The sequence below is a fragment of the Acidobacteriota bacterium genome (genome assembly GCA_016195325.1).
Lineage (GTDB): Bacteria > Acidobacteriota > Polarisedimenticolia > JACPZX01 > JACPZX01 > JACPZX01.
In genome coordinates this window covers 1-109,230 of the sequence record JACPZX010000028.1, presented here as the reverse complement: position 1 = coordinate 109,230, position 109,230 = coordinate 1, and the positions used below count along the sequence as shown (strand labels likewise).

The following is a 109,230-nucleotide window of genomic DNA, read 5'->3' as shown; positions in this document are numbered from 1 at the left end:
GCTGGACTTCGACGCCGTGATCGCGCTGGCCGTCGCGGTCGCCGTCGGCTGGGCCGCGGCGCGACTGGCGCGCGTGGCGCAGGTGGCGCCGGCGCTCGCGCGGCTGGCGTGGGTCTCGACGGCCGCCGTCGTCTCGATCGCGCTCGCCGTCTCCCTCGGGAGCGCGATCGCGGAACGCCCGTCGCCGGCCCGCACCGGCGGCGCCGCTTCGTCTCCCAACGTGGTCCTCGTCGTCGCCGACTCCCTCCGCGCCGACTACGTGGGCGCCTACGGCGCGTCGCGCGCGCTCACCCCCCGGATCGACGCCCTCGCGGCCCGAGGGGCCCGCTTCGAGATCGCCTACGCCGCCGCGTCCAACACGCCTCAGGCGCTCGCGGCGCTTCTCACGGGGCGCTCCCCCCGGGGGGCCGCCGCGTCCGGCGCCTCGCTGGCGTCGGCTTTCGCCGCCGCCGGCTACGCGACGCACGCCGTCACCGCGGACGCCTCGCTCGAGGGCTCGGGAGATCTCGCCCGCGGGTTCTCGACCTTCACGAGCGACCTCGCTCCGTCGCGCCTCGCGCGTCACGCCGGATCCCGTCTGGCCGCCACGCTCGCATCGTTTGGACTGTGGTCCCCCCCCGCGGGGTCTCCCCAGGCCGGCCTGGTGGTGGACGAGGCCCTCGCGTGCGCGGACTCCTCGGGCCCGCCTTTCTTCCTCTTCCTGCACCTGATGGACGCGCACGACCCGTACACGCCGTCGAAGGAATCCGCGAGCGCGCAGGGAGCGGGGGAGCCTTTCGCGCCGATGGGCGCGGGAGAGCTTTCCGAGATGATGGCGGGGCGCCGCCGGGCGGAGCCGCAGGATCTCGAGAGGCTCCGAAGACTCTATGCCGGGGCGGTCTCGTCGATCGACGCGGAGGTCGGTCGCCTGCTCCGCGGCCTCGAGTCGCGCGGCCTCTCCGATCGGACGATCGTCGCCTTCACGTCGGACCACGGGGAGGAGTTCATCGAGCACGGCGGGCTCGGCCACGACGACACGCTCTACGAGGAGCTGGTGAGGGTCCCGCTGGTGATCGCGGGGCCGGGCGTGGCGGCGGGGCTCGTCGTGAAGGAGCCCGTTCGCGCGATCGACGTCGCCCCGACGCTGGCCGAGGCGGTCGGGGCGCCCGCGATTGCGGCGGCCGACGGCGCGTCGGCCTGGGGAGCGCTCGCGCGCGGCGAGCCCCTCACGGAACGTAAAATCTTTCTCGAGATGACGTACGTGGGCGCGCGCCATCCCTTCCATCTCCTCCGCTCCTGCCGCTTCGGAGATCAGAAGGTCATCGGGAGCACCTTCCACGTCGACGGCGCCGGTCCGTGGCGATGGGAGCTCTACGATCTCGCCGCCGATCCTCTCGAGAAGCACGACCTGGCCCCCTCGCGCCCGGGTGACCTTGCGGCGCTCAGGACGAAGCTCGATTCATGGGTGCGAAGATGACCCCCGGCCGCCGCCTCGCGATCGCCGGCGCCGTCACCCTCGCGCTCTACGCCCTGTACTTCTACGTGCCGTTGTCGGTCGGCCACACCGCGCCGATCTTCGGCCTGCGCCCTCTCGGCGACTGGTCGATCGGGTCGGCGGCGGGGGTCGCGGCCTTCCTCGCGGCAATCTGGATCTCGCTCTTCGCCGCGTACGCCGCCGCCTACCGCGCCGTGCGCGCCCTCCTTCGCGGAGAGGATGCCGCCCGGCGAGCCGTCTATCTCGTCGCCGCCGCGGTGACGGTCCTCCTCGTCTTCCTCCCGTCGCTCCTCTCGAAGGACGTCTTCGACTACATCGTCCAGGGACGCCTTCTCGCAGTCCAGCGGGTGAACCCCTTCACCATTCCGGCGGACAGGTTCCCCGAAGACGAGTTCGTCCGGGCGATGGGGTGGCCGCAGTTCACGACGCTGTACGGGCCGGGGTGGGTGAGCACGGCCGGGATCCTCGCGTTCGTCTCACCCGCGTCGCTCGCCGGGTCGGTCGTCGTGTACAAGGTCCTCTTCCTGCTGGCCCATCTCCTCAACGGCGCGCTGGTGGGGGCAATCCGGCGCGGATGGGGACGGCGCGCGCTCGAGGGGGAAATCCTCTACCTGTGGAACCCGCTGATCCTCGCGCAGGTGGCGGGGGACGCGCACAACGACGTCTTCCTCATGATGTGGGTGCTCCTCGGCCTCTTCTTCTGGCAGCGCGCCACGGCGCTCGGCGCCGCGTTCGAGCGGGTCATCGGCGTCGTCTGCCTGAGCGTCTCGGTGCTCATCAAGTACGTGACCGCCCCGTTCCTCCTCCTGGCGCTCGCGCAGACACTCATGGCGCGCCGCGACCGTAAGGGGCTCGGCGCCGCCGCCGGCCTCGCCCTCGTGGCGGCCGCGGTCGTCGCCCTCGGTTTTCTCCCTTACGTGCGCGGGATGGATCCCCTCGCCGTCCTGCGCCCGTACCAGATGGGCCACTACCAGGGCGGAATCCTGATGGTCCTCGGCATGGCGGCGAGCCGCGCCTTCCCGTCGGGAAGCGCGGAGCTCTCAGAGATGGCGTCGCGCCTCCTCGGCCTCGTCTCCCTCGCCCTGACCGCGCTCCTCGCCCTCTGGTCCGCCCGGCTGGCGTTGCGCGCGCGCCGGGACGAGGACGTGGCGCGCTCGGGGCTGATGATCCTGATGCCCTACCTTCTCGTCGTCACAGCGCTCCTTCGCGTCTCGTACGGCGTCTGGATCGTGGCCGTCGCGGCCCTCCTCGCGGCAGGGGCGCTGAGGCGCGCGGCGCTGTTGCTGTCGGCGTCGCTCGGCGCGCTCGAGGTCTACTGGGTCTACGCGATCCGCATGACGGGGACGGTGCCGTCGCTCCACCGCGAGCAGGCGGTGGCGACGCTGGTTGCCGTGGGAATTCCCATCTCATATCTTCTCGCCGTCCGGCTTTCGGCGCGCGCGAGAGAGGTCCGCGCGGGCGCGACCCGCCGGGGGAGGCCGCGACCGGATGAGAGCGACTGAAGAGGCGCCGAGCGCGGCGGTGCGGAAGGACGAGGCCCTTCCGCGCGCGGTCTCCATCGTCATGCCCGCCTACAACGAGGAGGCGGGGATCGGTAAGGTCCTGGACTCCCTCAAGCAGGCGCTCGGCGGCGGCGCGTGGGCCTTCGAGATCATCGTCGTGGACGACGGCTCGTCGGACCGCACCGGGGAGATCGCCCGCGGCCACGGGGTCACCGTCGTCACCCACGCGGCGAACCGGGGGTACGGCGCCTCCCTCAAGAGCGGGATCCGCGCGGCCGCGTCCCCCTTCATCCTGATCATTGACGCCGACGGGACGTACCCGAGCGACGCGATCCACCGCCTGCTGGAGCTCGCCCCCGGCCACGACATGGTCGTCGGCGCGCGCACCGGGAAGAGCGTGCACATCCCCCTTGTGAGGCGCCCCGCGAAGTGGTTCCTGCGGCGGCTCGCGTCGTACCTCTCGAGCACGGAGATCCCCGATCTGAACTCGGGGCTGAGGATCTTCCGGCGCGATCGCTCGCTGCGCTTCTTCCCGATCCTTCCGGCCGGATTCTCCTTCACGACGACGATCACGCTGGCGCTCCTGTGCAACGACTTCCGCGTCGCCTTCGTCCCCATCGACTACTCGAAGCGGCACGGCCGGTCGAAGATCCGCCCCATCCGCGACACGCTGAACTTCCTCGTGCTGATCCTGCGCGCGATCCTCTACTTCAACCCTCTCCGCATCTTCATCCCGGCCTGTCTCCCGATCCTCGCCGCCTTCGCCGTGAGCGCGGGGTGGGACGTCTTCGTGCGCGAGGACCTGACGGAGAAGACGCTGATCCTCCTCTTCGCCGGCCTCCAGATCCTGGCGATCGGCGTGCTGGCCGACATGATCAGCAAGGGGCTCCGGGGGCCGGACCCCTCCGCGTGACGCCGGCCAGGCATATCCCGACAACGGGGACGCCCCGGACGGCCCGCCGGTCGGCGGCCGGCGGGAATTCCCCCATTTGCTTGAAATGGCGTCACATGGCCGTATACTTGCCCCTCTGAAATGGCCCCCCCACAGGAGAATCGTGATTTGAAGGTGTCCGCCTCGCTGGAGGAGATTCAAAGCAGCGTCATCGGCTTCCTGAAGTCGCCCGCCATCACCAACGGGGACGGCTGCATCTACTCGTGGGTGAATCCCGATCATCCCGGGTTCGTCTACCCGGAGTCGATGGGGCTGTACCTCCGCCTCATGTCCTACCTGGCCAGCGAGCGGCAGGACGAGGCGCTCGCGGAGCGCGCGCACTCCATCGCGGCGAGCCTGCAGCGCCTGACCCCCCCTCTCGGAGGGGTCGGGATGGACGGGAAGCTGTACCTGTTCGACACCTGCATGGCGGTCGCCGGGCTGTCGGCGTACCGCAGGCTCCTCCACGGCCGCATCGACCACGGCGTCCTCGCCCGGATGGCGCATTTCGTCAAGGACTCGACGATGCGGCGCACGACGCTCGTCAACGACGACGGCACCGCCGCCACGATGCCGCACCACTGGTCGACGATCTACGGCACCCACCAGCTCAAGACGATGATCGCGCTCGACTGCCTCGGCGAGGATCTCGCCGACGATTCCTTCCGCGACCTCGCCCGCGGCGTCATGGAGGAGCTCGCCCCCGCCTGCTTCAAGCAGGGCGCGTTCCGGATCGGACCGACGGACACCGTCGTCTACACGCACGCGCACTGCTACTCGCTCGAGGGGCTGCTGTACATGCGCGCGCGCGGCTACGCCGACACGACGGCGTATCTCAAGGCGGGCGCCGATCGCCTGAAGGCGTGGCAGAACGAGGACGGGAGCGTCTACAACTGGTACGAGGACCCTTCGCGAAACCGCGTGAAGGTCGGGGACGCGAGCGCGCAGGCCGTTCGCATCTGGCTCGCGGTCGACCCTGTGGCGTACCGCTCCTCGATCGATCGCGGCCTCGCGTTTCTCTCGAGCCTGAGGTCCCCCGAAGGGGGGCTGGTCTACTGCGCCGGCAGCCGTGACGTGAACTCCGTCACCTCCATCTTCGCGACGCAGGCGATGGAGTGGGCGCTCCGGGGCGCGCGCCCCGAGTGGCTCGTCTGATCCCATCCACCCTGCCGTAAGGAGAAGCCCCCGAGATGAGAGTCTGCGCCATCATCGCCGCCTACAACGAAGGCCCGAACATCGCCGCCGTCATCGCCGGAGTGAAGGCCGTGCTGAAGCCCGGCGACGAGGTCCTCGTCGTCGACGACGGCTCGGTCGACGACACCTCCGAGGCGGCCCGCGGCGCCGGAGCGCGCGTCGTGCGCCAGGAGCCGAACCAGGGGAAGGGGAAGGCGATCCAGCGCGGCCTGAAGGAGGCGACGGGAGACGTCGTCCTCTTCATCGACGGGGACGGCCAGGACTACCCTTCGGAGATCCCGCTCCTCCTCGCCGAGCTGGACAGGGGGGCCGACTTCGTCAACGGCTCGAAGTTCATCGGGACGATGAAGGAAGGGGCCATCAGCACGCCGAACTACTTCGGCAACAAGTTCATGAGCGGGCTCATCAACATCCTCTTCGGCGTGCACATCACCGACTCGCAGGCGGGGTACCGCGCCATCCGCCTCGACAAGGTGCGCGCCATCCCGCTCACCGCGAAGGAGTACGAGATCGAGACCGAGATGCTCATCAAGTCGATCAAGCGCGGGCTGAAGATCGTCGAGGTCCCGGTCACGCGCGATCGCCGCGCGGCGGGGCGCACGAACTTCAAGAGAATCCGGAACGGCCTCATCATCCTGGGCACGATTCTCAAGCTCCGGTTCACGGCGGCCTGAGGCCGCCGCGTGCGAGGGCGGCGTCTCGGCCGTTGGGCCCTTCGGTGGATCGGGCCGGCGCTCTTCCTCGCCTTCTGGTACGTGAGCGATCACGCGCAGATCCGCGGGCTCCTCGGGCGCGCGCGGTGGCTCCCGCTCGTCGGCAGCGCCGCGATCAACCTGGCCCTCCTGGTCATCAAGGCATGGAGATGGCGTGAGATCATGAAGCTTCAGGCGATCGACTACGGGTTTGCGCCGTCCGTGCGCGCGTACACCATCGCCTCGGCCATCGCGTCGTGGACCCCGGGGAGGCTCGGCGATTTCACGAAGGCCTTCTCCGTCAGCCGCGAGAAGGGGATCTCGTTCGGCCGCGCCGCCTCGTCGGTGATCGCCGATCGCCTCCTCGACGCCTTCGCCCTCACCCTCGTCGCCGCGGCCGGCGCGGGATTCCTCCTCGGCCCCGTCGGCGGCACGGTGACCTGGTGCCTCGTCGCCCTCGCCGGCGTCATCGCGTGGACGCTGTACCGGTGGACGAGCCAGGCCGGTCCCGAGAAGGCCAGCGCTGCCTTCGGCAGGGTGGGCCTCGCGCGCGCCGGGCGCGAGCTCGGCGACGCGATCGCGGGCCTCGAGCAGATGGCGACCCCCTCCGGGCGGCGGCCGGCTCTCGTCGCCCTCGTCTCCACGCTCGCCTCGACGCTTCTCACGTTTCTCCAGGGATACCTCGTCGCCGTCAGCCTCGGCGTGCCGGTCGCCTTCCTGCGGCTCGCGGCCGGGCTCGCGGGGGCGAGCATCGCGGCGCTCCTCCCGCTGACAATCTCGGGCATCGGCATCCGCGAGGCGACGCTGGCCTTCTATCTGGGCCCGGGCGGCATCTCGCTTCCCCAGGTCGTCAGCTTCTCGGTCGCATTCCTCCTCGTCGTGAGCGGCAGCGCCGCGCTCTACGGCGCCCTCGCGTACATGTTCTGGCGCGCCCCGGTGATCCCGCACGGCGCGCACCCCACCGCCCCGCCGCCCGCCCCGGTGACGGGAGAAGGAGCGCCCCGTGGCTGAGCGGCGTCCGGCGCAGGATCTGACGGGCCCGATCCGCGCGATGGCCGTGATCCCGACGTACAACGAGTCGGAGAACATCCAGTCGATCGTGAAGGCGGTGCGCTCCCTCCCGTACGACATCGAGGTGTGCATCGTCGACGACGGCAGCCCCGACGGCACCGGGGAGATCGCCGACGACATGTCGAAGGCCGACCCCGGCGTCCACGTGCTGCACCGGAGCGGGAAGCTGGGCTTAGGCACCGCGTACGTCGCCGGCTTCAAGTACGCCCTCAGCCAGCAGGTCGACGTCATCATCGAGATGGACGCCGACTTCTCGCACGACCCGAACTCCCTCCCCGACTTCCTCAACAAGATCCGCGAGGCCGATCTCGTGATCGGGAGCCGCTACCGAAACGGCGTCCGCGTCATCAACTGGTCCTTCAAGCGCCTCCTGCTGTCGAAGATGGCGACCATCTACGTGAACATGATCACGGGGATCCCGGGCTCGGTCATCAGCGACGCGACCGCCGGCTTCAAGTGCTACCGGCGGACCGTCCTCGAGGCGATCGACCTCGACCGGATCCACTCGAACGGCTACGCCTTCCAGATCGAGATGAAGTACCGCGCCTACCGCAAGGGGTTCCGCCTCGCGGAGGTCCCCATCACCTTCAACGATCGCCACGTCGGCCAGTCGAAGATGAACAACGCGATCATCTTCGAGGCGCTCTGGATCGTCTGGCGCCTCCGCCTGGGGATTTGACGAGAGGTTCCGCCGTGCGCAGCGCCCAGGACGTCCTCGGGGAAGACCGGCTCCTCTGGGAGTTCTGGCTGCATCACGGCTACGAGGCCGAGGGGCTTCGCGCCCGGCTCCGCGAGCTCCCCCCGGACGCCAACGGCGACTACCTCGCCGCGAACTCCCTCTACGGCTGCTTCGAGGAAGGTCTCCTCGATCTCCTCTCGACGGAGTCGGCCGGCTCGCTTCTTCCCGCTGCCCGCCGCGTCGCGGAGGGCCCCGCCCCGAGGGTGACGCTCGACGACCCGGAGGGGAAGCTCCTCGCCCTCGTGTCGCTGCGCCCGGAGCGGGGCCGCGCGATCGCCGAGGCGGCCTCGCGCGTGAGATCCTGGCCCGCCTTCCATCGCGCCGTCGGCCGCGCGAACCTCGTGACCGCGGCCGCTCCCGCGCTCGCGCTCGGGGGGGACGCCGTCGACGCCGGGACGCGCGAGGCGCTCACCCGCGCGGCGGCCGGCATCCGCGCGCGCAACGAGCGCCTCCTCGATCTCCTCTCCCGCCTCCTCGACGCCTTCGCGGCGGCCGGCCTCACGCCGATCCTGTTGAAGGAGACGGCGCTCCAGCAGCTCGCCTTCACCGGGCCAGGGGACCGGATGATCGGCGACCTCGACATCCTCTTCGCGGACTCGGAGGTCGACGCCGCGGATCGGATCCTCGAGTCGATGGGGTACGCGTCGTTCGAGGGGATCTGGTCGCGCGCCTGGTACCGGGAGCACCACCACCATCTCGCCCCCCGCGTCAGCGCCGCCGAAGCGGTGAAGATCGAGCCGCACACCGGCATCTGGATCCCGTCGGGCTCGTGCGCGCCGATCCTCCCGGAGATGATCGCGGCGAGCCGCCCTCACCCCCGGCTTCGCGCGCGGCGCCCCGCGCCGGCGCACATCCTCTTCCACCTTCTCATCGACATCCACGGGAACGTCTCGATCGGTAAGATGTACCAGGTCGCCGACGTCGCGGCCCTCCTGCGCGTCGAGGGTCGCGAGATCGATCCTTCCGTGCTCACCGACCTCGCGCAGCGCACCGGGGCGACGGCGTTTCTCGAGGACTCGCTCTTCGTCCTCGCGCGCGCCTACGGCGAGGCTTTCATCGCCGGGTCGTGTCCGGGGCTCGAACGGCTGATCCCCCGCCGGCGCCCCACGCTGGAGCATGCGGGGCTCCGCCGTCTCGCGCTCATGAACCTCTGCGGCTTCGAGCCGTCGGCGAGCCCGCTGTCGATCGCGGGGATTCGGCTGCTGCACAAGACGCTCTTGCGTCCCGGCGGGCGAAGCGGGCGGGTCGCCTTCCTTCTCCGGGCGCTGTCGGGCGGGGAAGGGGAGTCCGAGGGGATGGGGGACATCGCGCGGAGGAGCCGGAACTCGCGGGCCGGTCAGCTCGCCCGGGCCGCGACCTTCCCGTTCCGCGCGGCGTACCGCGCCGTGCGGGGTTGGCGCCGCTCCTGAATCCCGTTGTGGTTGTCCATCCCGGATGGTCGTATGCTCCCGTCGCATGCAACGTCCTGGCGATGAGGAGGTCTCTCCATGAGACGAGCAGCTGTAGTCCTCGCGTGCGGCATGTCCTTTTCTCTCGCGGCGGCGGCGCCGCAGGCGTCGATCAAGGTGAAGGAAGCGGGCTTCGGCGTCACGCAGTTCAACCAGTGTGGCTACGACGGCCCCCAGACGGGGCCGCAGTCCCTGCGACCGCCGCGCGCCACCATCAACGACATCCAGTGCTCGCCCGGGGGAGCCTGGGGGGACTACGTCTACGTCGCGGTCAGGACCGTGAACAAGGACTTCGACACGATTGGCGGCGTCGAGCGGGTGACGTTCACCGGTACGTCGAGCATCGCCCCGCCGGGGCTCATCTCGAACTACTTCGCCACGAACGTCTCGTTCACCCCCGGCGGCTGGCGCGGCGGCGATCTGATCGACGTGACGATGAAGGGAGATCCGAGTTCGACAGGAGGGGACAGCGTCGTCCAGCAGTTCGATGTCACGTGGGCCAGCCAGGGCGTTCGCGGTTTCAGATTCGGCACTGATGCTGCGTCGGCGGTGGATCCCACGGGTGGCTTCGGGTCCGACCTCTTCTTCGAGGCATCGGATGGCTACGACGGCAGCGTTTCGACCTTCATCCCTGGCGGCATTTACCGCATCGATTCGGCGGGCGCGGAGTCACTGTTCGGACCGCCTCGATTCGACGAGATGCGCTTCGGTCGCGGGGGGGCCTGGGGGTCGGACCTCTACGTCGACGGCGAGATTTTCGCCCCGAACGGGACTTCAACTTCCCTCGGAACCGTGTTCCGGGAGTTCGACTGGGCCGACGGGCTCGGCTTCGGCGGCGACATGTTCGCCCACGTGGCGGGGCAGGACCCGGGGACCGTCTACCGGATCACGCCGAGCGGGACCGCGACGGTCTTCGCGACGGGGGCTCCGGGGCAGATCGCGGGGTGCAATGGCTCGCTGTGGATCGGGAACCAGGGCGGCTGCTTCGTGGTGACGAAGAAGGGCCACTGACTTCTTCTTGACCCCGGCGGGGCGCGGTGACATGATCCGCGCCTCTCCGGGCTCGGCTGTTCGTCGGCGCGAGCCTCAGCGGGTGGGCGGCTAGCTCAGATGGGAGAGCGCCGCGTTCGCAACGCGGAGGCCGAGGGTTCGAATCCCTTGCCGTCCACCAAGAGTTTCCCCGGGGTGAGATGATGGCTGAATTGGATTCCGAGCGGGGCGTTTACCTCCAGAACCTGGAAGACTGGCGCCGAACACACCTCGGCGAGTTCGTCCTCATCAAGGGAAGCGATGTCGTGGGTTTCTTCAGCAGTTTGGAGGAAGCGTTCGATCGCGGAACGTTTCTCCACGGGCTCGAGCCGTTCTTCATTCAGAGAATCGCGCCGCAAGAGACCGTCAACGTCTCGTTCCACGGCGCTCGCGTGCTCTCCGCGTAGTTGGTGCGCTCCGACAAATCCCGGCGCGACCTGGAAGCGCTGGACAAGTTGAAACGACGCGCACAGGCTGAAAATCCGCGAGTCGAGTTCGACGTCACTCCCCAGGGACTGCTGCAACCGGGCCCGGTCATTCTCGCGCACGTCGGCGTGACTGCCGCCCACGAGAAAGCCTTACTGGCTGCGAGTCTGCCGGTTCCTCCACGCGTGCCGTGTCGCTTCCTGATTGATACCGGAGCGGACGGTTGCATGATCAAGCACGAGATCGCGGAGCGGGCCGGGCTCAAGCTGATCAACTCCGGTGTCCCCATGCACGGAGTCGGCGTGGACACGACGGGCCGGGTCTACATCGGCCGCATCGTCTTCGTGATTCAATCTGAGAGGCTCTCGGGCGTGGAGCATGAAATCGCGGCGAACACGGAAATCACCAGTGGCAGTCTCATGGACTCGAAAGTCATCGACGGTTTGCTCGGCCGAAACATGCTGGCGAGCACGGAACTGATCTACAACGGCGTCACGGGCAAGGTGAGCTTGAAGTTCACCAGGTAGGGTGAATGGGAGGGAATGTGGTTTTTCGGCACGGAGGATCTCAATGTGAAGCCCACAGTCATTCTTGAACCCAGCGATGAAGGCGGATTCACCGTGTTCGTGCCAGCGCTGCCAGGATGCATCAGCGAAGGTGATACCCGCGAGGAGGCGCTCGAGAACATCCAGGAAGCGATCCGACTCTACGTCGAGCCCGTCGACGACGAGATCGAGGCCCTGAGCAACTCTGAGGTCATCGAAATCACCGTGTAACCAAGACGCAGAGGGCTCGTCGCGAGGAGGAGGGTGGTGACGGCGAGGCGTCGCATCGGCGGGGCCCTTTCGTGCGATGGGTCGATGAGGACAGCCCCGCAGGGTAACACCGGCGAGGCTCCCGCGAGGCGACCGGCGAGCGACGTCCCGCCGGGAATCGACTAGAATCCGCCCCGCCATGCACTCGACGCGCGCCAAGATCGCCTGGACGACCGTCGTCCTCGCCCTCCTCGACGTCGCCCGCATGCCGATCGAGACGATCCCGAGCGTCGGCCCCCTCGCGTATCTCGCCACCGAAGCCCTGAAGTCCCTCGCCCTGTACGGCCTCACCCTCGCCGCGCTCCACCTCATCGGAAGAAGCTGGCCCGAGCTCTGGGGAACCCTGGTCCTCGCGGCCATCGGCATCGCCTTCGTGAAGCGAGCCACAGGCATCGCCCCCTGGATCCTCGATGCCGAGATCGTCGCCATCCTCGCCGTCCTCGGAGGCTGGGCGCTGACGAAGCCGATCGCAAGGCCGATCGCGATCGCCGTCCTGGTCGTCGCCATCATCCTCTGCGTCCCCGTCGTCCGGGCCGCGACGACGCTGGCCGAGCCCCTCGACGCCACCCGGACACCCGGCGCCCCCGACGTCGTCCTGATCGTCGTCGACTCGCTGAGAGAGGACGCGAGGATTCCGAGCCTCGACGCCCTCGGCGCCATCGGTGTCCGCTTCACGGCCGCCACGAGCGCCTCCCCGAGCAGCGCGCCGTCCACCGCGTCGATTCTCACGAGCCGCCTCCCCGGAGACCACGGGGTCATCGGCGCGTCCGACGTCCTGCGGGAGGGAGTGACGACGCTGGCCGAGGCGTTCCGCGCGAGGGGCTACGCGACGCGCGCGGTCGTCCGCGGCCCCGTCATCTCCAGGTCCCAGCGCCTCGACCGGGGGTTCGAGACGTGGACGGAGGAACCCGAGCCGAAGATCGAAGCCCGAGCGAGCCGCCCGAGCTTCACGTACCTCGCCCTCGGCGATCTCGACCAGTCGTTCCCCCGCGGCATGCTCGAGGGGATCCTGAGAGGCGAGATCACGCTGACTCCCGAGCGCCTCACGACCGCGAGGGCCCGCTACGCCGAGAATGCCGCCCACGCCGACCGCGAGATCGGCCGCCTCGTCGAGGAGCTGGGAGCGAGGATCGCGGGAGGTGAGCTCCTCTTCGCCGTCACCTCCACCCACGGCGAGGAGTTCATGGAGCACGGATCCCTCGGCCACGGCCAGACCCTCTACCACGAGCTGATCGACGTGCCGCTCGTGATCGCGGGCAAGGGGATCGTCCCCGGCTCGGTGATCGCGGATCCCGTCTCGCTCCTCGACGTCGCCCCGACTCTCCTCGATCTCGCGACGCACTCGAAGGAGGAGTCCTTCCGCGGCCGGAGCCTCGCGGCGTGGCTCACCGACCCGCGGGCGTCCCACGGGGTGATGACCGTCGAATCCGAGGTGGATGCCCCGCCGGGGCCGCGAGCCTCGAGACGTGGCTCGAGGAGCGCGTGAGGCTGAGGCCTCCCGGGTCGATCGCCCCGGACGCGACGGACGCGCGGCACGCGAAGCTTCTGAAGTCCCTCGGGTACGTCGAATGAGGCGCGCCTGGCTCGCGCTGCCGGCCGGAGTCCTTTCGGGGCTCATCCTCGCGATGTGGAACGTCGTTCACGTCGCGCTCGCCGCGCGGCTTTACCGCCATGACATCAGCCGGACCGCCGAGCTCTTCGGCCTCGCGCTGCTGTTCTACATCCCCGCCGCGATCGCGCTCGTCTCCGGCGCGGGGATCGCGCGGCGGTTCGCCATGAAGCGCTCGAACGCGGAGTCGGACCTCGCGTTCCACGCCGGTGCGGCCGTCACCGTCACCGCGTTCCTCTTCGCGCTCGGCGTCATTGCCCTACGGGATCCGCTCGCGGCTGGAGCGCCGGGGAGCCCTGCGCCGGATCTCCTCCTCGCGGCCCTGATGGCGATCGCCGCGGGGCTCGGGGCCTCCCGCCTCGATCCGGCACGGATCCCCGGCGCCGCCGTGGGCCTCCTCGCGGGGACCCCCGCGGCGCTCATCACGTGGGAGATCAGCCGGGACAGCCTCAGCGGTGCGGTCGGCGCGATCGTCGCCGTCGCTCTCGCGGTCCTCGCCGGGGGCTCGACCGCCGCAGCGGCCGTATGGATCGGGAAGGGGGCCATCGCGTGGGCGCGCCGTCGCGCCGTCGCCCTCGCGCTCGCGGCGGGCGCCGGTGCGCTTGGCGCCCTCGCGATGTGGACCGTTCACGAGGCCACCGCCGCGCCGACCGCCACGGGCCCCAACGTCCTCCTGATCGTCGCCGACACGCTGCGGGCCGATCACGTCGGCTGCTACGGCGCCCGCACGGCGAAGACGCCGAACATCGATGGGCTCGCCGCGAGAGGGGCGCGCGTCGATCCCTTCTACGCGGCGTCCGCCTGGACGGCGCCGGCCACGGCGTCGCTCCTCACGGGGCTCTACCCGAGCGGCCACGGCCTCCTCACGTACCGCGATCAGATCGGCGAGCGGGTCGAGAGCGTGGCGTCGCTCTTCGAGAGCGCCGGGTACGCGACGGCCGGGTTCAGCGCCAACCCGATCCTCTCGGCGCGCTACGGGTTCGGAGCCGGCTTCGAGACGTGGGACGAGGACTTGGAGCCGGACCCTCTCGCGCGGCACCGGCCGTCGCCTCTCTACGCGACGCTCGACCTCCTCGGGATGTACAGGGCGGCCGATCGCTTCCCGACGGCTGCGGCGGTCGTGACGCGGGCGCTCGCGTGGCTCGACGAGCGCCGGCAGGCCCCCTTCTTCCTCTACCTCCACCTCATGGACGCGCACGACCCGTACATCCCCCCCGCCTCGTTCGTCCCCGAGCTCCCCGGGGCGGCCGGGTCGACGCTCGAGATGCGGATCGGGACGCTCCCGGCGATCATGGACGGGAAGAGGCGGATCTCGGCGGCGGACTTCGAGAGGATGCAGGCTCTCTACGCGGGGGCGGCGGGGTACGTCGACGCCCAGGCGGGGAGGCTCTTCGACGAGATGACGAAGCGTGGGCTCCTCGAGAGGACTCTCGTCGTCTTCACCGCCGATCACGGGGAGGAGTTCCTCGACCACGGCGACCTCGAGCACACGCGATCGCTCTTCGAGGAGATCACGCGCATCCCGCTCGTCGTGGCGGGGCCCGGGGTGGCCGCGGGAAGCCTCCTCGCGGGGCCGATCCGGCAGGTGGACGTGGCGCCGACCCTGGCCGAGGCGGCCGGGCTCATGTTCGCGGGGAGGACGGACGGCGTGTCGATCTGGAGCGCGCTCCGGGGGAATCCGATCGGGGCGGCGCGCGACGCCTTCATGGAGCTCTCGTACCCCGGGTACCGGAGCCCGTGGCACACGCAGGTGGCGCTGAGGCGGGGAGGGCTGAAGCTGGTGGCGTCGAGCTTCAACCCGGGGCGCGAGGGGCCGTGGACCTTCTCGCTCTTCGACCTCGCGGCCGATCCGCATGAGCGGCTCGACTCGAGCCGCCGCCACGAGGCGGAGACCGCCGCGATGCGCGAGGCCCTCGAGGCGTGGAGCCGCAGGCCGACCCCGTTTCACGGCCGAGGCGGCGCGTACGACGACGAGACGGAGCGGAGGCTCCGCGCCCTCGGCTACATCGACTGATCGGAAGGCCCGAGGGTCAGTCGAGCTTCAGCGTGTAGTGCTCGTGGTAGGTGAAGTGCGCCTGGACCACCCGGCGCTCGGCCGGGTTGTCGCCGAAGCGCGCCTCGATCTCCCCCGACCCGGGGCTGACCGTGAGGTCCTTCGACGTCCCCCCCGCGACGAAGATCGCCGTGCCGTCCCACAGCCTCACGAGGGCGATCGACTTCGATTTGTTCGAGACGGTGAGGAAGGGGAGGAAGTTGGTCGGGTCGTCGACGCGCTGCACCGCCTCGAGGGGGGCGGGCAAGGTGACGGGCTTCGCCTTCTTCCTGTGCTTCGGGGGAGGCGGCGGGACGGGGGTGGAGAGGGCGCCGTACGGCCCGTCCTTCCGGTAGACGAACTCCTCGGCGCGAACGCGGGAGTTCGAGTCGAGGCTGAAGGCGACGAGGCTGACGGTTCCGTCGTCGCCGTCGCGGCGGACGACGGCCTTGCCGGTCGCGGCGAGCTTCGCCGCGAGCTTCGCGTTGTCCGTCGTCGGGACACCGTAGAACCTCGCGATCGGCGCGAGCTCGTCGCGGGTCGGCGGGGTCCAGCTCTCGCGCGCGAAGATCTCCGCCTCGCCGGGCGCAACCGCGGTCTCCCCTTCGGCAGGGGGAGGCGCCGCGGCCAGGGTGTCGGGGGAGGAGGTCGGCAGGAACGTCGCCGTCAGCGTCCTCGACTCGCCGGCTGCCTTCTTCACGACGTAGACCTTGAGCGCTCGCCGGATCCTGCCGTCGCGGATCGAGAGGATGAGGTAGCGGTTCCCGTCCCAGAGGTAGGGGGGGAGGCCGTCGAACTCGTCGCCGAGGATCGCGCTCTGCTGGTCCTGGGAGATGCGCGATATCGAGAGGGGGCCCGAGAGGCTCTTCGGCGCGCAGCAGGCGGCGGCGTCGTAGGAGATGTCTCCGGAGGCGATGAGGGTGCGGGTGGCGCCGTCGCCGTCGAGGACCGTGCGCATCGCCGGGAGAATCCCGTTCTCGAAGGCGTCGATTCTTTTCTCGACGATCAGGAACCAGGCGCCGGGGGCGAGGGAGATCTGCGCAGGGGCGCGCCCCGCGCTCTTCGACTGGGCCAGGAGATCGACGAGGCGCGTCGACGCGGGGGCGATGGAGAGGCGCGAGTCCGCGGGATCCGAGAGAACGGAGAGGTACGTGTCGATCGACTCGGGGGGCTCGGCGGCGGCCTCCTCTTCCTCTTCGGGGAGGATCTGGTCGAGGGTCGGGGCCGATGCGTCGGGGGTCGCCTCCGGCGTCTCCCCGGGCTCTTCCGCCTCAGGGGCTTCATCGCCGCCCAGAGCCTCGTCGAGCGTCGGGGCGGTTTCGCCCCCGGCGGCCGGCGCGGCGGCCGCCTTGGCCTCGAGAACCTCGTCGAGGGTCGGCTCGGGGGCCGACGCGGCGGGGGGCGGGGTCACAGCGGCGGCAGGTGCGGCCGCGGCGATCTCGGCCAGTGCGCCCTTCCGCGGCCCCTCGCCGGCGATCGCGACGAGGAGCGTTGCGCTGATCCCTTCGTTCTCGAGCGCGATCGCCTCGTGGAGCGAGAGCGAGCCCTTCGAGCCCTGCGAGGCGATGGCGTCGAGGACCTCGGGCTCGGGCGTCCCCGCGTGGAGCATCTTGAGTATCTGACGCCGCGAGAGATCCCCCGGCCCGGCCGCCGTCGCCGGCGCCACCATCGGGAATTTCGCGAGAAGCGCGTCGATCCTCGCGGCGTTCTCCCCCGACGCGGAGGCGATGACCTCCGAGGGGAGGCCCGCCCGGCGGAGAGTGAGGGCGCCGGCGAGGCTGAGGCTCAGGTGGGCCCCCGAGCCTTCGATCCACGCGACGATGTCGGCCGCCGGCTTGCCGGCGCGGTGCGCCTCGAGGATCGAGTCGACGGTCGGCGCCGCGCTCTCGTCCGGGGCGGGCGCCGCCTGCTCCGCGGGATCGCCCGCGCTCTTCGGAGGGGGCTCGAACTGACGGGCCGAGAGGCTCGAGAAGGGGACGGCCAGGAGGAGCGCGATCACCGCGATCAGGGGGAGGGGCCGATGCGTCAAAATCGTGTCACCTCGGCGATGAGAGGAGCGGCTCGACCGAGCCGCCAACGGGCGAAGTATATGGGAGGGGGTTCCGGGCGGCAACCGCGCGGACGAATTGACACGGATTTACCGGCGCCCGTATCATCCTCGACGGGGGGTACGAATCATTCGGCGCGCAGTGTTCCGCGCGGCGCTCGCCGCCGTGTCGATGGTGTCCCTTCTCACCCTGGCGCCGCTCGCCGTGTCCTCCCAGCCCCCCGTCCGGCCGGAACCCGTCCGCTTCACCGAGATCCAGGCGACGGCAGGGCTCGCCTTCACCCACCGCAACGGCGCCGCCTGGAAGAAGTACATGGTCGAGACGATGGGCTCCGGGGGGGGCGTCCTCGACTACGACGGCGACGGGCGCGACGACGTCTTCCTGATTCAGGGGGGAGCGCCCGCGGGCGCGCCCTTCGCGGCCGGCCGGGGCAACGCCCTCTTCCACAACGAGGGATCGGGGCGCTTCCGCGACGTGACGCGCGAGGCGGGGATCGCGGGGCGGAGCTACGGAATGGGCTTCTGCGCCGGCGACGTCGACAACGACGGGGACCCGGACGTCTACGTGACGGAGTTCGGGAGAAACCTCTTCCTCCGGAACAACGGCGACGGGACCTTCACCGACGCGACCGACGCCGCGGGGGTGGGGGACTCGCGGTGGGGGAGCAGTTGCGCCTTCGCCGACGTGGACGGCGACGGCGCGCTCGACCTGTACGCCGGCAACTACCTCGACTACACGATCGCGAAGGACAAGCCGTGCGGCAATGCCGCAACCGGCGGGCTCTCGTACTGCCACCCCGACGTGTACGACGGCGCGAGCGGCGTCTTCTACCACAACAACATGGACGGGACCTTCACCGACGCGACCCGCGCGGCCGGCCTCGAGCACCCCGAGGGGAAGAACCTCGGTGTCGTCTTCACGGACTTCGACGGCGACGGCGACCAGGATCTCTACGTCGCGAACGACTCCGTCGCGAACTTCCTCTTCGTGAACGACGGCAAGGGGCGCTTCACCGAGAACGGGCTCTTCTCCGGCACGGCGTACAACGAGAGCGGCAGGACCCAGGCGGGGATGGGGGTCGACACCGGGGACGTGGACGGCGACGGGCTGACCGACCTCTTCGTGACGAACCTCGACATGGAGACGAACACCCTCTTCCACAACCGCGGCGACGGGACCTTCATCGACGAGACCTTCCGGGCGGGGCTCGGCCAGCCGAGCCTCCTGTTCGTCGGGTTCGGGACGACGTTCTTCGACTTCGACAACGACGGCGACCTCGATCTCTTCGTCGCGAACGGGCACATCCTCGACGACGCGCAGACCTACAACGAGTCGGTCACGTACCGCGAGCGCAGCCACCTCTACGTCAACGAAGGGAGGGGGACTTTCACCGAGGAGGGTCCGCGCCACGGCCCCTTCTTCTCCCATGAGGGGGTGGCGCGTGGGGCGGCGACCTTCGACGCGGACGGCGACGGCGATCTCGATCTCCTCGTGACCTACAACAACGAGGCGGCGAAGCTCCTCCGGAACGAAGGGGCGGGCGGGGGGCACTGGCTCGAGGTGAAGCTCGCCGGCCGCGCCTCGAACCGCGACGGGATCGGCGCGCGGGTCGAGGTGATCTCGGGGGGACGGAAGCAATTCCGTGAGATCCGCGCCGGATCGTCGTATCTTTCGCAGTCGAGTCTGACGGCGCACTTCGGCCTGGGGGAGGGGGCGCGCGTGGACACGCTGAGCATCCGCTGGCCCTCGGGGGGCCGGCAGTCCTTCAGCGCTGTGGCGGCTGACCGGGAGATCCTCGTCGACGAAGCGTCGGGGATCGTCCCGCCGTGAGCGCCCCTCTCCGCCGCGGCGTCCGCGCGCTCCTGGTGGGCGCCGCGCTCGCTCTCGCGACGGGGGCGCCCGCAGGGACGGCGAAGGATCCCGAAGCCCTCTTCGCCCGGGGGATGGAGCTGTACCGCGGCGGCGATTTCAACGGGGCGGCCGCCCTCTTCGTGGAGGCGGCGAGCCTGCGGAGCGATTTCGTCGAGGCGCGCTACTACGCGGGCGAGAGCCTGCTGAAGGGGTTCCCCACCGACCTCCCCGGGGCGGAGGCGCAGTTTCTCGAGACGATTCGCCTCAAGCCCGGGGACCTCGACGGGATGCTCTCTCTCGCGCAGACCTACTTCGAGTGGGGGAGGTACGAGAAGGCGGGGGAGACCCTCTCGCGCGTCCTGGCCCTGAGCCCCGACCACCGCGGCGCCCTCTACTACTCCGGCGTCATCGCCGCCCGCCGGGGGGAGGACGAGAAGGCGATCTCCTTCCTCCGCGCGGCCCTCAAGACCGACCCCTCCCACGTCCCATCGCGGATCGAGCTGGGGCTCGCGCTGAGCCACATCTCACGCGACGACGAGGCGCTCGCCGCGTTCCAGGAGGCTCTCAAGGCGGAGCCTGCGAACGAGCGCGCCCTCTTCGGCGCCGGCAACTCCCTCACACGGCTCGGGAGGATCGACGAGGCGAGGGAGACGCTCCTCCGCTTCCGCGCGGTGCAGTCGGCGAACGAGAGGGCCGAGATGAAGGAGACGCGGATTCAGCTCTGGCTCCTCCAGACGCGCAAGGCGTACGCCGCGGGGAGCCTCGACGAGGCGCGGGGGGCCGTCTCGCGCCTCCTCGAGGAGTTCCCGGACGAGCCGCGCGGGCTCGCCAGCCTCGGATGGCTGCAGGAGAAGGCCGGGGAGTCCGCCGGAGCCATCGCGACGTACGAGAAGGTGCTGAAGCTCCAGCCGTCGAACCTCACGGCGAACTACCAGCTCATCGGGCTGTACCTCAAGTCGGGGCGGAAGGATCTCGCCGAGGAGCGGAAGGCCCGCTACGACGAGCTGATGCGGAAGAGCGCCTCCCCGAGGTTCTGAATCGCCCGCGGGCCTCTAGATATCCAGCACCACGTTCGAGCGCGGCACCCCCACGCACGTGAGAATCCAGCCCCCCTTCTTCTCGTCGGGGGACAGGCCGCTGTCGTCCTCCATCTCGACCTTCCCCGACCTGCACTGCACCTTGCACGTCCCGCACGATCCGGCGCGGCAGGCGTAGTCGATCTCGATCCCGTTCGCCTCCGCCAGATCGAGGATCGGCGACTGGCCGTCGGTGGTGACGCTCTTTTTCGAGGTCGAGAAGGAGACTTCGAAGCCGGCCGCGGCCGCGGGGGCGGCCGGCCTGGCGGCGGGGACGGCGGGCGCGCCGGGGGCGGCCGCGGCGGCGGGGGCCGCCTGCGCGAGGGCGGCGCGAACCACCGCCGGTGAGATCTTTCCCGACGGGAGCTTCGCCGGAACGTCGCGCGGCTTGACCTCGCTTCCGGCCGCCACGCGCCCCGCCGAAGCTCTCGGTGTGGAGGTTCGCGAGGGGGAAGTTCAACGCCCTCAGGATCTCCTTCACCGCCACCATGAACGGCTCGGGGCCGCACATGAAGATGTGGCGCTCGTGGAGATCCGGGCACACCATCTCGAACATCTTCTCCGAGCAGCGCCCCGTGATCCCGACCCACGCCTCGGTCCCGGAGCCCATCGCGGTGCTCGTGACCATGACCTGCAGCCCGCTGTGGCGGGCCGACATCAGCTCCAGCTCCTTGCGGAAGATGATGTCGCGGGGGCTCTTCGCCGAGACGAAGAAGCGCACGTCCACGTCGGCCGTGGTGTCCACGATCCACCGGCACATCGACATCACCGGGGTGATGCCGCTCCCGCCGCCGATGAGGAGGATCTTGCGGGCCGGGTACTCGAAGCAGGTGAACTTTCCGGAAGGGCCTCGGACCTTGATGAGATCGCCGAGCTTCACGTTGTCGGCGAGCCAGTTGGAGACGAGCCCGCCGGGGACGCGCTTGACGGTGATCTCGAGGGTGTGCGGGCGCGAGGGGGCCGACGACAGGCTGTACGAGCGGAGCACCTTCTTCCCGTCGATCTCGAGGTGGAGCGTGACGAACTGTCCGGGCTTGTAGGAGAAGAGGATCGGCTCCCGACCCACGAGGCGGAAGGTCTTGACGTCGTCCGTCTCGTCGACGATGTCGGCCACCCTGAGCATCGTCTCGCCCGTCGACCAGACGGGGATCGACTTCTTCGCCATCCCCTCGATGAGGTGCTCGAGGAGGATGGACGGCGGCGGGGGGGCGTCGGCGGCGGCCTCCGCCTCCGGGGAGGGGAGGGCCATGGTGGACTCGAGGCGGCCGGCATCGAGGCGGAATTTCAGCTCGAAGGGCCCCACCTGCCCCACGTCCCCCTCGGCGATCTTCGCGGGGACCCCGGGCTCGAGCTTGCGGCCGTTGAGGAAGGTGCCGTTGGAGCTTCCGGTGTCGCGGAGGAAGAACTCCTTCCCTTCCCCGGTGACCTCGGCGTGCGTGCGCGAGAGGAGGGGGTCCTCGAGCTGGACCTTCATCCTGGGGTGGCGTCCGATCCCCACGTGAGGCTCGAGGGTCACCTCCATCACCACCTTGTCGTCCTTCAGGACGGTCATCGTCGCCATGACGTGCCCTCGGCTTACGTGTGCGAAAAAGTGAGTTTGTAGATGACGGCGCCGAAGCGGACGATGTCCCCTTCCTTCAGCTCGCGCCACTTGATCTTCTCGTCGTTGACGAACGTCCCGTTGGCGCTTCCCTCGTCGGTGAGGAGGACGACGTACTCGTCGACACGGAACGTCGCGTGGAGGCGCGAGATCCTGTGGTCGTCGATGACGATGTCGCGATCCGGGGTGCGTCCCACCGTGCTCTCGCCGTGCTTGAGCTCGATCGCAGGGCGCCCCCCCAGGAGCGGATCCAGGAGGGCCCGTCTCGGCGCCGCCGGGGCGGGCCTGGGGGCGGGCGGCGCGTGGACCCCGGAGTCGCGCAGCGCCTCGATGGCGACCGTCGGCGCGATCGGCTCGGCGCCCGGCGCGGGAGGCGGTGGAGGCGCCGGCTTCGCCGCGGGCGGAGCCGGAGGTGTCGCGGGTGGAGGAGGCGGCACCACGGGCTTGGGCCCGATCATGGTCATGGGGAGATCGGGCTCGTCGATTCCCGGGGGCTTCTTTCCGATGATCGTCATCGGGAGATCGGGCGCGTCGGCCGGCGGCTTCCCCCGGATCGCGTCGAGCGCTCCCTTCGGCAGGGGGCCGAGGCGCGTCTTTGGTAGCTCCGGGGCCGGCGGCTTCCCCCGGATCGCGTCGAGCGCTCCCTTCGGCAGGGGGCCGAGGCGCGTCTTTGGTAGCTCCGGGGCCGGCGGCTTCCCCTGGATCGCGTCGAGCGCTCCCTTCGGCAGGGGGCCGAGGCGCGTCTTTGGCAGCTCCGGCTCCGCGGGCAGCTGCGGCTCCGCGGGCAATTCCGGCGCCGCGGGACGCTCCGGCGCCGCGGGCGCGGCCACGGCCCGAGCGGTCGCCGGCGGCGGCGCGGGGAGGCTCGCTCCGCCCACTCTCTCGATCCGGACGGTGAAGCGGTGCACGCCGGCGAAGGCGAGGACGTCACCGTCCGCGAGGGGGGAGCTCGACACCTTGCGTCCGTTGACGAAGGTGCCGTTGGCGCTGCCGAGGTCGGTCACCCTCGCCGCGTCGGCCCCGACCTCGATCTGAGCGTGCTTCTTCGAGACGGCGGACTGATCGATGACGATCTCCGCGGGCGCGACGCGGCCGACGATCGTGACGGGCCCGGCGAGGGGCACCGGCTCTCCCCCTTTCTCGGGGACGAGGGTGACGGAGATGATGGCCCGGCCGGCCGCGGCGGCGGCCGCATGAGTCTCACGGATCACGAAGATGAAATCGGTCAGCTTGCCGAAGGTGATGACGTCGAGGTGGGCGAGCGGCTCGCGCCGGATCTCCATCGAGTTCACGAAGGTGCCGTTCGTCGACTTGAGGTCCTCGATGAAGTAGCGCCCGTCCTCGTAGACGAGCCGCGCGTGCTCGCGCGAGAGCTCCTCCGTCGGGATGGCGATGTCGGCCCCCGCGCCGCGCCCGATGCGCATCGTTCCCGCCCGGAGCGTGAAGGTCATGCCGCGGCACGGGCCGGTCTTGCTGATGAGCTGCGCGGTCATGACGGCCCCGTCCCGGCGGGCGCGCGCTCGGCCGACGCCTCCTGGGGCGCCGGATGATAACGGTGGCAGGTCTGGCACCCGTCCGGCGCGCCGCGCCAGTTGTGACAGCTCGCGCACTTCGCGACGCCGTCCAGGGCGAGGTCCGCCGCCACCTCGCTCGTGGCCACCTTCGCGTGGCACTCGAGGCAGGCCACCGTCTGAAGGTGCGGCTTGTGCGTGAAGGCCGCCGCGGGGAGGACGCTCCGCGCCACCGCCGTCCGCGAGATGGCATGGGCCGCCTCGACGTGACACTTCGTGCATGGCTTGAGCAGCTTGTCGATCGCCTTCCCGGCCTCCTCCGGATCGATCGCGCCGGCCGGGGCCGGGGCGGGATGGCTCGAGAGCGCCTCGAGGGCGCGGATCTCGTTCTCGATCTGCGCGCGCCGCGCGTCGAGATCGCCGCCGTCGCCCCCCGCGGCCGGATGCTCCGCGAGGGCCTGGAGCCGGCTGACCTCGAGGTTCGCGTCCGCAAGCGCGCGGGCCTTCGGCGTCCGCTCGCTCCTCAGGGATGCGGCCCCCGGGGCGCCGCCACCCGGCGCCGGCGAGGCGCCGAGGCCGGACCGGAGCGCTTCCACCTCGCCCGAGGGGAGGCCGGCCCGCGACAGCTCGTCGAGAGACGACGCGGCGCCGGCGCGCCGGCGCGCGAGGGCGTCGTCGCTCCAGGCGCGGCCGCCGCCCGGGCTCTCGGCGCCGATCCGGCGGCGCTTCGATGTCAGCCGATCGGCTTCGTCCCGGGCCCACGTTTCGCTCCGGCCGGCGAGGAGGGCGATCGCGGCGTCGATCTCGGCGAGCGAGGCGCCGATGTCCGAGCCCGCCCCGGCGGCGCCCGCGCGGAGCGTCGAGACGGATCCGGCGGGGACGCCGCGCGCCGCGAGATCGTCGAGGCGGCGGCCGATCTCCGCCTGGCGCGCGGCGACACCCGCCGCGCTCCATCCGGCGCCGTCCTGCTCGGTCCGATCGCTCACGCGCGATCGCTTCACGCGGAGCCTCTCCGCCTCCTCGCGCGCCCACCCCTCCGGGCGTCCCGACAGGAGCGTGATCGCGGCGTCGATCTCGGCGAGCGACGCGCGGATCTGGTCCCCCGACGGCGCGTGGGGCGCCGCCGGCGTCGTGTCGGGAGCGGCTCCGGCGAGCTTCGCGTCGAGATCGGCGATCTCCGCCGCGAGGGCGCGGGACCTCGCCGAGGCGTCGGCGAGCCGCTGCTTCAGCGCGCCGGGATCGGCCGCGGGCTTCGCCTCGTCGCGGCGGCGCGCGACATCCGCCAGCTCGCCGCGGAGGGCGTCGAGCTTCGCGGCCGTCTCCCCCTGGGGCGAGGCCGCGGGCGCCGCGCCGCCGAGCATTCCGGCGAGACGGGTGACGTTGTAGAGAATCCACGCGTCGCGGTGCTTCAGGGTCTTCTTCACCGGCCGGCCGCGGACCTCCTCGAAATCGTCCCGGTAGTCACGCGCCCACGCCGCGCCCGGATCCGACGCCGCGATCGCGTCGACCGTCACGACCATCTCGGGGGGGAGCGGGTCGGTGCGGCCGATGGTGTTCCCCTTCTCGGCGTAGTGGCACGAGGCGCAGTCGCGATCGAACGAGATGGCCGTGAATCCCGCGCGCCCGGGGTTGGCCCTGTGGCACGCCTCGCAGGCCTGCGGCGCCTGCTGTCCCTTCTTCGCCAGCTCCTCGAGGTGGCGCTTGTGGTTGAACTGGATGCCCGGGGCATCGGGGCGCTTCAGCCTCAGGATGCCGAACTCGGGGTGCCCCGAGCCGAGCGACCGGAACCCGTGGCAGCGCCGGCAGTCGGAGGTCGAGACCGCTGCGATCTTCGTCTCACGACCCTGGTGCTCGGTGTGGCACTCGATGCACCGGGGAGGCGAGGCCGGGTGCTTCGCCCCGGTGGTGCCGCGGTCGGCGTCCTGGATCTGCTCCGCGTGCGCGCGGTTGGCGAAGCGGCTCACCGCCGCGCGCGGCTCGTGGCAGCCGACGCATTTCGCGTCGGTCGGGGCGGAGAAGGGATCGTGGCATCGCGCGCAGTCCTGGACCGTGGCCGCGTGGCCCGGCGGAAGGAGGTGGTTCCTCGAGAGAGAGCCGGGGGAGACGAGAAGGCTCTTCGACGTCAGCGCGTCGCCCGCGACGGCGAGGGCGACCAGCCCCACCCCGATCCAGCACGCGAGGAATCGCCCCCGGCGCTTCGAGGGAGAGATGTAGCTCTTGCTCTGGTGGGGCGTGCCGAAGGTCGGTTTCCTCGCCATGGCTCAGTAATAGATCCACGCGCCGACGTGCGCGAGGACGAGGGCCAGGAGGAGGGCGGAGGCGGGGACGTGGAGGTAGAGCCAGATGCGGAGAATGCGCTGGAGGCTGAGCTGCGCGTCGAGGTTGTTCTTCTCGAGCAGGATCTGCCGGAGATCGGTGAGCTTCTCTTTTTCCGGGGCCGGCAGCCGCGCCGCGACGTGCGTGAAGACGATCATCTGGCCGATGCGCCCCCCCGTCGCGTCGAAGAGGAATCCGAAGCCCGGCTGGGGGCGGGCGAGGGACGGCGCCAGCTCGGACCGGTGGAAGTCCACGAGCGTCTGCGATCCCCCCTTGACGATCTCCTCGGCCTCGGCGCGCAGTCGATCGACCAGCTCCGGAATCCGCTCGTAGATCGCCTCGACCTGGAGGCCGCGGGCCAGCGCGTGAGGGATCCACTTCTGGAGCCACGTGCCGGCGAGCCCGCTCAGGGAGACGAAGATCATGAGCGTGAAGAGGAGCCACGTCTGCAGCCCCGAGGGGAGGGAGAATCCCGTGTGCATGAAGAAGAAGAGCAGGCACAGCGTCCCCCCGTACATGTGGAACTGGAGCCAGTGCTTCGTCGCCCCGAGCGGGCGCTCCTTGAAGCGCTTCCTCGCGCTGAGCGCCATGCACGCGACGAGCAGGGCCGCCGACACGACGCCGAAGGCGAGCCCGGCGCCCCGGGAGGGGGTGAGGCGGCCGGACCACCCGGCGAGGAGCCAGGTGAGGACGGTCGCGCCCGCCGCGCCGAGAAAGGCGAGGAACCACCGGCGCGATTTCGGCCGGTTCCAGTGGCTGTGGTGGACTCGGACGCGCGGGAGGCTTCCCGTGGCGCTCACGATTCGATCTGCCCCATGATCGTGTCGAGGTCCTTGAACGAGATGCGCATCGCGGATCCGTTCGGGCAGTTGTAGACGCACGCGGGCCGGCCGTCGTGCGCCTCGCAGAGATCGCACTTCGTCGAGATGTTGACGAGCTTCCCCTCCTTCGTCTCGGGGACCGGGATGATGTTCCCCCAGGGGCAGCGGTTCGCACAGTTCCCGCAGCCGATGCAGGCGTCGGAGATCGCCACCTGGAGCCCCGCGCCGACGCGGGTGATGGCTCCCGTGGGGCAGCCGATCATGCAGACCGGGTCGGTGCAGTGGTAGCACGCGGTCGGGATGAGGAAGTTCTGGTACTTGGTCCCCTCGCGGATGAAGCGCGGCGTCCCCTCGTGGGTGGACTGGCACCCCCTCACGCAGTCGTCGCACCGCGTGCAGGTGTCGAGGTCGATGAGGAGGATGCTGTTCCCGTGGATGAGCCCCTCGTCGAGGGCCATCTGGAGGAAGGCCGACGCCCCGGGGGTGCGCGCCACGCGCCCGCGATCCTTGAGCCGTGAGACCGTCACCTCCCAGACCTCGCGCTCGATGGCGGGATGGTCCTTCATCATCCGCTGGAAGTCCTCGCGCGACACCTTCACGATGTCGGCGTGGTCGTACGCGGTGAGGGAGAACATCCACGGCTCGTCGAAGAGGAGCGCGATCTCCCCGCAGTACTCCCCCTTCGCGACGTACGAGATCGTGAGGTCGACCTCGCCGACCCTCTGCGACACCTTCACGAAGCCGCTCCGGACGAGGAAGAAGGCGTCGGCGGGATCTCCCTGCCGGACGATCGACTCGCCGGGCTCGAACGAGAGGAGCTGCACCCGCTGCGTCAGCTCCTTGATGAACGTCGCGTCGCAGTCCGCGAAGAGGCGGACGTTCATGAGGTGGTTCGAGAGGGAGCGCTGGCGGTAGCGCTGATCCACGAACTCCTTGAACTCGGGCGACTTCTTCTGGATCATCCGCAGCGCCTGCACGCGGATCTGGAGGATCACGCAGTCGGTGTGCGCGACGACGTTGGCGCTCTGCGGGTAGCGCGAGAGGGCGGAGATCTCGCCGAAGATCTCCCCCTTCGCGAGGAGGATCCGGTCCGTGCCCACGATGTCCGCGGGGAGCGTCGTGAGGATCACCGTGTCGCCGCGGATGGGCCTCCCCGGCATCTGGCCGGCGCCGGGGGAGACCTTGCGCTCGTCGAGGATCGACTCGGCGCGCTCCGCGACCGGCGACCCCTTCCGTCGCGTCGGCCGGGTGGGGATCTCCAGCGTCGGCCGGCGCTTCATCGACTGGGGGAGGACGACCTCGACCGTCCCGTCGACGATGTAATACGCCGAGTCGCCGTACTCCCCCTCGCGCAGGATCAGGTCGCCCTTCTCGACCTTCATGAGGAGGGTGTGGGGCTGGATGCGCTTCAGGAGCGCGGCGTCGTAGCCGCGGAGGACGGGGTAGGTGCCGAGCTCCTCGAGGGACGGGGGCGGGACCTCCTCGTAGACGCCGAGCGCCTTGCTGAACTTCTGCATCGCGGCCCTACTTTCCCGGCGGCGCGAGGAGTTTTCGCTGGAGAGCCAGGACGCGCCGCTGGAGATCGATCAGCCGCGCCTCCGCGCTCGCCGCCGTCGCGGACGCGGGCTCCGGAGGCCCGGGGTCGACGCGGGCCCCCCCCGACTCGGCGATCAGCTTGTTGAGCACCAGGATGAGCCGCGCCTGGAGGGATGCGACCGAGTCGAGCGCGGTCATGTCGGCCGTCCAGACGTCGTCCGGGGGAAGGGAGACGGAGGCGGCCGCGGCCGGAGAGGTCGCCTGCTTCGGCTCGGAGGGAGCCGGCTCCGCCGGCCTGCTCTCCGGAGGCTTCGCGGCGCCGCCCGCGGGGGCTGCGGGGAGGGGAACCGGGGCCGCGGCGGCCGGCTGCGGCGTGGCGGAATGCGGGGCCGACGTCGTGGCCGGGGCGCTCTTCGACGGGGCGGCCGCCGGGGGCGGGGGCGCCGGCGACGCGGCGGCGGGCATGGCCTGGGCCACGACGATCCCGCCGCGGTCCGCGACCGCGGCGGCCCACGCCGTCTTCATCTGATCCGGCGTCGCCGATTCCTGCCAGTGCTGGACCTTCTTGCTCCCCTCGACGATGTCGAAGGCCGAGCCGTTCGGATGCCCCGCGGACAGGATCCTCTTGTCGGTGACCACGTGACAGCCCGCGCAGTTCTTCGCGCGCACGGCGAGATCCTTCGTGCGGAGCATGCCGAGCGAGATCGCCTGCTCGTACGAGCCCTTCTTCTGGTGCGGCTTGAGGAACTCCGACGCCCCGCCATGGCAGCTCTCGCACGACACGCCGAAGTCGGGGGATCCGTCGACGACGGTGGCGTGGCAGCCGGTGCAGAACTCGCTGTAGGGATCCTTGATGTTGAGCTTGCCGAGGAACTCCTTCGCCTTCTTCCCCTCGAAGACGTCGAGGCTGCGCCAGTGGGGGTGCTTCTGGAGCGCGGCTGCCTGGGCCTGGTGGTCGTGGCACTGCAGGCAGTCGTTGGGCCCGACGATCTTGCCGGCGGGCGCGGGGGAGACGGCGAACAGGAGCAGGGCGATGAGCGCGGCGGCGCCGCGGGCCGTTCTCATGGCGCGTTGTCGTCCACCTTGAGGAGCTGGCCGTTGGAGAAGAGGATCGAGTCCATCTCGTGCCGGTTGAAGGGGCGCGAGCCCAGCCTGTTGCCGACCGCGATCTGGTTGCCGCTCTCGTCCACGCTCCGATCGCGGGGCTGCCCCTCCGAGACGGCGACGACGGTGCCGCGCGTCGGCAGCGTCGCGATCAGCGCCGGCGTCGGGACGGGGGAGAACCCGAGGTGTCCCGGGGTGTCGGGGGGCTCGATGAGCCGGACCACGCGGAGCCCGTTCTTCCCGTCGCCGACGTAGGCGAACGTCGAGGCGTACGTGGAGCCGACCGTGACGGCGGTCGCGTCGTCCATCACCCCCGACGCGTCGAAGAAGGTCGGCGGTCCGGGTTTCTCGGGGTTCTCGACGTCCACGAGCGCGATCCCCTGCGCCCCCGCGGCGATGATCGCCCACGTCCTGAAGATCACGATGCCTCGCGCGTCCTTCACGGGGATGAACCCCTCCGGGACGAGCTGCGGCTCGATGGGGTTCGTGATGTCGTAGACCTTCACGCCGCTCGCCTCGAGGACGAAGAGGTAGCGGAACTGGATGGCGATCGCCTTCGCCGAATGGAGGTGCGCGGGCCGCGAGCTCCAGGCGATCTTCGGCTTGAGGGGATCGCTGAGATCGACGGCATGGAGCCCCGTCTTCGCCGAGACGACGTAGGCGATGTTCCCCGCGGTCTTCACCATCATCGCCCCGTCGAGCTTCCGACCCGGGTTGAAGGTCACGGCGCGGCGGACGTAGTTGTTGGCCGGATCGCCGTCGGTGAAGGTGTTGACGTCGGCGAGGATGAGCCCCTCGGTGGCGTCGGTGACCAGGGCGTAGCGGAAGAGAGGGTGGGGTCGCTGCTCCTGGTTCGCGGGAGCGGACTTCCGGTCGAGGTTCATCGGCAGGACCGACGGGAGGTGCACCCACGTCGCGTTCTCGGTCTTGAGGGTCGTGTCCTGGCCGAGGCGCGAGTTCGGGTTCAGCACGATGCGCTGCGCGACGCTCTTGTTGTCGATCGCGGCGATGTCGTAGATCCTCAGGCCGTCCTTCCCCTCGGCGGAGTACAGGTACTCGCCCCGCGCCTGGACGCTCCTCACGCGCGGCGCGTGATGGGCGTACGACGTGTCGAGGCGGCGCCCGTTCGCCACGAACTCACGGAAGGAGTCCGGGTTCAGGACGGAGTCGTAGTGGCTGCCGATGACCGGCTGCGGCTCGTCGCCGTGGGCGACGCGCACGCCCCGCACTCCCTTGCCGTTCTCCGCGATGAAGGCGTAGTCGCCGATGAAGGCGGCGCCGTTCGAGCCGATGCCCAGGAGCGTCGAGATGACGGCGTTGTTGTCGTTCGCCGCCGACAGGTGGCAGTCGGTGCAGCGCTTCGTCTCCTTGAGCCTCACGGTGTGCGGCGGGTTGGGGGTAACGCCGTACCCGGAGAAGCCCGGGGTCGAGACGGTGGGCTGCTGGTGGATGAACGTGTTCCGGTTCCGGTCCTTCGCCGAGACGACGACGGCCGACGCCGAGCGCATCGGCGTGATCTTGTTCCCCTTGTCGGTGGTCCCGACGCCGAGCAGGAACGAGTCGTACTTGATCCCCTGCTGGTTGTACGGGGCGTAGGCGCGGGAGTCCTTGTTGGTGTAGTGGTTCTCCGCCGTCCTCACGTTCGTCTCGATCGGGAGATGGCAGCCGTAGCAGTTGGTGTTCCACGCGGAGTGGCAGGCGAAGCACTCGAGCTTGCCGGGATCGTGCGCCAGCTTCGTGTCGGCCGCGATCTCCTTCCCCCACGCGCCGCCGACCTGCATCGTCTTCGCGCGCGCCGACTTCGGGTTGTACGAGGGGCTCGAGGGATCGACCGAGTCGGCGATCTGCGGGACCTCCCACTTCACGTCCTTCGACATCCGCGAGTTCTGGTAGACCTTGCCGCCGCGGACCTGGAACTGCGGCTTGCCGAAGGGGGTGCGCGCGTTCCTGAGGTCATTGCCTCCGGGCGGGCCCGACGTGATCAGCGTGGCGCGCTCGCGCACGGTGCCGTGGCAGTCCTCGCACTTGATCTCGATGGCGTCGGTCATCTGCGCGTAGATGTTGCCGTCGCCGTGCATGTCCTGGTGCGTGTGGCAGTCGATGCACTGCATCCCCTTCTCGAGGTGGATGTCCTTCAGGTGCACCGCCCTCTGCCACTTCTGCGGATCCTCGTCGGGGATCACGGCCCCCGAGCCGTCGAGGAGGAGGCCGCGCCGGTTCCTGAGGTAGACGTTCTGGTAGGTCCACGAGTGGCCGTGCTGATCCTGGAACTGGGTCTGCTTGAACTCGCCGTTGTGCGACGCGAGCGACGCCTGCTCGGGCTGGTAGAGGTATCCGCCGGCCTTCATGACCGGCTCCGCGTCCGTCTCCCGATCCCACCAGATCATCCCCTGGTAGTTGCCGAGCGCGCCGTTCCCCTGGTGATGGTGGCAGGTGAGGCACTGCGACGACGGGATGCTGCTCGTGAGCCTGTGCACGATGGGATGGCCGGGCTCGTTCTTCGGGATGCTCTTGTCGGCCGTGAACGAGAGGCCGGAGTGGCCGTACTTCGCGATGTCGCCGGAGTTGACCGGGTCGGCGTCGTTCGCGTAGACGACGTGGCAGGCGGTGCAGCCGCTCTGGCGGAAATCGCCGCCGATCTGGTTGCCGCCGAGGAGCCAGAGAGTCGGATCGTTGAGCCGGGTCTTGAGCACGTTCAGGAAGACGGCCGCGATGTGCCCGTCGGTTCCCGGGCCGCGATCGCCGGCGGCGTTGTTGCCGCGCTCGAACGGGCGGAAGGGATCGCGCACCTTCGTGACGAAGAACTCCGGGTGGGGGAGGAGCATCTTCAGGGCGCCGCGCGCGAGCATCGCGGGCGTGGGGGGAGGGTCGGCGACGACCTTCGCCGGGCTCCCGTCCATCGTGAAGGTCTCGCCGTAGATCGGGATCTTCGAGTCGATCGAGCCGTTGTTGTAGAAGACGGCGTTGTGCGGCATCGTGTTGTTCGCCATCGCCGACTTCCGGACGTGGTTCACCTCGGTCGCGTGGCACTTCGCCTGCCCGCACGTCAGGTCCGCGATCCTGAGATCTCCCGGGTTCATGAAGCGCACGAACTCGGGAGGGAGCTGGTTGATGGTGGCCCAGGAGAACTGCGGGTTCGCGGAGGTCGTGAAGGGGCCAGGGGAGTCCGCGGTGACGTGGGCCTTGAGCTTCTCCTTCGCCGAGCCGTCCCCGCCGTGGCAGCCGACGCAGGTGATCTCGACCTTGTCGTGCATCGGCTCGATGCCGGCGTGGCAGGTGAGACATCCGTCCGACGGAGGGCCGAAGGCGGCGTCACCGCTGCCCGCCTCGGGCTCGGCGGCCGGAATCGGGGCGACGGCGGCGAGCGCGAGCGCCGCGGCCACTCCCGTCAGAAGAATCGCCCCGCGAAGCAGCGCCGTCGTGGCTCTCATCAGTAGACCGCCAGAATGTTGAGGAAGATCGCGGTGGCCGAATCGTTCCCCACCAGCTTCTTGAGGCCGTCGCCGGGCGTGAGGCGCGTGCCGCCCCCCTCCACGACGAAGTTCTCGTTGAGGATCGGGCGCCAGCGCAGCGCCAGCACCCCCTCGAGCCCGACGCTCTTCGGGATGTTCGCCGTGCCGCTCGCCAGCTCGAGGCTCGAGGTGTCGACGAAGGAGATGTGGTTGACGTTCACCGCCGCGGTCAGCTTCGGCGTGAGGACGAAGTCGGCGCCGACGTTGGCCAGGACGATGCCGGGGTTCACGAAGTTGGATCGCGTCGAATCGCGGAACGAAGGGATCGCCGAGTTCACGTTCACGAGGCGACGGCCGGCGGCGCCGATCGGCTGGCCGACGAAGAACGAAGCCGGTCCGCCGAAGAGGTTGACCGAATCGGAGATCGAGTCGAACCCCGTCGCCCGCGAGTCGTTCGGGTCGTGGTCTCCGGACGTGTAGAGCCCGCCGAAGCGCCACTGGACGAAATCGCTCGGGTAGCGCACGTCGAGGAAACCCAGGTACGCGCGGACGTCCTGGCTGCGCCCCGCGAGGGAGTTCAGGTCGTCCGTTCCGAACGCGAAGTACGCGGCGGGCTGGACGATGAACCGCCCGAGGTGCCCGTTGAAGGCCACCCCCGCGTACTGGACGTTGAGATCGGCCCGGCTCGTGTCGTGGTTCGCGTGCCACGAGAACTCCGCGTTCCATCCCGGGACGAGGTCGTCCCTCTGCACCGTCACCGCGCCCACGGACTGTTGCGTGCCCAGGAGATCGGCGTTGAAGCTGACGAGGTTGCTCTTCGGGTCCTTCGGCAGCGTCCGGATGAAGGCGACGCTGTAGCGCCAGAGGTTCTTTCGGAGCTCGCCGAAGAGGCGCCCCTCGTCGACGGTGTCGTTGAGGATGAGACCGTTGAAGTCCGACCGGAACGGGCGGACGCCGGCCTCGAAGAACGAGAGGTTGAAGTTCCCGCCGATCTGGAAGGCCTTCACGTCGAGCACCGCCTCCTGGAGCGCGCCGCTCTGGACGGACTGCACGGCGCTTCCCGGCGGATCGACGAGCTGGAAGTTGCCGAGGAGGCGGAACTTGATCGGGGAGGGTTGGAACGTGTCCTCGTCCTTCTTGATCTCGAAGCCCGCCACCAGGTTCTGCTTCTCGGTGTCGTCGAACTTCCCGGCCGTTCCGAGAGGATGGACCTCCTTCGCGTTGGAGTTGAAGCGGGCGAAGATCTCGAGGAAGCCGCTCTTCCCGAAGACGGGGAGGTCGGCCTTCAGGGGATTCTGCTGGTACGGGTTCCATCGCGACGTGCGCGGGTCGGGGTTGCCGAACTGGTCGTACGTCGCGAAGCGATCGACGTCGCCCGAGATCTCCGCGTGGGAGAGGGCCGGCGCCGGTGGGGGGGGCTGTGCCGGCTCGGGGGAGTTGGCATCCGCCGCGGCATCCGCCGCCGCGTCGGCCGCCCGGAGGCAGGGGACGAAGGCAGGCAGCCATGCGATGGCGGCCGCGAGCAGGCTCCGTGAAATCCGGCGTCGAACGGTCAGCGGCATCATGGGAGACTCTCCGACATTTCGCGCGGAGCGGAGGCGCGCACTATATGAAAGGACTCGCGCCGGTGTCAATCGCGCGGCGCGCACTATACTGCGGTTCGGGATGATCAAACAGATCTTCGTGTACGGAACCCTGATGATCGACGGCCTCCACGCCGATCTCCTGCCGCGGCGGAGGGACGTCAAGCCCCTCGGCCCCGCGCGCTGCCGCGGACAACTCTACGACCTCGGGGAGTTCCCGGCGCTTTTCCTCGAGGGGCGCACGTGGGTGGCCGGTGAGCTCTATCGCTGCGACGCGATCGACGACATCTTCGCGACGCTCGATCCCCTCGAGAGGGAGTCCGGCCTCGAGCGGGCGCTCCTCGAGATAAGGTGGCGCCTCGGCGAGACGCAGGCGTGGGGGTACGTGGCCCGCATCCTTCCCGCCGGCGCCGCGCTCATCCCCTCGGGCTCCTACAAGGCCCGCCTGCGCGAGATCCGGGACGCGGAGGGGCCGGGTTGACGTCGGGTGGGGGGCTCGCGCGGGGGCTTCCCTCGCGCGCCATCGCCGCGGCCTCAACTTTCGGCGCGCTCGGCGCCGCGACGAACTGGGCGGTGGCGTTCGGCGACGAGCCGTACGCGCGCGCCTACCTCGTCGTCCTCGCCGGAGCGGGGGCGGCCGCCGGCGCCGCGATCGGCCTCTTCGCGGTCGCGCTCCTGAAGGTCGGCGCGGGGCGTTCCTCCGCCGTGCGCCGGGGGCTCTCGGCCCTCGAGGAGGCGGGATCGTTCCGGCGGGCCGTCCGGTGGATCTGGGTCGCACTGGTCGGGATGGGACTCGCCGCGCTCGCGGCCTACCTCGGATCGGCGCCGAGGTTCGCGCCGCTCCTGTCGAGCCAGCCCCGCCACAGGGCCGCCGGAAGCGCCGGGCCACCGAACGTCATCCTCGTCAGCTTCGACACCGCGCGCCCCGATCGTCTCGGCGCGTACGGCGCCTCGCCGACACCGTCACCGGGGTTCGACGCCCTCGCGGCCGAAGGGACGCTCTTCACGCGGTGCATCGCGTCGTCGTCGTGGACGATCCCCTCCACCGCCTCGATCTTCACGAGCCGCGCCCCCTCGCACATCGGCGGCCACCTGGTCTTCCAGAGCCAGGGGGGAGACGTCTCGCTCCCCGGGGAGGTCGTCGCGCTGCCGGAGATCTTCCACGGGGCGGGATACCGGACCGCCGGGTTCATCGGCGGGCACCCGCTCTCGGCCGCTTTCGGATTCGATCAGGGATTCGACGACTTCAACGACGGCATGGCCCCGTCGCTCTCCGTCCGGTGGGAGCGCATTTTCTTCGCGCGCTCCCTCGCCCGCGTCGCGCCGGGGCTGCCGCGGAGGCTCCTCCGCTTTCTCGACGGACCCCTGATCGCGGCGAGCAACTATCTCCACGCGGAGCGGCACGTCCCGCTCACGCGGCTTCAGGAGGAGATGGCCGGGGGGGAGAGGCGCTTCGCCAACCGCGCGGACGAGGTGAACCAGAAGGTCTTCGCGTGGCTCGATCGCCGGCCGCCCAGCCCCTTCTTCCTCTTCGTTCACTACTTCGACCCGCACGACCCGTACGATCCTCCCGAAGGGTTCACGCGGCCCGGGGGCGATCCGCGCCTCGGGTACATCATCGCGAACGGCCTCGCCGCCCGCGTCCTGAACGGGCGCGGCCCGCTCACCGCCGCGGAGCGGACGGCGCTTCTCGCCGACTACGACGGCGAGGTCGCCTTCATGGACCGGCAGCTCGGAGTGCTCATGGATCGGCTCCGCGACGAGGGGGCCCTCGACGACGCGATCGTGGCGGTCGTCAGCGACCACGGGGAGTCGTTCGGCGAGCACGGCCTGGTCTTCCACGGGCACTATCTCTACGACGATCTCACCCGCATCGTCCTTCTCGTCCGCGGGCGCGGCGTGCCGCGCGGCGCGTCGCTGCCGGACGCCGTCGCCGGAGCCGACGTCGCGCCGACGCTTCTGGATCTCGCGGGGCTCGCCTCCCCCCCCTCCTTCGAGGGGCGGTCGCTCGTGCCGCTCCTGCGCGGAACGCCTCTTCCCCCGCGCCCTATCGTCTCGGAGATCTTCAGCCGCATCCGCTCGTGGAAGGAGTGGGACGTCTTCCACCAGACGCTCTTCTCGGTCGAGCTCGGCGGCCTCAAGCTCATCCGGAGCGGGAGCGGGCGGACCGAGCTGTACGATCTCGGCGCCGACCCCGGGGAGCTGCGCGATCTCTCCCCCGCGCGCCCCGGCGACGTCGCGCGTCTGCGCGGGATCCTGGCGGACTACATCGCGAAGGCGGCGCCGCCTCCCGCGGACACGGATCCTCGGGTGACGGACGATGCGGTCGAGGGGCTGAAGGGGCTCGGCTACATCCGCAACTAATCTTCGAGGACGCCGTCCGGATCGGAGTTGGCGATCACGGTGTTGTAATAGGGCAGAAGCTTCTCGCGATAGATCGCGTCGAGCTTGTCGAGGAGCTTCACCGGATCGCCGTCGAAGACGACCGTCGCCCCGGTGCTCTTGTTGATGAACGAGATGATCAGCTCGAGCTTGTCGGCGATGCCGCCCGTGCCGAGGAGGACGCCGATCACCTTCGCCTCGTCGTAGGCGATGGCGAACTCGCCGAGCGTTCCGGACCGTCCGCCCGCGAAGACCACGAGGTCGCACGTCCGGATGTTCTCGATCTCGCGTCCCATCAGCCCCGAGCCGGTGTAGACGATGGCGTCGTAGCCGGCGCAGGGGGAGCGGTACTTCATCAGGTGTTCCGCGAAGTTGAGGGCCGGGGAGATGCCGATCGTGATCCCCCCTTCCGCCTTCGCCCCTTTGATCGCCTCATGGGGGAGCCCCGGGCAGGCGCCCGTGACGAGGACGTGGCCGCGGCGGGCCACCTCCTGCCCGAGCCGGAAGGCCTTCTCCATGATCTCCTTGCCGAGATGGCCCCCGGCGGAGCCCATCACACCGACGGAGATCTTGTGCTTCCATCGGGTGGGGACCGGCGGGCGCGATGTTGGAGAAGCGCCCCCCTGGGGCCGCACGCTCCTCTGGCGGCCGCTCGGGGATTTTCCGGATGAGCTCATCGATCGTCGCGCCCTTCGGTGTCGGCCGCTCGGCGGTCGCCGGTCGGGGGCGCGAACGCTACCACAGGAATTTCATCTAGTCGATCTCGATGAGAGGATCGTGCCGGCGCGGGGCCATTCGCTCCTCGAGCCGCCCCCTCCGCGTTCGCGCGCCCCCTTTTCCGGGAGGACGGCCCCTCGGGCGAAGGGGCGCGGGGGGCTCGCCGAGGGTCGAGAGAAAGCGGTGGATGAGAGCCCTTCGACCGGCCGCGTCGTCCGGGCGCTCGGGGGCTTCGTGCATGAGGACGTGGAGCCGCATCAGGGGATCCGCGAAGACGTAGCGGCGCCCGTCGCGCCTCACGAGATCGATCTCGACGAGCCACCGCAGGCAATCGAGGGTCGAGCCCACCGAGCGCCTCAACCGCGCGGCGATGCCCGTGAGGTCGAGCCCTTCCTCCCGGGCGACGAGGTTGAGGATCGCGCGGCTCGCGGCGTAGCCGCGGGTCCGCTCGAGGAGAAGGTGGTAGTCGAACCTGAGCTCCTGGAAGAGTCGCCCCCGATCGGGGCCGAGCTCGGCGTGAAGGGACTCCTCGACCGAGAGGCCGGTGCGGAGCCGATCGATCAGGATCTCGACGGCGCGGAGCCGTCCGTCCGTGAGCTTCCGAATTTCCGCCGCGACGGCGGTGGTGCATGAGGCGGCCGACTCGATCTCGGCGGCGCTCACGGATGGCGCGGCGATCAACCTGAGTTCACTCCCCAGCATCCTCTCGAGCGCCTCGAGGATCGGCCGAGGCCGCCCCGACGGCGACACCTCGGCGAGGAGGCGCACCGACGGCTCGGCCGCCAGCAGGCGCGGGATCAGCTCCGCCGCCTCCTCGAGGCCGGGGAAGTGCACCAGGCGCCCGATCTCGTCGAGGCCGGTCGTCGCGAGGAGGATTGGTCTTCCGAGATCGGCGGAGAGCGCCGGGGCGAGCTCGAGCGCCAGGCCGACGGTGCGCGGGCCGTCGCCGCGCCGCTTCGCGAGCTCGGCGGCGAGCGCGGCGGCGACAGACGAGCCTCTCCGCATTTCGGGCAGTCGCGCGGCCGCCGCCGCAGCCCGGAAGCGGGTGGCGGGTGAGGGGCGACCCGCCGCTCCGGGAAGGGCCGAAAGGGACGACTCGCCGCAGGCGGCCTCGACGAGCGCCGCCGCGATCGACGTCGCCAGCTCGTCGGGGTTCGTGGCGGAGGCGGCGAGATCGAGCGTGGCGACGATCATCCCGCCGGATGCGAGCGAGGCGGCGGCCGCGCCGACGATCGCGCGCTTGCCGGTGCCCCTCGGCCCCGTGATGACGACGGCGCGGGACGATCCCTCGCGGAGCCCGGCGGCGATTTCCGCGACCAGGGCGTCGCGATCGCTCCGAGATCTGGCTTCGGCCGGGCGGGGATCTTCCATCACACCTCGGGACCGAGCATGGGGATCTTCAGCCCGTGACGCCGCGCCGCGGCGATCGCCTCGCCGTAGCCCGCGTCGGCGTGGCGCACGACCCCCATGCCGGGGTCCGTGGTGAGCACGCGCTCGAGCCGCCGGGCGGCGTCGGCGCTTCCGTCGGCCACGACGACCATCCCCGCGTGGATCGAGTAGCCGATGCCGACGCCCCCGCCGTGATGCACCGAGACCCACGTCGCCCCCGACGCGGTGTTCACGAGAGCGTTCAGGATGGGCCAGTCGGCGATGGTGTCGGAGCCGTCCTTCATCGCCTCGGTCTCGCGGTTGGGGGATGCGACCGAGCCTGCGTCGAGGTGATCGCGACCGATCACGACGGGCGCCGAGATCTCCCCGCGGGCGACGAGGTCGTTGATGGCGAGGCCGAACGTCGCGCGGTCGCCGTGGCCGAGCCAGCAGACGCGCGCGGGGAGCCCCTGGAACCGGACCTTCTCCTGCGCCAGGCGGATCCACCGGCAGAGCCCTTCGTCATGCGGGAAGTTCTCGAGGAGCCACGCGTCGGTCCTGTGGATGTCCCGGGCGTCCCCCGAGAGAGCCGCCCACCGGAACGGCCCCTTCCCCTCGCAGAAGAGCGGCCGGATGTACTCCGGGACGAACCCCGGGATGTCGAACGCGTCAGCCACCCCCGCGTCGCGCGCCTGCGCCCGGATGTTGTTCCCGTAGTCGAAGACGATCGATCCGCCCCGCTTCATGTCGAGCATCGCCCGGACGTGCGCCGCCATCGCCGCCATCGACAGGGCGACGTAGCGCTTCGGATCCGCGGCGCGCAGCGCCAGCGCCGCGGCGAGCGTCATGCCGTTCGGCACGTAGCCTGCCAGGTTGTCGTGGGCCGAGGTCTGATCGGTGACGAGGTCCGGGCGCAGTCCCCGCCGCGCGATCTCGGGGAGGACGTCCGCGGCGTTTCCGAGGACGCCGATGGAGAGGGGTCTCCCCTCGGCGACGGCCGCTCGGATCTTCCCGAGCGCGGCCTCGAGATCGCTCTCCTTGAGGTCGAGATAGCCGGTGTTGACGCGGCGCTCGAGCCGCGCGGGATCGATCTCCACGCAGAGGGCGGCGCCGCCGTTCATCGTCGCGGCGAGGGGCTGAGCGCCGCCCATCCCGCCGAGGCCGGCGGTGAGGAGCCAGCGCCCGCGAAGAGTCCCGCCGAAATGGCGCCGGGCCGCCTCCGCGAAGGTCTCGTACGTCCCCTGGAGGATCCCCTGCGACCCGATGTAGATCCACGAGCCGGCCGTCATCTGCCCGTACATGGTCAGCCCCCGCGCGTCGAGGGCGCGGAAGTGATCCCACGTGGCCCAGGCCGGGACCAGCATCGAGTTCACGATGAGGACGCGCGGAGCGTCCGCGTGCGTTCGGAAGACCGCCACGGGCTTCCCCGACTGGACGAGCAGCGTCTCGTCGTTCTCGAGCTGTCTGAGGGATCGCACGATGGCGTCGTACGCCGCCCAGTTCCTGGCCGCCTTCCCCTGCCCGCCGTAGACGATCAGCTCGTCGGGCTTCTCGGCGACCTCGTGGTCGAGGTTGTTCATCAGCATCCGCAGGGCGGCCTCCTGCGGCCATCCCTTGCAGGAGCGAAGCGTTCCTCGCGGCGACTTGACGATCTTCTGGGTGATCGGCTGCGTCATGGAGCGTCCTGTGAGGCGGGGTGAGTCGGCGGGAGCGTAACACACCGTTTCGCCCCCCGGCTCGTTCGCGGAGGTTCGTTCTTTTCCCTTTGCCCGCCCGAGCGTCCTATAATGCCGCGCCGCGCGGGATCCGGGCGCGCGGCGCGCGGCGTCGCCTTTTCGGCCCGGGGATCGGGGACCAGAAGGTTGGCTGAGGAACCGAAACCCAATTTCGGCAAGTACCAGGTCCAGGGGATCCTCGGCGAGGGAGGGATGGGCCGCGTCTGGCGCGGCTACGATCCCGACCTGGAAGTCACCGTCGCGATCAAGGAGCTGAAAGAGCAGTTCCGGGATCAGGCCAACCTCGAGCGTTTCTACCGGGAAGCCCAGATCGCCGCGAAGTGCCGCCACCAGAACATCGTCCTCATCACCGACCTCAGCAAGACACCCCCGTACTTCGTCATGGAGTTCCTCGAGGCGCGCGAGCTCTCGACGTACGTCCACAAGGGGAAGCCCATCTCCCTCACGCAGCTCGTGAAGATCCTCTGCCAGGTCTGCGACGGGCTCGGGTTCCTGCACAGCCGCGGGATCTATCACCGGGATCTGAAGCCCGCGAACATCATGCTGCTGAAGGACGACGTCGTGAAGGTGACGGACTTCGGGATCTCGAAGGCGCCGTTCGGCCAGGCCACGATGACGCAGGTGATCATGGGGACGATTCCGTACATGTCCCCGGAGCAGATCACCTCCCCGGCGAAGGTCGACGGGCGATCGGATCTCTGGGCGCTCGGCGTCATCATGTACGAGCTCACGCAGCGCAAGCATCCGTTCCCCGGCGAGGGGGACATCAACACGATCTTCCACATCGTGCACTCGCAGCCGGCGCCCTTCGGGCTGTTTCCCCCGAAGGTCGAGGGGCCCGTGCAGCAGCTCCTCACCAAGGCCCTGCAGAAGAACCCCGACGACAGGGTCCGCTCGACCGAGGAGTTCAAGGTGATGCTGCAGGGACTCCTCCGCGGCGTGCCGGACCCCGACGCCATCTTCTTCCCCTTCCAGGAGTCGGGATCCGACGCGACGTCGACGTCGATCATCACGGGGGAGGAGCTTCTCAAGGCGATCGCGTCGAGGGCCTTCGTCCTCGTCGAGGAGATCGAGACCTTTCCCCCGCCGCGGAAAGCGCTCCTCCCGAAGAAGGTGTACGACACCGCCGTCGACGTCGCGCGCATGGCCCGCGTGCTCGTCGCGGAGAAGAACGTGCTGGGCCTCGAGGCCGTGCTCAAGGATCTCGAGGCGCAGAAGGGCCTCCTCGACACCGGAGTGAAGCAGGCGATCGCGCGCGTCCGCGCGGAGGCCGAGGCCGCGCTCAAGTCCGGGCGCGCCGCCGAAGCGCAGGAGGCCTGGTCGAAGATTCTCGCGCTCGACCCGCAGGATTCCGGTGCGAGGCAGGGGCTCGAGCAGGCGACGAAGGCCGCCGAGCAGGAGAAGCGCGATCAGGCGCACGCCCGCCAGGAGGCGGAGGCCAGGGCAGGCGCCGAGAAGCAGATCGCGGCGCAGCTCCGGAGCGCGCGCGACGCGCTGGGGGCGCGCAGGCCCCAGGAGGCCCAGGCCGTCGCCCAGAAGATCCTGGCCCTCGATCCGCGGAACGAGGAGGCGAAGCGGATCGTCGCCGACGCGGGGACTCTCCAGGGGACGCTCGAGCTCGCCGGCACGATGCGCGCCGAGGCGAAGCGGCATTACGAGGCGGGCGAGCTCGAGAAGGCGAAGAACGCCTGGACCACGGTCCTCGAGGTCGAGCCGGCGGATCGTGAGGCGGCGGAGGCGATCCGGAAGATCGACACCCTGCTCAAGGAACGCGACTCCCGGAGCGCCGGCCTGAGGAAGGTCGCCGATGCGGAGGCGGCCCACAGGGCCCAGGAGTACGAGAAGGCCCTACATATATATAAGGAAGCGGAGAGGCTGGCCCCCGGGGAGGCCGCAATCCGCCGGGGGGAGGCGTCCGCACGCGAGGCCCTCGAATCGCTCCGGGCGGCCGAAAAGCTCGCGGCCGAGAAGGAGCGGGGCGGGGATCTCGCCGGGGCGGTCGCCTCCTGGGAGAAGGTCGCGGGCCTGCAGAGTTCCCACCCCGCCGCGGGCCGGGAGATCGAGAGGATCCGCGGGCTCGTCCGGAAGGAGGAGGAAAAGCGCAACTCCGAGGCGGAGCTGAGGAGGGGGGAGGAGGAGCGCCGGAAGCTCGTCGCGACCCGGCAGCGGGAGGTCGGCGCCCTTCTCGAGACGCTGGGCGCGGAGCTCGGGGCCGCTCGCGAGTCGCTCGACGAGAGACAGCTCGGCGGGCTCAAGGATCTCGTGGTGCGGTCGAGGAAGGCGGCGACCGCATCGGACCTGAAGGTCCTCGAGGCGGCCGCGGCCGAGATCGAGTCGGCCCGCAAGTCGGTGCGGGAGTCCCTGGCGCGCGCCGCGGAAGGGGTCTTCCAGGAGTTCTCGAAGCCGGCGTCGGCCGTCCGCGACGTCCCCGAGGAGGATCACGAGGCGATCGGCCGCGCCGTGATGACGCGCGCGAAGGAGGCCCTCGCCCGGCTGGACGCGGCCCGCCAGAAGGGAGATCTCGCGGCCCTCCGCGAGCAGGGGAGGTCGCTCCAGTCGGCCGCGCAGGAGGTCGTTCAGAAACGGGACGCCCTCGTCGGGAAGGGGGCCGCGACGATACGGGAGGCGATCGCGGCGCTCGAGGGGGCGCTCCGGCCGAACGAGAAGAATCTCAAGGACGCGACGCTCCGTCAGGCGCGCGAGGCGATCGCGCGCGCGACGAAGGACGCCGCCGGCCCGAGGCTGCGCCCGATGGCCTCGGCCGTCGAGGCCCTGAAGGGGCAGCGCGACGCCATCCTGAGGGAGATCCAGGAATCGCTCCGCTCCCTTCGCGAGCAGGCGCAGCGGGCGCGGGCGGCGCTCGACTCGGCCGCCTCGAAGAACCGGCGAGCCGTTCGCCGGAACGCCGATCTCGCGAGGCGCGTCGACGCGGCGGTGAAGGAGGCCGCGGGGGCGGCCTCGTCGGAATCGGTCGAGGCGCTCTCGATCCTGGTCCGGGATCTCGAGGCGCTCACCGGCCAGATCCCGCTCGATCCCCTGCGCTTCCTTCCTCACGCGCTGGCGGGGGCGGCCGTGATCGCGGCGGCGTCGGGATTCCTGATCTTCCGGCACGTCCAGGCCGGAACGACGCACGCGTATCTGCTGCGGGTGAGCCCGTGGGGAAAGATCGTGTCGATCCAGTCCGAGGGGGGAGCGAGCGTGCCGCCTCCCGCGGGCGACAGCCCGGTTCACGCCCTCGATCTCGTGCCCGGGAAGTACACCATCGCCGTCGAGAACCAGGCGACGTCCGCGAAGGGGACGATCTCCGTCGAGATACCGTCGCAGACCGAGGGGGACGTGAAACTGACGCCCCCCGACGTGAAGGAGGGGGTGCGCGCGCTGTTGAGCCGCGATCCGTTCTTCGCACAGGCGCCGTGAGTTTCTTGACACGGGGGCGAAAGCTATGAGATAAATCGTCGCCCGCCCGGGTGCCTGAACGCATTCCATTGCTTTCAAGCGGGCCCGCACTCCTCGCCCGCCGACCAGAGGAGGGGATACTCTTGAAGCGCACCGAATCCTTCGTCGGCCGCCTCTTCACGGCTCTGTTCCTGGCGGCGGCGATCGCCGCGCCCGCTGCGGCGGTCACGGACGAGGAGATATTCAGGGACTTCCGCTTCAATTTCGCGAACCCCGGCGCGCGCGCGCTGGCAATGGGCGGGGCCTTCATCGCCATTGCGAACGACGCGACGGCCGCGCAGGCCAACCCCGCGCGGCTTGGAGTGCTGAGGCGCCCCGAGATCTTCGCCGAGGTCCGGAACCGGAACACCAACGCCTCGGGGCGCAACACCGGGGACTTCCTCATCGATCCGACGATCAATCCGTCGTCGGATCTCTCGCTGAACTCCCAGATCACCCCCGAGACGCAGACGGTCCCCAGCGTCGTCTCCTTCGTCTATCCCTTCAAGCTGCGCCGCGCCCTCACGGTCGGCGTCTCGAGGCAGGAGATCCTCTCGGTCAAGTCGGCGGCGACGAACCAGATCCGGACGATCCCGCTCATCGCGTCGCCGATCCAGGATCCGAACAACCCCGAGCAGGTGACGAACTCGTCCGCCGGGTCGGTCGACTCCAAACTGGTCCTCTACAATCTGAGCGCCGGCTACCAGATCACGCGCGACCTGTTCGTCGGCGGATCGGTGATCTTCGGCCAGCTCGATTTCAAGTCGAACATCAACAGCACGTTCGCCGATCCCGACGCCCTCTTCGGCTACGGAAACCTCGACCCCCGGTTCGAGACCCCCGCGGGGAGCAACCTGATCTCGACGTCCATCAACGACAGCGACACGGACGTCAAGTGGGCGTTCGGGCTGTTCTGGAAGCTCAACGACGAGCTGTCGTTCGGCACGGTGTACAAGAAGGGCGTCCGCATGTCGCTGCAGGAGAAGGTCACGGACAACTCCTTCGCTCCGAACGTCGCGGGGCCGATCGACACGACGTTCAACGTCCCGGACCTGTCGGGGTTCGGCATCGCGTACCAGCCGTGGGCGAAGTCCAGCCACGCCGGGCTCCAGAGCCTCCTCTTCGCCCTCGACGTCGTGAGGGTCGAGAACAAGGACCTCGTCGCAGGGTTCCAGTCGGGGCTGAACGTCGTCACGCTCAACGACTTCATCAAGAGGGTGGACTTCACGGCGAGCAACCAGACCGAGATCCACTTCGGCGCGGAGTACTACCTCAACGTCGGCCGCTCGACGCTCGCCTTTCGCGGCGGGTTCTTCACCGATCCCGACAGCAGCATCCACTCGACGAACGTCGTGAGCGACGGATCGCCGACCCAGACGGGCACCCGGACCGCGATCGAGAAGGGAAACATCTTCCCGTCCCGCTCGACGGTGAACCACGTCACGGGCGGCGTCGGGTACTCGTTCTCGGACTGGGAGATCGCCGCCGCCTTCGACAACTCCAGCCTCGAAAAGCAGGGAGTGCTGTCGGTCATCTACCGGTTCAAGAGGTGAGGAAGATCACTTGATCCCGCCGGTGAGAGAGCGTCGAACGTCGCGAGCGGTCCGCCCGCTCGCCGTCCTGGCCCTCTGCCTCCTCGCGCTTCCCGGAGGCGCGCCGGCCCAGTCGAAGGACTGGTGGGATCTCCACGACGACGCCCGGAAGGTCATCGAGAACGACAAGGCCACCGACGCGCAGCTCGAGGCCGCCCGGCGCACGCTCCTCGCGGCCGTCAAGGAGAAGGACGCCGAGGGGAACCTGCCGACCTACAACCCGAGCGTCCGCACCGACTACCTCCCGTACTTCTACCTCGGCTGGGCGAGCATGCGCCTGCGGCGCTACGACGACGCCGCCCGCTACTTCAAGAAGTCGAGCGACCTGGGCTTCATCTCGAAGGGGGCGCCGGCCGATCTCAAGAGGAAGTTCGACAATTTCCAGCAGCTCGCGAGCAGCCTCAAGCCCGCCGCCGACGCCCTCACCGCCGCCCGCACGAACACCTTCGCGAGCCAGTGCGTCGCCAGCACCGACAGCGCCTCGGGAGGGCGGATCAAGGACTCGATGGCGAAGATCGACGCGATGCTGTCCTCGCCGAGCGACGCGGCCGCGCTCAAGGGTCTCGTGGACGCGCTGAACGGATCCGTCGGGGACTGCGTGAAGGAGCTCGGTGGCCGGCGGATCGCCGCCCTCGTGCGCGACCTCCAGGCGGCCCGCGACGACGTTCCCACCGAGGGGCTGGCGGATCTCCTCGCCCCCGAGACGCAGAAGGATCTGGACGGAGCGATGGCCGGCGGCAGGGACGCGGAGGCGAAGGGGGACGAGGACGGGCTGAAGTCCGCCACCGCGCGGTTCAAGTCCCTCCCGTCGAAGATCGCCCGCGACGTCGACGCGCGATCCGCGCCGCTCGCGCAGGAGGCCGACAGGCTCGCCCAGGGAAACGAGAGGGCGCTGAACGAGCAGAACCAGCTCGGCGCGCGCCTCGCGGACGCGGCCGCGAAGATCCGGTCCGTGAGGGCCTCGGGAAAGACCGGAAAGGATCTGATCGCCGCGGCGAAGTCGGTCGCGGATCTGAAGAGCCTCGTCGCGACGGCCCGGACGACCGTCACGCCGCTTCTCCAGGCGAGGGGGACGGCCCTCGCCGCGGCCCGGCGGGACTTCGAGGGGTGGTCGTCGGGGCACGCGTGCGAGATCGCGGCGGTCGGGGCGAGGGCGGGCGCCGACGCGGCGGCGAAGGACGCCGACGCGGCCCGGCAGGGAGAGTCGGTGGACGCGCTCGACGGCGCGATCGCCAGGCTCAACGCCCTCCGTCCGGACGTCGAGGCGAAGATGAAGGACGTCCTCCCGCGCAAGCAGCAGGAGGCGAAGAGCGTGATCGCCAACGCCGACGGCGTCCTCGCCAACCTCCCCGATCCGGCGAAGAAGACGAAGGGGGAGAGCCTCAAGCAGGGAGTCGAGCAGGGGGTGTCGAAGGGAGACGTCTGCGGGCTCGACGCGGCGATCTCCCAGCTCGGCGAGTGGGTGAGGACCGTGGCCCCCGAGCTCGATCGCCAGCGGAAGGCGGCGATCGCGCGCAACCAGGGGGCGCTCGACGACGGAAATCGCCTCCTGGGCGGGTTCGGCGGTATCTTGAAGGCCGAGACCGTCGCGGCGCTGAAGGCCCGCGTCGACGCGCTCGCGGGCCTCGTGAACTCGAGCTACGACGCCTCGGCGATGGACGGCGCGGGCCAGCTCGTCAGGACGGCGGCGGACCGGGCCCGGGGCGAGATCCGCGGGCAGATCCAGGAGGGGCTCGTCAGCCTGCGCTCGCTGAGATCGGCGCCGGGTTGGGGGGACGTCGCCGCGTCGCGGCGGCAGTGGCTGGAGCAGAACGAGGGGGCCGTGGACCGGGCGGCCTCGGACATGTCGAGCCCGGATCTGCTCGCGCGCTTCGCCAGGGAGTACCCGAGGGCCCGCCTCGAGATCGCGCTCGCGTCGGCGTTCGCGTCCCTCTACGACAGGGGCGACGCGGCGGCCGCCGTGAAGACGCTCGAGGATCTCGGCCCGGGGCTCCGCACGGCGAGCGCGTCGCTGAACTACTCGCTCTCGTACTTCTATTGGTGGCAGGGGCAGTCCGCCTCCCAGGGGGATCGGGACGGGCTGATGGCCAGGGCGAAGGCAGCCTACGACGCGGGGAAGGCGCTGCGCGTGGACCTGGCCGGCATGGGGGCGGCGCTCTTCGCTCCCACATTCGTCGAAGAGATGTCGCGGCGCTGACGCGCCCGGGGGAGCCTCGGATGAGCCTCATCGGTGTTGGGTCGAGAACCGCGGCGGCGGGGATCGTGGTGGTCACGGGCATGATCCTCGCGGCTCCGGCGTCCGCGCAGCAGCCGATCTACCGCCACACGGTCCTCCTTTCCGATACCCCGGCGTTCAACCCCGGGGCGCAGGATCTGCGCGTCGAAGGGGCGTCCGCGAAGCGGGAGATGGGATCCGCCCTCGCGTTCGGCGATTTCAACGGCGACGGCTTCCAGGACATCGCGGTGGGCGAGCGGAAAAACAACAGGGTCTACATCTACTTCGGACGGAACGTCCTCGATCCCGCCGCCTCGAACCCCGGCGACCCGAACGCCGCGTACATCGTGCGGCCGACCGCCGGCGCGACCAACGACGTCCCCGACGTCACGATCACGTGCGGCGGCTGCCAGCTCGATCCCAACAACAACTCCGACTTCGGCTTCTCCCTCGCGGGGGCCGAGGTCACCGGCGACAGCCGCGACGATCTGATCATCGGGGCGCCGTTCGACGACGCCGGCGGCGGCTCGGGGGCCGACAGAGGACGCGTCTTCGTGGTCAAGGGGCGCGCGAGCTTCCCCTCGGCTCTCGACGCCGACGCCGATCCGCAGACGAGCCGCATCACCGCGTCGGGCCCCAACAACAAGAAGTACTTCCTGGGGTTCGCGGTCGCGGCCGGGGACTTCGACGGGGACGGCGTGGGCGACGTCGCGATCTCGTCGCGCGGCGCCAACTTCCCCCTGTACGCCGGAAACGTCGGCAAGGCCCGGGCCGGCGCGGTCCACGTCCTGACCGGATTCTCGTCGGCGGAGGACATCTCGACCGACGCGGCGGTCCGTCACATCGTCGGCGACGGCGCGAACGACTTCTTCGGCGAGAGCCTCGCCATGTGCCGGTTCGACGGCAGCGGCCGGAGCGGCCTGCTGATCGGCGCGATCGGCGTGGACAACGCCGCCCAGACGAACGCGGGCGGGATGTTCGTCTACAAGCCCGCGACGCTCCAGGCGATCGCCGGCGGGAAGGCGAGCGCCATCCGCGGCGCCAACGCCGACTCGACGGTGCTCGGCGCGGACAAGGACGATTCCCTCGGTTTCTCCGTCGCCTGCGGCGACATCAACGGCGACGGCTTCGCGGATCCGATCGTGAGCGCCTTCTTCGCCTCCGGGCCGGGGAACAACCGCCCCGGCGTCGGCGAGGTCTTCGCCTTCTACGGCTCCGCCGTGATCCCCGATCCGAACGGCCTCAAGGCGCAGATCAACCTCAGGACCGATCCCCCCCAGCTCCGGATCATCGGATCGACCCAGGGGGATCAGTTCGGCTTCTCGCTCGCCTCCGGGAACGTCAACTGCGACACCGATCCGAACAGCGGAAACCCGATCGACGACATCATCGTGGGCGCGCGCCGGTACGACTCGGGCGACCCGAGCACCCCCGCGAAGACGAACGTGGGCGTGACGTACGCGATCCGCGGGAGCGCGACGCGCCCGAAGAGCTTCGTGATGGACCTGCGTCCCGGCACGGTCACCGCCGGCAGCCTTCTGAACAAGCCGGGGAACTACCCCACTGTCCGGAGCGAGGTCCTCGATCCGAACGTGTCGGTCCCGTGCGATCCGAACAACCCGGACGATCCCGATCCCAATCGGACGTGCGCCGTCGTCTCGATCCTGCTTGGCGACGTGCAGCACCAGCAGAGCGGCTACACGACCGCCGCGGGCGACTTCAACGGCGACGGGTGCGCCGAGATCGCGGTGGGGGCGATCGGCGACACCGCGCGCCTCGCGACCTACAGCGGCCGCGTCTACCTCGCGAGCCTGAGGGACAACGACGCCGACCTGGTCAGCGATCTGAGCGACCAGGACAACGACAACGACTGCATCGCCGACACGGGCGAGGACGTCAACGGCAACGGCGTCGTCGATCCGAACGAGACGGACCGGTTCGTGTCCGACACCGACGGCGACGGCCTCCAGGACGGGACCGAGACGGGCGTGTCGTCGGTGACGCTTCGCGGCGAGAAGATCTTCGCAGGCGCGGACTGCTCCCTCATCGATCCGGCGAAGCCGCAGTGCTGCCTCGATCACGACGCGGGGGTCACGAAGACGAAGCCGCTGGTCGCCGACACCGACGGCGACACGATCCCGGACGGAGCCGAGGACTCGGATCACAACGGAGCGATCCTGGGCGACACGAACTTGAACGGCGCGCTCGACCCGGGCGAAGTCATCGGCGAGCGCGATCCCAACAAGAAGGACACCGACGGCGACGGGCTCGACGACAACCAGGAGACGCTCGGCGGGTGTCCCAGTCCCCTCGACGCCGACTCCGACGACGACGGCCTCCCCGACGGGTGCATCCCGACGGCGAACGGCGCGAGCGATTGCAACGACATGCGCGCGGGGGAGGACCGGAACAAGAACGGGGCGAAGGACGCGAACGAGACCGGCGCCTGCACCGCCGACACCGACGGGGACGGCCTGCAGGACGGCCTCGAGCTGGGAGTGGGCGGCCCCGGCGTGCCGGGGCCGAACGGCCAGTTCGACACCGCGAGCAATCAGGACGGGACCGATCCCTGCCGGCATCTGCGGGACCAGGACCCCCTCTCCGTCACCAACCCCCTCCTCGCGGACACCGACAACGACTGCGTTCCGGACGGTTGCATCGCGGGATTCAACGGGGGCGGCGGCTGCCCGGCGCTCCTTCCCGCGACGTGTCCGGCCACGGTGGATCCGAACTTCGTCTTCGCCGGCGCCGCGAAGCAGGGGGAGGATCTCAACCTCAACGGCCGCGTGGACGGCGTCATCCTGAAGGGGGTGGCCGCCTCGACCGCCTCTCCGGCGGCGGGAACCGAGACCGATCCGGTGGACCACGACAGCGACAGCGACGGCCTCGACGACGGCCTGGAGTGGGGGGTGACGAGCGGCACGTGCGTCCAGAAGGACCTGGACCCCGCGACGACCACCGACCCGCGCGACGCGGACTCCGACAACGGAACGGTTGCCGACGGCCTCGAGGACATCAACGCCAACGGCCGCTTCGACTTCAACCCGGCGACGTTCGTCTGCGGGGCGACGCAGGCGCTCGACGTGAACAACGAGACCAACCCGAACTCGCGCCTCGACGATCGCGGGAGTGACTTCGCCCGGACGCCGGCGCCCGGCTTCGCCGATCCGAACAACGTCTCGGTGACGGCGTACCTCCAGAACCGCGCGCTCGTCGTCCTTCTCGACGACACGGACGAGAACAAGGACTCGCTCGTCGCCGAGTCGATCGTCCTCAACGCGACGAACCTCGTGGATCCGAACAACGCGCTCCTCCGCCAGGGGATCTCCTGCCTCGTCGACGATCCGAACACCGCGGGAAACGTCGACGTCGAGAACATCACCCTGACCGAGACCGGCCCGAACACGCACCTCTTCCGCGGGACGATCCCCATGGCGGTCGGCACCCCGACCCCACAGAATGGCACGCTCGACTGCAACGAGGACGACCGCGTTCGCCTCGCGTACCGCGACGACGACGATCTGTGCGATCAGCGGCAGGTTCTCGCCGACGTGACGCTGACGCAGATCCGCTCGGTCAGCCCGGCGACGGCGGCCCCGCCGATCACCACGCCCGTGACCAGCGTGTCGGCCGTCTTCAAGGAGGACCTGACCTGCGCCAGCGTGACCGCCGCCGATTTCACGGTGACGGGGACGGTGGGGCCCGCGGCGGGGGCGATCACCTGCGCCGCGGATCCGAACTTCCCGGCGTTCGGCGGCCGCCTCGCGACCCTGACGTTCGGCGCCCCGCTCGCCGACGACCTGTACACGTTCGCTCTCGACTGCGATACCCCCGCCCCCTTCATCGCCGATCTCTCGGGCTTCCAGGCGGACTGCGAGCGCCCGTGCGCGGTGCCGCCGCTCGGCAACCCCGCCTACTGCACGTCGCTCATTTCTGGGAACGGGACGGCGGGGGGCGCCTTCGCCTCGAGCTTCGTCGTCGACAACGACAGTTCCCCCTCGGTGACCGTCGTGAGCCCGGCCAACGCGCAGATCTCGACGGCTCCCGTCACCGTCGTGACCGCGACCTTCAGCGAGGCGATGGACCCGAACACGATCGGGACCGGATCGTTCGGCGTCGCGACCACGATGGGAACCGTCACGTGCGCGACGGTGGGCTACGTTCCGTCCACGAAGCAGGCGGCCTGCACCCTCGCGGGGCAGGCGGCGCCCCCCGACGACCGGTACACCGTGACGCTCCTCGGGACCGGCGGATCCCCGATGCGTGACTTCGCCGCGAACGCCCTCGACGGAGACAACAACGGGACCGCGGGAGCCGACTTCGTCTCGACCTTCGTCCTGGACACCGACAGCTCGCCGTCGGTCGTCTCGGTCGATCCGAACAACCTCCAGATCATCACCTCGTCGCGGCCGAACCTCGCGAGCGTCTCGGCCACCTTCAGCGAGTCGATGAACCCGGCGACGATCACGTCGTCGAGCTTCACCGTGAGCGGGACGATGGCCGCGCTGACGCCGTCGTCGGTCGTCTACACCGCCGCCGCCAAGCGGGCGACCTTCACCAGCAACGCGGGCACCTTCGCCGACGATCGCTACACGGTCACGCTGCAGGGGAACGGCGGCTCTCCGATCCGGGACTTCGCCGCGAACGCCCTCGACGGGGACAACGACGGGACGGCCGGAGCCGACTTCACGTCGACCTTCGTCGTCGACTACGACCAGGTTCCGGCGATCACGATGACGCTCTCACCGCCGGGGGCCGTGACGGTCAACCCGCTCGTCAACATCACGTTCAAGTTCGACCAGTCGATGGAGGCCGCGACGGTGACGAACCCGGCCAACTGGTCGGTCGCCGGAACGATGATGACGGTCGCCGCGACGTCGATCACCTACGACCCGGTGAACAAGACGGTCACGTTCGATCCCAGCGTCTCGCTCCCGGACGACCTCTACACCGTGACGCTCACCGGGATGACCGATCAGGCGGGGAACCTCCTCGACGGCGACAACAACGGCGTCGCCGGCGGGGCCTTCGTCCTCACCTTCGCCGTGGACGCCGACAGCTCGCCGAACGTGGCCAGCGCCGATCCGGCGAGCGGCCAGGTGGTCGATCCCAACCGCCCGGGCCTCGACCACGCGTCGGCGACCTTCGCGGAGGCGATGGACGCCTCGACGATCTCCGCCGCGTCGGTGACGCTCGCGGGGACGATGGGGGCTCTCACGCCGTCCTCGGTCACGTACGCCCCCGTGGGGAAGACCGTCACGTTCACGTCGAACGCGGGCGTCCTCGCGGACGATCGGTACACCCTGACGCTGGTTGGCACGGGAGGAGGCCCCATCCGGGATCTCGCCGGGAACGCCCTCGACGGCGACAACAGCGGAACGGCGGGTGGGGACTTCACGGCGACCTTCGTCATCGACTACGACCAGGTGCCGTCGATCGTCGCTCTCCTGTCCCCGGCGGCGCCCATCACCGTCGACCCGAACGTCGTCATCGTCGTCGCCTTCGACCAGTCGATGGAGGCCTCGACGGTCACCGATCCGAACCACTGGACGGTCATCGGGACGGCGGGGGTGCCGATCGCGGGCGCGATCGGCTACAACCCGATCCTCAAGATCGCGACGTTCCAGCCCCTCGCCCCGCTCCCGGACGACCGCTACGGCGTCTCGATCAGCGGCATGACCGATCAGGCGGGGAACCTCCTCGACGGCGACGGGAACGGGATTCCCGGAGGCGCGTTCGTCTTCTCGTTCACCGTCGACTTCGACAGCTCCCCGTCGGTGACGGCGACCAGCCCGGCGAACGGCCAGGCGCTGACGGCGGTCCGATCGACCTTCACCGTCACCTTCTCCGAGGAGATGGACCCGGCGTCGCTGACGCCCGCGTCGCTCCAGGTGCGCGACGCCTTCGACCCGTCCCTCGTCCTCAACACGCTCGGGCTTTCCGTCACCTACGACCCGCTCAACCGCATGGCCACGATCACGACCGACTTCCCCCTCGGGAACGGCTCCTACGAGATCTTCGCCGACGGCACGACGGGGACTCCCGTGAGGGATCTCGCCGGAAACGCCCTCGACGGCGACAACGACGCGGCCGCGGGAGGGGACTTCACCTCAGGCTTCACGATTGGCGTGACGGGGGTCTTCCTCCGCGCCGTGGAGTCGGCGCCGGACCTGCACGAGGTGGTCGTCGATCCCAACTCGCTGGGCAACCAGGTGAGGGTGAGGGTGTCGGAGCGCCCGGACACGGCGTCGGTCGATCCGAACACCTTCCTCCTGACGAACTCGGCCGGCGACGTGGCCTGCGATCCCAACAGCTTCGCCTTCGCCGATCAGGGATCGGGCTCGAGCAAGTGCCAGAACTGCAACCTCCTCTGCGCGATCACGCCGACGACGTATCCCGACGACCGGTACACCGTCACGCTGAAGAGCGATCCGAACGTCCCGGCGCTGCGCATCAAGGCGAAGACCAGCGGCGGGACCAACTTCCTCGACGGCGAGTGCTCGGGGGGCGTCTGCGACGTGGCGGCCTCGGACTTCCCGACGGGGAACGGCACGGCGGGAGGGGATTTCGTCTACACCTTCTTCGTGGACGCGGATGCGGTGCCGAGCGTCACGAACCTGTCGCCCACGAGCGGATCGACGATTGGCGATCCGAACGCCAACGTCGTCGTGACGTTCGACCAGCGGATGGATCCGAACACCTTGAACGCGACGACCTTCACCGTCGTCCCGACGACGGGGGGCGGCGGTCCTGTGGCCGGCGGGTACTCGTTCGACCCGAACACCCGCGCGGGGACCTTCGACCCCGGCAGCCCCCTCGGCGACGGGACGTACACCCTCACGCTGATCGGCGACCCGAACGCCGGGAACCCGAGCGTCCGCGACTTCAGCGCCCCGGTCGGCAACGCGCTCGACGGGGACAATGATTCGACCGCGGGCGGCAACTTCGTCGCGACCTTCACGGTCGAGGCCGTCGCCCCGACGGTCCTCTCGACGACGCCGGGGGGCTCGACGGTCGTCCTCGCCCCGCCCGCGGGCGTCCAGGTGCTCTTCAGCGAGCCGATGGACGGCTCGACGATCACCACCGGGAGCTTCGTCGTGACGAGCACGATGGGGAGCGTGAGCTGCTCCGCCGTGTCGTACGACGCGCCGAGCCGCACCGCGACGTGCACGCTGACCGGGTTCGGCTCGCCGGCCGACGACATCCTGACGATGACCCTCGCCGGAAACGGCGGCTCGCCGATCAGGGACCTGGCCGGGAACGCCCTCGACGGCGACGGCAACGGGACGGCCGGCGGCGACTTCACCGCGGCCTTCACGATCGACACCGACATGACGCCGACGGTCACGGCCATCAACCCCGCAGACAGCTCGACGATTCTGATCACCCCGACGACCGTGACGGCCACCTTCAGCGAGCCGATGGCCGGCGCGAGCCTGACGACCTCCACGTTCTTCGTCGGCACGACGACGGGAGGGGTGAGCTGCGCGTCCGTGACGTACAACGCGCTCCTCAAGACCGCCACGTGCACCCTCGCCGGGGTGGCGGCGCCGCCGGACGATCTCTACACCGTGACGCTTCTCGGCACCGGGCTCCCGCACATCACCGATCTCGCGGGGAACCCGCTCGACGGGGACAACAACGGGATCGCCGGAGGCAACTTCGTGTCGAGCTTCGTCGTCGACACCGACAGCACGCCGAGCGTCACGGCGACCGATCCGAACGATCTCGAGACGGTGAACGCGCCCAGGACCACGGTGACGGTCGATTTCTCCGAGGCGATGGACAGCGCGTCGCTCACCCCCTCGACGATCGTCGTGTCGAGCAACACGACGGGGCTGCTTCTCGCCCCCGACGCGGTCGCCTACGTGCCGGCCCTCCATCGCGGCGTCTTCACCCGGGCGGCCGGAATCCCGGACGACACCTACACGCTGACCGTCGTCGGCTCGGGAGGGACGAAGGTCCTCGACCTCGCCGGGAACACGCTTGGCGCGGGGAACTTCACCGCGACGTTCACGATCGAGGCGGCGGACCCGAACGTCACCGCGACCGATCCCAACAACGCCCAGGTCAAGACCTCGGCCCCCGGGACGGTGATCGTCACGTTCAGCGAGCCGATGGACTCGAACACGATCGACACGTCGAGCGTTCTCGTCGCCACGACGGCGGGCGGCGTGAGTTGCACCTCGGTCACGTACGATCCGAACACGGAGAGGGCCACCTGCACGCTGTCGGCCCTCGCGACGCCGCCCGACGACCGGTACACGGTGACGGTGAAGGGGACGGGAGGCTCCGCCGCGAAGGACCTGGCGGGTAATGCGCTCGGCGGCGGGACGGACTTCACGAGCTTCTACGTCGTGGACACCGACACCACCCCCACCGTCACCCTCAGCGACCCGAACAACGGCCAGATGTTCGTCAGCGGGCCGACGACGGTCACGGTCGACTTCTCCGAGGCGATGGACGGGAGCACGATCGACGCGACCACGTTCCTCGTGAGCGGGACCGGCGGGAGCGTCACGCCGACGATGGTCGCCTACGCCGCGGCCACGAAGCGCGCGACGTTCACCGTGGCCGCTCCGCTCTCCGACGACGTCTACACGATCACCGTCAGGGGGGCGGGCTCTCCCGCCGCGAAGGACTTCGCCGGGAACTCCCTGGGCGGGGGCATCGACTTCACGTCCACGTTCACCGTCAACGCGGGGGCTCCCACGGTGACCGCGATCGATCCGAACGACCTCCAGATCAAGACGACGTTCAGCAGTACGCAGCACGTCATCGCCACCTTCAGCGAGGCGATGGACGCCAACACGATCTCGACGTCCACGTTTCTCGTGACGGCGAGCCAGGGCGGCGTGAGCTGCTCGGGAGTGGCGTACGATCCGAATACCCACAAGGCGAACTGCACGCTCGCGATCACGCCCGTTCCGCGGGACGACCGGTACACGGTCACGCTCAAGGGGACGGGCGGCTCGAAGATCAAGGACGCGACCGGCGTCGTCCTGGACGGCGACGGGATCGGCGGGGCCGGCGGCGACTTCGTCTCGACCTTCGTCGTGGACACGGACACCACGCCGACGGTCACGGCCATCAACCCGGCCAACAACTCGACGATCGTCTCGACTCCGACGACCGTCACGGCGACGTTCAGCGAGGCGATCGACCTCGCCACGGTGGATGCGACCGACTTCCTCGTCACCTCGACCGTCGGGACCGTCTCGTGCGGCTCGTTCAGCGTGAGCGCGTCGACACGGCAGGCGACGTGCACACTCACAGGTGTCGCCGCGAACCCCGACGATCGGTACACGGTGATGCTCCTCGGATCGGCCGGCACGGGGATCAAGGACTTCGCCGGCAACGTCATCGCCGACTTCACGTCGCACTTCGTCGTCAACACCGACTCGACCGCTACGATCACCGCGAGCGATCCGAACCAGAGCCAGACCGTGACCGCGGCGCCGACGGCGGTGACGGTCACCTTCTCGGAGGCGATGGATCCCAGCACGATCAGCATCTCCTCGATCCTCCTCGCGGGCTCGGCCGGCTCCATCACGGCCGACAGCGTCACGTACGACGCGGCGACGACGACCGCCAGCTTCAACTTCGCGGCGGGCCTCCCGGATGACTCGTACACCCTCACGGTGCACGGCTCGGCGGCGCCCCAGGTCAAGGACTTCGCGGGGAACAACCTCGACGGCGACAACAACGGATCGACGGGAGGCGACTTCTCCCTGGCGTTCGTCGTGGACACCGACGCCAGCCCGACGATCACCACCGTGAATCCGAGCGACACGCAGGTGAAGACCGTCTTCTCCGGGGCGCAGACCGTGACGGCCACCTTCAGCGAGGCAATGAACGCCGCCACAATCACCACATCCACGTTCCTGGTCGGCGCCACCGGCGGGGGCGTCTCGTGCAGCCCCGTCACGTACAACGCCGCCACGCGGGTCGCGACCTGCACGCTCTCGGGCCTTCCCGCCAACCGCGACGATCTCTACAGCGTGACGCTCGTCGGGACCGGCGGGTCGCCGATCACGGATCGCGCGGGCAATGCCCTCGACGGCGACGGCAACGGCACGGCGGGAGGGGACTTCACCAGCACCTTCATCGTGGACACCGACACCACGCCGACGGTGACCGCGACGAACCCCGCGGGCGGGAGCACCTTCACGGGCACCTTCACCACCGTCACGGCCACCTTCAGCGAGGCGATGGACGGCTCGACGATCACGACGTCCTCGATGACCGTCACGTCGACGCAGGGGGCGGCCTCCTGCTCGGCGGTGAGCTATTCGGCGGTCAACCGGCGCGCGACCTGCACGCTGACCGGGCTCACGACCCCGGATGACGACGTCTACACCGTGGACCTCTCGACGGCCATCACCGACAAGAACGGAAACCCCCTGACCGCCTTCAGCGACTCCTTCGTCGTGGATCACGATCAGGTTCCGGCCGTCGTCTCCACGACTCCCGCGAACGGCTCCTCGACGGCGGGGGTCAGCCAGATCGACGTTCTCTTCGACCAGGCGATGGATGGGACCACGATCACGGGGACGACGTTCACGGTCGCGGACACCAACGGCGTGGCGGTCGCCGGGACGGTCAGCTACGACCCGACGACGCGCATCGCGACCTTCACGCCGACGACGTCGCCGTTCCCGGCCGCCGGATCCCCGTACTCGATGCACCTCGAGGGGACAACGGGGGCTCGCGTGAGGGACCAGGCCGGGCACGTCCTCGACGGGAACGGCAACGGAACGGCGGGCGGCGACTTCGACGCGACCTTCACGTCGACCGCCGCGCAGAGGCGTCCCCCCGCGGGGCCGTTCGACGACGGCATTCTCGCGAAACCGAAGTCCCATCCGGGAAAGAAGGCAGGGAGAAAGGGCGGGCCGTGAGGAGACCGAACATGCGAAGCGTGCTTCACGAAGTGAGGGCTCTCGGGGCTCTCGTCGTTCTTCTCCTGGCGGGGGGCGGCCTCCCGGCCGCGGCGACCGCCGATTCCCTCGATCCGGCCGCCCCGCCGGCGGCCTCGAGCGCTCCCGCCCCCCCGGACACGGTCGAGAGCGGCGGATCGGCGGCGGGGACCGGCGTGTATCGCGGGGTCGTCACCGACAGGAGATCCGGAAAGGCGGTCTCCGGCGCGTCGGTCGTCTTCACCAACGAGGAGACGGGCGAGGCCTACCAGGCGGCGACCGGCGACGCCGGACAGTACGAGGTGCGCCTGCCCGCGGGGGAGTACGTCGTCGACATCAAGGTGGGGCGGAAGACCTACCGGAGCACCGGCACGTTTCGCGAGGAAGCGGCCGGCAAGCGCTGGACGATGGACTTCACCATCGGGACGAAGCTCACCGAGAAGGATCTCAAGATCACGACCACGCCCAGGGACATCCGCGTCATCCAGGCCGAGCCGCGGCCGCCGCTCGAGGGCTCGAAGAAGTGGCTCGAGTTCTTCATCTTCATCGGGGGGCTCGCCGCGGTCGGGGCGCTGGCGAACTGACGGGGCCGCCTTCCGGAGACGGGATCAGCGCCGGCCGGAGGCCGGGACGGGATGCAGGACGATCTCGACCCGGCGGTTGACGGCGAGCGACTCCGGGTCGCGCCCCTTCGAGATGGGCCGCGTCTTCCCGTACGAGACGATCGTGAGCTGCGACGGCTCCAACCCGAGGTCGCGCAGCGTGTCCTTGACCGCCTTGGCCCGGTACATCCCGAGCGCCTGGTTCCACTCGTCGGTGCCGCGCTCGTCCGCGTGACCTTCCACCGTCGCGACCCACCCCGGCGCGCCGCGCATCACGGAGAGGTCCTGTTCGATCGATCGGCGGCCGTCCTCGGTGATCTTCCATTGACCCGTCTCGAAGAGCACCACCTGGAGCCGCTCGTTGAACGGCCGGAGAGCCTCCTCCGGCGAGACGGGGCGCGGCGGCGGGGGAGGAGGCGTGGGGGCCGTGGGGGGCGGGACGACGACGGCCTGTTCGGCGGCCGGCTCGGCGGGCGGCTCGGGTGGTAGCTGCTGGACGTCGAACGTGGCCACGATGGCGGGTCCGCCGTGGGCGCATCCGGAGAGCCATGCGACGGTCAGAACTGCGGCGGCCGCGAGCCGTGTGTCCCTCATCCGCGCGAGTCTACCACAGGAGGGGTGGTATACTTCCACGATGCTCGTTCGATGTCCGAAATGCCGTGGTGAGAACCGGCTGACCGATGTTCCCGCAGGCGACAAGGTCCTCAGCTATCTGTGCCAGGTGTGCGAGCAGATCGTGCGGCTCGACCTGTCGCTCGACGAGGTGAAGTCCTCCTCGTCGTCGGGAGGGTACGCGAGCGTGCAGCGGCGGCCCACGGTCCTCGTCGCCGACGACTCGGGGCTCGTGCTCCGGATGGCCACCGATCTCCTGATGGAGGCCGGGTTCAACGTCATCACCGCAGCGGACGGCGCGGACGCGCTGCGGCGCATCGAGGACGATCATCCCGACCTGGTCGTCCTCGATCTGCTCATGCCGCGCGTCACCGGGTTCGACGTCCTGCGCGAGATGAAGCGCAACGAGCGGGTCAGGGAGACCCCCGTCCTCGTGATGAGCGGCGTCTACAAGGACGACGTCGTCTCGCACCTGAACCAGATGGGCGCCTCCGGATTCATGGACAAGGACCTTCTCGCCGAGACGCTCGTCTTCCGGGTCCGCTCCCTGCTCGGAACGCGGGCCGCCTGATCGGCCGCGCGACGACGTCGTTTGATGGCCCGCGCCGGCCTGTGGTAACATCGCCCGCGATTAAAGTTTCCCGCCCTGACCCGAGTGCGCCTCCGAGATCGCGGCCCGGCGCGGCGAACGACCGCCGCCGCCGGGGACACCCCGGCCGATCACCCGAGAAGCTCGATCCCGGAGACGCTGCCGTCAAAGAGAGATCGCTGGAGGTATCGTGGCCAATATCATCGTCGTCGGAGGCCAGTGGGGTGATGAGGGGAAGGGCAAGGTCGTCGACTACCTCACCTCGCGGTTCGACGTGGTCGTTCGCTACTCGGGAGGCCCCAACGCCGGGCACACCGTCAGGCGCGGCGAGAAGAAGTTCGCGCTCCACCACGTGCCGTCCGGAATCCTCACCGACGGGGTCTTCTGCGTGATCGGCAACGGCGCGGTGATCGACCCCGTCTCCCTCGTCGCCGAGCTGCGCACCCTCGAGGAGCAGGGGGTGTCGGTGCGCGGCCGGCTGGCCATCAGCCAGCGGGCCCACGTCATCGTCCCGGCGTACGTGCGCAAGGAGAAGGCTCTCGAGGAGTCCCGCGGGGACGGACGGATCGGCACCACCCTGAAGGGGGTCGGGCCCGCGTACGAGGCGAAGGCCGCGCGCACGGGTGTCCGCATGGTGGATCTGCTGGACGCCGGCGCGCTCCTCCGCGCTCTCTCGGCGGCGGTGCCGGCCGACGAGGTCGCCTCGACCGCGGCGTCCCTCACCGAGCTCGCCTCCATCCTGAAGGAGTACATCGCCGACACGACGCGCCTCCTCGCCGACCGGATGGAGGACGGAGAGCGCGTTCTGTTCGAAGGGGCGCAGGGGACCCTCCTCGACGTGGACCACGGGACGTACCCGTTCGTCACGTCGTCGAGCGCGGTGGCCGGCGGCGCCTGCACCGGGGCCGGAGTGAGCCCCACGCGCATCGACGGCGTTCTCGGCGTCTTCAAGGCCTATTCCACGCGCGTCGGCGCGGGCCCGTTCCCGACCGAGGAGAAGGGGGAGCGCGGCGAGAAGCTTCGCACCCGCGGGAACGAGTACGGCACCACCACGGGGCGCCCGAGGCGCTGCGGCTGGTTCGACACCGTCCTGGCCCGCTACGCGGTCCGCGTCAACGGCATCGACAGCGCGGCGATGACGCTCCTCGACGTCCTCGACGGGTTTGACGAGATCCCCGTCGCCATCGGATACCGCTACAAGGGCGATCGGATCCGGCAGTTTCCCACCGAGCCGTGGGTCCTCGACGCCGTGGAGCCGGAGTACACCACGATGAAGGGATGGCGCACCGACACGACGGGCTGCCGATCGTTCGAGGAGCTGCCGCGCCAGGCTCAGGAGTACATCCGCACCATCGAAGACGCGATCGAGTGCGACATCGACATGATCTCCGTGGGGCCCGAGCCGGAGAGGAGCGCGATTCGAGAAGTCTCCAAGCTCTCCGCCTGGCTGGCCGACGGAGCCTGACCTTTCGGATTCTCACCGACCCGCGGCCGATGGCGGCTCGCCGGTCGAGCACGAAGAGGGGCGGCGCGCACGGCGGCGCCCCGTTCACGCGAGGGGTCGACGCATGGCCACGGGAACGATCAAGAAAGTGATGAAGGATCGCGGCTTCGGATTCATCCTGACGAGCGACGGGAAAGAGGTCTTCTTCCATCGCAGCGAGTGCCGTGGATGTGATTTCAACGTGCTCGACCAGGGACACCAGGTCGAGTTCGAGCTGAAGGAAGATCCCAAGGGCCCGCGGGCGCTGAACGTCAAAGTCGGCGCGTGACGGGCGGCCCCGCCGGCGGCGCGCGGGGCGGGGCGCGGGTGTGGGCCGTTAGCTCAGTTGGTAGAGCACCAGCCTTTTAAGCTGAGGGTCCCGGGTTCGAGTCCCGGACGGCTCACCATCCACGACCTCCTCCTTCACCCGAACCCCGAGGCATCCACCGCGACGTGCGCAATCTGAAGGCCCTCCTCGAGTACGACGGCACCCGCTACAGCGGCTGGCAGATCCAGAAGAACGCCCGCACCGTCGGCGGCGCCTTCGCCGAGGCGCTCGCGGACGTGGCTCGCGAGTCGCCGCCCATCTACGCGGCCGGGCGCACCGACGCCGGCGTCCACGCGGTCGCCCAGGTCGTCTCGTTCAGGCTCCGGTCGGAGCTCACGACCCGCGACCTCCAGGAGAAGCTGAACGACCGGTTGCCGGCGGACGTCAACGTGCTCCACGTCGAGCCCGTGCCGATGACCTTCCACGCGCGCCACTCCGCGACGGCGCGGACGTACCGCTACCAGGTCTCACGGCGCCGCACGGCGTTCGACAAGCGGTTCGTCTGGTGGGTGCGCGCGCCGATCGACGTCGAAGTCCTTCGAAAAAGCGCTGAGCTCATCGCCCGGGCGAAGGACTTCCGCTCCTTCGCCGAGGCCGACAGGGACGACGACGCCGAGGGGGCGGATGCGCCGACCACTCGCTGCCGGATCCACGAGGCCGCGTGGACGGAGGAGGACCATCTCCTGATCTTCCGGATCCGCGCCGACCGCTTCCTGTGGCGCATGGTCAGGCGGCTGACCGGGACGATGATCGCCGCCGCGACGAGGAAGATCGATCCGGGGTCGATCGGAAAGTGGCTCGAGCACCCCTCGCGCGAGCCCGCGGCGCTGACGGCTCCTCCCTCGGGGCTATTCCTCGAGTCGGTGGAGTATCCAGTAGAGCCTGAGAGGCGGGAGCCCGCGAGGGGCTTCAGGCGTCCGGCGGGCGGCTCCCACCCGAAGCGGCGCCTTCCCTAGAGAGCCACTCGGCGACCTTCTTCATCCCCGCGTCGAACCCCACGGTCGGGGACCAGGAGAGCTCTCGTCTCGCTTTTTGAATCGAGTAGGTTGTCCGGGAGGTCAGGAGATTCAGGCCGAGCCGCCCGAGGGGAGGCTTCCTGCCGAGCCTGGGAAGCACCGCCTCCATGGCTGCGACCGCGGGCCGTGCGACGAGCAGGGGAACCGAGATCCGCGGCGGCTTGACGGAGGCCGCCTTCGCGAGCGCGTCGAGGTAACGCTTCCACGACACCGGGCGGCCATCGGTGATGATGTAGGCCGCGCCTCCCGTGCCGGCGCCGTGCAGGCAGGCGAGGACGGCGTCGGCGAGGTTGTCGACGAAGGTCACGTTCACCAGCCCGCTCCCGCCGCCGATGTGGATCATCGTCCCGCGCCGCATCGCGTCGACGAGCTTGACCACCCACTCGCCGGCACGTGGCCCGTAGACGTCGGCTGGGCGCAGAACGGTCAGGTCGATTCGCCCTTCCGCTTGCAGCTTCTGGAGCGACTTCTCCGCCGCGATCTTGCTGTCCGCGTACGGGAGCCCGATCGACGTCATCGGCTCCTTCTCGTCGATGTTCTCTCGCGGCGGCATTCCGTGCACGGTCACGCTGCTGATGTACACGAACCGGCGGACGCCTGCGTCGGCTGCGGCACTCGCAAGGGTTTCCGTCCCGCCCGCGTTGATCCGCATCGCCTCGTCTCGCGGAAGAGACCCGCCCATGAGCGCCGCGCAGTGGACGACGGATCCGACTCCCCTGGTGGTCACGACCCGATCGCAATCAGCTCGGGACGTGACGTCTCCTGTTACGAGTTGAATTCCCGTCCGCGAAAGGTGCGACACCGGCTTGCCGGGAAGATCCAGCGCGACGACAGCATGGCCGCGCTCTGCGAGCCGGCGTGAGATGGCGCCGCCGATGAAGCCACTGGCTCCCGTGACGAGGACCGGCGGCAGGGGCGGTTCGTTCGGCATGTGGCGCGATGATAGACGCTTTCGGCCCCAGCGATCTAGAATGCGCGGCCTCCGGCGATTCCCGTCACGTCCCCATCGTCTAGCCTGGCCTAGGACACAGCCCTTTCAAGGCTGTAACACGGGTTCAAATCCCGTTGGGGACGCCACGCGGCGCTTGCCCGCAGCCCCGGTCCGCGGTAGCATCTCTTGAAATCCATCCACTCCGGTTCGACCGAGGTGCTCCCGCGCATGTCGAGGGAAACTCCCGCCGCCGGCGATAGTCTCGCGCACTACCGGCTCGTCGAGAAGATCGGCGAGGGGGGGATGGGGACGGTCTTCAAGGCGTGGGACACGCGCCTCGAGCGGACCGTGGCCCTGAAGATCGTGTCGCGAGAGATCGTCGAACGGCAGGACCCCTCGCGCGCCCGCCTCCTCCGGGAGGCGCGCCTCGCCTCCTCGCTCAACCATCCCCACATCGCGACGATCTACGGGTTCGAGGAGGTCGACGGCCGCGACGTCATCGTCATGGAGTACGTCCAGGGGCCGACGCTGCGGCAGCGCATCCGGAGCGGGCCGATGGACGTGCGCGACGTGCTCGACGTGGCCGCCGCGATCGCGGACGCGCTGGGGGAGGCGCACGGCGCGGGGGTGATCCACCGCGACGTCAAGCCGGAAAACGTGATCCTCTCGGCGCGAGGCCCCAAGGTGATGGACTTCGGCCTGGCCAAGCTCTCCGCGCCGGAGCCCGCGGGAGGGGCCGACGCGGACTCCGGGCGGCAGGTGACCCAGATCTCGACCGCCGGGATGGCGGTCGGGACCGTCGCGTACATGTCCCCCGAGCAGGCGGTCGGCCGCGCCGTCGACGCCAGGACCGACGTCTTCTCGTTCGGGGTCGTCCTCTACGAGATGCTCACGCGCGAGCCGGCCTTCTCGGGCGACTCCGACGTGGACGTCCTCTACGAGATCCTCCACCACGCCCCGAGGCCCATCGCCGAGATCAATCCCGACTCGACCGCCGACGTGCAGGCGATCGTGGACCGATGCACCGCCAAGGATCCCCAGAGCCGGTACGCGAACGCGCGGGAGATCTGCGCCGAGATCAAGCGGGCCCGCATCAGCCTCGACGTGCAGCGCGCCCGCACGCTCCACACGCTCTTCACGATCTCGCGCGAGATGACGGCGATCCTCGCGCTCGAGCCGCTGCTCCAGAGAATCGCCGCCCTCGTGAAGAGCCTCATCGAGTACGACGTCCTCGGCATCTTCCGGGTCGACGCCACCGGGGAGGGGCTGAACTGGATCGGCGGCTCGGGCTACTCGCCGGAGCGCGCGCGCCGCACCGTCTACCGCGCCGACCGCGGCGTGTGCGGCCGCGTGCTGCGGACGCGCGAGCCGATCGCGGTGGGCGACGTCACGCGGGATGCGGACTACTACCCGCCGAACGGGGAGGCCTACCTCTCCAACCTGGCGGTGCCGCTGATCCACATGGACCGGGTGATCGGCGTGCTCAACATGGAGAGCCGGCGGGCGCACTTCTTCACGAGCGAGCACGTCACCATCATGTCGACGCTGGCCGGCCCGATCGCCGCCGCGATGGAGAACGCGCGCCTCTTCGAGCAGAGCCGCGCGCAGGCGCTCGCGCTCGAGTCCCTTCACGAGGTGGGGAGGGAGGTCGCGTCGATCCTGGACGTCGATTTCCTGCTCGACCGAATCGGCGAGATCACCCGGCGCGTGATCGACCACGACCTCTTCACCGTCTTTCTTCTCGACGAGAAGACGGGCCTCTTCTCGTGGAGGATCGCGACCGGCTACGACCCCGCGTGGGTCGCGGAGCGGGAGCTCCGTCTCGGAGAAGGGATCATCAGCCGCGCGGTGGAGGCGCGCGAGGCCGTCGTGGTCGACGACGTGTCGATCGATCCCGACTACGTCCCCCCGAGGACGGTCGACGGACGCGTCCCGAGATCCGAGCTCGCCGTGCCGCTCGTCGCGCAGGACCGCGTCCTCGGCGTCCTCGCGTTCGAGAGCTTCGAGCCGGGCCACTTCACACCGGATCACGGGCGCCTGGCCTCCATCCTCGCGAGCCAGGTCGCCACGGCCATCGAGAACGGGCAGCTCTATCGCGAGATCCAGGATCGGGCGCGGGTGCGGGAGGAGGAGGCGGACCGCGTCCGGCGGCGCTTCGAGTCGTACGTGACGCCGCACATCGCCGAGCAGGTCTTCCGCGATCCGAACGGGAAGACGCTCGCCGGCGAGCGGCGGGTCGTCACGGTTCTCGTCGCGGACGTCCGCGGGTTCACGTCGGTCGCGGAGTCGGTTCCGGGCGAATCAATCGTCTCGTTCCTGCAGGAGTTCTTCTCGGTGATGACGCACGTCGTCTTCAAGTTCGAGGGGACCGTGGACAAGTTCCTGGGCGACGCCCTCATGGCGTTCTACGGCGCGCCGGTGGCCCATGATCCGCGGTACGGACCCTCGGACGCGCAGCGGGCCGTCTTCGCGGCGCTCGACATGCGGGACGCCTTCGCGAGGCTCCGCGACAGGTGGTGGGCGAGGGACGCCGCGTTCGGGACGCTCGATCTCGCGGTCGGAATCAACACCGGGACGTGTCTGCTCGGGAACATGGGATCGGACAAGCGCGTCGAGTACACGGCCATCGGCGGCGTCGTGAACCTCGCCTTCCGGCTCTGCCGCGAGGCGGCGGCGGGGGAGATCCGGATCGGGGGGAGGACCCACGCCGACGTGCACGAGGACGTGAAGGTGCAGGCCCTCGATGCCGACGCGTCGCCCGGCGATCCGCGCGCCCACGTCGTCGTCGGGCTCAAGTACCTTTCGTAGGAAACCCCGCCGCGATCAGGGCGCGCGCGACCTCGCGCGCCGCCGCCCGATGGCCGGCCGCCGACGGATGGTGATCGAGCGGCATGAGGAACAGCTTCGCCGCGCGCGGGCCTCCCTTGAGGAACGCCGGGAGGAGATCGACGACCGGGATGCCGGCTCCGGACGCCATCGCCGTGATCCTCGCCTGCGCCTCAGCCGACGCGCCGCCGACCACCTGCTCGTAGAAGGGGTAGAGGACGAGCCTCAGCCGGCAGTGATGCTCCGCGGCGAGGTCCCGGAGCCTGAGCAGCTCGTCCCGATACCGCGCGAAGAGGGCCTCGGTCGTCGCGTCGTACGGCGGATAGAGGAGGTGGCGGATCGGCACGTCCTGAATCGTCGGGTCGAGTCCCAGCCTTCCGAGCACCGTCGCCTTGATGACGAAGAGGAAGTTGTACGTCGCCGTGTGGCGGAGCCACCTCTTGATCGGGGCCAGCGCCGAGCCCGACATCTCGCCCGCGGCGCGCCGCTGGTTCTCGCGCGAGGAGATCTGCCGGGTGAGGTCGGCGAGATCGTTGAGCACGAAGGCGACGAGGATCTCGTCGGGCTCGAGCGCGAGCCCTTTCTCCTTCACGAGGCCGGCCTCGTCCGTGATCGTGTAGCCGTTCACGCCGGCGTTGATGACATCGATCGCGGTCCCGGGCGAGCCCTGGCGCAGGCGCTTCTCGAGGCCGGCCGGAAAGGTGTCGTCGTCGTCGACGTAGTCGCCGAAGGTGTACGAGTCCCCCACGCAGAGGATCCGGTACGTTCCGGGCGCCTTCCTCGCGTCGAACTCCCGGCCGCGAAACCCGAGAGAGTTCACGTGGATGTGGTGGGGGAGGCTCGGCCGGAAGCGATCGACGAAGTCCTGGCTCGGGGCGAACGGCCCCGGGTTGCGCTCCCAGGCCGCGGCGTCGGGGTAGACCAGCGTCTCGGTGGGGGCGAGCTGCGTCAGCCTCAACCCGGTCTCGATGCAGATCAGGAGCACCGCCGTCGAGACGAGCGAGAGAGCGAGGTTCATCCGGAGATGGCGCCAGCGGCCGGCGGTCGGGGACGCGGACGGCGCGGGTCGCTCGGGAGACTTCTGGCTCAAGCTCGTGGGCTCCGGTGGCGTATCATGGCCTTCTCGCCCGGCGGAACCCGCGGCGCGACGGAGGCGGCAGAGTATGCACGAACCGATTTCGGAGTGTCCAGCCGGAACGAGGCGTCCGGCCGGGCTCGTCCGGTGCGCGGCGGGGCTCCTCGTCGCCGCCCTCGCGCTGTCGGCCCCGGGCGGAGCCCGCGCTGCGGCGACCGGGACGCCGGCCGCCGCGTGGGACGACTTCCGGGAAGGCGAGAAGCGATCGCGATCCGGCGACCTGACGGGGGCGCTCGAGTCGTTCCGCACGGCCCGCGCGTCGCTCGAGACGAGCCTTCCGGTCGACCGCTCGCTGGCCGACGCCCTCGCGCTGGATCTCTACAACCTCGCGTCGTCGTTTTCGACGGCGAAGGATGCCGCCTCGAGCCTCGCGTGCTTCGAGCAGCTCTTCCTGATGCGCAAGGGGGTCGGGCCCCTGAGGGACGCCGCGTTCGAGACGACGGTCCGGGCCGGGGCGGAGTCGATCGCAGACTGGGCCGTCTCGACCGGAAACGCCGGCCTCGCGCTTCCCGTCTATCGCGCGCGCGTCGAGGCCGAGCCGGCCAGCGTCCCCGCGAGGCTCAAGCTGGCGTCGGCCCTCCTGCAGCTCGGCCGGTTCGATGCTGTGCGGGAGGCGGTCCAGGACATCCGGAAGCTGAGCCCGCGCTCCGTCGAGACGTGGGATCTCGCGGCGCGCGTCGATCTCGCGGAGTCGGATCGAATGATGGACCGGGGGTCGCAGCGCGAGGCCAGGCTGCGGCTCGAGTGGGCTCTCGGCGACCTCGACGAAGCCTTCAAGCTGGACCCGAATCGCCCGCAGCGATTGAGGGATTACGCTTCGACAGCGGGGGCCCTGGCGGATCTCCTCGAGGAGGAGGGGGACTTCACGGGATCGGACGCGGCGCGGGCCCGCTCGATCGGAGCCGCAGACGAGGCGCTCAAGCTCGGCGGCGCCGCAGGCGCGCTGCGGCTCGAGCGGGCGCTGCGGCTCGCCGCGTGGGACCGACCGGCCGACGCCCTCGACGAATTCGCGCGCGCCGCGGAGGCCCTCGCCCGCGAGGGGGCGGGTGAGCCGGCCGGGGCGGCCCGGGGCGGGGTCGCGCGCACTCTCGTGCGGATGGCCCTCGATGCGATGAACGAGGAGAGATGGGGTGACGCGGAGGCCGCTCTCAGCCGCGCGCGGAAGGACGATCCGCGGAGCGCGCCCGACGTCGAGGCGGCATCCCGGGCGCTCGCGGAGCGACGGGCGCGTGTCGAGGCGATCGTCGCCGCGGCGGAGAAGGCCGGCGCGGCCGAGCCCGGCCGGGGGGACGCGCACCTCGCTCTCGCCGATCTCTATTTCGATCGTGGCCGGTACGACGATGCCGAGGCCGAGATCTTCAAGGCCTCGCGATCCGACACGGCCCGGCCGAAGGACGCCGCGCTGACGCTGCGGCGTCACTGGCTTCGCCCGGGGCTTCCCGAGCCCGCGCGTCGCCTCGAGATCGAGGTGGCGGGGGGGCGGGTCCCTCTCGTCTTCGCGACGGAGGAGGGGCTCGCGGACGTCCGCAAGCTCTTTCCGGAGGCCTGGAGGAGGGTTGCCGCCGTGCTCGGAACTCTCCCTGGCGGGGAACCGCCCGTGCTGAAGGTCTACGGCAACCGGCGCGCGTTCCGCGCGGCAGGCTTCCCTCGGACGCCGGCGTGGTCGGCCGTGGCGTGGCACCGCGGGGTCATCGGCGTGTACGCCGAGCCGGGCCGCGACGCCGGCGCGTGGGCGCGCGTGCTGGGCCGGGGGATCGCGCTCTGGGCGGTGGACCGCCTCAGCCGCGGGCGCGCGCCGATCTGGCTCGCCGAGGGCGTGGCCTCGGCCTCGGTGGCGGGTGACCGCGACCTGGGAGCGGCGGCAGCGCCGCCGGTGACCGCCGCGTCGTGGATCGCCGTGCGCGATCTCGACGCCGCGATCCGGGATGGATGGAACGACACCGAGCGGTGCCCGCCGTTGCAGGACGAATCGGGGGCCCTGGCGGACGCCCTCGCGGCGCCGGACCGCGGCGCGGACTCCCTCCGGCGCTTCGTCGACGCGATGGCCGCCGGTCGCGGGGTCGGCCCGGAGAAGGCCCTCTCCCAGGCGCTGCGCCTGGATTTCGCCGGCCTCGATCGCCTCGGCCGCGGAGTCCTGGCGGCTCGCCCGCCGAAGTGAGCGGGGACTTCAGGCGCCGAATCGCTCGAGGCGCCGGCAGGCCTCCTCGAGCTCCGGCATCTGCTTGGCAAAACAGAGCCTGACCTGCTGGCGGCCCTGCTCGGGGTCGGCGTAGAACGAGCTCCCCGGGACGGTGGCCACCCCGGCCCGCGCGAGGAGTGCAGCCGCGGCCTCCCGGTCGTCGCGGAAGCCGTGGGCCGAGACGTCCGCGAGAAAGTAGTAGGCGCCCTGGGGGACGTACGGCTTCAAGCCCGCGGCGCTGCACGCGCCCACGAGCATCTGCCGCTTGCGCGTGTACGACGATCGCATCTCCTCGAAGTAGGAGGCGGGGAGGTCGAACGCGGCGGCGACGCCGTGCTGCAGGGGCGTGGGAGCGCAGATGTAGAGCAGATCGTTCAGCACGCCCATCCTCGACGCGATGTCCGCCGGGGCGATGGCGTACCCGAGCCGCCACCCCGTCATGCTGTAGGTCTTCGAGAATCCCGAAAGCGTGATCGTGTGGTCGGCCATCCCCGGGAGCGAGGCGAGGCTGACGTGGACCCGGTCGTCGAAGAGGATGTACTCGTAGATCTCGTCGGTGAGCGCGATCGCCCCGTGCGATCGGCACAGCTCTCCAATCGCCGACAGCTCCCCGGCGCTGAAGACCTTGCCGCACGGATTGCAGGGGGTGTTGACGATGACCATCCGCGTCCGGGGCGTGAAGGCCGCCTGGAGCGCGGAGGGATCGAAATCCCACTGCGGCGCGGTCAGGGGCACGAAGACGGCCTTCGCGCCGCACATCTTGAGGATGTTCACGTGGTACGAGTAGAACGGCGAGAAGACGACGACCTCGTCGCCGGGCTCGAGGAGCGCCAGGCACGCCACCGCAAATCCGCCCGTCGATCCAACCGTGACGACCACCTGCGTGTCTGGATCGCATGGGACGCGGTTGTAGTCTGCCTCCTTTGCCGCGATGCGGCGCCGGAGGAGGTCGATTCCCTCGAACTTGGAGTAGGTGCTCCGGTCGTTCTCGATCGCGTGGATGGCGGCGGACTTGATGATCCTATCGGTGGGCTGGTCGCAGACCCCCTGGCCGAGGTTGATTCCCGAGACGCGCTCGCACTCGCGCGTCATGCGTCGGATGTCGGACTGCACCATGCCTTCCGTGCGGCGGGCGAAGCGTCGGCTCATGGTGGGCCATTCTAACCGAACGGCCGCGCGGGCGCCGCGCCGTTCGTTGACACTCGTCGGGGCGCCGGTATAATGCGCGCTTCTGTCATCCTGAAGCGCTTCTTCGAGCGTTGGCGTCCCGTGCCCGCAGAAGCGCATTCCGCACGGGCGAGCTGAGGAGTCCTGCGATGAAACCCACTTCGAGCGTGATGCGCGTGGCGTTCGTGGCCGGGCTGGCCGCCGTCACGGCGACTCCCGCCGGAATCCGGGACAAGGCGTACGAGGTCGGAGTGTACGGCGGCGTCGAGAACGGCGATCACCGCACGAGCGTCAAGTCCGGCGGGTCGTTCGGCATCCGCGCCGGGTACCTCTTCACGAAAAAAATCATGGCGGAGCTGACGGTGGACGGCTTCCCGGCGTCGCGCGACATCACGGAGCGCGTCGGAGACCCCTCGCTGCCCGTCCTGCAGGTGCCCGTTCAGACGAAGCCGAGCGCGACGTTCGTCTCGTACATGCTCGGGCTCACTGCGAATTTCCTCACCGAGCGCGACACCAAGACCAACCCCTATTTCAACGTCAGCCTCGGGTTCGTGAACGAGAGCCGGGGGAGCAGCGACTTCTCCGTCCGGACCAACCCCAACGATCCGAACTCCGTCGTCGCCGGGACGATTCTCGCCCGGAAGGACACGGGCACCGGGCTGTCGGTCTCGGCCGGGGCGCGCACGTTCCTGAGGAACAACTTCGGAATCCGCTACGAGATCCGGTACATCCATCACGACACCTTCACGATCAACCAGGACGGCTTCCAGTTCTCCGCAGGCGCCACCTTCGTGCTCGGTGGCAAGAAGTAGTTTCGTCGCGGCGGCAATCCTGGCCGCATGCGCCGCGACGGGTGCGACCCCTGCCGGGGATCTCTGCGAGGGATGCTGGGAGGCGGGCGGGCGTGGGACGTACCTCCTCACCAGCGGCGACACCGGAAGCGACCCGGCCCCGGCCTTCGGCGTCGAAGGGGCCTTCCGGTTCAAGCCGTTCTGGAGCGTCCGGTTCGCGCTCGACCGTGCGCAGACCCGCGTCCCCGACGGCGCGGACGAGACCCTGCATTTCCTCACCATCGCGTTCGAGTACACGCTCCGCGCCGAGCGTGAGCAGCGCACCCGCCCCGTCATCCTCTTCGTGGCGGGGTTCGGGTTCGACCACGTCTCGGCGGACACCGCTTCCGCCGGCCCCGTCGTCGGCCGGTCCGAGCCGGGAGGGGACCATGGCCTGACTTACGGGCTCGGCGCCGGAGCCCTGACCACGCTCACCGACCGCCTCTACCTCAGGTACGAAGGTCGGTGCGTGAGGTGGTCCTCGTTCGGAGCGGTATCGAAGGCCAACGAAATCCTGGTCGCCCTCGATTTCAAGTTCGGCCAATAGTCCGTCTTCGAGGCGAGTTCCCCCGAAGGCCGGCAGCACCCCCCGCTCCGCGGGCCCCGGAAGCGGTTGACAGTCCGGGAGTTGCCGACGTATATAACCTTTCACCGGAACGCGTTGCGCTCGGGGAAGTCACACCTAGACTTGTCTTCCGGCGGAGGGGGGGAGCGCATTCCCCCGGCATCGGGCGCGCGTGTGGAGGTGCGGTGAATTCGACGGGGTTGCGCGGGGAAGCATGGCACTGACACGCCCATTCGCCCGGCGCCAGCCGATGCTTCTTCTGGCCTCGGACATGGTGACCGTCGTCATCGCCATGATGACGGCGAACTACCTGCGATTCGACGCGCTCGCGCCGAGCGATTTCGCCCAGGCCTCGAACTGGCTGCTCATCGATCTCGTCATCACGCCGATCACTTTCTACTTCCTCGGGCTCTACCGGGGCATCTGGCGGTACGCGAGCATCGCCGACGTTCTTCTCATCTCGCGCGCCGTGGCGTTCCGCACGCTGCTGCTTCTCGGGATCTTCATCTTCCTCGGCTACGACCGCGGCGTGTCGCGATCCGTCGTCCTGATCGACGCGATGCTCGTTCTCGGGCTGGTCGGCGGATCGCGCCTCCTGACGCGCATGCAGCGGGAGCTCGTCCAGTCGAAGACTCTCAAGAAGAAACGGCCGGTTCTCATCATCGGAGCGGGCGACGCCGGGGAGATCATCTTCCGCGAGATGAAGAACAACGAGCGGCTCGACTACAACCCGGTCGGTTTCATCGACGACGATCCCACGAAATGGGGCGTCCGGATCCACGGGATCCCGGTGCTCGGAGGCCGGGAGGAGATCCCGCGCATCGCGGCCGAGCGGCAGGTGCGCGAGGCGGTCATCGCGATACCGTCCGCCACGGGGCGCGAGCTCTCCGAGGTGTACGCGTACTGTCAGCGCGCGGGCATCCGGACCCGGACGGTTCCCCCGGTGAGCCAGCTCATCGACGGCCAGGTCCACCTGAGCCAGGTCCGCGACGTCGAGCTCGAGGACCTGCTCGGTAGAAAGGCCGTGAAGGTCGATCTGGCGGCGATCGCGGCGAGCCTCCGGGGCAAGCGCGTGCTGATCACGGGGGGCGGGGGCTCGATCGGGCGCGAGCTGGCGAGACAGGTGGCCGAGTTCGAGCCCGAGCGCCTCGTGCTTCTCGACAGGAACGAGAACAGCGTCTACTTCGTCGAGCTGGAGCTGCGAAAACGGTTTCCCTCCCTCGCTCTCGAGGTCGTCATCGCGGACATCCTCGACAGGCCGAGGCTCCAGGAGGTCTTCTCGGCCTTCCGTCCCCACACCGTCTTCCACGCGGCGGCGTACAAGCACGTGCCGATGATGGAGCTCAACTCGACCGAGGCCTTCAAGAACAACGTCGTCGGCACCCGGCAGGTGGCCGAGCACGCGCGCGACTCGGGGTGCGAGCGGTTCGTCCTGATCTCGACCGACAAGGCGGTCAACCCGCTGAGCGTGATGGGGGCGACGAAGAGACTGGCCGAGCTCATCGTTCAGGGGCTCACGTCGCCGCAGACGCGCTGCGTCTCCGTCCGATTCGGCAACGTCCTGGGGAGCGACGGCTCCGTCGTCCCGCTCTTCAAGAAGCAGATCGCCGAGGGGGGCCCCGTCACGGTCACGCACCCGGACGTGACGCGCTACTTCATGACCATCCCCGAGGCCGTCCAGCTCGTCCTCCAGGCCGGATCCATGGGGCTCGGGGGAGAGGTGTACATGCTGGACATGGGAGATCCGATCCGCATCGTGGATCTGGCGCGCAACCTGATCGAGTTGACCGGGTTCACCCCCGAGGTCGACATCCAGATCGCGTTCACCGGGCTGAGGCCCGGTGAGAAGCTCCACGAGGAGCTTCACCTTTCACGGGAAGATGTCGAGCCCACGGCTCACGAGAAGGTGCGCCGGTTCCACGATCCGGGGGAGCCTCCCTCGCACGTCCTCGTCCGCCTCGATGCGCTCCTGGCCAGTTTCGGGCCGGCCGGCCGGCCTCCGTCCGACGCGGCCGTCCGGCAGATTCTCTGCGATCTCGTCCCCGAGTTCGCCGCGTCCCGGCCCGCGAGCCAGGAGACGAGCCACCCCACCGCCTCGCGATCGACCCCAGCGCACGCCTGACACCTCAGGCAAGTGTTCGTTCGGACCGCGAGGGTCCGGCCCCCGGCTGGCGATGTTCGGAAAGGTTCATTTTGGCTTGACTCCAATCAGGGGTAGCTGTATATGATGTCATCCATCCAGTTTCATCTACACGGTGGCCGTCGCCCGGGGCGCTCGGGTCGGTCGGAGTGCCCCCTCGTCGCCGCGCCGGACGCGGAGATTCTTCGCGACGGGGCGTCGCGATGAGGCGGCTCCGCGCGGAGAGCCGCGGTGGTGGATGGCGTGGTCGTTCGGAGGCGGGTGATGACGAAGCTCAACACGGAAACGCGCCGGATTCTCATCCCCTGCCTGCTCCTCGCGGCGGCGTACGCCCTTGCGGACTCCGCCGGCGCCGGAGCTGCCAAGGAGGCGAAGATGGCCGCGAGCGCTCCCGCATCCGTCGCGGTCGATCCGAACGGCCCCACCTACGTGATCGGGATCGAGGACGTCATCCAGATCACCGTGTGGAAGAACTCGGATCTCAGCGTCATCGTCCCGGTGAGGCCCGACGGAAGGATCTCAGTTCCCCTGATCGACGACGTCACCGCCGCCGGACTCCACCCCCTCGAGCTCAAGGACGAGCTGACCCGGCGCTGGAAGGCGTTCCTCAGCGCGCCCGAGGTGTCGGTCATCGTCAAGGAAGTGAACAGCTTCAAGGTGTACATGGTCGGACAGGTCTCGAAGCAGGGTGAGCTGCAGCTCAAGGGCCCGACCCGGCTCCTCCAGGCGATCTCGCTCGCCGGGGGCCTGACGAGTTTCGCCGATCGCTCGAAGATCGTTCTCCTGCGGGAGTCGGGCGGCCACGAGATCCGGAAGGAGATCAACTACAAGCGCGTCATCTCGGGAAAGGACGCCGACGACAACGTCCTGCTCGAGCGCGGCGATACGGTGTACGTGCCGTGAGCCGCCGCCCACGACGCGAGCGGGAGACGGGGCGCGTGCCGCGCAACGCGGCGGTGGCGTGCGCCCTCGTGCTCACCGGCGTGGGCACCGCCTCGGCGCAATGGGATCTCGCGACCGACGTCGGCGTCCGGGAGACGTGGGCGGAGAACACGACCTTCACGTCGCGTCCGGGAAATGGCGACGCGGTCTCCACCGTGCGACTGGGCACGCGCCTCGTGCGCACCGGCGAACGGTTTCACTTCAGCGCCCAGTACTCGCCGGCCGGTCTCTTCTACCGCGACACGAGCCGGTTACTTCTACACGACCAACCAGGGGGTGGCCGCGGAGACCGTGCAATCGCCCCTCGTTCTGACGCAGTTCACCGATCGGCGCCAGGAATTCGCGTCGATCGGCTATCGCAGGACGCTCACCGAACGGCTCTCCTTCGGCGTCGATCTCCGGAATAGCTTCCAGACCTTCAGCGACTTCCACTTCGTCGACTACTCCGCATACGGAGTCTCCGCTCACGTGAACCGGAAGATGAGCCCGGCGTGGTCGGTGGACGTCGGGGCGGGGCGGACATGGAATCGCTTCACCACCCCCGCCGATCCGAACGTCCCGCTCTCGCGAACGACCTACGGCGGCGCCGCGGTAGAGAGCCTCTTCTCCGGCGTGAATCGGCGCATCGGCGATCGGCTGACCGTCACCGGGCGGCTCGGGTACAACCTGGTCACGCCGGGGAACTCCACGCAGCCGAACCGGCGCGCCCTGTTCGCCCAGGGAACGATGACGTGGTCGGGTCCGCGGCTGAGCAGCTCCGCGGGGCTCACGCGCGACATCAACACGGGGAGCGGCCCGGTCGATCTCAGCGAATCGCAGACCATCTACGGTTCCGCGACGCTTTCGTTCACGCCCGACTTTTCCGCGATGCTTCTCGTGAACCGCTCCTATTCTCGTCGCGTTGGAAACGGCACCTCGGAGGCGACCCGCGCCTTCAACGGGACCGCGTCGCTGAGGCGTCGCCTCACGCCGAAGCTCGAGGCGTCCGCCGGCTTCTCGCGCTACATCCAGAACTCGCAGAACCTCGCGCTTCCCGATCTCGCCCACAACGCCTACTTCGTCGGCCTCGCGGCCGCGTTCGACTAGGGGGCCGGACGTGCAGGATCAGATCACGCTCGGCGCGTTCGTCGACAGCATGCGGCGGCGGTGGTGGCTGCCGATCGTGTGCGCCGGCCTGGCGCTCGTCGGTTCGATGGCCGTCACGCGGAGACTCCCGAAGCTCTACCGGGCGAGCACGCTCATCCTCGTCGAGCCGCAGAAGATCCCCGCCGCGTACGTCCGGCCCACCGTGACGACCAGCATCGAGGACAGGATTCGCTCGCTCCAGCAGCAGATCACGAGCCGCACGCGCATCGAGCGCGTCATCAGCGACCTCCACCTCTTCCCCGATCTCGTCGCGACCGTCCCGATGGAAAACCTCGTGGCGAGCGTCGCCTCGCACGTGCAGCTCGAGGTGCGCGGCACGAACAGCTTCCGCATCGCGTACGAGGGAACGGATCCGAACGAGGTGGCCGAGGTCGCCAACAAGATCGCCGATCTCTTCATCACGGAGAACTCCGCCGCCCGGGAGCGCGAGGCGAGCAGCACCAGCGAGTTCCTCGAGAAAGAGCTCGAGGACGTGAAGACGAAGCTCGACGAGGAGGAGGCGACGATCGCCGGGTTCAAGCGCGAGCACATGGGGGAGCTTCCCGAGCAGCGCGAGGCGAACATGCGCCAGTTCGAGTCGCTGCAGGCGCGCCTCAAGGGCAACGCCGAGTCGATCACGCGGGCGAAGGACCGGCGGCTGACTCTGGAGAGCCAGCTCGCCGAGCTGCCCGCGGGAATCGGCGACATGAACCAGGCGGCTCTTCTCCTGGACCAGGCGCGCACGAAGCTCCAGCAGCTCCTGATGCAGTACACCGAAGCGCACCCCGAGGTCGTCCTCCAGCGCCGCGAGATCGCCCGCCTCGAGCAGGCGATGGCCGCGGCCCCGGCGCCCGAGTCGGGAGGGCCCGCTCCGACCGGCGCGTCGGTCCTCGCGAACCGGCTCAAGGCGGACATCGAGTCCGTGGAGAGCGAGATCGCCGGGCTCGGCCGCGAGCAGGAGCAGATCCGAATCGACATGGCGAAGTACCAGATCCGCGTCGACAACGCGCCGAAGAACGAGGCTGCGCTCAACGCCCTTTCGCGCGATTGCGACAACATGCGGATGAACTACCAGTCGCTCCTGAACAAGCGCGTCGAGGCGAAGCTCGCCGAGAATCTCGAGCGCGAGAGGCAGGGCGAGCAGTTCAACGTCGTCGACACCGCCGTTCCTCCAGCCTCTCCCTTCAAGCCCAACCTGCCCCAGATCATCGCGCTGGGCACCGTCACCGGGCTGATGGCCGGCTGCGCCCTTGCCTTCGCGCTCGATCTCGCGCGACCGAGATTCCGCACCGAGGAGGATCTGGTGCGGGCGTTCGGCGTCCCCGTTCTCGCCGTCGTGCCTCTCGTGTCGACCGAGGATCTCCGGCGGCGCGCGCGGACGAGGCGCCGCGTCGTGTTGGGATCGTGGGTCGCCGCGTTCGCCATCGCCGTGGTCGTGGTCGCCATTCTCGTCCTGAGGCAGGGATGAGCATGTCCGCCCCGGCTGCGCTCGCGTGGGCCGACGAGGAGATGCTCGTCGCGCGGCACGGCGCCGGGCTCGCGGGGGAGCAGTTCCGCCGGATGCGCATCCGGCTCGAAGGGGTGAACGAGACGCTGGGCGGGACGATGAAAGTCGTCCTCGTCACGAGCCCGCTGATGGGGGACGGGAAGACGGCCACGGCGGCGAACCTCGCGTTCGGCCTCGCCGGCGAGTCGGGAAGGAAGGTTCTCCTGATCGACGTCGACATGAGGAAGCCGCGGCTGCACGAGTTCTTTCGCGGGACGGCGCGCGCCGGACTGGGGGACGTGCTCGTGGGCGGCATGGCGCTCGGGGACGCGGTGGCGCCGATCGACGGGATGAGCCTCGATCTCCTCGCGCTCCCCAGGGGCGCCGATCGCCGGGTCGATCCCCTGCCGATCGAAAGGCTTCGCGCTCTCCTCGTCGAGGCCAGGAAGAGATACGACTACATCATCTGCGACGGACCTCCCGTGCTGCCGATCGCCGACACCGCGGCCGCCGCGCGGCTGTCGGACGGGATCGTCCTCGTCGTCCGGGCCGCGATCACGCCCCGTGATGCGGTCGCGCGCGCGCTGGGACTGGTCGACAGGAACCGCCTCGTGGGGTTTGTCCTCAACGCGGTGCCCGAGCGAACTCTCGATCGCTACTACTACACGTACGACGCGACGGAATCCGAGGGCGGAGGCGCCAGGAATGGTCACGGCAAAAACAAGAGGGCCCGGGGGGGTCCTTCGGATTGAAGGAGGAGTGAGCGGACATGGTCATGTCGGATTCCGAACGGGATGAGATCCTGACGAGCAAGGAGGCGCAGCGCCTCCTCAAGATCGGCCGCACGAAGCTGTGGGCCCTGACGAAAGACGGGAGCCTCCCGGCCTACCGGATAGGTGACGGGAAGACTTCGGCGCTGCGGTACAAGAAGACAGAACTGATTCAGTGGCTGGACGCGAACCGGATCGCCGCGCGCCGGGACTAGTCACCGGCCGCCTGGCCTTCGCGTTGATGGCCGCCGGGACTCTGATCGGGGCGACCCTCGTCTACGCGATCTTCGTCGAGCCGCAGAACGTCTCGCTGGATCGCGTCGACGTCGACGTGCCGGGGCTTCCGGACGCGCTCGACGGCCTCAAGGTCCTGCAGCTCTCCGACATGGAGAGCAGCGGGCGCGGGCGCCGGGAAGACCTGGTCGCTTCGCTCGCCGCCGCCGCGCACGCCGACGTCGTCGTCGTGACGGGGGACCTGGTCGCGAAGATGCTCCGGGGCGAGTCCAGGACGAGCGCCACGCGGGAGGCCGCGCGGCTCCTGGGGGAGATCCCCTCGGCGGGGGGGACGTGGTTCGTCGAAGGGCACGGCGAGCAGCTCCCCCCGCTGGAGCGCCGGGAGATCCTCGAAGCGCTCGACGCGCACGGCGTTCACTTCCTTCAGGACGACGTGGCCGCGCTGCCGATCCACGGCGGGGTGCTCGCCATCGCCGGCATCGGGCTTCACCCCGCGGGCAGGGAGGCGATCTTCGTGCAGGAGCCCGACGGGACGATATTCGACGGCGGACGCGGGAACGCCGAGAGCTACCTGAATCTCACGGGAGCCGGGGAGATCGCGGCGGGGGAGTTCGAGTACTCGGGAGAATTCCGGTTCAGCCGCGAGGAGGGAGGCCTCGGCGTGACGTTCTGCAGCCGCATGCCGTCGCGCGCGGATCGCTTCTATCGCCTCCGGCGCACGGAGCTCGGTGGCGTCATGAAGATGTCGCCTCACGGAACCGTCTTCTCGCGCGGGCGGACCGCGAGCTCGATCTCGCCGAGCCCCGGGTTCTGGCACCGGTTCCGTGTTCGCGTCGAGCGGGACGCGGAGGCCGTCCACATCCGGGCGCGCGTCTGGCTCGCGGACGACGCGGAGCCGACCCGATGGGGCGTCGACTGTTTCGACGCGACCCCCACGCGGCTGCAAGGGGGAACGGTGGGCGTCTGGACGACCGGACCGGGGGTGAAGGAGTTCAGAGGCCTCCGGGTCGTCGGGCTCGACGGCTCGATCCGGATGATGGACGGGCGGCCGGCGGGCGGAGGTGCGTGGCGTCCCCCCGACGCGCCGGATTACCTTCTCTCCATGATCGAGAAGATCCCCGACGGCGCCTTCCCCGTGGCTCTCGCGCACTCGCCCGACGTCTTTCCGTACACCGCCGCGCTCGGATGGCCGCTCCTCCTGGCCGGCCACACCCAGGGCGGCCAGGTGCGGCTGCCGTTCGTGGGGGCCCTGGCGACCGACACGGTCCTCGGGCGCCGGTTCTCCGCGGGGCTCTACCAGCGCGCGTCGAGCCAGCTCTACATCACCCGGGGCATCGGGACGAGCCGCGTCCCGATCCGCTTCATGTCCCCGCCGCAGCTCTCGCTGATCACGCTCCACCCCGCGATCCCCACCCCCAAGGCGGCCGGGCCGCGCCCGGGGGCAGGAGCGTGAAGCGCCTCGTCGTCGCCACCGTCTTCGGCACGCGTCCGGAGGCGATCAAGCTCGCCCCGCTCCTGCTCGAGATGCGGCGCCGCCGGGCCGCGTTCCGCTCGCAGGTGATCGTGACCGCGCAGCACCGCGACATGCTCGATCAGGTGCTGAGGACGTTCGGCATCCGGCCGGGGCACGATCTCGATCTGATGCGGCCGGGGCAGTCCCCGAGCCAGGTCGGGGCCCGCATCCTGCTCGAGCTCGAGCCGGTCCTCGCGAAGCTGCGCCCCGACGTCGTCGTGGTCCAGGGCGACACGATGACGACGTTCGCCGCGGCGCTGGCCGCGTTCAACCTCAAGATCCCCGTGGCCCACGTCGAGGCGGGGCTGCGCACGCTGGATCGGTACAACCCGTTTCCCGAGGAGATGTGCCGCCGGCTCACGACGTCCCTCGCCGACATCCACTTCGCGCCGACGTCATGGGCGCGCGCGCACCTGCGCCGGGAAGGGGTTCGCGCGCGCTCGATCGTCGTCACGGGGAACACGGTCATCGACGCGCTCTTCCAGGTCCTTCGACAGCCCGTGCCGGCCGCGACGCGGGCGATCCTCTCGAAAGTGCCGGGCCGCCTCCTGCTCGTGACGACCCATCGGCGGGAGAACTTCAACGCGCCGCTTCGAAACATCTGCGCCGCGCTCCTCACCGTCGTCCGGGAGGTGCCCGACGTCACGATCGTCGTGCCGGTGCACAGGAACCCCCACGTCGACGGTCCCGTCCGGGGATTCCTCGAGGGGAAGGAGCGCATTCATCTCGTTCCACCCCTCGATTACGCGCCGTTCGTCCACCTGATGCGGAGCGCCCACCTGATTCTCACCGACTCCGGCGGCGTGCAGGAGGAGGCGCCGAGCGTGGGCGTGCCGGTCCTGGTGGCGCGGACGACGACGGAGCGCCCGGAGGGGGTCGAGGCGGGCGTCGCGCGGCTCGTGGGGACGGAGCGAGGCGAGATCGAGCGCGCCGCCATCGGGCTGCTCTCGAGCGACGCGCGCCATCGGCGCATGTCGCGACGGACGAACCCGTACGGCGACGGCCGCGCGTCCGCGAGGATCCTCGACGCGCTGCTGCGGCGGTACGGGCCGTGACGGAGTACATCTACTGGGTGCTGGAGTCGGCTCTGCTCGTGCTGAGCCTCGGGAGCCGCCGCTGGGCGGTCATGGTTCTCGCCTTCTCGCTTCCGTTCTCCCGCCGGCTCCCGTCGTTCCCGTTTCCGCTCCTGAACTACCAGAATCTCATCTTCCTCTTCGCGATCATCGCCTACATCGCGCACCCGCGCGAGAAAGACTCCGCGGGCGGGAAGGTGCGCTTCGCGGTGCCGCTCACCATGCTCGCGCTGTTCTTCACGGCGTCCTTCATCAACACGCTGACGACCTTCCAGGTGCCGAGGCTCTTCGGCCGGCTCTGGGACCCCTACAACAACGTGATGAACTACAAGGCGCTCATGACCTGCCTCGCGATCTATTTCCTGGGGAGCATGGCCGTGAAAAGCCGCGACGATCTGATCGCCGTTCTGACGGCGGGGATGGCGGGGATTTTCGTCGAGTCCGGGTACACCGCGTTCGAATACGTCGTGTGGCGCCCGGGGCGCGTGACGGGCCATCTGGGCGAGCCGAACAGCATGGGGTCGTTCCTCGCGTGCGGCTTCGTCCTGGCCTTCGCGATCGTCCTCATCATGCCCTGGCGCTCGCTCCTCTGGCGGATCTCGCTGGCCACCTGCATCGTCGCCCCCATCGGCCTCGTCGGCACGCTCTCGCGCGGCTCTTACGTCTCGGCCGCGCTCGGCGCGGCCCTCCTCGCGACGCTCATCAACCGCAAGGTCCTCGTCGCGGGAGTCGTCGTGCTCGCGCTCAGCCCGCTCTGGGCCCCGCAGGCGGTGCGCGACCGCTTCATGATGACGTTTCACGCCGAGGACCAGGAGAACTGGAGGTTCAAGGACGGCCGCGGCGCGGAAGGGTCCGCGGTCCTGGCGATGATCGACGAGCGGCTCGATGAGCAGGCCGCGGAAGGGGAGATCGACGCCAACGAGACGCGGCTCGACTCGTCCATCGCGACGCGCCTCGTGGTCTGGGAGGCGGCGATCCGGATGATGGGCGATTACCCGCTGGGGCTCGGCTTCGGCGTCTTCCCGTGGTACCTGCAGTACTACTCGTCGGTCGTGAGGTGGAAGGCGACGCACAACATCTACCTGCGCGTCGGGACGGAGGCCGGGATCCCGGCGCTCATCCTCTTCCTGGGCCTTCTCGCGGCGTTTCTCTGGAGCCTGATCCGGATCGGGCGCGGGAGCGCCGACCCGCTCGCGCGCGCGTTCGGCTACGGCATGATGGCGTATCTGCTGACGCTGATGTTCAACGCGATGACGATCGACCTCTTCTTCCAGATCGACGTGAACGGCCAGTTCTGGATCCTGCTGGGCGCGGTCCTCCAGGCCCCGCTGGTCCTTGCCGGCGCGCCTGAGGCGCCTGCGGCCGCCCCGGAGGTCGCCGGGCCCCCCGGACCTCGACCGCTCTACGAGCTCGTCCGGTGAGCCCCGGTCGGGTGCTCCACGTCATCGCCCAGCTCGGCGCGGGCGGCACCGAGCGCCAGCTTCTCGCGCTGATCCGCGGGCTCGACCGCTCGCGGTTCGAGCCGGAGGTCGTCACCTTCACCCCGGGTGGGGCGCTCGAGGGCGCCTTCCGCGAGGCGTGCCCGCTCCACGTCCTCGAGAAGACGGCGGAGACCGAGGCCCGGGTCCTCCTCTCGCTCGCGGATCTCCTGAGACGCCGGCGCCCCGCCATCGTGCACGCGTCGCTCTTCTCCGCGAACTGGCGGGGTGCGCTCGCGACCCGCGTCGGCGCTCCTCTCGATCGGCCGCGCTTCATCGCCTCGATCCGGAACATGGGGGACTGGATGGGGACGGGGCGGCGTTTCGTCGAGGGATGGGTGCTGAGGCGCGCCGACGCCGTCATCGTGAACTCGGGGGCCGTCGCGGCGGACGCCGTCGCGCGCGCCGGGGCCCGGCGCGGGAACCTGCACGTGATCCCGAACGGCGTCGACCTCGAGGTCTTCCGGCCGAAGCGCGACGGCGAGGCGGACCTTCGCGAGGCGTGGGGGTTCGGACGCGCCGAACCCGTCGTCGGGGCGGTGATGAGCCTGACCCGTAAGAAGAACCCGGCGATCCTCGTGGACGCCGCGCGCCGTGTCGCCCTCGAGCGTCCGGAGACGCGATTCGTCCTCGTCGGGGAGGGCCCCCTCCGGGGCGAGATCGAGGCGGCCATCGCGGCTGCGGGACTCCGCGACTCCTTCCGGCTCGCGGGGCTGAGGCGTGACATTCCCGACGTGCTCCGATCCATCGATCTCCTCGCGCTCCCTTCCGATCGCGAGGGGATGCCCAACGTGGTCCTCGAGGCGATGGCCTCAGGCCTCCCGGTCGTGGCCACCGCGGTCGGCGGCACTCCCGAGGTCGTGCGGGACGGCGTGACGGGTCGCCTCGTTCCCCCGCGGGACGCCGCCGGGATGGCCGCCGCGATCCTCGACATCCTCGGATCGCCGGCGGGTGGGAGGACGATGGGGGAGGAGGGTCTGGCGCTCGCGCGCCGTGAGTACGGCCTTTCGCGGATGATCGAGCGGACGAGCGCGCTCTACCATTCCCTCGCGCCGGCCGCCGTGGCGGACGGGGCCCTCGTGCGATGACCGGCGACCGCGCGGAGGAGCCTTTCGTCAGCGTCGTGCTGCCCGTGCGCAACGAGGCCAGAGACATCTCCCGCTGCCTCGACGCGATCCTGGGCCAGGACTATCCGCGGGACCGGATGGAGATTCTCGTCGTCGACGGGATGTCCGCCGACACGACGCGCGATGTGGTGGCCGCCTACGCGCGGAGAGATCCGCGCGTGCGCCTCGTCGAGAATCCCGGGCGGATCGTTCCGACCGGGCTGAACGCCGCGATCCGCGCGCTGCGGGGCGAGATCCTCGTGAGGGTCGACGGCCACACGCTCATCGCCCCCGACTACGTCCGAAGAGGCGTCGAGGCCATCCGGCGAACGGGGGCGGACGTCGTCGGCGGGGCGATGGAGGCGTCAGGGGCGACGCCGTTCGGCCGGGCGGTCGCCGCCGCGACGGGCACGCCGATGGGCGTCGGGGGCTCGGCGTTCCACTACGCGACCGCCGAGCAGGACGCCGAGAGCGTCTACATGGGGACCTTCCGCCGGGATGTCTTCACGCGCTTCGGCACCTTCGACGAGCGGTGCGTTCGCAACCAGGACGACGAGTTCAACTACCGCGTGCGGGAGGGAGGGGGTCGCGTCCGCCTCGTCCCGTCGATGCGATCGACGTACTTCCCCCGCGAGACCCCGCGCGCGCTCTTCCGTCAGTACTATCAGTACGGCTACTTCAAGGTCCTCGTCGCGGGCCTCCATCCCCGCATGATGCGGCCGCGCCACTTCGCCCCCTCCGCCTTCGTGGCCGTCCTCGCCGCGCTCGCCGTGGCCGCCGCGCTGAGCGCGGCGGGGAAGCTGGCTCTCGCCGCCGTCCTCGCCGCGCACATCGCCGCCACGCTCGCGCTCACCCGGCCTCGATGCCGCGGCGCCGCGCGGGCCTGGCTCCTGACGCCCGCGGCGACGCTCCTCATCCATGCGGCGTACGGGCTCGGGTTTCTGGCCGGCTGCCTCGGCGCGCTCACGGGGCGAGCCCCCGGATCCTCGCGGGGCCTCCTGGGGCGGGCGCCGTGACGGTCGGCGTCGCCTACATCGTCGGCTCGTTCAAGAGCGGCGGGACCGAGACGCAGCTCGTCGAGATCCTGAGGAGGCTCGACCGCCGCCGCTTCACGCCCTACGTTCTGTGCCTCGAGCGCAGAGGCGGCCTGCTGCCCGAGGTGGAGAAGCTCGGCGTCGAAGTGCGCGAGATGGGCTTCACGCGCCTCGCCTCGCTGCGCGCCTGGCGGAGCCTTCGCGCCCAGGCGGCATGGATGAGAGGCGCGAAGGTTCGAATCGTCCAGGGCTTCCAGTTCCATGGAGCGCTCTACGGAGCGCTGCTGAAGAGGAGATGCCCCGGCGTCCGGCTCATCGTCTGCGAGCAGGCGATCTACGGCCCGAACGAGGCCCGCCACCGCCTCGCGAGGAGCTTCTACTACCGTTCCACGGACATCGTGACGGCGAACTGCGAGGCGGTCCGGCGCGCGGTCATCGAGCGGGACGGGTTCGACAGGGAGAAGGTCGTCGTGATCTACGGAGGGGTCGACATCGATCGCTTCCGGCCCGCCGCCCCGGCAGGCGGGGAGGGGCCGGTGATCGGCGTCGTCGGGCGCCTGCACCCCGACAAGGGGCAGCGCCTCCTGGTCGAGGCGGCGCCCGCGATCTTCCGGGGGCTGCCGCGCGCGAAGATCCTTCTCGTCGGCGACGGGCCTCAGAGGGGCGAGATCGAGGCCCGGGTGCGCGAGCTGCGGCTCGACGGGCGCATCGAGCTCCTCGGAGACAGGCGGGACGTGCCGTCGCTTCTCGCGGGGATGGACCTCCTGGTGCTACCTTCGGCCAGCGAGGGGTTCGCGAACGCCGCGCTCGAGGGATCCTCCTCCGGGCTGCCCGTCGTCGTCTCGGACGTCGGCGGCAACCCGGAGATCGTCGAGGACGGGATCACCGGCCGGGTCTTCCGCCCGGGGGACGCGGCGATGCTGGCCTCGTGCGTCGTCGATCTGCTCCGCGATCCCGACACCGCGAGGCGCGCGGGGGCCGCGGGCCGGCGCCGGATCGAGACGATGTTCCCGCTCGCGGAGATGGTCCGCCGGCACGAGCGGCTCTACGATCGAATCCTCGCCGGCCGGGCGCAGAGCCATCTCGAGGCGCTCCAGACGGAGGCATCATGAACGAAGCGAAGCGGCCGCAGGGGGTCCCGTTCTGCCGCCCGGACATCACGGACGTCGAGATCGATGCGGTCGTCGAGACGCTCCGATCGGGCTGGATCACCACCGGCCCGAAGGTGAAGGAGTTCGAGCTGGCGTTCGCGCAGGCGATGGGGGCCCCCTGGGCGGTCGCCGTCTCGTCGTGCACCGCGGCGCTCCACGTCTCGCTCGCCGCGACCGGCTGCGGCCCGGGCAGCGAGGTCGTCACGAGCGTCAACACCTTCACCGCGACGGCCGCCTCGATCGTCCAGACGGGCGCCACCCCCGTCCTCGCCGACATCGACGAGGAGACCTTCAACCTGACTCCGGAGGCGGTCCAGCGGGCGGTCTCCCCGAGGACCAGGGCCATCGTCCCGGTCCATCTCGCCGGACAGCCGTGCGAGCTCACCCCGATGCTCGAGACGGCGAAGAAGCACGGGGCCGCCGTCATCGAGGACGCGGCCCACGCGCTCCCCGCGAGCTACCGCGGGCGGAAGATCGGCACGATCTCCGACCTGACGTGCTTCTCGTTCTACGCGACGAAGAACCTCACGACGGGCGAGGGGGGGATGATCACGGGCCTCGATCCGGCGCTGAAGGACCGCGTGGGCCTCATCGGGTATCACGGGATGAGCCGCGACGGGTGGAAACGGTACCTCGAGAAGGGCTCCTGGTACTACGAGATCGTCGAGCACGGCTTCAAGTACAACCTCACCGACATCGCCGCGGTGATGGGGCTCGCGCAGCTCGCCCGCCTCGAGGCGATGCAGGCGCGGCGCGCGCGGATCGTTCTCGGCGATGACCGACGGGGAGGCCGCGCGCGTCATCGAGGCGGTGCGCGAGGTCGTCCTGGAGAACCGTCGTTGACTCCGGTGAGCCCTGCCGCGTGCCGCATCGTCTTCGTGGGGGCGGTCGAGGAGGGGAGGCGCTGTCTCGAGGCGATGCTCGAGGACGGCGAGCGCTTCGCGGGCATCGTCACCCTGAAGGAGGAATGGGCCCGGGAGACGTCCGGGGCCGTCCCGTTCGACGATCTCGCGGCGCGCCACGGCGTCCCGCTCCTCAAGGTACGGGACATGAACCACCCCGCGAACGTGGAGCGCATCCGTTCCCTCGCCCCCGACCTCATTCTCGTCATCGGATGGACCCGCCTCGTGGGGGCGGAGATCCTCGCCGTCCCCGGAATGGGCGCCATCGGTTTCCACGCCTCGCTCCTTCCGAAGTACCGCGGGCGCGCTCCCGTGAACTGGGCGATCATCCACGGTGAGAAGGAGACGGGGAACACGATGTTCTACCTCGACGGCGGCGTGGACACGGGAGACATCATCGCCCAGCGCCCCCTCTCGATCGGGCCGAGGGACACCTGCGCGACGCTCTACGCCAGGGTCGCCGACGCCGCCCACGAGATGCTTCGCGAGAACCTTCCGCTCCTGAAGGCTGGAAAAGCTCCGCGCCGGGCCCAGGATCACTCCCTCGCCACGGTCATGCCGAAGCGCACCCCCGAGCAGGGGATCATCGACTGGTCCTTGGACGCCGACGCGCTGGATCGGTGGGTTCGAGCCCTCACGCACCCTTATCCCGGCGCCTTCACGCACATCGGGAACGAGAGGCTCTTCGTCTGGCAGGCGTCCGCGGTGACGGAGCCGGGGCCGCCTGCGCCGGGTCGGATCCGCGCCATCCAGCCCGGAGGCGTGATCGTCGGCGCGGGGGCCGGAGCCCTTGCACTCGAGCGCGTGCAGCTCCCGGGGGAGGATGAGGACTCGGCCGCCGCGATCGCGCTCCGGCGGGGATGGCGCGCCGGCACGACGTGCGGCGCGGGCGCGCCCGCCGCGGCGCCGGGAGGCCGGTCGTGAAGAAGGTGCTGGTCGTCTCGGCGCACCCCGACGACGAGGTGCTGGGCCCCGGCGGAACGCTGCGGCGCCACGCTCTCGCGGGCGACGACGTGACCGCGTTCATCGCGTGCTGCGGGACGAACCTGCGCTACGGGACGGAGGCGGAGCGGAAGCTCCGATCGGCGGCCTCGTCGGCGGCGGCGGCGCTCGGATTCCGCGAGGTCCGGCTCGGCGATCTGCCGGACCAGGGGCTCGACACGATGACCCTGACGCGGGTGATCGATCCGCTCGAGAAGCTCCTCGACGACATCCGGCCCGAAATCCTTTACACGCACTTCGCGGGGGACATCAACCGGGACCACCGGACGCTCTTCGAGGCGCTGGCCGTGGCCGCGCGCCCGTACTCCGCGCCGTACCTCAGGAGGTTCATCTCGTTCGAGACCCCCTCGTCCACGGAGTGGGGGACGTCGGCCGGGATGCCGCCGTTCGATCCGAACATGTACGTCGACATCTCCTCGACGCTCGAGGACAAGATCCGGGCGTTCGGGCTCTACGAGTCCGAAGTCCGTCCGGCGCCCCATCCGCGATCCCCGGAGTCGCTGCGCGCCCGCGCGGTCATGTGGGGGTCGGTGGTCGGATGCGCCGCGGCCGAGGCCTTCCGCCTCGTTCGCGAGATCGAGGCCCCCGCGTAGGGGAGACTCCCGACGCGGCACCGCATGCAGCGCCTGATCGACATCGCGGCTTCGGGGATCCTGCTCCTTGTCCTGTCTCCTCTGCTCCTCGTCGTGGCGCTGCTGATCCGTTTCGAGTCCTCCGGCGGCGCGTTCTTCAGGCAGGAGAGGGTCGGCCTCCACGGTGCGCTCTTCACGATGTTCAAGTTCCGGACGATGCGGCCGCCGCGCGAGGGAGAAGGCGTTCGCCTCGCGACGGCCGGGGACGATCGCATCACCTCGTTGGGGCGATTCCTCAGGTCGAGCAAGATCGACGAGCTGCCCCAGCTCATCAACGTGCTGCGCGGCGAGATGACGATGATCGGGCCACGGGCCGAGACGCCGAACTTCATCCCGTACTTCACGCAGGAGCAGCGGGAGGTGCTCGGCGTGAAGCCCGGACTCACGGGGCCCGGCCAGATCCACTACACGGTCCACCAGGCGGGGCGCATCCCCGAGGGGGCCGATGCCAACACCATCTACATCGAGGAGATCCTCCCGGAGAAGCTCGCGATCGATCTCGAGTACGTGCGCCACCGCTCCTGGCGCCGCGATCTCTCGATCCTCGGGCGGACACTCCTGGTCGTCCTGTCGCTCGGGAGGCGAGGGTGAGCGCGCGGCGGCTCCTGCATGGCGCGTACCTCCGGGCGCGGCAGGGGAAGGTCCTCGCCCTCCTCGCCGGGATGGAGCGCGACGAGTGGCTCTCGCGCGACGAGCTCCAGGCGCGCCAGCGCGCCAGGCTCCGCGAGATCCTGGTTCACGCGGCCGCGCACGTCCCCTTCTACCGCGAGATCCTCGCGGGCGCGGGAGTGAACCCGGGGACGGAGGAGCCCGCCGAGCTTCTCGCGCGCCTCCCAGTGGTCACGAAGGAAATGCTGCGAGAGCGGGGCGAAGCGTTCCGAAGCGACGACGGCGTCCCGCGGGGAGCCACCGTCAACTCGACGGGGGGCTCGACGGGACAGCCGCTCACCTTCTATCAGGACGATCTCTACCGTCTCCACCGGCAGGCGGTGATGTACCGGGGGTTTCGCTGGTGCGGCTGGCGCGTCGGCGGACCGCTCGCGTACCTGTGGGGATCCGACGTCGACTCGCGCAGCCACAGGGGGGCCGGCGCGTTGCGCGACGCGGCGCTCGGAGTCACCTGGGTGGACGCGTTCACGCTCGACGATCTCGCGATCGATCGCGTCCTGGACCGGATCGGCGCCGCGCGCCCGGACATCCTGATCGGCTACGCGTCCTCGATCCGTCATCTCGCCCGTCGGGCGCTCGCCCGGGGCGGGGGACCCCGTCTCCGGGCGATCGAGACGTCGGCCGAGCTTCTCACTCCCGACGCGCGGGAGACGATCGAGCGCGCGTTCGGATCGCGCGTCTTCGACCGGTACGGATGCCGCGAGGCTGGGGTCGTCTCCCACGAGTGCGGCGCGGGGGACGGGTGGCACATCAACACGGAGACGGTCTGGCTCGAGACCGATGCCGAGGGGCGGCTGCTCCTGTCGACCCTGATGAACTACTCGATGCCGCTGCTGCGGTACCGCAACGAGGATCTCGTCGAGCTCGGGAGGACCGGATGCCGCTGCGGGCGCGGCCTCCCGCTGATGACTCGCGTGGTCGGTCGCCGGGCCGACATCATCCTGAGCCCTTCGGGACGGGCGATCCACGGCGAGTTCTTCACGCACCTCTTCTACGGCGTCCCGGGCGTCGTGGAGTTCCAGGTGGTCCAGAAGACGCGGGAGGATCTCGTGATCCGCGTCGTCGCGGGCGAGTCATTCGATGAGGCGGCGCGCGGACGGATCGAGCGGACGATCCTTCAGCACGGGGACGCGGCGTTCCGGATTCGGTGGGAGATGCCTCGTGAGATCCCGCGCGGACGCTCGGGGAAGCATCGCTTCACGATCTCCGAGATCGACGCATGAGGATCGCCTTCTTCGGCGACGCGAACTACGTGGGGGCGCACGAATGGATCGAGTACCTCTCCCGTGAGGAGGGGTTCGAGGTCCATTCGATAGTCTTCCCGGGGCACGAGCATCCCATCCCCGGCGTCGTCAGCCACCGCCTCGAGGGACGATTCCCCGAGGGGAAGCTTCGCTACTTCCTCTGCGTCCCCGCGCTCAAGCGCGCGGTGCGCCGGATCTCCCCCGATCTGCTCATCGGCTACCGCGTGGTCTCCTACGGCCTGAGCGCGGCGCTCACCGGCTTCCATCCGCTGGTCCTGGCGGCGCAGGGGATGTTCATCGCGTCGCGCGCGACCCCGCGCCTCTCCAGGGCGTTCGCGCGCCGCGCGCTCGCGTCCGCGGATCTGCTTCACTCGTGGGCGCCGATCATGACGGAGAACATGCTGAAGCTGGGTGCCGATCCCGAGCGGATCATGACGCTGACCCGCGGCGTCGACGACCGGGCGTTCAGCCTCGGAGCGCCTCCGCCGGCTCCCCTGACGCTGGCCACGACGCGGCAGCTCGAGGCGTACTACAACTTTCCGACGCTCCTCGACGCGATCGATCGGGTCCGCGCCGAGGTCCCCGACGTCCGTTACCGCATCGCCGGGAAGGGGAGCCGGCGCGGCGAGCTGGAAGCGATCGTGCGCGCGCGCTCTCTCGGAGAAAACGTCGAGTTCCTCGGCCCCGTGTCGAAGGAGCGGCTGCCGGATCTTCTGCGCCGATCGCACCTCTACGTGGCGGCGGTGCCGAGCGACGGGACATCCTCGTCGATGCTCGAGGCCATGGCGGCGGGGGCGATCCCGATCGTGGCCGACAACGAGTCGAACCGCCACTGGGTGAAGGATCGCGAAGGGGGACGCCTCCTCCCTCCTTTCGACGCGCGCTCCTACGCCGCCGCGATCGTCGAAGCCTGGCGCGATGAGCGCTGGCGCCTCGCCGCCCGCCCTGCCAACCGACGGCTCGTCGAGACGCGCGCCTCCTGGCACCGGAACATGGCGCTCTTCGTCTCGACGTACCGCGAGCTCGTCGCGGGGAGCCGGCGCATCCCGGAGGTGGCGCGCTTCAGGGCCGACGCGCCGTAACCCCGTGTCTTGACGAAGCTTGTCGCGGGCGCTAGCCTTTGAAACTGTGCTTATGACCTCTTTCCGCACCGCGCGGCACCGTACCGGGGTCGATCCCTTACGTCTCAGGCCCCGCGAGGACTCCTGATTGAGGCGCCTCGTGATCGGTTTCGCTCTCCTGGTGGTTCTCGGATCCGGGCTCTCGCCCGCGGCCGTCATCAAGGTCAATCCGAGCACGATGCTCGTCGAGGGGGTGCTGAGCAACACGCACGTCGTCACCCCGAACCCGCATTTCAGCTGGACGGTTCCGAGCGGGACCCAGACTAACTGGCAGATCCAGATCGACTCCGATCCGAATTTCAACGGCCATTTCGGGCAGATCTGGTTCTGGGACAGCGGGAGCGGAAGCAAGAGCGGGCAGGAGGCGGCCACCGACATCCAGTACGCCTCGATCAGCGCTCCCGGTTTCTTCCCGCGATCGATCGACACGCGCGCGGATCTCATCTACTGGCGCCTTCGCGTCCAGATCAACAACGACCCGAACTGGAACACGGATCCGAACTACTTCAGCACCGGCGTCTTCAAGCTCAACCTGCTGCCGATTTCGTCGGACAACGTCAGCGCCGTCGACGAGCCGACCCCCGGGGCGATCCCGGCGATGGTCTTTCCGGCTCTGAACCCCTCGCCGAAGGAGTTCTTCGTGTCTCCCACCGGCGACGACGCCAGCGCCGGGACGCTCGCGGCGCCGTTCAAGACGATCTCCAAGGGGGTGACGGTCCTGAACCCGGGGGACACGCTTTCGATCCGGGCGGGCGTCTACAACGAGAACGTGAGGATGACACCGACTTTCTCGGGGGTGAAGAACGGAACCCCGGGGAACCCCATCACGGTGCGGGCGCGACCCGGCGAGTCCGTAACGGTCCGGGGCGTCACCGTGGGAACGCAGCCGTTCGCCCCCTTCCAGTTCGTCGGGGCGTCGGTCTCAATCCAGCACTGGGTTCTCGACGGCGTGAAGCTCGGCGGCACCGGCGCCGCCGTCGGAGTCTCCTTGAATTTCGCCGACTTCGTGACCCTCAGGAACCTCTCGTTCGAGTCGACCTTCAACTCGTCGGGCACGGGGATTCAGATTCTCGGGGGCGGGTTCGGGAACCGCGTCCTCAGCTCGGTCTTCGACACCAGGATGTTCGACATGCTCGAGAACGGAGGGTCGAAGTACCTGGAGGTGCGCGGGAACGAGTTCAAGAACCAGAACGGCCACGTCGCCATCCACTGGCACAACAGCGGGAGCCAGGGAGGCATCATCGAGGGGAACTCCTTCCACGATCTCGTGACGACGGAGGGCGGGATCTTCGCCTACCTGTCGTGCGACGGGCTCGTCGTGAGAGACAACCTCTTCTACAACATCAGCGAGGCGACGAACGGGTACGCCGCGGGCATCGTGCCGCTCCGGTGCGGCAAGGTGCTGGTCGAGAACAACACCTTCGTCAACAACCGGAGGGGGATCGGGATCAACGAGTTCGCCCGGTTCATGATCATCAGGAACAACATCTTCTTCAATAACCCGGGGCCGGCCCTCGACTTCACGCCGCTGCAGAGCGCGCAGCAGGGGAGCAGCACCGTCGGCACCGTCGTGACGCACAACTTCAGCTTCAACAACGTCAAGGACACCGACTTCTTCTACGCGCAGGACGCGAACACCGTCACGTTCGTGTCGAATTGCTTCGGCGGGCCGAACCCTTCCTCGAACCTCGCGTGCAATCCCAAGTTCGTGAACGCGGGTGCGAACGATTTCCATCTCGCGGCGGGAAGTCCCGCCATCGACGCCGGCGACCCGAACGTTCCGGTGCCGATCGGCGGCGGGGCCGCGCCGGACCTCGGCGCGCTCGAGGCCGGGGCCGCGGCGATGCCTCCCTACGATTTCCAGCCGGAGCTCACGCTCGGGGACGTCTCGCCGAAGTTCTCCTGGACCCTCGTCGATCGGGACAACGATCTGCACGCGCTCTTCCCGACGTCCTTCACGGACCTGGACACGCAGGCGGGGTTCCAGTTGCAGATCGACACGAAGAACACCTTCGACAGCGTCAGCGGGGACCGGCCGATCTTCGACTCGGGTGCCATCCTCTCGTCGACCTCCTCCTACATCGTCCCCGATCTCAACGCGCTGACGCCCGGCGACTACTACATGCGCGTGAGGCTCCGCGACGAGAACACGGCGGTGCTGGGCGCGTGGTCGAACAACGACTTCCGCGTGCGGATCGCGCAGGAGCCGACGCCTCCCGCGCTCGCGCAGCAGAATCCCGCGCCGGGCGCGCTGGGAGTGCCCCCGTCGACGAACGTCTCGACGCATGTGGTCGATTTTGGCGCGGGGGTCAACTCGGGGACGATCGTGATGCACATCGGGGTCAACGACTCCAGCGCGCCGACCCTCGTGTCGCCCTCCGTCACCCAGTCCGGCGCGACACCGGCGGATTTCCTCGTCACGTTCACGCCGGCGGCGAACCTCTTCAGCTCGGGAGACGTGATCACGGTGCGCGTCGTGGCGGACGACCTCTTCGCGCCGCCGAACCACATGGACGTGAAGTACTCCTTCACCGTGAAGGACACGACGCCACCCGCGGCGCCGGTGAATCTCAGGGTGATCCCGTGACGGTCGAAGCGCGCCGGCTCTCGGGTCGGGCCCTCGTGGGCGCCGCCTCCCTGGCCGCGTTCGTCGCCACGGCGGGCGCGATCCTTGCGGCGCCCGCGGATTCCATCGTGGCGCCGTCGACCGGCCAGGCGCCCCGCATCGAGCGCAAGACGGCACACCCTGGGCGGCGCCATCACGCGGCGATCCCGGCGGCGACGCCTCTCTTCCAGTCGCTCAGCGACAGGCTTCCCGCGGCGCCAGGGGAGAGGATTCGAATCATGGTCCGGCTCTTCGGCGGGACGGGGGCGGCGCGTCGCGCCGCTTTCCACCTGACCACGAATCCGGCTCTCGTCCGGTACGTGGAATCAGCACCCACCGGGGGAGGCGCCCTGATCGTGAGGGCCTCCCGCAATCCCGGGGAGCTCGTCGTCTATCGATCGTCCACACCCGGCGGCTTCGCCCAGACCGAGACCCTCGTCGAGCTGGAGTTCGAGGCGGTGGCTCCGGGAACGACGACCATTCTTCTGACCGGCGTGAGACTCTTCGACGGAGGCGCCCGCGATCTGCAGGCCAGCTATGAGTCAGGAACCCTTGTCATCGAGTAGGGCGCGGCGGGCGCTGCTGGCGCTGGCGTCCCTGCTCGTGTGCTCGGGTGGCCTGGTGCGCGCCCAGGCTTCCGTCGGAAGCATCGAGGTCGCGTGGAACCCGAACGTGACCGATCCCGACCTCGCGGGCTACCGTCTGTACGTGGACGACGACCCCAACACGTTTACCCTCGCGCCCAGCGCGGCGAAGCCGCTCGCCTTCAAGACGTTCGACGTCGGGACGGGCGTCGTGGATCAGGTCGTGGGAAATCTCGACTCGACCAAGGTCTGGTTCTTCGGTGTCACGTCGCTCGACGTCAGCGGCAATGAGAGCGGATTTTCCAACGTCATCAGCGCGCAGCCCAGCGTGACCCCCACGATACGCACCGTCACGCCGACCACGGCGCTGCAGGGTCAGGGCGGGATCACCGTCACCATCACGGGCTCCAACTTCGTCTCCACGAGCGCCGTGAGCTTCGGCCCCGGCATCTCGGTGGGGACGGTGACGACGACGGGGGTTCCGACCACGCTCGTGGCCACCGTCAACGTCGCCGCACTCGCCCAGGCCAAGCAGTATTCGCTGACGGTCACGAATCCCGGGGGCTCGAGCGCCGTCAAGGTCAACGCGATCACCGTGGGCGTTCGCCCGGGACGCGCCGACATCGACGGATCGAACCGCATCGATGGAGGCGATTTCGTGAGCATGCTCCTCGGGTTCCCTTCAACGGTCGGGGACGCGCACTACAACACGAACATCGACATGGATCTCGACGGCAACGTCGACGGCGCCGATCTGGCGATCTTCTTCAGCTTCTTGGGCATGGTGGGGCCGTTCCCATGAAGACGTCGTCAACCCGGACTGCCCTGGCGCTCGCGTTTCTGGCGGCGGCCGCGGCGGGCGCCGGCTGCGGAAAGAAGGCGGAGAAAGCGTTCCCTCCGGCCTCGCACGGCGTCAACGGGAGCTTCACTCCCGCCTCTCCCGCCACGTGCGCCCGGCCGGATCAGCTCTCGCTCCAACCCGCGTCGACGAACGGATCCGTGGTCAACATCAACCTGACCGCCACCGACTGTGACGCGTCGCTCCTCCTCAACGGGGTGAATTTCGAGCTCGGATTCGACGACACGGTGCTCGATTTCGTCGGCTGCTCGGCGGCGCCCATCCTCCCGGCGAACAAACTCGCTCCCGGGACCCCGGCCTGCACCGTCGCCGCCGCCGGGGATCTCATCGGGACCGTCGCGCTGGAGCTTCCGAGCTCCTTCCGCGTCTCGGGAGGCGTGTCGGCTCTCGTCCGCCTCACGTTCAGCGTCAAGCAGAAGGGGGTCAGCTCCCCCATCAATCTCCTCAACACGGACTCGCTCAGTGGGACGACCCTCTTCTTCGCGGATCCCGTGACGCAGTTCGTGACGCCGTACACTCTTGGCGGCGCCGGGTACGCGGGCGGCACCATCATCTCGAACTGATTTTCCTCCGCGAGCCGCGACCTCCCGACCACGCGATCCAGGACATCCCGGCCCGACTCGAACGACCAAGAACGTCTGCGAACCGCATCGCCGATGTCCCGGAACAATCGTACTTGTCCTGATTGTTTCCGCCCCACGCCACATTTGGGTTGACCAGGCGCCGGGAGTTGGGTAGATTTCGGGCACCTGCCCTTCGAGACGCCGGAGCGCGACGATGCGCGCCGGATGGCCCGTCCCGGAGCCCGTTATCGGGCGTCAAGTAAATCGTCGAGTCCGGGTGTCTTGTCGAGAGACCCTTGCGTCGAAAGCAGGGCTCATGGGAATGGGAGGTTCGCGTGCCGCAACGCCGATCAGTGCCCCGCACCATCGCAGCGCTCAGCGTTTTCACTCTGGCCCTAGTGGCGGCCCTTCCGGCGTCCGGCTCCACCTGCACGCTCACCGCGAACAATTGCGATTGGGAGGCGACGGTCACCACGAGCCGGCTCCAGATCGGCGGTGACGGCTCGCTCGGAAGCCGCGGGACGGTCGACGGCCACGGGACGCTCAGCGACGGTACCATCGCGGAGGCGGTCTACCAGTTCACGTTCGACCGCTCGACAGCGCGATTGACTCTGATCGTCACCAACACGACAAAGACAGAGGCGCACCTGACAGGCGTCTTCTTCAACGGGACCGCAGCGGTCAGCGGCCTGACCCTCATCTCTCACACGGGGACGCTTTCGTGGACGGCCGCATTCGACAGGGATCGCGCCGACGGGATCGTGGACAACGCCCCGTGGCTGGATTCGCTCCACGGTGAAGGCTTCGGGCTCTTCCATGCGTTCCTGAGCAACCATCCGTCGCTGAGCACCGGCACGGTCGACGGCGTGCCGAAGAACGAAATCGCTCCGGGGCACAGCGTGACGTTCGTCTTCCAGGTGAGCGGCGATCTCGTCCGGATTTCCGCCTGCTCGTTCACGTCGAACGGGTCCGTCATCCCTGCGGGCGACAAGATCGTGGATGGGAGCGCGCGCTTCCGCGACGGAGACAACGGCGGGGCCGGCGTGATCGAGACGTGCCACCCGGACAGCCTGCTCGTGACATTCGGCGCGTTCGACGCGTACGGGGCGGACGGCCAGGTGACGGCGCTCTGGGACACCGCCGCGGAAGTCGACAACGCCGGCTTCCGAGTTCTTCGCACGGACGTTCGCGCTCACACGACGGTGGCTCTCAACTCGAACCTCGTCCCCGCGCAGGGCTCCCCGACATCGGGCTATGCGTACGCCTACGTCGATACGACGGCGGTCAATGGTCGCAAGTACCGGTACCAGGTCGAGGACTGGGATCTCGGCGGGAAGAACACGATTCACGCGGGCAAGGAAATCGTTCCGAATCCTTCAAGACCGTCGGTCCGGCTCCTCGAGCCCGGGTACGACGCCGCGCTGAAGTCCGACACGCGCTTGAAGTGGGAGTCGGACGGCCGCCAGAGCTCCGTCGTGGAGATTTCAGCCGACGCCGGTTTTCCGACCACGGCCACGCTCCAGCTCAGGACCGCCGGGCGGATGGCGCGCTCCCTGACGGGACGTGAGGCGGATCTGGTGCGCGCGATGGGCGCGGCCGGGGAGGGGGGCGTGTACTGGCGCGTCACGTCCAGAGACGGGCGGGGCCAGTCGAGCCGGAGTCAGACCTACTTCCTTTCGACGACCAACTGATCCAGCGGAAGTGCCCGGGGGAGACATCCCCCGGGTGCGTCCTGTCGCTCGCCGGACCCTCATCGAACAATCCCAAGAAAGAATGAACCCCGGAAGCGGCAAGCGGTGCCGGGTCTCCAGCTTCGATTGGGGCGCGCAGAGGCCGGCAGCGCAGGCCCCCGCAGGACCCCATCCTCTGAAAAGGCCCGACAATCCGGTTGATCTGGGTTGTCGGCCCATGTATATTCCCGCTCTAATCGATCCGAGTCTGCTGAATCCTTGGCCCGGTTCACTGACACCCGGTGATCGAGCTTCGAGAGCGATCGCGGCGCGCCCGTCTGCTCTGCCAGCGTGCGCCGCGGTGGGACATCGTGCCCTGGGAACCATACAACCTTGCCGCTGCCTCGAGCGCAGTTGGGGGAATCATGAAGCATTCACATGCCATCGCGACGGGCGTCTTCGTCCTCGGCGTCGTCCTCGGCGCGTCGTCACCCTCGTACGCGCAGCGCGCGTGCAATCCCACGGTCAACCAGTGCCTCAGCCAGAATCTGACCTCCAGCCACACCCAGATCGGCGGCGGGGGTTCGCTTTCGAGCGCGGGCGTTTCCTTCAGCAATCCGGGCCGCCTCGACGACGGCACGATTGCCGAAGCCGACTTCAACTATTCCTTCGATCGCTCCACGGGGCGCCTGACGCTCGTCGTGATCAACCAGACCACGACGACCGCTTCCCTGACGGCGCTCGGGTTCAACACCGCTCCCGAAGTGACCGGGGTCCAGCTCATCTCGGCCACGACCGGTGCTCCACCGGGCGCCACGCTGACCCCCTGGCAGCAGGCCTTCGACAGGGATCGCACCGACAACAAGATTGACTATCCGACGGGCTCGAGCCTCAAGGAACTCCGCATGGACGGGTTCGGGCGGTTCAACGTGTTCTTCGGCAACAAGGGGATCGACACGGGGGGGAACGGCGGGAACACCCTCGAGATCAAGGCCGGCAAGAGCGTCACGTTCGTGATGCAGGTCACCGGAGACATGACCAAGATCACGGCCTGCTCGTTCACGAGCGTCGGCTCGTACATCCCGCCGGGCAGCAAGATTGTCACCGCGGTCGGCCGCTTCCAGGCCGGCGTGAGCGGAGGGAGCGCCTTCATCGGACCGTGCGAGGGCGGCAGCCTCCTCGTGAGCATGGCCGGCGCGCGCGCGACGGCCTCGAACTCCTCGGTCGACGTCGCCTGGTCCACGGCGAGCGAGACCGACACCGTCGGGTTCCGCATCCTCCGAAAGGACCTCCGAACTCAGGTGACGGTGGCCCTGAACGACGTGCTGATCGAGTCGAAGGGGAGCCCGGTGAGCGGCGCCGACTACTCGTTCACGGATTCGACGGCGGTCAACGGGAAGAAGTACGCCTACTCGATCGAGGACTGGGACATCACGGGCGTGAACACAATCCACGATCCGATGATCGCCAGGCCCAACGTGAACAACTCGGCGATCAGGCTCCTGGGCCCGTCGGACGAGGCCAGGCTCTCGGCGGGTGGAAGGTTTCGCTGGGAGACGGAGGGACGTCTGAAGATCGACGTCCAGGTTGCCGCGGATGCGACATTTCCTGATGGCTCCACGGTGCACCTCAAGGTCTGGAGCGGATCGAGCCGTACGCTGTCGCTCTCCGAAGCTCAGGCGATCTCCGGCCTCGTCGCGAAGGGGACGGATGGAGGCGTCTACTGGAGGGTCGTCGGAAGGGATGCCAGAGGCCAGGAGTTCACGGGCCCGACGTCATTCCTGGTCTCCGGGCGCTGAGGGATTGGCTCTGAGCCGGTCGGAGTCGAACGCGAGCATCAAACCGAAGACCCGCAGGGATCTCGTTCTGCAGGAAGTCGGGGACGAGGGGCTCGTTTATGACAGGGAAGGGGCCCTCGTCCACATCTTGAACGCGACGGCCCTATTCACCTGGAAACTGTGCGACGGTTCCCGATCCGTCGGGGTCCTGACGGATTCGGTCTGCGCGGCGTTCGCGGGGGCGACGGAGGACGACGTTCGGCGAGACCTTCAGGGGCTGGTTGGCCAGCTCGCGGAGCGCGGTCTGCTCGAGGTGGAAGGCTGAGTCCCGGCGCCCAGGGGGCGCCGTCAGGGTGTCGAAAACTCGAATCGGAGGGAACGGGGCGCGCGATGACGCGGGCTCGTTCCCTCTTTTTTGCTTTCAGGTGAGGGTGGATGACGGAGGCGATGACTTCGCACGCGGCGCCGGGCGCGAGGGCTAGAGCCCTCCGGATCCAGGCGCGGGCGCTTCCCGAGGACCGATACTCGATCCTCGGGGCGGAGGTGTCGCTCCGAACGGACAGCCGGGAAGTCCGCACGTTTTTCTCGCACGCCTACCGATGGTTTCCGTCGTCGTCGGCGCTCGTCGACATCGAGCTCGTGGCTCTCTTCGCGAGGACGGGAGAATCGGGACCTTCTGCGTCGGCGGGATCCTCGTGGATCGATCTCTCGCGCAGCGCGTCGCCGCAGAACCGCGCCTTTCTCTTCCTGCTCGAGGCCATCATGGACGCCGTGGAGGCGAGCGTGGTGGTCCACGGGGCGGCGGTGTCGCTCGGGAAGACGGGAGTCATTCTGGCCGGCCCCGCGATGGCCGGGAAATCGACCCTGGCGCTGGAACTGCTCCGCCTGGGGTATACATTTCTGAGCGATGACGCGGCCCCTCTCGAACGGCGATCGGGACTCCTCGTGCCTTTTCCGCGCGCCGTGGGCGTTCGGAAGACCGGGCTGGCACAGGCGCTGCCGCCGGAGGGCGTCCTCGAGCTCCCGCACAAGTGGCTCGTGGATCCCGAGGGGTTCGGCGCGTCGCTTCCCGCGGCGGCCTGCTCGCCGGAATACCTCTTCTACCTCGACGCCGACCCCGCCCCCCGGCCGGGCGCACGCGAGTTCGAAGTCGCTTTCGCCGAACCGGTTCCCGAGGTGGTTCGGGAGATCGGCCTCCTCCCGGGTTGCTCCGCGCGTTCCGTCGAAGGGCGTCCGTTTCCCGTGATCGCCGCGCGGTTCGCAGAAGGGGAGCGGGCGTTCGTCGCGCTCGCGGACCTCTGGAGCCGACGCCGCGACGCCATCCTCTTCATCGATGAAGTCCGGCCCGCGGCGCCGCGGAGGGCGGCGCAGCCGTCCATCCGTCGCGTCGAAGCGACGGGCCTCCTCCTCCCCATCGCCCGCGACGTCCTGAATCGCGGCGAAGGGGGAGCCTTGATGTCATCTCATGCGGGTCGACTCACATCCCTCGTGGTCGAACTCGCTCGACTCCTGGGTTCGGTACGCTGCTTCGCCGTCGCGTCGGGGTCACCCGGCGACACGGCGCTCGCCATCGACCGGATCGTTCGGGAAGGGAAGGACGGTTGATGATGATACGCGCGGGAAGGATCGCGCTGTGCATGCTGGCTCTCCTCGCGGGGCGCGGCCCGGCGTGGAGCCAGGACGTCAAGGTGCTGCACGAGGACGCGCGGGGGCTGGTTCTGGCCGTCACGGCCCCCGAGCCCCACACCTACGCGCACGCCACGCAGCGTGGATCCGTCGAAACGCGCATTCCCGGCGCAGTGACGCTCGAGCTCGAGGGCATGCCCGTCGTTCCCTACAGCAAGGCGCTCATCGGCGTGCCGGAGGGGATGCGCCCGGTCGTCAGGATCCTCGGAGGGCGCGAGGCCCGGTGGAGCGACGATCGCCTCGCCGTGTCCATCCATCCATCGTTCGGCCTCACCGAGGCGGACGGCTGGGAGGCGCCGGCGGACCCCGTTCTTCCGCGCGGCAGGTACCCCCGCCGCCAGGTCGAGGTCGCATGGACCGGCTGGCTCCGCGACGCGCACGTCGCGGAGATCCGGTTCTACCCGGTTCGCAGCGCCGGCGCCGGCGGCGGGATTCTCTACGCGCACCAGATCCTCGCGCGCGTCGATTTCGTCGCCGACGGTGCCGCGCGCTCCCCCCGCAGGGCGCCGGGATCCGGAACGGAGCCCGAGGCGGCGGTGGACGAGGCGTTCCACGAGATTCAGAGGCGCGCGCTGATCAACGCGGACCATTTCGTCCCGGCCCCGCGCCCGGCCGCCCCCGTCGGTCCTGTGGAGCCGGCGTCCATCGAAGGGCTCCGCACCACCCAGTCCGGCACGCCCGCGCCGTTGAAGATCTCGGTCAACGCGGACGGGCTCTACCGCGTCACACCGGCGGATCTCACCGCGGCCGGCATCAACCTCGCGATGGTGAATCCCCAGAACTTCCGCATCGAATTCCTGGGGAACGCGGTTCCGATGGAGGTCCTCGGAGAGGGGGACGGCACGTTCGATCCCAACGATCGCATCGTCTTCTACGGACGCGCGGCCACGGGGCGCTACACGCGCACCAACGTCTACTGGCTCCATTTCGACGGCGGCTCGACGCGCGCCGCGCAGCGCAGCGGCGCCTTCGGATCGCCCGCGACGACGCCGACCTCGTTCGTGACGACGGTTCACGCCGAGCAGGATCTGATCTACACGCAGAACATCCCCCCGGCCGCCATCGATCACTGGTGGTGGAAGCTCCAGTCGGCCGGAGATCCGAACTCGGCCAGCCTCCTCTACTCAATCAGCCTGCCGGGCGTCGATCCGACCCTTCATACCGTGAACGTGCGCGTCAACATCCAGGGGCGGACCCTGGCCACGGCGAACCCCGACCACCACACCCGGATTTTCCTGAATGGGACGCAGATCGACGATCGGACGTGGGACGGCCAGATCTCCTTCACGCACAGCGTCTCGGTGTCGAGCGGGCTGCTGATCAACGGGAGCAACACGGTCCAGATCGTGATGGTCGGCGACACCGGCGCGGCGGCCGATCAGGTCTACACGAATTTCATCGAGGTGGACTATCGAAAGACCTACGCCGCCGCCTCCAACAGCATCGTGGCGGACGGCGAGGGTTCGGGGAGCTTCCGGTTCTCGATGACGGGATTCGCGACCAACGACATCCTGCTCTATGACGCCACCGATCCGGCGGGGCTGACGCGCGTCACCGTGCCGGGCGGGCAGATCACCGGCGCCGGCCCCTTCACGCTCGGGTTCCAGGACTCCTTCACCTCCGATCGGCTGTACGCGGCCGCCACGACGGCGGGCCTCAAGTCACCGGCGGGAATCGTCCAGGACCTGCCGAGCACGTTGAAGAGCGCCTCGAACGGGGCCGACTTCATCGCGATCACGCCGCCGGAGTTCGTCGCGGCCCTCCAACCCCTCCTCACGCTGCGCGCGTCCCAGGGACGGCGCGTGCTGGTGGCCACGACCGACGACATCTACGACGAGTTCAACTTCGGAATCTTCGATCCGGCGGCCATCAAGTCATTCCTATCGTACGCCTACGCGAATTACGCGTCGCCGGCGCCCCAGTTCGTCCTCCTGAACGGCGACGCCCACATCGACTACCTCGACAACCTGGGATCGGGAGTCAAACAGTTCGTCCCGGCGACGCTGATCGTGACGCCGTCGATAGGCGAGGTTCCGAGCGACAACCAGTACGTGGCCGTGGCCGGAGGGGACAACCTGCCCGAGATGTTCGTCGGGCGCTTCCCGGTGAGATCGGCCGCCGACGTGACGACGATCGTCAACAAGATCCTGGCCTACGAAAACGCTCCGCCGGTCGCTTCGCTCAACGCCCAATCGCTTTTCGTCGCGGACAACGACGAGTCGAGCTTCGAGGCGGTTCTCACGAGCCTCGCGACGCTGATGCCCCCGACGATGGCGGCGAACAACATCTTCCTGAGTCAGCTCGGAACGGCGGCCGCCACGAAGACCGCCATCATCAACGGCATGGATGCCGGGGCCCTCCTCACGACGTACCTGGGCCACGGATCCGCCACCCAGTGGGCGGCCGAGTGCATCTGGGCGACGGGCGGCGTCAGCCCGTGCTTCGCGAGCGATCAGAACCTGCTCGCGGCGAGCAATCGGCCCACCTTCATCGTCGCCCTCAACTGCATCAACGGGTACTTCATCGATCTCACGAGCGCCGGCGCGGGACATGTGAACTTTTCGCTCGCGGAGCAGATGGAGCGCAAGGATTCCCGGGCCGGGATCGCCGTCTGGGCTCCCACGGGGCTTGCCAACGCCTCCGACTACTCGAGCATAGGGGACTGGCTCTACCGCAACGTATTCCTCGACCGGGATCGGGTGATCGGGCACGCCACGACGATGGCCGCGATCGCCGCGGTGACGCAGCCGCTGAACCCGGCCGATCTCATGAACATGGACGAGCTGATCCTCTTCGGCGATCCGGCGACGAACCTCGCGCTCGACAGCGACGGGGATGGGCTCACCGACAAGGCCGAGGAGGCGGTCGGCATGAATCCGGTGGACGGGGACAGCGACGACGACGGCGTGGGGGATGGCCAGGAGGCGTCGTACAACGCCGACACGGACGGTGACGGGCTCGTGAATGGCCTCGACCCCGACTCCGACAACGACGGCATCCTCGACGGGACCGAGCGCGGTATCACCGCCCCGGCGCCGGGGACCGATACGTCGAGGGGCTTCTTCGTTCCCGACGCCGATCCGAACACGACGACCGACCCGCTCGTCGCGGACACCGACGGAGGCGGGGTCGCCGACGGAGCCGAGGACAGGAACTTCAACGGGAAGCTCGATCCGGGCGAGACCGACCCGAGGGCCGGCCACGCAGGAGATGATCCGCTCTGCACGGCGGCGCTCGCCGAGATGACGAACCTCCGGATCGCCGTCTCGGGCCCCGACCTCCTGCTGACCTGGGACGCGCCGCCCGCGAGCCAGCGCTGCTCGATCGTCCGGGTTTACGCGGAGGACAACGCCCCGAAGCCGAAGAACACCTTCTCGCGCTTCCATGTGCTGGGCGTCTCGGGCTCGAGCTCCTTCACGCACCTGAACGGGGCGATCGACGGCGCCAGCCACGATTATCTCGTCGTGGAGTTCGATCCGCTCCACGGCGAAGGGCCGCTCGGCCACTACGGCCGCTAGAGGACAGGGCGACCGTGGGCGAGGTCAATCCTGGAGCCCCCGCGGCTCACGACCCCGCGGCTGGACTCTCGCCGCCGGTCTCCCGCGCCCTCCTCGCCATCTGGGCGCGGGAGGGAAAGTGGGCGGAGATCGCGCTCACCGGGGCGAGCATGGCTCCGCTCATCCCCGACGGGTCCCGTCTCACGGTGCGCTTCGGCCGCCTGGGGCTCGCCCGCGGCGATGTGGTGCTCTACGCGACGGAGAGCCGGCTCATCGCGCACCGCGTCCTCCGGTTGGGCCGGCGCGGCGCGCGATGGGGGTTCGTCCGGACCAAGGGAGATCCCGTGCGGTCCGGCGAGGCCGCCTGGATCCCGGTCGAGGACGTCGTGGGGCGGGTCGTGGCCGTGCGGCGTCCCGACGGATCGTCCGTCCTGTTGAACACCGCCGCCGGAAGGCTTCGCGGCAAGCTCGCGGCCGCGATCTCCGGCGCCGGCGCGTCGGTCGAATCGGCGGCCCGATCCCGGCTTGGCGTCGGCCGCGCATTGACCGTCACCCCCTCTCTCCTCCGGATGGTGGATCCGGTGGGACGCGCGGGGAGCGGACGGAGGCATCGCGAGGCGGGACTTCTCCTCCGCCCGGAGGAGCGGTTTCTCATCGCGTCGACCTCGCTGAGAATGGCCGCCGAGGACGACCGCCGGCTGCTCCGTCTTCTCGGCGGGGACGTCCCGTGGCCGCGGGTGCTCGGTTCGGCCGGTCGCCTCGGCCTCACGCCGCGGCTCTTTCGAAATCTCACCCGGCCCGCTTTCCGCGGACTGGTTCCGGCGACGACGATGGCCACGCTCGCCCGGGGCGCGCACGCGTCGGCGTGCCAGATGATGTTCCAGCTCGACGCCGTCCGGACGATGGTGCCCGTGCTCCGCGAGGCCGGCGTCGAACCCGTTCTCCTCAAGGGGGCCGCGCTCGCCGTCACGCTCTACGATCAACCGGCGCTGCGGACGATGCAGGACATCGACCTCCTCGTGCCGGAGGAGAGCGTGACGGCCGCGGTGCGCGCGCTCGAAGGTCTCGGACTTCGCGCGATCGATTCCGATCGCGGCCCGGCGTTCTACCGATCGCATCATCACGCGGCGCCGATGATCGGGATGGCGGGACGCGTGATCGTCGAGATTCACCGCGGGCTGGTTCCGCCGGAGGGCGGGCTCCGCCTCGAGACCCGTGAGTTCATCCGGCGCGCCGTGCGCGCCGGGTTCGAAGGGGCCTCCTACCTCGTCCTCTCCCCGGAGGACCAGCTGCTCCACGCGAGCCTCCACCTCTCCTACTGCGATCGGTTCGTCGGCAAGCTCAGGGATCTCCTCGATCTCCACGCGCTGGTGGATCTCAACGAAGGGCGGCTCGACTGGGGGCGCCTCCTGGAATCGGCCCGTGGGGTCGAGGCGGCGCGAAGCCTCTATTCCACGCTCGATCTGTCCCGTCGCCTCCTCGGCACCGGAGTGCCGGCGGAGGCCTTGAACGAGATGGCGCGCGCCGCAGGCTGGGATCCGCTGGCAGAGCGGCTGCTGCGGGCCCTCGCGAGGGCGAGCGTCTTCGCCGCCGCGCCGCACGAAGGGCTCCTGCCGGGCGCGTCGGCGCGCTGGATGTGCGGCACTCTGCTCCGGCGCACGGGCTGGGGCGGGCGCCTCCGGGCGCTGGCTCAGCTGCTCAGCGAGGCCTGACGGGCGCGCGTCTCAACGTCGCCGGACGGGGCGGCGATCCGGGTTGTCGGGGAACGAGACACGGGTGAGGCTCGGCCGGCCGGCGCGGGCCGCGGCGCCGAGGAGGGGATCGAGCGGGAGCGCGATCGGCCCACCGGCCGTCCGGAACTCCAGGGACGGCGACGTCGGATGATCGGCGCCGTCGAGCTCGGATCCCTTCCTCTCGATCCGCTCGCCGCTCACCATCTCGACGGTGATGATGAGCTCGTCGTGATCGCCTCGCGCGCGCCGCTCGAACCGGACCTCCCTGAGCTTCTGGAACGAAATGCGATGCCCCTGGAAGGAGAACGAGTCGAGGCGGATCTCCTCGTCGTGAAACCGCTCGCCTTCGGGCCCGCGCGGGGTGCGGTAGAGCGTGCGGCGGTGGAAGACGAACTGCGCGTCCGTCCCGGCCGCCGACACGCTCGAGCCGTTGGGGTCCACGTACGCCACGTTCACCCGGAATCCCGGATAGGCCGGCGCCGCCGACAGAATCGAGACCGCGAGAACGCTCGCCAGCGCGAGCGCCTCAGCTCTCGACGAAGACACGGTGCGCATCGCCGAGATCGCGGGCCGACGGAGTGACGATGGTCTTCGAGGAGATCGCGATGCGCCGCCCCTCGAGAAGCGCGGCGCGCACGTCGGCCTCGCTGACGAAAGGAACGGGCCCCGGCGTCGCGCGCGTTCCGGTCGGCGCGCCGCCCGGGGCGTCCGGGCGCACGGCGCGCGCGCGGGGGCCCTCGCGCTCCGGGGGGTCGGCGGGCCGTCCCGGCGCGACGACGCCCCGCCGGTCGGCCGCCGCGAGGATGAGGGCGCGCAGCGAAGCCGGGTCGGGGAGGCCCTTTGGCGACGCGGGTGCCGACGAGGGCGCGGGCACCGGCGCGGTGCCCGTTGCCGACCTCGGGAAGCCAGGGACAATCCCCGGTGGGCGGGCCGGGGGCCCGGGGGGCGCCTCCGCCGCGAAGGACCTGAGCTCGAAAGCCAGACGCTTCACGTTGACGAGGTGGCGCGGAGTGATGTTGTCCGAGGTGATGTTGCCTCCAAGGGCCCCGCATCCCAGAGTCATCGACGGATCCACGCCGGTCGTCACGCCGACCGCCCCGACCGCCGCCGGCGAGTTGACGACGATGCGGAAGACGGGCTTGCCGAGGGCGAAGCGCATGATGACGTCCCGGTCCCGCGCGTGGATCGACATGGTGTGGCCCATTCCGCCGTACGCCAGGATCTCGAGGCAGCGCGCGCACGCCGCCTCCCAGCCGTCCTCGACGTAGTAGGCGAGGATGGGGGAGAGCTTCTCGCGGGAGAGGGGCGCCTCCGCGCCGACGCGGTCGAGCCGTGCGATCAGGCACCGGGTTCCCCCGGCGACACGGAGGCCCGCCATCGCGGCGATGGTCGACGCGTCCCGTCCGACGATGGCGGTGTTCAGAGCGCCCGCCGGCGTGACGACGACGCGCTCGAGCGCCGCGATCTCGGCCGCGTCGAGGAACGCCGCGCCTTCGGCCTTCATCGCTTCGACCAGCGCTCCGTCGATCGGCGCGTCCGCGACCACCGCGTTCTCGGCGGAGCACAGGACGCCGTTGTCGAACGTCTTCCCCGCGACGATGTCGCGCGCGGCCTTGGCGATGTCGGCGCTCCGATCGACGAAGGCCGGGACGTTTCCGGGGCCGACGCCGAAGGCGGGCTTGCCGGAGGAGTACGCCGCGCGCACGAGCCCCGTCCCGCCCGTGGCGAGGATGATGCCCGTGAGCCGGTGCTTCATCAGCTCGCGCGTCCCCTCGATCGACACGTGCGTCATGCAGGCGATCGACCCCGGCGGGGCGCCCGCCTCGCGGGCCGCTCGATCGAGGACCCGCGCGACCTCCTGGACGCACGCCCTCGCGTTCGGGTGCGGCGAGATCACGATCGGGCACGCCGCCTTCAGCGCGATGAAGATCTTGTTGATCGCCGTCGACGTGGGGTTGGTCGTGGGGACGATGGCGGCGACGATCCCCGCGGGCGCGGCGATTTCGATGAGGCGTTTCTCGGGGTCTTCGGAGAGGACGCCAACGGTTCGCATCGGACGGATGAAACGGTGGACGTCGACGATCACGAACAGATTCTTCCGGGTCTTGTCGGGGACGTTGCCGAACCCCGTCTCGTCGTGGGCGAGACG

The 109,230-nt window shown here is 69.7% G+C and carries 75 protein-coding genes and 3 tRNA genes; 60 read left to right on the top strand and 18 right to left on the bottom strand.

All coding sequences use genetic code 11. The features are described 5' to 3' along the window. The 15 genes from HY049_06760 to HY049_06690 all read left to right on the top strand — a co-directional run. Positions 1–1,456 (top strand): sulfatase-like hydrolase/transferase (locus HY049_06760; GenBank protein MBI3448597.1); only part of this gene is annotated, 1,456 nt, incomplete at its 5' end. Then, the gene (locus HY049_06755; GenBank protein MBI3448596.1) at positions 1,441–2,976 is read left to right on the top strand and encodes a hypothetical protein; all 1,536 of its coding nucleotides are present in this window, start codon (positions 1,441–1,443) and stop codon (positions 2,974–2,976) included. The genes HY049_06760 and HY049_06755, both read left to right, overlap by 16 nt. Beyond that, a complete protein-coding gene (locus HY049_06750) occupies positions 2,963–3,889 on the top strand; it encodes a glycosyltransferase family 2 protein (GenBank protein MBI3448595.1) in 927 nt (308 codons plus the stop codon). Before HY049_06755 ends, HY049_06750 begins: the two co-directional genes overlap by 14 nt. 147 nt (positions 3,890–4,036) lie before the next feature. Further along, a complete protein-coding gene (locus HY049_06745; protein ID MBI3448594.1) occupies positions 4,037–5,062 on the top strand; it encodes a hypothetical protein in 1,026 nt (341 codons plus the stop codon). 35 nt (positions 5,063–5,097) lie between these two features. Further along, complete coding sequence (locus tag HY049_06740) at positions 5,098–5,775, top strand: glycosyltransferase family 2 protein (protein MBI3448593.1); 678 nt, start codon at positions 5,098–5,100, stop codon at positions 5,773–5,775. Positions 5,776–5,784: 9 nt separating this feature from the next. Further along, on the top strand, positions 5,785–6,804 hold the full coding sequence (locus HY049_06735) for a flippase-like domain-containing protein (GenBank protein MBI3448592.1): 1,020 nt from the start codon (positions 5,785–5,787) through the stop codon (positions 6,802–6,804). Between the two features lie 40 nt (positions 6,805–6,844). After that, a complete protein-coding gene (locus HY049_06730) occupies positions 6,845–7,543 on the top strand; it encodes a polyprenol monophosphomannose synthase (GenBank protein ID MBI3448591.1) in 699 nt (232 codons plus the stop codon). Between the two features lie 14 nt (positions 7,544–7,557). After that, positions 7,558–9,012 (top strand): nucleotidyltransferase family protein, encoded by a 1,455-nt coding sequence (locus tag HY049_06725; GenBank protein ID MBI3448590.1) that lies wholly within the window; start codon positions 7,558–7,560, stop codon positions 9,010–9,012. 78 nt (positions 9,013–9,090) lie between these two features. Next, positions 9,091–10,062: a hypothetical protein gene (locus tag HY049_06720; GenBank protein ID MBI3448589.1), complete on the top strand. Its 972-nt coding sequence runs from the start codon at positions 9,091–9,093 to the stop codon at positions 10,060–10,062. An 84-nt stretch (positions 10,063–10,146) separates the two neighbouring features. Beyond that, a tRNA-Ala gene (locus tag HY049_06715) sits at positions 10,147–10,222 on the top strand. A 31-nt stretch (positions 10,223–10,253) separates the two neighbouring features. Next, entirely contained in the window at positions 10,254–10,487 is a 234-nt protein-coding gene (locus HY049_06710) for a hypothetical protein (GenBank protein ID MBI3448588.1), read from the top strand. A gap of 3 nt (positions 10,488–10,490) precedes the next feature. Continuing rightward, positions 10,491–11,033 carry a retropepsin-like domain-containing protein gene (locus HY049_06705; GenBank protein ID MBI3448587.1) on the top strand — a complete coding sequence of 181 codons (543 nt, stop codon included), beginning with the start codon at positions 10,491–10,493 and terminating at the stop codon, positions 11,031–11,033. 45 nt (positions 11,034–11,078) lie between these two features. Then, entirely contained in the window at positions 11,079–11,282 is a 204-nt protein-coding gene (locus HY049_06700) for a type II toxin-antitoxin system HicB family antitoxin (GenBank protein ID MBI3448586.1), read from the top strand. A 178-nt stretch (positions 11,283–11,460) separates the two neighbouring features. Next, positions 11,461–12,807 carry a sulfatase-like hydrolase/transferase gene (locus tag HY049_06695; GenBank protein ID MBI3448585.1) on the top strand — a complete coding sequence of 449 codons (1,347 nt, stop codon included), beginning with the start codon at positions 11,461–11,463 and terminating at the stop codon, positions 12,805–12,807. 82 nt (positions 12,808–12,889) lie between these two features. Then, positions 12,890–14,944: a sulfatase gene (locus tag HY049_06690; protein MBI3448584.1), complete on the top strand. Its 2,055-nt coding sequence runs from the start codon at positions 12,890–12,892 to the stop codon at positions 14,942–14,944. 16 nt (positions 14,945–14,960) lie between these two features. Here HY049_06690 and HY049_06685 read toward each other — a convergent pair whose 3' ends face one another. Beyond that, positions 14,961–16,991, bottom strand: a complete 2,031-nt coding sequence (locus HY049_06685; protein MBI3448583.1) for a hypothetical protein — start codon at positions 16,989–16,991, stop codon at positions 14,961–14,963. A gap of 160 nt (positions 16,992–17,151) precedes the next feature. Between HY049_06685 and HY049_06680 the strand changes: the two genes are divergently transcribed. Together HY049_06680 and HY049_06675 are read left to right on the top strand one after the other, a co-directional pair. Beyond that, positions 17,152–18,840 (top strand): CRTAC1 family protein, encoded by a 1,689-nt coding sequence (locus tag HY049_06680; protein ID MBI3448582.1) that lies wholly within the window; start codon positions 17,152–17,154, stop codon positions 18,838–18,840. Beyond that, positions 18,837–19,898 (top strand): tetratricopeptide repeat protein, encoded by a 1,062-nt coding sequence (locus HY049_06675; GenBank protein MBI3448581.1) that lies wholly within the window; start codon positions 18,837–18,839, stop codon positions 19,896–19,898. Before HY049_06680 ends, HY049_06675 begins: the two co-directional genes overlap by 4 nt. Here the strand turns inward: HY049_06675 and HY049_06670 are convergent. The 8 genes from HY049_06670 to HY049_06635 are packed head-to-tail and all read right to left on the bottom strand — an operon-like array spanning position 19,813 to position 33,842. Then, positions 19,813–21,498, bottom strand: coding sequence for an FHA domain-containing protein (locus HY049_06670; GenBank protein MBI3448580.1), 1,686 nt, complete (start codon positions 21,496–21,498; stop codon positions 19,813–19,815). The two genes, HY049_06675 and HY049_06670, sit on opposite strands and share 86 nt — an antisense overlap. Positions 21,499–21,512: 14 nt before the next feature. Further along, positions 21,513–23,030 (bottom strand): FHA domain-containing protein, encoded by a 1,518-nt coding sequence (locus tag HY049_06665; GenBank protein MBI3448579.1) that lies wholly within the window; start codon positions 23,028–23,030, stop codon positions 21,513–21,515. Beyond that, positions 23,027–25,306 carry a hypothetical protein gene (locus HY049_06660; protein MBI3448578.1) on the bottom strand — a complete coding sequence of 760 codons (2,280 nt, stop codon included), beginning with the start codon at positions 25,304–25,306 and terminating at the stop codon, positions 23,027–23,029. Before HY049_06660 ends, HY049_06665 begins: the two co-directional genes overlap by 4 nt. Before the next feature lie 3 nt (positions 25,307–25,309). Then, positions 25,310–26,164: a hypothetical protein gene (locus HY049_06655; GenBank protein MBI3448577.1), complete on the bottom strand. Its 855-nt coding sequence runs from the start codon at positions 26,162–26,164 to the stop codon at positions 25,310–25,312. Continuing rightward, complete coding sequence (locus HY049_06650; GenBank protein MBI3448576.1) at positions 26,161–27,702, bottom strand: cyclic nucleotide-binding domain-containing protein; 1,542 nt, start codon at positions 27,700–27,702, stop codon at positions 26,161–26,163. The genes HY049_06655 and HY049_06650 overlap by 4 nt, the downstream gene beginning before the upstream one ends. A 7-nt stretch (positions 27,703–27,709) precedes the next feature. Further along, positions 27,710–28,786 carry a hypothetical protein gene (locus HY049_06645; GenBank protein MBI3448575.1) on the bottom strand — a complete coding sequence of 359 codons (1,077 nt, stop codon included), beginning with the start codon at positions 28,784–28,786 and terminating at the stop codon, positions 27,710–27,712. Continuing rightward, positions 28,783–32,256 carry a hypothetical protein gene (locus tag HY049_06640; GenBank protein MBI3448574.1) on the bottom strand — a complete coding sequence of 1,158 codons (3,474 nt, stop codon included), beginning with the start codon at positions 32,254–32,256 and terminating at the stop codon, positions 28,783–28,785. The genes HY049_06645 and HY049_06640 overlap by 4 nt, the downstream gene beginning before the upstream one ends. After that, a complete protein-coding gene (locus HY049_06635) occupies positions 32,256–33,842 on the bottom strand; it encodes a hypothetical protein (GenBank protein MBI3448573.1) in 1,587 nt (528 codons plus the stop codon). Before HY049_06635 ends, HY049_06640 begins: the two co-directional genes overlap by 1 nt. A gap of 100 nt (positions 33,843–33,942) precedes the next feature. On the opposite strand from HY049_06635, the gene HY049_06630 reads away from it, so the two are divergent. Both HY049_06630 and HY049_06625 read left to right on the top strand, forming a co-directional pair. Further along, positions 33,943–34,341 carry a gamma-glutamylcyclotransferase gene (locus HY049_06630; GenBank protein ID MBI3448572.1) on the top strand — a complete coding sequence of 133 codons (399 nt, stop codon included), beginning with the start codon at positions 33,943–33,945 and terminating at the stop codon, positions 34,339–34,341. After that, complete coding sequence (locus HY049_06625) at positions 34,338–36,224, top strand: sulfatase (GenBank protein MBI3448571.1); 1,887 nt, start codon at positions 34,338–34,340, stop codon at positions 36,222–36,224. The genes HY049_06630 and HY049_06625 overlap by 4 nt, the downstream gene beginning before the upstream one ends. On the opposite strand, the gene HY049_06620 is transcribed toward HY049_06625, so the two are convergent. From HY049_06620 to hutU, 3 genes are all read right to left on the bottom strand, one after another. Then, the gene (locus tag HY049_06620; GenBank protein ID MBI3448570.1) at positions 36,221–36,919 is read right to left on the bottom strand and encodes an LOG family protein; all 699 of its coding nucleotides are present in this window, start codon (positions 36,917–36,919) and stop codon (positions 36,221–36,223) included. The genes HY049_06625 and HY049_06620 overlap by 4 nt on opposite strands. Before the next feature lie 76 nt (positions 36,920–36,995). Further along, positions 36,996–38,330 (bottom strand): hypothetical protein, encoded by a 1,335-nt coding sequence (locus tag HY049_06615; GenBank protein MBI3448569.1) that lies wholly within the window; start codon positions 38,328–38,330, stop codon positions 36,996–36,998. After that, positions 38,330–40,003, bottom strand: a complete 1,674-nt coding sequence (gene hutU / locus HY049_06610; GenBank protein ID MBI3448568.1) for a urocanate hydratase — start codon at positions 40,001–40,003, stop codon at positions 38,330–38,332. Before hutU ends, HY049_06615 begins: the two co-directional genes overlap by 1 nt. Before the next feature lie 186 nt (positions 40,004–40,189). Between hutU and HY049_06605 the strand changes: the two genes are divergently transcribed. The 5 genes from HY049_06605 (at position 40,190) to HY049_06585 (ending at position 58,805) form a co-directional block, all read left to right on the top strand. Continuing rightward, entirely contained in the window at positions 40,190–43,480 is a 3,291-nt protein-coding gene (locus HY049_06605; protein ID MBI3448567.1) for a protein kinase, read from the top strand. A gap of 122 nt (positions 43,481–43,602) precedes the next feature. After that, entirely contained in the window at positions 43,603–45,051 is a 1,449-nt protein-coding gene (locus tag HY049_06600) for an outer membrane protein transport protein (protein ID MBI3448566.1), read from the top strand. A 22-nt stretch (positions 45,052–45,073) separates the two neighbouring features. Beyond that, positions 45,074–47,287, top strand: coding sequence for a hypothetical protein (locus tag HY049_06595; protein MBI3448565.1), 2,214 nt, complete (start codon positions 45,074–45,076; stop codon positions 47,285–47,287). A gap of 20 nt (positions 47,288–47,307) precedes the next feature. Continuing rightward, positions 47,308–58,203 (top strand): Ig-like domain-containing protein, encoded by a 10,896-nt coding sequence (locus HY049_06590; GenBank protein ID MBI3448564.1) that lies wholly within the window; start codon positions 47,308–47,310, stop codon positions 58,201–58,203. An 11-nt stretch (positions 58,204–58,214) separates the two neighbouring features. Continuing rightward, positions 58,215–58,805 carry a carboxypeptidase regulatory-like domain-containing protein gene (locus HY049_06585; GenBank protein ID MBI3448563.1) on the top strand — a complete coding sequence of 197 codons (591 nt, stop codon included), beginning with the start codon at positions 58,215–58,217 and terminating at the stop codon, positions 58,803–58,805. A gap of 24 nt (positions 58,806–58,829) precedes the next feature. On the opposite strand, the gene HY049_06580 is transcribed toward HY049_06585, so the two are convergent. Next, positions 58,830–59,171 carry an OmpA family protein gene (locus HY049_06580; protein ID MBI3448562.1) on the bottom strand — a complete coding sequence of 114 codons (342 nt, stop codon included), beginning with the start codon at positions 59,169–59,171 and terminating at the stop codon, positions 58,830–58,832. A 286-nt stretch (positions 59,172–59,457) separates the two neighbouring features. Between HY049_06580 and HY049_06575 the strand changes: the two genes are divergently transcribed. From HY049_06575 to truA, 5 genes are all read left to right on the top strand, one after another. Then, positions 59,458–60,006, top strand: coding sequence for a response regulator (locus tag HY049_06575; protein ID MBI3448561.1), 549 nt, complete (start codon positions 59,458–59,460; stop codon positions 60,004–60,006). Between the two features lie 208 nt (positions 60,007–60,214). Continuing rightward, entirely contained in the window at positions 60,215–61,489 is a 1,275-nt protein-coding gene (locus HY049_06570; GenBank protein ID MBI3448560.1) for an adenylosuccinate synthase, read from the top strand. 103 nt (positions 61,490–61,592) lie between these two features. Beyond that, positions 61,593–61,796 (top strand): cold shock domain-containing protein, encoded by a 204-nt coding sequence (locus HY049_06565; GenBank protein ID MBI3448559.1) that lies wholly within the window; start codon positions 61,593–61,595, stop codon positions 61,794–61,796. Positions 61,797–61,838: 42 nt separating this feature from the next. Continuing rightward, a tRNA-Lys gene (locus HY049_06560) sits at positions 61,839–61,914 on the top strand. Between the two features lie 46 nt (positions 61,915–61,960). Continuing rightward, on the top strand, positions 61,961–62,791 hold the full coding sequence (truA, locus tag HY049_06555) for a tRNA pseudouridine(38-40) synthase TruA (GenBank protein ID MBI3448558.1): 831 nt from the start codon (positions 61,961–61,963) through the stop codon (positions 62,789–62,791). Here the strand turns inward: truA and HY049_06550 are convergent. After that, positions 62,745–63,782, bottom strand: coding sequence for an SDR family NAD(P)-dependent oxidoreductase (locus HY049_06550; protein MBI3448557.1), 1,038 nt, complete (start codon positions 63,780–63,782; stop codon positions 62,745–62,747). The genes truA and HY049_06550 overlap by 47 nt on opposite strands. Before the next feature lie 68 nt (positions 63,783–63,850). On the opposite strand from HY049_06550, the gene HY049_06545 reads away from it, so the two are divergent. Together HY049_06545 and HY049_06540 are read left to right on the top strand one after the other, a co-directional pair. Beyond that, positions 63,851–63,928: transfer RNA gene (locus HY049_06545), tRNA-Glu, on the top strand. A gap of 40 nt (positions 63,929–63,968) precedes the next feature. Continuing rightward, a complete protein-coding gene (locus HY049_06540; protein ID MBI3448556.1) occupies positions 63,969–66,590 on the top strand; it encodes a GAF domain-containing protein in 2,622 nt (873 codons plus the stop codon). Here HY049_06540 and HY049_06535 read toward each other — a convergent pair. Continuing rightward, entirely contained in the window at positions 66,574–67,698 is a 1,125-nt protein-coding gene (locus HY049_06535) for an SGNH/GDSL hydrolase family protein (GenBank protein MBI3448555.1), read from the bottom strand. The two genes, HY049_06540 and HY049_06535, sit on opposite strands and share 17 nt — an antisense overlap. 73 nt (positions 67,699–67,771) lie before the next feature. On the opposite strand from HY049_06535, the gene HY049_06530 reads away from it, so the two are divergent. Next, positions 67,772–69,901, top strand: coding sequence for a tetratricopeptide repeat protein (locus HY049_06530; protein MBI3448554.1), 2,130 nt, complete (start codon positions 67,772–67,774; stop codon positions 69,899–69,901). 9 nt (positions 69,902–69,910) lie between these two features. Here the strand turns inward: HY049_06530 and HY049_06525 are convergent, their stop codons facing one another. Further along, complete coding sequence (locus HY049_06525; protein MBI3448553.1) at positions 69,911–71,071, bottom strand: pyridoxal phosphate-dependent aminotransferase; 1,161 nt, start codon at positions 71,069–71,071, stop codon at positions 69,911–69,913. Between the two features lie 167 nt (positions 71,072–71,238). Here HY049_06525 and HY049_06520 point away from each other — a divergent pair, with 167 nt between their 5' ends. From HY049_06520 to HY049_06385, 28 genes are all read left to right on the top strand, one after another. After that, complete coding sequence (locus tag HY049_06520) at positions 71,239–71,901, top strand: porin family protein (protein MBI3448552.1); 663 nt, start codon at positions 71,239–71,241, stop codon at positions 71,899–71,901. Then, positions 71,888–72,466 carry an outer membrane beta-barrel protein gene (locus HY049_06515; protein MBI3448551.1) on the top strand — a complete coding sequence of 193 codons (579 nt, stop codon included), beginning with the start codon at positions 71,888–71,890 and terminating at the stop codon, positions 72,464–72,466. The genes HY049_06520 and HY049_06515 overlap by 14 nt, the downstream gene beginning before the upstream one ends. Before the next feature lie 232 nt (positions 72,467–72,698). Next, a complete protein-coding gene (locus tag HY049_06510; GenBank protein MBI3448550.1) occupies positions 72,699–74,606 on the top strand; it encodes a polysaccharide biosynthesis protein in 1,908 nt (635 codons plus the stop codon). Between the two features lie 282 nt (positions 74,607–74,888). Continuing rightward, positions 74,889–75,527, top strand: coding sequence for a polysaccharide biosynthesis/export family protein (locus tag HY049_06505; GenBank protein MBI3448549.1), 639 nt, complete (start codon positions 74,889–74,891; stop codon positions 75,525–75,527). 330 nt (positions 75,528–75,857) lie between these two features. Then, a complete protein-coding gene (locus HY049_06500; protein ID MBI3448548.1) occupies positions 75,858–76,652 on the top strand; it encodes a hypothetical protein in 795 nt (264 codons plus the stop codon). A 10-nt stretch (positions 76,653–76,662) separates the two neighbouring features. Further along, positions 76,663–78,159 carry a hypothetical protein gene (locus tag HY049_06495; GenBank protein MBI3448547.1) on the top strand — a complete coding sequence of 499 codons (1,497 nt, stop codon included), beginning with the start codon at positions 76,663–76,665 and terminating at the stop codon, positions 78,157–78,159. After that, positions 78,156–78,929 (top strand): CpsD/CapB family tyrosine-protein kinase, encoded by a 774-nt coding sequence (locus HY049_06490; protein MBI3448546.1) that lies wholly within the window; start codon positions 78,156–78,158, stop codon positions 78,927–78,929. Before HY049_06495 ends, HY049_06490 begins: the two co-directional genes overlap by 4 nt. Positions 78,930–78,952: 23 nt before the next feature. Continuing rightward, a complete protein-coding gene (locus tag HY049_06485) occupies positions 78,953–79,162 on the top strand; it encodes a helix-turn-helix domain-containing protein (GenBank protein ID MBI3448545.1) in 210 nt (69 codons plus the stop codon). Between the two features lie 1,204 nt (positions 79,163–80,366). Beyond that, a complete protein-coding gene (gene wecB / locus HY049_06480) occupies positions 80,367–81,749 on the top strand; it encodes a UDP-N-acetylglucosamine 2-epimerase (non-hydrolyzing) (GenBank protein ID MBI3448544.1) in 1,383 nt (460 codons plus the stop codon). Next, positions 81,746–83,188: an O-antigen ligase family protein gene (locus tag HY049_06475; protein ID MBI3448543.1), complete on the top strand. Its 1,443-nt coding sequence runs from the start codon at positions 81,746–81,748 to the stop codon at positions 83,186–83,188. The genes wecB and HY049_06475 overlap by 4 nt, the downstream gene beginning before the upstream one ends. Next, on the top strand, positions 83,185–84,333 hold the full coding sequence (locus HY049_06470) for a glycosyltransferase (protein ID MBI3448542.1): 1,149 nt from the start codon (positions 83,185–83,187) through the stop codon (positions 84,331–84,333). Before HY049_06475 ends, HY049_06470 begins: the two co-directional genes overlap by 4 nt. Then, a complete protein-coding gene (locus tag HY049_06465) occupies positions 84,330–85,367 on the top strand; it encodes a glycosyltransferase family 2 protein (GenBank protein ID MBI3448541.1) in 1,038 nt (345 codons plus the stop codon). The genes HY049_06470 and HY049_06465 overlap by 4 nt, the downstream gene beginning before the upstream one ends. Continuing rightward, positions 85,364–86,497, top strand: coding sequence for a glycosyltransferase (locus tag HY049_06460; GenBank protein MBI3448540.1), 1,134 nt, complete (start codon positions 85,364–85,366; stop codon positions 86,495–86,497). The genes HY049_06465 and HY049_06460 overlap by 4 nt, the downstream gene beginning before the upstream one ends. Beyond that, positions 86,494–88,362 (top strand): DegT/DnrJ/EryC1/StrS family aminotransferase, encoded by a 1,869-nt coding sequence (locus HY049_06455; protein MBI3448539.1) that lies wholly within the window; start codon positions 86,494–86,496, stop codon positions 88,360–88,362. The genes HY049_06460 and HY049_06455 overlap by 4 nt, the downstream gene beginning before the upstream one ends. Then, positions 88,359–89,033, top strand: coding sequence for a PIG-L family deacetylase (locus tag HY049_06450; GenBank protein ID MBI3448538.1), 675 nt, complete (start codon positions 88,359–88,361; stop codon positions 89,031–89,033). The genes HY049_06455 and HY049_06450 overlap by 4 nt, the downstream gene beginning before the upstream one ends. A gap of 24 nt (positions 89,034–89,057) precedes the next feature. Continuing rightward, on the top strand, positions 89,058–89,663 hold the full coding sequence (locus tag HY049_06445; protein ID MBI3448537.1) for a sugar transferase: 606 nt from the start codon (positions 89,058–89,060) through the stop codon (positions 89,661–89,663). Further along, positions 89,660–90,964, top strand: a complete 1,305-nt coding sequence (locus tag HY049_06440) for a phenylacetate--CoA ligase family protein (protein MBI3448536.1) — start codon at positions 89,660–89,662, stop codon at positions 90,962–90,964. The genes HY049_06445 and HY049_06440 overlap by 4 nt, the downstream gene beginning before the upstream one ends. Next, positions 90,961–92,067 carry a glycosyltransferase family 4 protein gene (locus tag HY049_06435; GenBank protein ID MBI3448535.1) on the top strand — a complete coding sequence of 369 codons (1,107 nt, stop codon included), beginning with the start codon at positions 90,961–90,963 and terminating at the stop codon, positions 92,065–92,067. Before HY049_06440 ends, HY049_06435 begins: the two co-directional genes overlap by 4 nt. Positions 92,068–92,206: 139 nt before the next feature. Further along, the gene (locus HY049_06430) at positions 92,207–94,693 is read left to right on the top strand and encodes a right-handed parallel beta-helix repeat-containing protein (GenBank protein MBI3448534.1); all 2,487 of its coding nucleotides are present in this window, start codon (positions 92,207–92,209) and stop codon (positions 94,691–94,693) included. Beyond that, positions 94,690–95,277: a hypothetical protein gene (locus HY049_06425; GenBank protein MBI3448533.1), complete on the top strand. Its 588-nt coding sequence runs from the start codon at positions 94,690–94,692 to the stop codon at positions 95,275–95,277. The genes HY049_06430 and HY049_06425 overlap by 4 nt, the downstream gene beginning before the upstream one ends. Beyond that, on the top strand, positions 95,264–96,097 hold the full coding sequence (locus tag HY049_06420) for a hypothetical protein (GenBank protein MBI3448532.1): 834 nt from the start codon (positions 95,264–95,266) through the stop codon (positions 96,095–96,097). Before HY049_06425 ends, HY049_06420 begins: the two co-directional genes overlap by 14 nt. Next, entirely contained in the window at positions 96,094–96,717 is a 624-nt protein-coding gene (locus HY049_06415) for a hypothetical protein (GenBank protein ID MBI3448531.1), read from the top strand. Before HY049_06420 ends, HY049_06415 begins: the two co-directional genes overlap by 4 nt. Positions 96,718–97,052: 335 nt before the next feature. Continuing rightward, complete coding sequence (locus HY049_06410) at positions 97,053–98,408, top strand: hypothetical protein (protein MBI3448530.1); 1,356 nt, start codon at positions 97,053–97,055, stop codon at positions 98,406–98,408. A gap of 404 nt (positions 98,409–98,812) precedes the next feature. Then, positions 98,813–100,186, top strand: coding sequence for a hypothetical protein (locus tag HY049_06405; protein ID MBI3448529.1), 1,374 nt, complete (start codon positions 98,813–98,815; stop codon positions 100,184–100,186). 4 nt (positions 100,187–100,190) lie between these two features. Further along, the gene (locus HY049_06400) at positions 100,191–100,490 is read left to right on the top strand and encodes a PqqD family protein (GenBank protein ID MBI3448528.1); all 300 of its coding nucleotides are present in this window, start codon (positions 100,191–100,193) and stop codon (positions 100,488–100,490) included. A 122-nt stretch (positions 100,491–100,612) separates the two neighbouring features. Continuing rightward, positions 100,613–101,770 (top strand): hypothetical protein, encoded by a 1,158-nt coding sequence (locus HY049_06395; GenBank protein MBI3448527.1) that lies wholly within the window; start codon positions 100,613–100,615, stop codon positions 101,768–101,770. After that, complete coding sequence (locus HY049_06390; protein MBI3448526.1) at positions 101,770–105,369, top strand: hypothetical protein; 3,600 nt, start codon at positions 101,770–101,772, stop codon at positions 105,367–105,369. Before HY049_06395 ends, HY049_06390 begins: the two co-directional genes overlap by 1 nt. Before the next feature lie 14 nt (positions 105,370–105,383). After that, entirely contained in the window at positions 105,384–107,060 is a 1,677-nt protein-coding gene (locus HY049_06385) for a nucleotidyltransferase family protein (GenBank protein MBI3448525.1), read from the top strand. Positions 107,061–107,072: 12 nt separating this feature from the next. Here HY049_06385 and HY049_06380 read toward each other — a convergent pair whose 3' ends face one another. Together HY049_06380 and HY049_06375 are read right to left on the bottom strand one after the other, a co-directional pair. Then, positions 107,073–107,627, bottom strand: a complete 555-nt coding sequence (locus HY049_06380) for a hypothetical protein (protein MBI3448524.1) — start codon at positions 107,625–107,627, stop codon at positions 107,073–107,075. Then, positions 107,608–109,230: aldehyde dehydrogenase family protein (locus HY049_06375; GenBank protein MBI3448523.1), on the bottom strand; the 1,623-nt coding region annotated here is incomplete at its 5' end. The genes HY049_06375 and HY049_06380, both read right to left, overlap by 20 nt.

Bases quoted from the DNA above. Each gene is read 5' to 3' on its own strand.
- HY049_06620 (MBI3448570.1), bottom strand. From the start codon at position 36,919: ATGAGCTCATCCGGAAAATCCCCGAGCGGCCGCCAGAGGAGCGTGCGG.
- HY049_06395 (MBI3448527.1), top strand. From the start codon at position 100,613: ATGACTTCGCACGCGGCGCCGGGCGCGAGGGCTAGAGCCCTCCGGATC.
- HY049_06525 (MBI3448553.1), bottom strand. From the start codon at position 71,071: ATGAGCCGACGCTTCGCCCGCCGCACGGAAGGCATGGTGCAGTCCGAC.
- HY049_06585 (MBI3448563.1), top strand. From the start codon at position 58,215: ATGCGAAGCGTGCTTCACGAAGTGAGGGCTCTCGGGGCTCTCGTCGTT.
- HY049_06750 (MBI3448595.1), top strand. From the start codon at position 2,963: ATGAGAGCGACTGAAGAGGCGCCGAGCGCGGCGGTGCGGAAGGACGAG.
- HY049_06465 (MBI3448541.1), top strand. From the start codon at position 84,330: ATGACCGGCGACCGCGCGGAGGAGCCTTTCGTCAGCGTCGTGCTGCCC.
- HY049_06390 (MBI3448526.1), top strand. From the start codon at position 101,770: ATGATGATACGCGCGGGAAGGATCGCGCTGTGCATGCTGGCTCTCCTC.
- HY049_06630 (MBI3448572.1), top strand. From the start codon at position 33,943: ATGATCAAACAGATCTTCGTGTACGGAACCCTGATGATCGACGGCCTC.
- HY049_06565 (MBI3448559.1), top strand. From the start codon at position 61,593: ATGGCCACGGGAACGATCAAGAAAGTGATGAAGGATCGCGGCTTCGGA.
- HY049_06695 (MBI3448585.1), top strand. From the start codon at position 11,461: ATGCACTCGACGCGCGCCAAGATCGCCTGGACGACCGTCGTCCTCGCC.
- HY049_06575 (MBI3448561.1), top strand. From the start codon at position 59,458: ATGCTCGTTCGATGTCCGAAATGCCGTGGTGAGAACCGGCTGACCGAT.
- HY049_06550 (MBI3448557.1), bottom strand. From the start codon at position 63,782: ATGCCGAACGAACCGCCCCTGCCGCCGGTCCTCGTCACGGGAGCCAGT.
- HY049_06485 (MBI3448545.1), top strand. From the start codon at position 78,953: ATGTCGGATTCCGAACGGGATGAGATCCTGACGAGCAAGGAGGCGCAG.
- wecB (MBI3448544.1), top strand. From the start codon at position 80,367: ATGGCCGCTCCTCCTGGCCGGCCACACCCAGGGCGGCCAGGTGCGGCT.
- HY049_06415 (MBI3448531.1), top strand. From the start codon at position 96,094: ATGAAGACGTCGTCAACCCGGACTGCCCTGGCGCTCGCGTTTCTGGCG.
- HY049_06505 (MBI3448549.1), top strand. From the start codon at position 74,889: ATGACGAAGCTCAACACGGAAACGCGCCGGATTCTCATCCCCTGCCTG.
- HY049_06635 (MBI3448573.1), bottom strand. From the start codon at position 33,842: ATGATGCCGCTGACCGTTCGACGCCGGATTTCACGGAGCCTGCTCGCG.
- HY049_06435 (MBI3448535.1), top strand. From the start codon at position 90,961: ATGAGGATCGCCTTCTTCGGCGACGCGAACTACGTGGGGGCGCACGAA.
- HY049_06530 (MBI3448554.1), top strand. From the start codon at position 67,772: ATGCACGAACCGATTTCGGAGTGTCCAGCCGGAACGAGGCGTCCGGCC.
- HY049_06645 (MBI3448575.1), bottom strand. From the start codon at position 28,786: ATGAGAACGGCCCGCGGCGCCGCCGCGCTCATCGCCCTGCTCCTGTTC.
- HY049_06640 (MBI3448574.1), bottom strand. From the start codon at position 32,256: ATGAGAGCCACGACGGCGCTGCTTCGCGGGGCGATTCTTCTGACGGGA.
- HY049_06660 (MBI3448578.1), bottom strand. From the start codon at position 25,306: ATGGCGAGGAAACCGACCTTCGGCACGCCCCACCAGAGCAAGAGCTAC.
- HY049_06445 (MBI3448537.1), top strand. From the start codon at position 89,058: ATGCAGCGCCTGATCGACATCGCGGCTTCGGGGATCCTGCTCCTTGTC.
- HY049_06665 (MBI3448579.1), bottom strand. From the start codon at position 23,030: ATGACCGCGCAGCTCATCAGCAAGACCGGCCCGTGCCGCGGCATGACC.
- HY049_06755 (MBI3448596.1), top strand. From the start codon at position 1,441: ATGGGTGCGAAGATGACCCCCGGCCGCCGCCTCGCGATCGCCGGCGCC.
- HY049_06730 (MBI3448591.1), top strand. From the start codon at position 6,845: ATGGCCGTGATCCCGACGTACAACGAGTCGGAGAACATCCAGTCGATC.
- HY049_06590 (MBI3448564.1), top strand. From the start codon at position 47,308: ATGAGCCTCATCGGTGTTGGGTCGAGAACCGCGGCGGCGGGGATCGTG.
- HY049_06405 (MBI3448529.1), top strand. From the start codon at position 98,813: ATGAAGCATTCACATGCCATCGCGACGGGCGTCTTCGTCCTCGGCGTC.
- HY049_06510 (MBI3448550.1), top strand. From the start codon at position 72,699: ATGGCACTGACACGCCCATTCGCCCGGCGCCAGCCGATGCTTCTTCTG.
- HY049_06520 (MBI3448552.1), top strand. From the start codon at position 71,239: ATGAAACCCACTTCGAGCGTGATGCGCGTGGCGTTCGTGGCCGGGCTG.
- HY049_06670 (MBI3448580.1), bottom strand. From the start codon at position 21,498: ATGGCGACGATGACCGTCCTGAAGGACGACAAGGTGGTGATGGAGGTG.
- HY049_06650 (MBI3448576.1), bottom strand. From the start codon at position 27,702: ATGCAGAAGTTCAGCAAGGCGCTCGGCGTCTACGAGGAGGTCCCGCCC.
- HY049_06615 (MBI3448569.1), bottom strand. From the start codon at position 38,330: ATGGAAGATCCCCGCCCGGCCGAAGCCAGATCTCGGAGCGATCGCGAC.
- HY049_06490 (MBI3448546.1), top strand. From the start codon at position 78,156: ATGAGCATGTCCGCCCCGGCTGCGCTCGCGTGGGCCGACGAGGAGATG.
- HY049_06690 (MBI3448584.1), top strand. From the start codon at position 12,890: ATGAGGCGCGCCTGGCTCGCGCTGCCGGCCGGAGTCCTTTCGGGGCTC.
- HY049_06740 (MBI3448593.1), top strand. From the start codon at position 5,098: ATGAGAGTCTGCGCCATCATCGCCGCCTACAACGAAGGCCCGAACATC.
- hutU (MBI3448568.1), bottom strand. From the start codon at position 40,003: ATGACGCAGCCGATCACCCAGAAGATCGTCAAGTCGCCGCGAGGAACG.
- HY049_06455 (MBI3448539.1), top strand. From the start codon at position 86,494: ATGAACGAAGCGAAGCGGCCGCAGGGGGTCCCGTTCTGCCGCCCGGAC.
- HY049_06720 (MBI3448589.1), top strand. From the start codon at position 9,091: ATGAGACGAGCAGCTGTAGTCCTCGCGTGCGGCATGTCCTTTTCTCTC.